This window comes from Winogradskyella schleiferi, assembly GCF_013394655.1.
Lineage (GTDB): Bacteria > Bacteroidota > Bacteroidia > Flavobacteriales > Flavobacteriaceae > Winogradskyella > Winogradskyella schleiferi.
The window spans coordinates 2,161,545-2,276,887 of sequence record NZ_CP053351.1 but is presented as its reverse complement, the minus strand read 5'-3'; the positions used below and the strand labels follow the sequence as shown (position 1 = coordinate 2,276,887).

104 protein-coding genes and 1 other RNA gene (1 of these 105 only partly in view) are annotated in these 115,343 nt (G+C 34.1%); 43 read left to right on the top strand and 62 right to left on the bottom strand.

From position 1 onward, the window contains the following. Positions 1-76 precede the first annotated feature (76 nt). The 3 genes from HM990_RS09865 (at position 77) to HM990_RS09855 (ending at position 1,514) form a co-directional block, all read left to right on the top strand. A complete protein-coding gene (locus HM990_RS09865) occupies positions 77-229 on the top strand; it encodes a YqaE/Pmp3 family membrane protein (RefSeq protein WP_178988774.1) in 153 nt (50 codons plus the stop codon). Between the two features lie 11 nt (positions 230-240). After that, positions 241-882 carry an SDR family oxidoreductase gene (locus HM990_RS09860; protein WP_178988773.1) on the top strand — a complete coding sequence of 214 codons (642 nt, stop codon included), beginning with the start codon at positions 241-243 and terminating at the stop codon, positions 880-882. A gap of 71 nt (positions 883-953) precedes the next feature. Beyond that, positions 954-1,514, top strand: coding sequence for a type 1 glutamine amidotransferase domain-containing protein (locus tag HM990_RS09855; protein WP_178988772.1), 561 nt, complete (start codon positions 954-956; stop codon positions 1,512-1,514). A gap of 59 nt (positions 1,515-1,573) precedes the next feature. Here the strand turns inward: HM990_RS09855 and recG are convergent, their stop codons facing one another. Next, entirely contained in the window at positions 1,574-3,676 is a 2,103-nt protein-coding gene (gene recG, locus HM990_RS09850) for an ATP-dependent DNA helicase RecG (protein WP_178988771.1), read from the bottom strand. A gap of 192 nt (positions 3,677-3,868) precedes the next feature. Here recG and HM990_RS09845 point away from each other — a divergent pair, with 192 nt between their 5' ends. Genes HM990_RS09845 through HM990_RS09830 form a run of 4 tightly spaced genes read left to right on the top strand, consistent with a single transcriptional unit; the run spans position 3,869 to position 8,849 of the window. Continuing rightward, positions 3,869-5,836: a M1 family metallopeptidase gene (locus HM990_RS09845; RefSeq protein WP_178988770.1), complete on the top strand. Its 1,968-nt coding sequence runs from the start codon at positions 3,869-3,871 to the stop codon at positions 5,834-5,836. Further along, positions 5,836-6,744: a patatin-like phospholipase family protein gene (locus HM990_RS09840; protein ID WP_178988769.1), complete on the top strand. Its 909-nt coding sequence runs from the start codon at positions 5,836-5,838 to the stop codon at positions 6,742-6,744. The genes HM990_RS09845 and HM990_RS09840 overlap by 1 nt, the downstream gene beginning before the upstream one ends. 57 nt (positions 6,745-6,801) lie before the next feature. Beyond that, a complete protein-coding gene (locus HM990_RS09835) occupies positions 6,802-7,686 on the top strand; it encodes a patatin-like phospholipase family protein (RefSeq protein WP_178988768.1) in 885 nt (294 codons plus the stop codon). Between the two features lie 23 nt (positions 7,687-7,709). Beyond that, entirely contained in the window at positions 7,710-8,849 is a 1,140-nt protein-coding gene (locus HM990_RS09830) for a lycopene cyclase family protein (RefSeq protein WP_178988767.1), read from the top strand. A 219-nt stretch (positions 8,850-9,068) separates the two neighbouring features. Here HM990_RS09830 and HM990_RS09825 read toward each other — a convergent pair whose 3' ends face one another. Together HM990_RS09825 and HM990_RS09820 are read right to left on the bottom strand one after the other, a co-directional pair. Next, positions 9,069-9,302, bottom strand: coding sequence for a hypothetical protein (locus HM990_RS09825; RefSeq protein ID WP_178988766.1), 234 nt, complete (start codon positions 9,300-9,302; stop codon positions 9,069-9,071). Between the two features lie 12 nt (positions 9,303-9,314). Continuing rightward, complete coding sequence (locus tag HM990_RS09820) at positions 9,315-9,773, bottom strand: SRPBCC family protein (protein WP_178988765.1); 459 nt, start codon at positions 9,771-9,773, stop codon at positions 9,315-9,317. A 246-nt stretch (positions 9,774-10,019) separates the two neighbouring features. Here HM990_RS09820 and HM990_RS09815 point away from each other — a divergent pair, with 246 nt between their 5' ends. The 4 genes from HM990_RS09815 to HM990_RS09800 are packed head-to-tail and all read left to right on the top strand — an operon-like array spanning position 10,020 to position 15,190. Continuing rightward, on the top strand, positions 10,020-11,963 hold the full coding sequence (locus HM990_RS09815) for a peptidylprolyl isomerase (RefSeq protein ID WP_178988764.1): 1,944 nt from the start codon (positions 10,020-10,022) through the stop codon (positions 11,961-11,963). Between the two features lie 10 nt (positions 11,964-11,973). Then, positions 11,974-12,825, top strand: a complete 852-nt coding sequence (locus HM990_RS09810) for a peptidyl-prolyl cis-trans isomerase (RefSeq protein ID WP_229719428.1) — start codon at positions 11,974-11,976, stop codon at positions 12,823-12,825. Next, on the top strand, positions 12,788-14,230 hold the full coding sequence (locus HM990_RS09805; protein ID WP_229719427.1) for a peptidylprolyl isomerase: 1,443 nt from the start codon (positions 12,788-12,790) through the stop codon (positions 14,228-14,230). The genes HM990_RS09810 and HM990_RS09805 overlap by 38 nt, the downstream gene beginning before the upstream one ends. 6 nt (positions 14,231-14,236) lie before the next feature. Next, on the top strand, positions 14,237-15,190 hold the full coding sequence (locus HM990_RS09800; RefSeq protein ID WP_178988762.1) for an AAA family ATPase: 954 nt from the start codon (positions 14,237-14,239) through the stop codon (positions 15,188-15,190). Positions 15,191-15,294: 104 nt separating this feature from the next. On the opposite strand, the gene HM990_RS09795 is transcribed toward HM990_RS09800, so the two are convergent. The 4 genes from HM990_RS09795 to dnaX form a co-directional block, all read right to left on the bottom strand. Next, positions 15,295-16,422, bottom strand: a complete 1,128-nt coding sequence (locus HM990_RS09795; protein ID WP_178988761.1) for an META domain-containing protein — start codon at positions 16,420-16,422, stop codon at positions 15,295-15,297. Between the two features lie 33 nt (positions 16,423-16,455). Next, positions 16,456-17,037, bottom strand: a complete 582-nt coding sequence (miaE, locus tag HM990_RS09790; protein ID WP_178988760.1) for a tRNA-(ms[2]io[6]A)-hydroxylase — start codon at positions 17,035-17,037, stop codon at positions 16,456-16,458. Between the two features lie 77 nt (positions 17,038-17,114). Next, on the bottom strand, positions 17,115-17,696 hold the full coding sequence (locus HM990_RS09785; protein WP_178988759.1) for a hypothetical protein: 582 nt from the start codon (positions 17,694-17,696) through the stop codon (positions 17,115-17,117). Between the two features lie 3 nt (positions 17,697-17,699). Beyond that, a complete protein-coding gene (gene dnaX, locus HM990_RS09780; RefSeq protein ID WP_178991939.1) occupies positions 17,700-19,421 on the bottom strand; it encodes a DNA polymerase III subunit gamma/tau in 1,722 nt (573 codons plus the stop codon). Between the two features lie 145 nt (positions 19,422-19,566). Between dnaX and rnpB the strand changes: the two genes are divergently transcribed. Beyond that, positions 19,567-19,889, top strand: an RNA gene (gene rnpB / locus HM990_RS09775) — RNase P RNA component class A. Positions 19,890-20,016: 127 nt separating this feature from the next. Here rnpB and HM990_RS09770 read toward each other — a convergent pair. From HM990_RS09770 to HM990_RS09725, 10 genes are all read right to left on the bottom strand, one after another. Next, a complete protein-coding gene (locus HM990_RS09770) occupies positions 20,017-21,825 on the bottom strand; it encodes an acyl-CoA dehydrogenase family protein (RefSeq protein ID WP_178988758.1) in 1,809 nt (602 codons plus the stop codon). A gap of 106 nt (positions 21,826-21,931) precedes the next feature. Then, positions 21,932-23,125 carry an acetyl-CoA C-acyltransferase gene (locus HM990_RS09765; RefSeq protein ID WP_178988757.1) on the bottom strand — a complete coding sequence of 398 codons (1,194 nt, stop codon included), beginning with the start codon at positions 23,123-23,125 and terminating at the stop codon, positions 21,932-21,934. A 56-nt stretch (positions 23,126-23,181) separates the two neighbouring features. Then, the gene (locus HM990_RS09760) at positions 23,182-23,541 is read right to left on the bottom strand and encodes a four helix bundle protein (RefSeq protein ID WP_178988756.1); all 360 of its coding nucleotides are present in this window, start codon (positions 23,539-23,541) and stop codon (positions 23,182-23,184) included. A gap of 32 nt (positions 23,542-23,573) precedes the next feature. Further along, positions 23,574-25,982 (bottom strand): 3-hydroxyacyl-CoA dehydrogenase/enoyl-CoA hydratase family protein, encoded by a 2,409-nt coding sequence (locus HM990_RS09755; RefSeq protein WP_178988755.1) that lies wholly within the window; start codon positions 25,980-25,982, stop codon positions 23,574-23,576. A 1-nt stretch (position 25,983) separates the two neighbouring features. Continuing rightward, on the bottom strand, positions 25,984-26,439 hold the full coding sequence (locus HM990_RS09750; RefSeq protein ID WP_178988754.1) for a MarR family winged helix-turn-helix transcriptional regulator: 456 nt from the start codon (positions 26,437-26,439) through the stop codon (positions 25,984-25,986). A 126-nt stretch (positions 26,440-26,565) separates the two neighbouring features. Then, entirely contained in the window at positions 26,566-26,958 is a 393-nt protein-coding gene (locus HM990_RS09745; RefSeq protein WP_178988753.1) for a hypothetical protein, read from the bottom strand. 142 nt (positions 26,959-27,100) lie between these two features. After that, entirely contained in the window at positions 27,101-28,873 is a 1,773-nt protein-coding gene (locus HM990_RS09740) for an AMP-dependent synthetase/ligase (protein ID WP_178988752.1), read from the bottom strand. A gap of 358 nt (positions 28,874-29,231) precedes the next feature. Then, positions 29,232-32,930, bottom strand: coding sequence for a phosphoribosylformylglycinamidine synthase (purL, locus tag HM990_RS09735; protein WP_178988751.1), 3,699 nt, complete (start codon positions 32,928-32,930; stop codon positions 29,232-29,234). Between the two features lie 175 nt (positions 32,931-33,105). Beyond that, positions 33,106-34,893, bottom strand: coding sequence for an endonuclease (locus HM990_RS09730; protein ID WP_178988750.1), 1,788 nt, complete (start codon positions 34,891-34,893; stop codon positions 33,106-33,108). Positions 34,894-34,921: 28 nt separating this feature from the next. After that, complete coding sequence (locus HM990_RS09725) at positions 34,922-36,133, bottom strand: RsmB/NOP family class I SAM-dependent RNA methyltransferase (protein ID WP_178988749.1); 1,212 nt, start codon at positions 36,131-36,133, stop codon at positions 34,922-34,924. 143 nt (positions 36,134-36,276) lie between these two features. On the opposite strand from HM990_RS09725, the gene HM990_RS09720 reads away from it, so the two are divergent. Then, positions 36,277-37,323, top strand: coding sequence for a WD40/YVTN/BNR-like repeat-containing protein (locus tag HM990_RS09720; protein ID WP_178988748.1), 1,047 nt, complete (start codon positions 36,277-36,279; stop codon positions 37,321-37,323). A gap of 86 nt (positions 37,324-37,409) precedes the next feature. Here the strand turns inward: HM990_RS09720 and HM990_RS09715 are convergent, their stop codons facing one another. After that, positions 37,410-37,760 carry a hypothetical protein gene (locus tag HM990_RS09715; RefSeq protein WP_178988747.1) on the bottom strand — a complete coding sequence of 117 codons (351 nt, stop codon included), beginning with the start codon at positions 37,758-37,760 and terminating at the stop codon, positions 37,410-37,412. Between the two features lie 163 nt (positions 37,761-37,923). Between HM990_RS09715 and HM990_RS09710 the strand changes: the two genes are divergently transcribed. Beyond that, positions 37,924-38,448: a hypothetical protein gene (locus tag HM990_RS09710; RefSeq protein ID WP_178988746.1), complete on the top strand. Its 525-nt coding sequence runs from the start codon at positions 37,924-37,926 to the stop codon at positions 38,446-38,448. An 87-nt stretch (positions 38,449-38,535) separates the two neighbouring features. Here HM990_RS09710 and HM990_RS09705 read toward each other — a convergent pair whose 3' ends face one another. Continuing rightward, positions 38,536-39,270, bottom strand: a complete 735-nt coding sequence (locus HM990_RS09705) for a hypothetical protein (protein ID WP_178988745.1) — start codon at positions 39,268-39,270, stop codon at positions 38,536-38,538. 98 nt (positions 39,271-39,368) lie between these two features. Next, positions 39,369-39,971 carry an acyl carrier protein phosphodiesterase gene (locus HM990_RS09700; RefSeq protein ID WP_178988744.1) on the bottom strand — a complete coding sequence of 201 codons (603 nt, stop codon included), beginning with the start codon at positions 39,969-39,971 and terminating at the stop codon, positions 39,369-39,371. 597 nt (positions 39,972-40,568) lie between these two features. Here HM990_RS09700 and glmM point away from each other — a divergent pair. Together glmM and HM990_RS09690 are read left to right on the top strand one after the other, a co-directional pair. Next, entirely contained in the window at positions 40,569-41,957 is a 1,389-nt protein-coding gene (glmM, locus tag HM990_RS09695) for a phosphoglucosamine mutase (protein WP_178988743.1), read from the top strand. A 102-nt stretch (positions 41,958-42,059) separates the two neighbouring features. Beyond that, positions 42,060-43,571 carry an aminotransferase class V-fold PLP-dependent enzyme gene (locus HM990_RS09690; protein ID WP_178991937.1) on the top strand — a complete coding sequence of 504 codons (1,512 nt, stop codon included), beginning with the start codon at positions 42,060-42,062 and terminating at the stop codon, positions 43,569-43,571. Between the two features lie 243 nt (positions 43,572-43,814). Here the strand turns inward: HM990_RS09690 and HM990_RS09685 are convergent, their stop codons facing one another. After that, on the bottom strand, positions 43,815-44,705 hold the full coding sequence (locus tag HM990_RS09685) for a lysophospholipid acyltransferase family protein (RefSeq protein WP_178988742.1): 891 nt from the start codon (positions 44,703-44,705) through the stop codon (positions 43,815-43,817). A 59-nt stretch (positions 44,706-44,764) separates the two neighbouring features. Between HM990_RS09685 and HM990_RS09680 the strand changes: the two genes are divergently transcribed. Continuing rightward, the gene (locus tag HM990_RS09680) at positions 44,765-45,424 is read left to right on the top strand and encodes a rhomboid family intramembrane serine protease (RefSeq protein WP_394351752.1); all 660 of its coding nucleotides are present in this window, start codon (positions 44,765-44,767) and stop codon (positions 45,422-45,424) included. Positions 45,425-45,437: 13 nt separating this feature from the next. Here HM990_RS09680 and HM990_RS09675 read toward each other — a convergent pair whose 3' ends face one another. Beyond that, positions 45,438-46,592 (bottom strand): TlpA disulfide reductase family protein, encoded by a 1,155-nt coding sequence (locus tag HM990_RS09675; RefSeq protein WP_229719426.1) that lies wholly within the window; start codon positions 46,590-46,592, stop codon positions 45,438-45,440. A gap of 154 nt (positions 46,593-46,746) precedes the next feature. On the opposite strand from HM990_RS09675, the gene mnmE reads away from it, so the two are divergent. Beyond that, a complete protein-coding gene (gene mnmE, locus HM990_RS09670) occupies positions 46,747-48,153 on the top strand; it encodes a tRNA uridine-5-carboxymethylaminomethyl(34) synthesis GTPase MnmE (protein WP_178988741.1) in 1,407 nt (468 codons plus the stop codon). Between the two features lie 77 nt (positions 48,154-48,230). Here mnmE and HM990_RS09665 read toward each other — a convergent pair whose 3' ends face one another. The 3 genes from HM990_RS09665 to HM990_RS09655 form a co-directional block, all read right to left on the bottom strand. Next, positions 48,231-48,575, bottom strand: a complete 345-nt coding sequence (locus tag HM990_RS09665; RefSeq protein ID WP_178988740.1) for a hypothetical protein — start codon at positions 48,573-48,575, stop codon at positions 48,231-48,233. Positions 48,576-48,983: 408 nt separating this feature from the next. Next, positions 48,984-52,277: an ABC transporter permease/M1 family aminopeptidase gene (locus HM990_RS09660; protein WP_178988739.1), complete on the bottom strand. Its 3,294-nt coding sequence runs from the start codon at positions 52,275-52,277 to the stop codon at positions 48,984-48,986. A gap of 2 nt (positions 52,278-52,279) precedes the next feature. After that, entirely contained in the window at positions 52,280-53,167 is an 888-nt protein-coding gene (locus HM990_RS09655; protein WP_178988738.1) for an ABC transporter ATP-binding protein, read from the bottom strand. Between the two features lie 208 nt (positions 53,168-53,375). Here HM990_RS09655 and HM990_RS09650 point away from each other — a divergent pair, with 208 nt between their 5' ends. Then, on the top strand, positions 53,376-54,170 hold the full coding sequence (locus HM990_RS09650; protein ID WP_178988737.1) for a sensor histidine kinase: 795 nt from the start codon (positions 53,376-53,378) through the stop codon (positions 54,168-54,170). Beyond that, positions 54,167-54,868, top strand: coding sequence for a LytR/AlgR family response regulator transcription factor (locus tag HM990_RS09645; RefSeq protein WP_178988736.1), 702 nt, complete (start codon positions 54,167-54,169; stop codon positions 54,866-54,868). Before HM990_RS09650 ends, HM990_RS09645 begins: the two co-directional genes overlap by 4 nt. 113 nt (positions 54,869-54,981) lie before the next feature. On the opposite strand, the gene HM990_RS09640 is transcribed toward HM990_RS09645, so the two are convergent. The 29 genes from HM990_RS09640 to HM990_RS09505 form a co-directional block, all read right to left on the bottom strand. Then, the gene (locus tag HM990_RS09640; RefSeq protein ID WP_178988735.1) at positions 54,982-56,379 is read right to left on the bottom strand and encodes an alpha/beta hydrolase family protein; all 1,398 of its coding nucleotides are present in this window, start codon (positions 56,377-56,379) and stop codon (positions 54,982-54,984) included. 121 nt (positions 56,380-56,500) lie between these two features. Further along, a complete protein-coding gene (locus HM990_RS09635; RefSeq protein WP_178988734.1) occupies positions 56,501-56,953 on the bottom strand; it encodes a hypothetical protein in 453 nt (150 codons plus the stop codon). A 102-nt stretch (positions 56,954-57,055) separates the two neighbouring features. Then, the gene (locus HM990_RS09630; RefSeq protein ID WP_178988733.1) at positions 57,056-57,712 is read right to left on the bottom strand and encodes a hypothetical protein; all 657 of its coding nucleotides are present in this window, start codon (positions 57,710-57,712) and stop codon (positions 57,056-57,058) included. Next, on the bottom strand, positions 57,696-58,187 hold the full coding sequence (locus HM990_RS09625; protein WP_178988732.1) for an RNA polymerase sigma factor: 492 nt from the start codon (positions 58,185-58,187) through the stop codon (positions 57,696-57,698). Before HM990_RS09625 ends, HM990_RS09630 begins: the two co-directional genes overlap by 17 nt. 101 nt (positions 58,188-58,288) lie before the next feature. Next, positions 58,289-60,523, bottom strand: coding sequence for a CocE/NonD family hydrolase (locus HM990_RS09620; RefSeq protein WP_178988731.1), 2,235 nt, complete (start codon positions 60,521-60,523; stop codon positions 58,289-58,291). Between the two features lie 32 nt (positions 60,524-60,555). Next, positions 60,556-61,176, bottom strand: a complete 621-nt coding sequence (locus HM990_RS09615) for a hypothetical protein (protein ID WP_178988730.1) — start codon at positions 61,174-61,176, stop codon at positions 60,556-60,558. Positions 61,177-61,295: 119 nt separating this feature from the next. Continuing rightward, positions 61,296-62,018: a LytR/AlgR family response regulator transcription factor gene (locus HM990_RS09610; protein WP_178988729.1), complete on the bottom strand. Its 723-nt coding sequence runs from the start codon at positions 62,016-62,018 to the stop codon at positions 61,296-61,298. Continuing rightward, positions 62,005-63,090, bottom strand: a complete 1,086-nt coding sequence (locus HM990_RS09605; protein WP_178988728.1) for a sensor histidine kinase — start codon at positions 63,088-63,090, stop codon at positions 62,005-62,007. Before HM990_RS09605 ends, HM990_RS09610 begins: the two co-directional genes overlap by 14 nt. Positions 63,091-63,332: 242 nt before the next feature. After that, entirely contained in the window at positions 63,333-64,637 is a 1,305-nt protein-coding gene (locus HM990_RS09600; protein WP_178988727.1) for a serine hydrolase, read from the bottom strand. A 349-nt stretch (positions 64,638-64,986) separates the two neighbouring features. Further along, positions 64,987-65,808: a GNAT family N-acetyltransferase gene (locus HM990_RS09595; RefSeq protein ID WP_178988726.1), complete on the bottom strand. Its 822-nt coding sequence runs from the start codon at positions 65,806-65,808 to the stop codon at positions 64,987-64,989. A 41-nt stretch (positions 65,809-65,849) separates the two neighbouring features. Next, positions 65,850-66,911 carry a tryptophan--tRNA ligase gene (trpS, locus tag HM990_RS09590; protein WP_178988725.1) on the bottom strand — a complete coding sequence of 354 codons (1,062 nt, stop codon included), beginning with the start codon at positions 66,909-66,911 and terminating at the stop codon, positions 65,850-65,852. Positions 66,912-66,924: 13 nt separating this feature from the next. Beyond that, entirely contained in the window at positions 66,925-67,611 is a 687-nt protein-coding gene (locus HM990_RS09585) for a DUF4386 domain-containing protein (RefSeq protein ID WP_178988724.1), read from the bottom strand. Positions 67,612-67,840: 229 nt separating this feature from the next. Continuing rightward, positions 67,841-68,668 (bottom strand): alpha/beta hydrolase, encoded by an 828-nt coding sequence (locus HM990_RS09580; protein WP_178988723.1) that lies wholly within the window; start codon positions 68,666-68,668, stop codon positions 67,841-67,843. Positions 68,669-68,800: 132 nt separating this feature from the next. Next, positions 68,801-69,376: a hypothetical protein gene (locus tag HM990_RS09575; protein ID WP_178988722.1), complete on the bottom strand. Its 576-nt coding sequence runs from the start codon at positions 69,374-69,376 to the stop codon at positions 68,801-68,803. 111 nt (positions 69,377-69,487) lie between these two features. Next, positions 69,488-70,741 (bottom strand): alpha/beta hydrolase-fold protein, encoded by a 1,254-nt coding sequence (locus HM990_RS09570; RefSeq protein ID WP_178988721.1) that lies wholly within the window; start codon positions 70,739-70,741, stop codon positions 69,488-69,490. Between the two features lie 112 nt (positions 70,742-70,853). Continuing rightward, complete coding sequence (locus HM990_RS09565) at positions 70,854-71,804, bottom strand: alpha/beta fold hydrolase (protein WP_178988720.1); 951 nt, start codon at positions 71,802-71,804, stop codon at positions 70,854-70,856. Further along, positions 71,801-72,664 carry an alpha/beta fold hydrolase gene (locus HM990_RS09560; RefSeq protein ID WP_178988719.1) on the bottom strand — a complete coding sequence of 288 codons (864 nt, stop codon included), beginning with the start codon at positions 72,662-72,664 and terminating at the stop codon, positions 71,801-71,803. Before HM990_RS09560 ends, HM990_RS09565 begins: the two co-directional genes overlap by 4 nt. Positions 72,665-72,956: 292 nt before the next feature. Further along, positions 72,957-74,390 carry an amidohydrolase family protein gene (locus tag HM990_RS09555; RefSeq protein ID WP_178988718.1) on the bottom strand — a complete coding sequence of 478 codons (1,434 nt, stop codon included), beginning with the start codon at positions 74,388-74,390 and terminating at the stop codon, positions 72,957-72,959. A 140-nt stretch (positions 74,391-74,530) separates the two neighbouring features. Further along, positions 74,531-75,463, bottom strand: a complete 933-nt coding sequence (locus HM990_RS09550) for an NAD(P)-dependent alcohol dehydrogenase (protein WP_178988717.1) — start codon at positions 75,461-75,463, stop codon at positions 74,531-74,533. Positions 75,464-75,579: 116 nt separating this feature from the next. Further along, positions 75,580-75,972, bottom strand: coding sequence for a hypothetical protein (locus HM990_RS09545; RefSeq protein ID WP_178988716.1), 393 nt, complete (start codon positions 75,970-75,972; stop codon positions 75,580-75,582). Between the two features lie 113 nt (positions 75,973-76,085). Then, entirely contained in the window at positions 76,086-76,703 is a 618-nt protein-coding gene (locus HM990_RS09540; RefSeq protein ID WP_229719425.1) for a hypothetical protein, read from the bottom strand. A 273-nt stretch (positions 76,704-76,976) separates the two neighbouring features. Then, on the bottom strand, positions 76,977-77,102 hold the full coding sequence (locus tag HM990_RS19930; RefSeq protein WP_262886566.1) for a hypothetical protein: 126 nt from the start codon (positions 77,100-77,102) through the stop codon (positions 76,977-76,979). A gap of 295 nt (positions 77,103-77,397) precedes the next feature. Beyond that, positions 77,398-77,964 (bottom strand): hypothetical protein, encoded by a 567-nt coding sequence (locus HM990_RS09535; protein ID WP_178988715.1) that lies wholly within the window; start codon positions 77,962-77,964, stop codon positions 77,398-77,400. A 37-nt stretch (positions 77,965-78,001) separates the two neighbouring features. Then, the gene (locus HM990_RS09530) at positions 78,002-78,604 is read right to left on the bottom strand and encodes a hypothetical protein (RefSeq protein ID WP_178988714.1); all 603 of its coding nucleotides are present in this window, start codon (positions 78,602-78,604) and stop codon (positions 78,002-78,004) included. A gap of 257 nt (positions 78,605-78,861) precedes the next feature. After that, positions 78,862-80,595 carry a helix-turn-helix domain-containing protein gene (locus HM990_RS09525; RefSeq protein ID WP_178988713.1) on the bottom strand — a complete coding sequence of 578 codons (1,734 nt, stop codon included), beginning with the start codon at positions 80,593-80,595 and terminating at the stop codon, positions 78,862-78,864. A 502-nt stretch (positions 80,596-81,097) separates the two neighbouring features. Continuing rightward, positions 81,098-81,247 (bottom strand): hypothetical protein, encoded by a 150-nt coding sequence (locus tag HM990_RS09520; protein WP_178988712.1) that lies wholly within the window; start codon positions 81,245-81,247, stop codon positions 81,098-81,100. Positions 81,248-81,308: 61 nt separating this feature from the next. Next, positions 81,309-82,040, bottom strand: coding sequence for a hypothetical protein (locus HM990_RS09515; protein ID WP_178988711.1), 732 nt, complete (start codon positions 82,038-82,040; stop codon positions 81,309-81,311). A gap of 45 nt (positions 82,041-82,085) precedes the next feature. After that, positions 82,086-83,171 (bottom strand): acyltransferase family protein, encoded by a 1,086-nt coding sequence (locus HM990_RS09510; RefSeq protein WP_178988710.1) that lies wholly within the window; start codon positions 83,169-83,171, stop codon positions 82,086-82,088. A gap of 12 nt (positions 83,172-83,183) precedes the next feature. Further along, positions 83,184-83,777 carry an ankyrin repeat domain-containing protein gene (locus HM990_RS09505; RefSeq protein ID WP_178988709.1) on the bottom strand — a complete coding sequence of 198 codons (594 nt, stop codon included), beginning with the start codon at positions 83,775-83,777 and terminating at the stop codon, positions 83,184-83,186. A 560-nt stretch (positions 83,778-84,337) separates the two neighbouring features. Here HM990_RS09505 and HM990_RS09500 point away from each other — a divergent pair. Beyond that, positions 84,338-86,437, top strand: a complete 2,100-nt coding sequence (locus HM990_RS09500) for a helix-turn-helix domain-containing protein (RefSeq protein ID WP_178988708.1) — start codon at positions 84,338-84,340, stop codon at positions 86,435-86,437. Positions 86,438-86,730: 293 nt separating this feature from the next. Here the strand turns inward: HM990_RS09500 and HM990_RS09495 are convergent, their stop codons facing one another. Further along, a complete protein-coding gene (locus HM990_RS09495; protein WP_178988707.1) occupies positions 86,731-87,693 on the bottom strand; it encodes a D-2-hydroxyacid dehydrogenase in 963 nt (320 codons plus the stop codon). A 294-nt stretch (positions 87,694-87,987) separates the two neighbouring features. On the opposite strand from HM990_RS09495, the gene HM990_RS09490 reads away from it, so the two are divergent. After that, positions 87,988-88,263 (top strand): hypothetical protein, encoded by a 276-nt coding sequence (locus tag HM990_RS09490; RefSeq protein WP_178988706.1) that lies wholly within the window; start codon positions 87,988-87,990, stop codon positions 88,261-88,263. Between the two features lie 171 nt (positions 88,264-88,434). Here HM990_RS09490 and HM990_RS09485 read toward each other — a convergent pair whose 3' ends face one another. Then, positions 88,435-88,872: a BLUF domain-containing protein gene (locus HM990_RS09485; protein WP_178988705.1), complete on the bottom strand. Its 438-nt coding sequence runs from the start codon at positions 88,870-88,872 to the stop codon at positions 88,435-88,437. A gap of 237 nt (positions 88,873-89,109) precedes the next feature. Here HM990_RS09485 and HM990_RS09480 point away from each other — a divergent pair, with 237 nt between their 5' ends. From HM990_RS09480 to HM990_RS09465, 4 genes are all read left to right on the top strand, one after another. After that, positions 89,110-89,475 (top strand): hypothetical protein, encoded by a 366-nt coding sequence (locus HM990_RS09480; RefSeq protein WP_178988704.1) that lies wholly within the window; start codon positions 89,110-89,112, stop codon positions 89,473-89,475. A 130-nt stretch (positions 89,476-89,605) separates the two neighbouring features. After that, positions 89,606-90,910 (top strand): GIY-YIG nuclease family protein, encoded by a 1,305-nt coding sequence (locus HM990_RS09475; RefSeq protein WP_178988703.1) that lies wholly within the window; start codon positions 89,606-89,608, stop codon positions 90,908-90,910. A gap of 272 nt (positions 90,911-91,182) precedes the next feature. Then, complete coding sequence (locus HM990_RS09470) at positions 91,183-91,635, top strand: ferritin-like domain-containing protein (RefSeq protein WP_178988702.1); 453 nt, start codon at positions 91,183-91,185, stop codon at positions 91,633-91,635. 209 nt (positions 91,636-91,844) lie between these two features. Beyond that, the gene (locus HM990_RS09465; protein WP_178988701.1) at positions 91,845-92,693 is read left to right on the top strand and encodes an SDR family oxidoreductase; all 849 of its coding nucleotides are present in this window, start codon (positions 91,845-91,847) and stop codon (positions 92,691-92,693) included. A 53-nt stretch (positions 92,694-92,746) separates the two neighbouring features. Here the strand turns inward: HM990_RS09465 and HM990_RS09460 are convergent, their stop codons facing one another. Together HM990_RS09460 and HM990_RS09455 are read right to left on the bottom strand one after the other, a co-directional pair. Next, positions 92,747-92,914, bottom strand: coding sequence for a hypothetical protein (locus tag HM990_RS09460; RefSeq protein ID WP_178988700.1), 168 nt, complete (start codon positions 92,912-92,914; stop codon positions 92,747-92,749). A gap of 75 nt (positions 92,915-92,989) precedes the next feature. After that, the gene (locus HM990_RS09455; protein ID WP_178988699.1) at positions 92,990-93,376 is read right to left on the bottom strand and encodes an MgtC/SapB family protein; all 387 of its coding nucleotides are present in this window, start codon (positions 93,374-93,376) and stop codon (positions 92,990-92,992) included. Positions 93,377-93,562: 186 nt separating this feature from the next. Between HM990_RS09455 and HM990_RS09450 the strand changes: the two genes are divergently transcribed. From HM990_RS09450 to HM990_RS09395, 12 genes are all read left to right on the top strand, one after another. Further along, positions 93,563-95,695, top strand: a complete 2,133-nt coding sequence (locus HM990_RS09450; RefSeq protein WP_178988698.1) for a catalase — start codon at positions 93,563-93,565, stop codon at positions 95,693-95,695. Positions 95,696-95,747: 52 nt separating this feature from the next. Then, entirely contained in the window at positions 95,748-96,521 is a 774-nt protein-coding gene (ku, locus tag HM990_RS09445; RefSeq protein WP_178988697.1) for a non-homologous end joining protein Ku, read from the top strand. A gap of 3 nt (positions 96,522-96,524) precedes the next feature. Continuing rightward, on the top strand, positions 96,525-98,951 hold the full coding sequence (ligD, locus tag HM990_RS09440; RefSeq protein WP_178988696.1) for a DNA ligase D: 2,427 nt from the start codon (positions 96,525-96,527) through the stop codon (positions 98,949-98,951). A gap of 17 nt (positions 98,952-98,968) precedes the next feature. Continuing rightward, positions 98,969-99,544 (top strand): DUF421 domain-containing protein, encoded by a 576-nt coding sequence (locus HM990_RS09435; protein WP_178988695.1) that lies wholly within the window; start codon positions 98,969-98,971, stop codon positions 99,542-99,544. After that, a complete protein-coding gene (locus tag HM990_RS09430; protein ID WP_178986999.1) occupies positions 99,531-100,004 on the top strand; it encodes a hypothetical protein in 474 nt (157 codons plus the stop codon). The genes HM990_RS09435 and HM990_RS09430 overlap by 14 nt, the downstream gene beginning before the upstream one ends. Before the next feature lie 399 nt (positions 100,005-100,403). Next, on the top strand, positions 100,404-101,627 hold the full coding sequence (locus tag HM990_RS09425; RefSeq protein WP_178988694.1) for a permease: 1,224 nt from the start codon (positions 100,404-100,406) through the stop codon (positions 101,625-101,627). Positions 101,628-101,692: 65 nt separating this feature from the next. Beyond that, positions 101,693-102,049 (top strand): SpoIIAA family protein, encoded by a 357-nt coding sequence (locus HM990_RS09420; RefSeq protein WP_178988693.1) that lies wholly within the window; start codon positions 101,693-101,695, stop codon positions 102,047-102,049. 344 nt (positions 102,050-102,393) lie between these two features. Further along, positions 102,394-103,719, top strand: coding sequence for an MBL fold metallo-hydrolase (locus HM990_RS09415; RefSeq protein ID WP_178988692.1), 1,326 nt, complete (start codon positions 102,394-102,396; stop codon positions 103,717-103,719). Positions 103,720-103,743: 24 nt separating this feature from the next. Continuing rightward, the gene (locus HM990_RS09410; protein ID WP_178988691.1) at positions 103,744-104,304 is read left to right on the top strand and encodes a YeeE/YedE family protein; all 561 of its coding nucleotides are present in this window, start codon (positions 103,744-103,746) and stop codon (positions 104,302-104,304) included. A gap of 1 nt (position 104,305) precedes the next feature. Next, the gene (locus HM990_RS09405; protein ID WP_178988690.1) at positions 104,306-104,719 is read left to right on the top strand and encodes a DUF6691 family protein; all 414 of its coding nucleotides are present in this window, start codon (positions 104,306-104,308) and stop codon (positions 104,717-104,719) included. Between the two features lie 191 nt (positions 104,720-104,910). Continuing rightward, positions 104,911-105,144: a hypothetical protein gene (locus tag HM990_RS09400; protein ID WP_178988689.1), complete on the top strand. Its 234-nt coding sequence runs from the start codon at positions 104,911-104,913 to the stop codon at positions 105,142-105,144. 181 nt (positions 105,145-105,325) lie between these two features. Continuing rightward, positions 105,326-106,198 (top strand): hypothetical protein, encoded by an 873-nt coding sequence (locus tag HM990_RS09395; protein WP_178988688.1) that lies wholly within the window; start codon positions 105,326-105,328, stop codon positions 106,196-106,198. 77 nt (positions 106,199-106,275) lie between these two features. Here the strand turns inward: HM990_RS09395 and HM990_RS09390 are convergent, their stop codons facing one another. The 3 genes from HM990_RS09390 to HM990_RS09380 all read right to left on the bottom strand — a co-directional run bounded on the left by HM990_RS09390 (position 106,276) and on the right by HM990_RS09380 (position 110,235). Then, positions 106,276-107,334: an endonuclease/exonuclease/phosphatase family protein gene (locus tag HM990_RS09390; RefSeq protein ID WP_178988687.1), complete on the bottom strand. Its 1,059-nt coding sequence runs from the start codon at positions 107,332-107,334 to the stop codon at positions 106,276-106,278. Between the two features lie 172 nt (positions 107,335-107,506). Further along, the gene (locus HM990_RS09385) at positions 107,507-108,370 is read right to left on the bottom strand and encodes a mechanosensitive ion channel family protein (protein ID WP_229719424.1); all 864 of its coding nucleotides are present in this window, start codon (positions 108,368-108,370) and stop codon (positions 107,507-107,509) included. 53 nt (positions 108,371-108,423) lie between these two features. Further along, positions 108,424-110,235 carry an SLC13 family permease gene (locus HM990_RS09380; RefSeq protein ID WP_178988685.1) on the bottom strand — a complete coding sequence of 604 codons (1,812 nt, stop codon included), beginning with the start codon at positions 110,233-110,235 and terminating at the stop codon, positions 108,424-108,426. Positions 110,236-110,529: 294 nt separating this feature from the next. On the opposite strand from HM990_RS09380, the gene HM990_RS09375 reads away from it, so the two are divergent. After that, entirely contained in the window at positions 110,530-111,387 is an 858-nt protein-coding gene (locus HM990_RS09375; protein ID WP_178988684.1) for a phospholipase A, read from the top strand. Between the two features lie 11 nt (positions 111,388-111,398). Here HM990_RS09375 and HM990_RS09370 read toward each other — a convergent pair whose 3' ends face one another. Further along, on the bottom strand, positions 111,399-112,397 hold the full coding sequence (locus tag HM990_RS09370; RefSeq protein ID WP_178988683.1) for a metal-dependent hydrolase: 999 nt from the start codon (positions 112,395-112,397) through the stop codon (positions 111,399-111,401). Positions 112,398-112,505: 108 nt separating this feature from the next. Between HM990_RS09370 and HM990_RS09365 the strand changes: the two genes are divergently transcribed. The 4 genes from HM990_RS09365 to HM990_RS09350 all read left to right on the top strand — a co-directional run. Then, positions 112,506-113,540 carry a c-type heme family protein gene (locus HM990_RS09365; RefSeq protein ID WP_178988682.1) on the top strand — a complete coding sequence of 345 codons (1,035 nt, stop codon included), beginning with the start codon at positions 112,506-112,508 and terminating at the stop codon, positions 113,538-113,540. A 14-nt stretch (positions 113,541-113,554) separates the two neighbouring features. Further along, the gene (gene trxA / locus HM990_RS09360) at positions 113,555-113,848 is read left to right on the top strand and encodes a thioredoxin (protein WP_178988681.1); all 294 of its coding nucleotides are present in this window, start codon (positions 113,555-113,557) and stop codon (positions 113,846-113,848) included. A gap of 127 nt (positions 113,849-113,975) precedes the next feature. Continuing rightward, a complete protein-coding gene (locus tag HM990_RS09355; RefSeq protein WP_178988680.1) occupies positions 113,976-114,146 on the top strand; it encodes a hypothetical protein in 171 nt (56 codons plus the stop codon). A 598-nt stretch (positions 114,147-114,744) separates the two neighbouring features. Beyond that, positions 114,745-115,343 carry the 5' portion of a DUF2202 domain-containing protein gene (locus HM990_RS09350; protein ID WP_178988679.1) on the top strand. Its footprint extends 31 nt past the window's final position, so the window shows 599 of its 630 coding nt (coding positions 1-599); the start codon lies at positions 114,745-114,747; its stop codon lies off the right edge, out of view.

Here is a 115,343-nt window from a genome sequence, read left to right as displayed (position 1 = left end):
AATATAGAATCCATTAGCGATAAGGTTTGGTGGTAATTCTAAGTAACTTCGAATTGAACCAAAAAAATCAAAAATTATGTCAATACTAACAGTAATCTTATGTATTCTGCTTCCACCTTTAGCGGTTTTTCTAAAACATGGCTTAGGGACAGAGTTTCTTATTAGTTTAATTTTAACCTTAATAGGATGGTTGCCAGGCGTCATTTATGCATTTTACGTAAATAGTTAATATAAAAAATAATGGAAAATATACTAGTCGCAGGTGCTAATGGCACCACGGGAAAACAAATAGTTAAACTTTTAAAAGCTTCACAATACTTTAATCCCATCGCAATGGTAAGAAAGCGTGAACAAATGGATCAGTTTTCAAATCAAAAGATTGATACGGTATGCGCCGATTTAACCGAAGATCTAACGCATGCCATTGAGGGTATTGATAAAGTGATATTTGCTGCTGGCTCTGGAGGTAAAAACGTCGTTGAAGTTGATCAAGAAGGGGCAAAACGCTTAATAGCTGTTTCAAAAATGGCGAATGTGAAAAAATTTGTAATGCTAAGTTCCATGGGAGCTGATAATCCTGAAGCCGTTGAAGATCTGCAAGATTATTTAGAAGCTAAGCAAAATGCCGACGAACATCTTAAAAACAGTGGATTGAATTATACGATTGTAAGACCAGGCACTTTAAATAACTCCGAAGGAAAGGGAAAAATTGAATTAAAAGCAAAATTTAACAAACAAGGCGAAATCAGTAGGGCAGATGTTGCACAAACCTTAGTTAGGGCGCTGCATGATGATGCGCCTAAAAATTCAACATTTGAAATTTTGGAAGGCGATACGCTAATAGGGGAAGCTTTGAGTGCATCTTCAGCCGTGGTTAGTTAGGTTTAACCTATTGAATTGAATTTGAATACTACGAAAAGAAAATTATACACATAACATAATAAAACATAAAAATGGAAAATTTAAATAAAAAAACAGTAGCTATATTAGCTACAAACGGATTTGAAGAAAGCGAATTAAGAGAACCAAAGAAAGCTTTGGAAAACGCAGGAGCAGACGTACATATTGTATCTCTGGAATCTGGAGAGATTAAAAGTTGGTCTGATGGAAATTGGAGCCAATCCTACAAGGTTGATAAAACACTGAGCGAAGTCGATCAAAAAGATTACAACGCTTTGGTTTTGCCTGGAGGTCAAATAAATCCAGATATATTAAGAAACGATAAAAATGCAGTGTCATTTGTAAAATCATTTTTTGACAACCATAAACCAGTAGCAGCAATATGTCACGGTCCTTGGTTATTAGCGGAAGCAGGTGTCCTAAAAGGCAGAAAAATAACCTCTTATAGCTCAATTAAGACCGACATGATAAATGCAGGTGCTAATTGGGTAGATGAAGAAGTGGTTGTAGATTCTGGATTGGTCACAAGCAGAAATCCTGATGATTTACCAGCATTCAACGCTAAAATCGTTGAAGAAGTTTATGAAGGTAAACATGAAGAGCAGACTGCGTAATCTCATAAATAAGCAAAACTTAAAATACTGAAAGACATCCTTAACTGGGTGTCTTTTTTTTAGCTAATATAATTCCAAATATTCCGATACTTACTCATTTCCCTATAGGTGTTAAGAATCGGTTTGTGCTCTGTCAATTTTAAACTGGGATCAAGCTTTAATATGTTTTTAGCATAATAACGTGCTTGCTGCAAAATATCCTTATCCTTTATGATATCTGCAATTCTAAGATTTAAAACACCACTTTGTTGTGTTCCCATGATATCGCCAGGACCTCTAAGTTTTAAATCCACATCAGCAATTTCAAAGCCATCAGTAGAACTGACCATAGTCTGTATTCGGGTTTTGCTATTCTCTCCAAGTTTGTGGCTAGTCATTAAAATACAATAACTTTGTTCTGCACCACGACCAACACGTCCTCGCAATTGGTGTAATTGTGATAGACCAAACCGTTCCGCACTTTCAATAATCATTACTGAAGCGTTCGGTACGTTGACACCAACTTCAATAACCGTTGTGGCTACCATGATTTGGGTTTCGCCATTCACAAAACGTTCCATTTCAAAATCCTTGTCTGCTGGTTTCATTTTGCCATGAACAATTGAAATTTGATAATCTGGCATTGGAAATTCTCGCGATATACTTTCATAACCATCCATTAAATCTTTATAATCCATTTTTTCGCTCTCTTGAATTAAGGGATAGACGATATAAATTTGCCTTCCCAGAGCAATTTCATCTTTTATAAATTTGAAAACTTTCAGACGATTACTATCAAATCTATGAACCGTTTTTATCGGTTTTCTACCGGCTGGTAATTCGTCAATTACAGAGATATCCAAGTCACCATAAACTGACATGGCTAAGGTTCTGGGAATTGGAGTTGCGGTCATCACAAGAATATGTGGAGGAGAGGTATTCTTGTGCCATAATCTACTCCGTTGTTCCACGCCAAAACGATGTTGCTCATCGATAATGGCGAGCCCTAAATTTTTGAATTTAACCTTATCTTCAAGCAGTGCATGTGTACCGACTAAGATCTGTAAATTGCCGTTTTCAAGATTTTTATGAATTTCCTTTCGTTCTGAAGTTTTAGTTGAGCCAGTAAGCAATGAAATACTGATATTAAGTGGTTTACATAACTTACTTAATCCTTGGTAGTGTTGGACTGACAAAATAGCAGTCGGAGCCATTAAGCAACATTGAAAACCGTTGTCAAGCCCCATCAATATTGACATAAAGGCGACAATGGTTTTTCCAGAGCCTACATCACCTTGCAAAAGTCGATTCATCTGGGCATTGCTTCCTAAATCCTGCCTAATTTCTTTTAAAACCCGTTTCTGCGCATTGGTTAATTCGAACGCTAAAAGGTCTTTGTAAAACGTATTAAAATAGTGGCCTACTTTGTCAAAAGTAAAGCCTTTTATTTTTGATTTATGAATGAGGTTTTTAATAATTAACTGCAATTGAATGTAAAATAATTCTTCAAATTTTAGTCGAAATTGAGCCTTGGAAAGTAGTTCTGGAGACTTCGGAAAATGAATATTAAAAAGGGCGTCAGATTTTGAAATTAATTTTAATTCGGATCGAAGGGAGTCGGGTAGAGTTTCTGTAAATCGTCCATTGGTTTCCAAAAACAATTGTTGCATTATTTTAGAGACCACTTTGTTCGTAATCCCTTTAATTGATAATTTTTCGGTGGAAGGATAAATGGCTTGCATGGCAGAACGTAAATTATTTTCGTGTTCGGACTGCAATTCAATTTCAGGGTGAGGCATGCTGTATTTTCCGCTAAACCAATTGGTCTTTCCGAAAATCACATAAGGTTGGCCAACTTTTAGACTTTCTCTAATCCACTTCTGGCCACGAAACCAAACTAACTCCATCATTCCGGTATCGTCTCTAAAATCAGCAACCAAACGTTTACCTCGTTTTTGTGCGACTTCTCTAAATCCAGTTATTTGTCCTATAATCTGAACTTCAGCATTATTGCGCTGTAATTCGTTGATTTTGTAATATTTAGTTCGATCTATATAGCGGTTTGGGAATAAATTAATGAGGTCTTGATAGGTTTTAATTCCCAATTCTGAGCGCAACAAATCCGCCCGGTTCGGACCAACACCTTTTAGGTAATCAATGGGAGTTTGTAAATTCACGCTCATAGTTGCGAATTTAATTAATTCCTGCGAAGGCAGGAATCTCTTTTATGAATTAACTTTATTTAGAGACTATGCTTTGGTTTGTCGTCCTGAAAAAATGAAGAATCATTAAAGTTATGTTATTTATAATGACTAACTTTTAAGTAACCATATAAAATCTTTACTTTGGTCTTGTTCTTGATTTTGATTAAATATATGAAGAAAAATTTTGCTCTTTTTTGCCTTTTAATTGCGAGTTTGTCCTTTGCTCAGCAGACTGATTATGTAGATTTTTTAAAATTAGAGACTGCATTGTCTTTTGAGCCCGATTCGTCAAAAATCAGTGGGTCTGTTGCTCTAAAATTTAAAATACTAAAGGATGTGGATTCGGTATTTGTTGATGCTAAGAATATGAATTTTACTTTTGAGTTGGATGATCACGACAGAGTTAAGTTTAAATATGATGGTAATAAATTATGGCTATTAAGTCATTATAAAGCTGGTGAGGAGTATGATGTTTTTTTTAAATATTCTGCTCAGCCTAAAAAAGCGCTATATTTTTTTAAAAGAAAAAACAATTGGCAAATCTGGACGCAAGGTCAAGGAAAGTACACAAGTAATTGGTTGCCAAGTTTTGATGATGTCAATGAAAAAGTAGAGTTTGATTTGTCAATTGCTTTCAAACCATCATACGAAATTCTTTCGAATGGTAAGATGGATTCTGAAATGACAATATTTGATCCTGATATGCGAATTGTAAAATTTGACATGAAAAAACCAATGTCAAGCTACTTAGTAGCATTAGCAATAGGCAAATACAACGAAAAAACTGAAACTTCAAAAAGCGGCATTCCACTGGAATATTATTATTACCCAGAAGATTCCCTAAAAATTGAACAGACCTATCGCTACTCAAAACAAATGTTCGATTTTCTGGAAGAAGAAATAGGTTACGCTTATCCATGGCAAAATTACAAACAAGTTCCCGTACACGATTTTCTATATGCTGGCATGGAAAATACAAGTCTCACTATTTTTTCGGATGCCTTTGTAGTCGATTCCATTGGTTTTAATGATAAAAACTATGTCAATGTTAATGCACATGAGTTGGCGCATCAATGGTTTGGTAATTTGGTAACGGCAAAATCTGGCGAACATCATTGGCTTCAGGAAGGATTTGCAACCTATTATGCTTCATTGGCTGAGCGCGATATTTTTGGAGATGACCATTTTTATTTTAAACTTTTGGAGTCTGCAATAGAGTTAGGTAAACAAGATCTTTCGGGAAGTGGCACGTCACTTTTGAATCCTGAGTCGAGTAGCTTGACGTTCTACCAAAGAGGCGCTTGGGTGTTGCATGCCTTACGAACAAAAGTTGGCGACAAGGTGTTTAGGCAAGCCGTGAAAAATTACCTCGAGAAATACCAATTTGATAATGTGGAAACCTCTGATTTTATCAAAGAAGTTGAGCGCGTGTATGGAAGATCTTTGTCTAGTTTTGTAAATTTATGGATTAAGCAAAAAGCGTTTCCTGTGGATAATGCCTTTGATATATTGCAACAGCAATCCACCTATATAAACGAATTTTTAATGGTAGATTGCTTTGCTAAATCCTCTAAGTGTGCCGAATACCTTAAATATTATGTTTCAGATGAGGCTAAAGCAAAAATCATTTCACAAGTTCCAGAGCTTGTGACTGCCGAAACATTTAACAACGGTTTAAAAGTGCGTCAAGCAATTTCTCAGCACGTTCGTCAAATACCAAAAAGTTTAAAGGACGACTATGAAACGCTTTTAGATGATAAATCTTATATTACTATAGAAAATGCCTTGTACAATCTTTGGTCCAGTTTTCCTGAGGATCGGGCAAAATATCTTTTTAAAACAAGAAATGTCGTTGGTTTCAGCGATAAAAATGTGAGGCTGTTATGGATTGTGCTAAATCTCAGTACACCATTCTATGAAGCAGACAACAAACAGGCCTTGTTTAGTGAGCTGTTGAGTTATACAGGTGAAGAGCACAATGCAGACTTGAGAATGAATGCATTCCGGTATTTAAAAATGATAAAATCCTGTAATGAGGAATGTATGGCTAAATTAGAAAACGCAAAATCACACCATAACTGGAGATTGGTTAAATTTGCTAAAGAATTATCTGAAGAACTAGCGAAAAATAAGGGTTAATGCGAGCATTGGTCATATCAGGAGGAGGAAGCAAAGGCGCATTCGCGGGTGGTGTGGCGCAATACCTTATTGAAAATAAAAAGCATCAATACGATTTGTTTATTGGCACTTCAACAGGAAGTTTGTTGGTGTCTCACTTAGGTTTGAAAAACGTAGAAAAAATAAAGGAAGTTTATACCAATGTCAATCAAGCAGCTATTTTTGATAGTTGTCCTTTTATAACAAAGCGAAAAAAGGGCGTAGTTACGATTGGTATTAATCATCTCACGGTGCTTTTAAATTTATTAAAAGGTCATAAAACGTTTGGAACGAGTTTGAACTTGAAAAAACTCATTAAAAACACCTTATCGAAAGAAGAATTTTTTAAACTAAAAAACAGTCGTACGGAAATTGTGGTTACTGTTTCAAACTTGTCTCTTAATCATGTAGAATATAAATCGATAAAGGATTTTGACTATGAGGAGTTCTGTGAATGGGTATGGATTTCCTGTAATTACACGCCATTTATGTCTTTAGTCAAGAAAAATGGTTGCGAATATGCTGATGGTGGACTTGGGTCAATGGTGCCAATTGAAGAAGCCATCAAACGTGGCGCTACAACAGTAGATGCGATTATTTTACAAACGGAAGTTTCACAACTCAACAGAATGCCTTCGATAAATGCCTTTTCATTATTGACTAATATGTTTGCTTTTATGTTAGATAGAATCGAAAGTCAAAATATTAGGATCGGTAAATTTGTGGCTTCAAATCAAGAAGCTATCATTAATTTTTATTACACACCAACCGTTTTAACCACCAATTCCTTAATTTTTGATAAGATAAAAATGACTAAATGGTGGGAAAGTGGATTTAATTACGCCAAATATAAAAATGAAGAGCTAAGTCCTTTGGAAACTGAACAATGAAATCGTATCATGCAGTTTCGTTTATGAAAAAAATCAAAAACCATAGGTAATCAATAGATGCGAGCATTAGTTATATCAGGTGGCGGAAGTAAGGGAGCCTTTGCAGGCGGCGTAGCGCAATACCTCATAGAGCGTGAAAAACATAATTACGATATGTTTTTAGGAACTTCAACAGGAAGCCTTTTAGTCCCACATTTAGCTGTAAATAAAATTGGAAAACTCTACGATATATTTACCAATGTACAGCAGCACGATATTTTTAGCGTCAGTCCTTTTGTACAACGAAAAAAAGGAGACAGGGAATATGTATCTATTGATTTTGTAAATTCTCTTTGGCAGTTTATTAGACGCAGACGAACGTTTGGTGAAAGTAAGGCACTAAGGAAAAACATTAGAAAAAATGTCACTTACGAAGAATATTTGCAAATCAGAAAGGAAAAGCATGATGTTATAGTCACGGTTTCAAATTTATCGATGAATCGCGTCGAATATAAATCCATTCAAGACTGTTCTTATGAAGAATTCTGTAATTGGATCTGGATTTCCTGTAATTACATCCCATTTATGTCCTTGGTAAAAGTTGATGGTTATGAATATGCAGATGGTGGATTAGGAAGCGTAATTCCAATTAGGGAAGCTATTCAGCGAGGTGCAACTGAGGTTGATGCCATTGTTTTGGAAGCGGAAACATTGGGGAAACAAAAAGTATTGGGTAAAAATCCATTTTCATTGATGATTAGCCTTTTTGGGCATTTGCTGAACCAAGTGGAACGCAATGATATTATCATCGGAAAACTCGCGGCTAGAAATAAAAATGTAAAACTAAATTTATACTACACACCCACAAGTCTTACCGAAAACTCGTTGATTTTCAGCAAACGACTCATGGAAAAATGGTGGAAAGAAGGTTATGAATATGCCGAACGTAGGCATGAGAAATAGATTTTAATTTTATAAAAACGCAATTGACTCAATACGATTATATCATACTAGGAGCAGGAGCTTCAGGATTAATGCTGGCATATCGAATGTCGCAAGAGGCTTTCTTTGGTAATAAGTCGGTTCTGATTATAGATAAAACAAAAGGCAAAGGCAATGATAGAACTTGGTGCTTTTGGGAAAATGGCGCAGGAGAATGGGATGCGCTCTTAACTAAAACGTGGGATACCGTTTACTTTGGAAGTGCTATGTTTTCGAAATCCATTCCAATTTCGCCATTTCAATATAAAATGATTAGAAGTGAAGCGTTTTACGAATCGCTTTGGAAAAGCATAAATCAAAAATCTAATTTCAGTTTTATTGAAGATACTGTAGATAACTTTACGGAATTAAAAAAAGGAGTTCAGGTCATTACCAAAAACGGCAGTTATTTTGGCTCAAAACTATTTAACAGTTTGCCAAATCCTGAAACTTATAAATCTCAGCAAAAATACCCTGTTTTACAACAACATTTTGTCGGTTGGTTCGTAAAAACAAAAACGGATACGTTTGATGATTCCTTGGCAACATTCATGGATTTTAATGTGCCTCAAAATGGAAATACGCGCTTTATGTATGTATTACCAATAGATAAAAAAACGGCACTATTTGAATATACTTTGTTTTCTAAAAAATTATTGGAATATTCTGATTATGAAAATAATATAATAAGTTACTTAAATAAAAAAAACATATCAGAATACGAAATTATTGAAAAAGAAAAAGGCAACATTCCAATGACTTCTTTTAAATTTCAAGACTTAAATTCGAAACATATTCTCAATATAGGGACAGCAGGCGGTTGGACAAAAGCCAGTACGGGTTATACTTTTAAAAACACATCGAAAAAGACAAAACAAGTCATTGATTTTTTAAAGGAAAAAGAGGACTTATCTAAATTTCAAAGAAAAACAAAATTTAGATTTTACGATTTAATTTTTCTAGATGTATTAGCCAATCATAACGATGAAGGTGCCTCATTATTTTCTTCCATGTTTCAAAAGGCAAACATCAAGACTGTTTTTAAGTTTCTAGATGAAGAATCAACACTAATGGAGGATTTAAAGATTATTCTTTCCGTTCCACCAAAACGTTTTATTCAGGCATTGTTGAAGCGATTGTTTTAATTCGAAACGCGAATAAAAAGTACTCGAATAAAGAATCAAGAACCAGAAAAAATAAAAATGGATAAGAGAAAAGTCGTAAGACTAATGTGTGGTGCCGGGATTTTAAGTATGAAATTCTTTTATAAGCAAAGGCTTAAGTCAATAAAACCAAGTTTTCTCAACTTAACATATGAGTGAGGAGTTTTTTCTCTATGGGAAGACGGAAGATGGGCTTTTTTCTTATTGATAAACTTGCCCACGATGAGGTTTCAAAGCATCCCTTATAGGCTTCATTTCGTTTTCATCAACCACCAAATAAGCCAAACTGTGCATTTCGCTTAGGGTTTCAACACCAGTTATAGTAATGTCGAGCTTATTGTTTAGGATATATTCTTTTAAATGGATCAAATGATGTTCCGCGGTTTTCTGTCCTGTTGGTCCTTTAAAATCCCAAATTAATTTTAATTGTCTCATGGTTGTTATGGTCTAGGATTGTTGTTTGTGGACGGAAATTCCTTTTTCTACAAAATTCTTAAAGTTGGTCATATAGGCTTTTGTTTGTTTTTTGAAAGCACCAGGCATAAAAAACAACATCATGCTCATCATAAAGTTTGTGGGTTGAAATTCGTTGATGGATGTCCAATTTGTAAATCCGTTTTCAGATTTATAATAATTTTTCTGAATGTTTCGCATGCCTTTGGTGGTATAGGTGGCGTGAAATTCAGTAGGAAAATTTTGTTTTGTAACCGTTTCAATAATTTCCATTTTACGGTTTCCAAATTCGTAGTTCAATCTCATTTTTGCACCAAGCTCGTTGGGAATTCCAGAAATGTGCGCGGTACTCACTAAGCCTTCTTGCCAATGTTTCAAGTTCGATGCAGAATTCATTTTTTTTATAACTTCTGAAATCGGTTTTTCAATCAATATTTCAGTATTGTACTGCATGCTGAGGGAATTTTGATAAATGTATAAAAACGGTTAGCAATAGTTTCATCTAATCGACGTTAAACTGTTTTAATTGTTAAAATCATTGTAAAAATATCCAACCTATCATACTGGTATGATTTTTACTACGAAATAAGTTATAATAATTATAATATTGCCTTTTAAGCGCCTTGCTAAATACGCTATTTATGTTATTTTTGCTGAGTTTGAAAAGTGAATACATTATATAACCCTATAGAATACATTATGAGTTTAAAATTTCAATGTTTGTTTTTGGTGTTTTTCACACTAAATATGTCTTTTTCCCAAGAGAAAGACCAAGTACTTCTTAAAGTAGATGGTGAACCAATCATGGCTTCAGAATTTTTGAGGGTCTACAATAAAAATTTGGATTTGGTAAAGGATGAAAGCCAAAAGGATATTGATGGTTATTTAAAACTGTTTACGGAATATCAGTTGAAATTAAAGGAAGCCAAGCGCTTAAAGTTGGACGAGGACGAGAATTATAAAAGAGAGTTCTCCAGATATCAAAAGCAATTGATTAAGAATTATATTTCAGAAAACAAAGTGACTGATGCTTTGGTGAAAGAAGCTTATGATCGCAGTAATATAGATATTAATGCTGCACATATGTTGGTGCGCTTGGATGCTACTGCAAACGATACTATAAAGGCTTACAATGAAGTCTTGGCTTTAAGAGAGCGTGCTCTAAAGGAAGGTTTTGATAAAGTAAAAGCAGAAATGCACAATGGACAAACCATTTTTATTGAAGATTTGGGCTATTTCTCTGCCTTTAAAATGGTTTACGATTTTGAATCGGCTGCTTACAACACACCTGTTGGTGAAATTTCTATGCCGTTTAGAACGCAATTCGGCTATCACGTTGCAAAGGTTAATGATAAACGTGAATCACGAGGAACGATTACGGCTGCCCACATCATGGTAAATTTAGCGTCTAAAGATTCGCTCAGAGATCCAGAACAGCGCATTAATGAAATTTATAAAAAACTGAATCAAGGCGAAAGTTTTGAGTCCTTGGCAAAACAATTTTCAGAAGATAAAAGTTCAGCTAAAAACGGTGGAAAGATTACACCTTTTAAAAGCGGACAGTTAAGTTCTATGGAATTTGAAGATCAAGCATTTGCACTAAAAAATGATGGCGATGTGAGTAAGCCTTTCAAAACGGCTTATGGATGGCACATTGTGAAACGAATTGAATTGAAGCCAAATGAATCTTTTGAAGAGGTAAAGGCAACTTTTGAAAACAAAGTAAAACGGGATTCAAGATCAAAATTGATTAATGAGGCAATGGTGACCAAGCTTAAGAAGAACTATAAAATAGATTTCAATACTGAAGCAAAACCTTATTTTACGTCTATTTTGAACAATGATTTTTATAATCGTACTTGGGCCTTACCTGATAATTTTAAAAAGGATGAAACCGTTTTCACAATAAATGAAACACCATTTACTTATGACGCATTCGGAAAGCATTTGGTAACAGCGCAACGTATTTACACTGGCAAGAATATACCTTTTTCAAATATCGTCGATAAAGAGTTCGAAAGCTTTTTTGAAAAATCGATCCTTCAATATAGAGAAGATAATTTGGAAGCTGAAAATGAAGACTATGCAAATATCCTAAAGGAATATAGAGATGGTCTTTTATTGTTCGATTTAATGGAAAAGGAAGTATGGAACAAGGCCTCAAAAGATTCGGTCGGTATAGAGGCTTATTACAATAAGAATAAATCTAAATACCAATGGAGCGATAGAGTAGATGTGGTCATGGCAACCTCTGCAGAGAAATCCAACATGAAGAAAATCCTTAAACTAATGAAAAAAGGAAAGTCTGAAGAAGATATCAAAGAAGCGTTGAATACTTCGGATAAGCAAAATGTGATTTTTACAAAAGGCACCTATAAAGCGGATAATCCTATTTTACCTTCTAATTTTGAAGCGAAAAAAGGAATTTCGGATATCTATGAACATCACGAAGCGTTTCATGTTATTGATGTCAAGGCGGTTTTGCCAGCAGGACAAAAAACATTGGAAGAAGCTAAAGGAAACGTGATTAATGATTATCAAACTGAGCTAGAAGCAAACTGGATCAGCGAATTATATGATCGTTTTGAGATTGAAGTCAATCAAGATGTTCTTGATACTGTAAAAGATACGATAGGAAACTAATTACATATTTTTGAAATACACCTTATACATATTTCTTCTTAGCTTGCTTTTTACCAGCTGTGACTTTTTTAAAAGTTCAGATAATTTAGAGCCAGTTGCTAGGGTTAACGACAACTATCTTTACAAAGAGGATATTAAGGATATTGTGCCAAAAGGTGCTTCTAAAGAAGACAGTACATTACTGGTAAACGCATACGTTGATCGATGGGCAAGGCAATTGCTGTTGATGGAAGGTGCTTTAGTCAACCTTTCTGAAGAAAAGCAAAATGAGTTTTCAAAATTAGTGGATCAATATAAAAATGACTTATATGCCAAAGCGTATTTAGAAGGCTTGGTTAAGAAAAATATCGACACCATAGTTAAGCCAGAAGAGGCGCAATTGTTTTACGAGGCCAACAAAGAATCGTTTAAACTGAATGACGATTTGGTTCAATTTAGATATATAAGTTTACCGCTTAATCCTATTAATTTAGATACCATAAAGAACCGTTTTAAACGATTCAAAGCCAGGGACAAAGCGTATTTAGATTCTATTTCTGTACAATTTAGATCCTTCTCATTAAACGATTCTATTTGGATCAAGTTGAATCGTGTAGCAGAAAAAATTCCGATTATAAACGATTCAAATAAAAATCAACTGTTAAAAAAAACTAATTTCTTACAACTCAAAGATTCATTAAACCTATATTTGATGCAAGTTAATGACGTACGCCTTCAAAACGACTATGCACCTTTGGATTATGTGAATACGTCGATCAACAAAATTGTTATAAACAAGAGAAAATTAGAGCTCATCAAGCAACTCGAAAATGATATTACAAAAGATGCCATTAAAAACAATAAGTTCCAAATTTATAATTAAAGCCGTCATTTTAGTTGGCTTTATGTCTTTCAATTTCAGCAATGCCCAAGAAATCATTGATGATGAAAAACCAGCACCATTGGAAAAACCAAAGGATAGTGTGATTAATAAAACACGTATCAAAGCCGATGGCGTAGCCGCTGTGGTTGGCGATTTTATTCTTCTGGAATCTGATTTAGATCGGGAAATAGCGCAGTTAGAAGCGCAAGGAGCAGATTTAAAAGGCTTGACAAGATGTGAACTTTTTGGAAGTCTATTAGAAAGTAAACTGTACTCACACCAAGCTATTCAAGATAGTGTTATTGTCAATGAACTACAGATAAAATCGCGTGTAGATCAACAAATACAAGGTATTTTGGCTCAGATGAATGGCGATATGGATCAAATGCTTAAATATTACAAAAAAGATTCCGAACAAGCATTGAGAGAAGAGATGTATGAGATTAATAAAAATGGTTATCTCGCACAGGAAATGCAAGCTAAGGTGACAGGAGATATTGAAGTAACTCCGGAAGAGGTGAGAACTTTTTTTAACGATATTCCAAAAGACGAGCGACCAACCTTTGGTACCGAATTAAAGTTGGCGCAAATCGTAATTATCCCAGAAGTCACAGAGGAAGCAAAACAAGATGTCGTTGATAGACTAAAAGGTTTTAAGAGAGATGTGGAAGAAAATGGTTCTAGTTTTACGACCAAGGTATTGTTTTATACAGAAGATTCTGGATCTAAATCAACAGGTGGAAAATATACCCTAAACAGAAAACAACCAAGAATGGTAAAGGAGTTCAGGGATGTTGCTTTCTCCATGCAAGAAGGGGAAATTTCAGAACCTTTTGAAACGGATTTTGGTTACCACATCATACTTTTAGAGAAAATTAGAGGTCAAGAATACGATGTGAGACACATTTTATTACGTCCAGAATTAACACAAGAAGCTATAAAAAAAGCTAAGGATCAAATTGAAGAGGTGCGAGCAAAAATCGTTGATGGTACTTTGACGTTTGCCCAAGCGGCAAGAGAATTTAGTGACGAAAAAGAAACTAAATATGAAGGCGGACAAATGACCAATCCCACCACACAAGATTTCAATTTTGAATTAACTAGAATGGATCCAGAATTGTATTCCCAAATTCAGGATTTGAAGGATGGAGAAGTCAGTGAGGTTTTTCAAGATGAAGATCGAATTAATAGAATAAAATTTAAAATATTAACCGTTACAGATCGTATTGATGATCACGAAGCAGACTTTGCTAAGGATTATCTTAAGATTAAAAATTTAGCTTTACAAGACAAACAAATTAGAGCTGTTGAAAAATGGCAAACGGAAACCATTAAAGATACTTACATTAAAATCAACGGTGAGTACAGGGATTGTGATTTTCAAAGTAATTGGTTAAAAAAATAAGCGTATATGTCTGATGTTGCTAAAATTGAAAATTTTGTTAAGAAGTATGCTGCGTTAAAGCAAGAAGTTGCTAAAGTTATTATTGGTCAAGACGATGTTGTTAATCAGGTATTGATTTCTATTTTTTCTGGTGGTCACTCGCTTTTAGTTGGTGTTCCTGGTTTGGCAAAAACCTTAATGGTCAATACTATTGCACAAGCCTTAGGATTGGATTTTAAGCGGATTCAGTTTACGCCAGATTTAATGCCAAGTGATATTCTGGGTAGCGAAATATTAGATGAGAACCGACATTTTAAATTTATAAAAGGCCCAATTTTTGCCAATATTATTTTGGCAGATGAGATCAATAGAACACCTCCAAAAACGCAAGCGGCATTGTTGGAAGCGATGCAAGAACGCGCAGTTACTGTAGCTGGTCATCAGTATAAATTAAACTTACCTTATTTTGTGTTAGCTACACAAAACCCAATTGAGCAAGAAGGAACTTATCCGCTACCAGAAGCGCAATTGGACCGTTTTATGTTTGCCATAAACTTAGAATACCCTTCGTTTCAAGAAGAAGTAGATGTGGTAAAAGCAACCACAACGGACATTCAATTGTCGGTTAATGCCTTATTTACGGCTCAGGAGATTATAGATTTTCAGAATGTAATTCGTCGTATTCCTGTGGCGGATAATGTGATAGAATACGCGGTTTCTTTAGTCGCTAAGACCAGACCAAATGCAGATACAGCGGCTGATATTGTAAAAGAATTTGTGGATTGGGGCGCAGGACCAAGAGCCTCCCAGAATTTAATATTGGCAGCAAAAACTCATGCAGCTACTACTGGGAAATTCTCGCCAGATATTGAAAATATACAAGCTGTTGCTACAGGAATCCTAAGACATCGAATTATCAAAAACTATAAAGCGGAAGCCGAGGGTATTACGGACGAGAAGATTATTGAGAGTTTATTTTAGATATTAAAGCGAGTATACTCTGAATTTTTACATGCCCTCCCTAAGGGTTGTACCATCTATTTTTCACTACGATCATTATAAATGATAATCTCAGTCTCTAGAGCTTATTCTTTTAAGAATTTTAAAGAAAACACGACCTTGTCTTTATTTTCAATATTTATAAAATAAAGTCCAGTTGCAAAGCGGCTGACCTCTATGTTTATAGTGTTGAGTTTCGATTTTGACATCAACTTACCCTCTAGACTATAAATGGAATAGTTGAGGTTTTGAAATAATAATTCATCAGCTATATTTAATTCTAGTTGATCCTGAATGGGATTTTTAAAGAGAGTTATTTCATTATAGTCAAAATCATGAATAGAAAGCGGTTCCGTTCCAAAAATTAAGATGTCGCCTAGAGCATTAACGGAACGGTCTAAGGGGTCAGATACACTTGTCAGAACTAGATTTGCTCCATTATTAATAATTTCAAATCTAAATACATTAGCTGAGGTATCGCCTAAAACTGAAAAATAGGCAGTCTCAATGGCACTAGGAGGCTCACACGTAACAGTATTAGGTGCGATACTCGTAATTCTCAATTCATCTCCATGACCATAATACATACCATATTCGCCAACATAGTCATTGCAAACACCTTCGCCAGCAAACGTCATAGTGCCAAAGAAAGGATGTGGATTAGCCTGAAGCGTTAGGCTAGGAGAGCCTGAAGTTACATTATATGTGATACCACCTTCAATTACGGTTTCTAAATACCAAGTACTATGAAGTATGGAATTTGGATTTGTTTTACTATAAAAGATGCTACTGTTATTAGAATTTGTTAATGTTAAGATTTGTGCTTCTCCTTCACCTGTGATATCATAGCTAAACTCACTAGAACCCGTAGAATTATTATATAGCAATGAAAAGTACATGTTTTCAAATGTACCTCTTGGTTCATTATAGCAATCAATAAGTGAACTGCCAAAGCCATTAAATATGATACTATTATTTGTAGAGGTATACTCGCCAAAAAAATAGTTACAGGAAGAAGAACCACTATATTCCAAATAGTTTTCAAATATAATATCTTCGGTAAAATCTATTGTATTAACATAAGCATAAACATTATTATAAGTAGCATTATCAATACTAAATGAATCTAGATACCATTCCCCAACTAATTCATTTTGGGAAAAGCCAATATATGAGCAAAGAAAAACAGTAAGAATAGAGTAGAATTTGTTCATAAGATTTAAAGTATTTACAATAAAGTTACGAAATCACCCATGAATCGATTCCTTATTCCCTAAATTTTTTATGATTTCTGCTTCATAATCCAATAATGCTTCCCATTTTTCATCGACTTCTTTTCTGTCGCCATATTTACGGGCAAAATTTAAAAACATGGTATAGTGACCAGCTTCACTAATCATGAGTTTTCGATAGAATTTAGCGAGTTTTTTATCTTCTAACTGTTCGGATAATAAGCGAAATCGTTCACAGCTACGAGCTTCAATTAATGCGGCATATAGTAATCTGTGGACTAATTGTGTGGTTCGGCTGCCACCTTTGGAGAAAAATTTAAGGAGTGCAATCACATAGTCATCCTTTCTATCTCTACCAAGTGTCCAGCCGTTTTCTAAAATTCTATCGTGTACCATTTTAAAATGGCTCATTTCTTCTTCTACCAGATCAATCATTTCCTGCACCAACTCCGTATATTCAGGAAAGCTTACAATTAATGAAATAGCTGTGCTCGCTGCTTTCTGTTCGCAATAGGCATGATCGGTCAGAATATCTTCAATATTCTTTTCAACGATATTCACCCATCTTGGATCGGTCGGTAATTTTAGTCCTAACATGTTTGAGTTATTAATTACTGAGATTTTAAACACAAATATTGTGGTAAAGCCACAGCGTGGTAGTGTATTTAAATCGTTTATTTTTCACCTAATTGTACAATATGAGATTTACCTTTTTCATCAATAAATAGGCGATGCGATGCAAATCTATCAGTTTCTGGAATAGCATACATAATATCTATCAAAACCATATTTGTGTAACTGGGATCGTCATTAACTTGAATCGATTTTAAAACCGCAAGCGTATCAAAGTTATACAAATCTGAACCCGAAACTAAATTTCCTTTGTATTTAAAGGCTTTATTCACTTTTTTCTTATTGAAACTCTTGTTGTAAATTACCTTATCGTCTTTAGTTACGTTTATATCAAATTTGAAGTTTCTATAATACGTCTGGTAATTAATGGTGTCTTTTATATTTGAAAAACGGACAGCGTTAGACATATCCGCATAGGTCTTTATTTTTACACGAAAACCATTGCTCATTAAGGTATCTACGTCTTGTTCAATATAAGTTTCAGGAATATAAACAATGGTTTCAATATTGACTGCTTTTTTGAACTCTTCAATGCTTTCCGACAAGGCTTGGCGTTGTGTTTTTCTTCCTTCGCAACTTGTGAAAGCCGTAAGTAGTAATAGAAGTCCGAGTAAATGTTTCATATCTTAAATATCTAATCCGAAAGTCTGTCGCAACACCTCAATATTAGGATTTTTCTCTTTTAGCTTTTCGTATTTCTCTAATGGTGTGAAAGCATATTTTTTGGCGATTTCCTCATTAACCGTAATATCCAATTTTAAATCGTAATTCCGTAATTTTTTCTTTAGAAAGGACATCAGCGGAAACTCGGCACGTTCCAATTCTATTTTATTGGTATTGTTGGAATAAGTTAAATAAATGGTTGTGTCCTTTAATTTTGGCTGATCCATTTGTAAAATAGAAGCCATAATTTTTTCACCTTTTTTATCCATTCTAGCAGTGTAGGTTTTCCAAGCGTCGTTTAAGGCTTCCTGTGTTACAGGTTCTTTTGGTAGATCGTCTTCATCAATCACTACATCCATTTGGCGTAACTGATGTTCTTTCTTTTCCCGAATACTTTTTAATGATAAACCAGAGGTTGATGATTTTGGTTTGTTTATGGAAATCTTAGGAATGTCCACAACAGGTTCAGCGACTTCGGAAACTAATTCTTTTGGTTTTTCCTGGGAAATAGTAGTTTTTTCTGGAACTTTAACTTCGGCTTTAGGTTTTGTAACCCGAATAGGAGTGATGCCTCTCGCTTTAAAATAGGAAGGCGGAATTATGAAGTGCTTAAGATTTTTTTTTTCTCCATCAAAAGTGATAGAGGCAAGTTGCATAAGCGTTAATTCAACGAGCAAACGTTGATTTTTACTGGACTTATATTTCAGATCACAGTCATTGGCCAACCGAATCCCTTCCATTAGAAAACTATGCGATGTTTTCTGTGATTGTTCTTGGTATTTCAGACTTGTATCTTCACCAACTTCAAGCAATGGAATAGTTGCTGGATTCTTGCAGACCATTAAATCCCTAAAATGAGACGCCAAGCCTGCGATATAGTGATGACCATCAAATCCTTTGGACAGAATGCTGTTGAACTGTACCAGTAAATCTGGAATTTTATTTTCTAAAATTAAATCTGTACTTGTAAAGTAAGTTTCATAATCGAGAACATTCAAATTCTCAGTAACGGCCTGTCTAGTTAAATTCTTACCCGAAAAACTGACGACGCGGTCAAAAATAGACAGCGCATCTCGCATCGCACCATCTGCTTTTTGGGCAATGATATGGAGCGCATCATCTTCAGCGGTAATGCCTTGTTCTTTGGCAATATATTTTAAGTATTCCTTTGCGTCTGAAACCGTAATTCGTTTAAAATCGAAAATCTGACAACGCGATAATATCGTTGGAATAATTTTATGTTTTTCAGTGGTCGCTAAAATGAAAATACAATGTTTTGGCGGTTCTTCTAAAGTCTTCAAAAACGCATTAAAAGCCGCTTGGGATAACATGTGCACCTCATCAATGATATAAACCTTGTATTTTCCAACTTGTGGAGGAATCCGAACCTGGTCGGTTAAGTTTCTAATATCATCAACAGAGTTATTGGATGCCGCATCGAGTTCAAAAATATTAAAGGCAAAATCTTCGTCTTCGCTTGTGTTACCATCACTATTAATCATCTTAGCAAGGATACGCGCACAAGTGGTTTTACCTACACCTCGAGGTCCTGTAAACAATAGAGCTTGTGCTAAGTGATTGTTTTCAATGGCATTCAGCAACGTATTGGTAATGGCCTGCTGACCCACAACATCCTTAAAGGTCTGTGGTCTGTATTTACGGGCTGATACTACAAAGTGTTCCAAGGTTTGCTGAACTAGTTTTGGCATCTTTCGATGCTCTTGAATTAAATTAAGAATCCGAATTACAAATTTAAGAATAACCACTTAATAGCGATTTATAAGAACTTAAATTTAATATGAGTTATTAACAATTTATGTACTTTTGCGCCAAGCAGATCGCCTTATCGTACTGATTATAAATATCAGTAAGGAAAGTCCGAACACCAAAGTGTAATCATAGTGGCTAACAGCCATCCACCGAAAGGTGAGGAAAAGTGCAACAGAAAGTATGTACAGGTCATGCTGTAGTGAAACCAGGTAAACTCTATGTGGTGCAATGTCATGTAAACTAGTGCTCTGATAACTATCGGGAGAGCGTACACGCGCGATACTAGAGGGTAGACAGCTAAAGTTTGCTGGTAACAGTAAACGTAGATAAATGATAAGGACTCTTTTAGAGTACAGAATTCGGCTTATAGATTTGCTTAAACATACAAAAACCATCTAGTGATAGATGGTTTTTTGCTTTGGAATGAAAAAAGCCAATTCAATCCAAATTTATATAGGAAGAATTGGCTTTATAATTAGAATTATTTGAGTTAGTCTAATTATTGAATTATTAGAAGCAGTATTTGTTTTCTGCTTTTACTTTTTCTGCTATTTCAATCCGTAAATCAACAATATCAGGATAATTTTGATACTTAGTGAAACGTTTCAGTCCCATTAATAACATACGTTGCTCGTCACCTTCAGCAAATGAAATAATACTTTCTTTTCCTTTTTCTTCCACGATATCCACCGCATGATATAGATATAATTTTGCCATGGCGATTTGGGCCGATTGTGTCTCTTCGCCAAAACGTTTGGCATTCTTTTCGGTTCTTAAGATTGCGGATTCTGCCATGTAGATTTCAATTAAGATATCTGCAGCAGCAATCAATAATTGTTGGTGTTCTTCGAGTTGCGGTCCAAATTTTTGAACTGCTCCACCAGCCACCATCAAAAAGGTTTTCTTTAACTTTTTGATCATTTCTTTTTCTTCTGAAAACAATTCAGAATAATCTGGGGTTTCAAACGATGGAATGCCCATTAATTCTTCCTGGACTTTTTGTGCAGGCCCTAATAAATCCACATGACCTTTCATTGCTTTCTTAACCAACATCCCAACGACTAACATTCTGTTAATTTCGTTGGTGCCTTCATAAATACGAGCAATTCTAGCATCTCTCCAAGCCGCTTCCATCGGTGTTTCTTCAGAGAAGCCCATGCCTCCAAAAATTTGGATACCTTCATCTGCCGAATTTTGTACATCTTCAGAAACTGCCACTTTTAAGATAGAACATTCAATGGCATATTCTTCCACACCTTTAAGTTCTGCCTCTTGATGAGAATTTCCGGCCGCTTCGCGCATCGCAATCCGATCTTCAATGTTTTTTGCAGCTCTATATGTCGCAGATTCTCCAGCATAGGCACTTGCTGCCATTTCAGCTAATTTGGTTTTTATAGCTCCAAAATCTGCAATTGGTGTTTTAAACTGTTTACGTTCATTAGCATACTGTACGGCAGTCGTTAAAATGCGTCTTTGAGAATCTAAACAAGCTGCGGCTAATTTAATACGTCCAACATTAAGTGCATTCATGGCGATTTTAAATCCTTCACCACGACCTGCTAACATATTTTCGACAGACACAACGGTATCGTTAAAAAATACCTGACGTGTAGAACTTGCACGAATACCTAATTTATGTTCTTCCTCACCTAAAACAATGCCATTTGGGTTGTCTTTATCGTATTCAACGATGAAACCCGTAATATTTTTATCATCTTCAATACGAGCAAAGACAATCATCAAACTACAAAAACCTGCATTTGAAATCCACATTTTTTGACCGTTGATTTTGTATGATTTGCCATCTGGAGATAATTCGGCAGTTGTTTTACCTGAATTCGCATCTGAACCTGCTCCAGGTTCTGTCAAACAATAGGCTCCAAACCATTCACCTGTTGCTAATTTTGGTACATATTTTTGCTTTTGCTCTTCTGTGCCGTATAAGGTAATTGGCATAGTGCCGATTCCTGTGTGAGCACCAAATGCTGTACTGAATGAACCAGTTCCTGATGAAATATAATCACATGTTAAACATGTGGAAACAAATCCCATTCCTAAACCGTCATAAGCTTCAGGAACAGCGACACCTAAAAAGCCCATTTCTCCAGCTTTACGCATCACTTCTTCGGTGAGGGCAAAATCTTTTGCTTCAAAGCGTGGTTTGTGAGCGATGATTTCACGTTCGTTGAATTCCATTACGGACTCTTTCATCATTTGTTGCTCTTCTGAAAAGTCTTCAGGAGTAAAAATGTCTTGGCAGTCTGTTTCTTTAACGAGGAATTGACCGCCTCTTAGTATGTCTTTTTCTGTTGTTTCCATTTTTTTATTTAGATTCTAGACAGCTAGATACTAGATTCTAGACTGCACTTTGTTAATTTGATGTATAATTTTTAAGTCTAGATGCTAGACTCTATTCGTCTATGTTCTAATTTAAAAACTCAAATATCCCACAAGCACCTTGACCTGTACCAACGCACATCGTTACAGCGCCATATTTGCCTTTCATGTTTTGCTTACGCATTTCATCAAATAGTTGTACCGATAATTTTGTTCCAGTACATCCTAATGGATGACCTAACGCAATGGCACCACCATTAACATTTATGATATCTGGATTGAGGTCTAATTCTCTAATCACAGCAATTGATTGTGAAGCGAAGGCTTCGTTTAACTCAATTAACGCTAGATCATCTTGTTTTAAACCGCCTTGTTTTAATGCCTTTGGAATGGCTTTTACTGGTCCGATTCCCATAATTCGTGGTTCAACACCAGCAGCAGCATAATTTACAAGTCTTGCGATAGGTTCCAGATTCAATTCTTTTACCATCTCTTCACTCATAATCATTACGAAAGCTGCGCCATCACTCATTTGCGATGAGTTACCAGCTGTTACACTTCCGTTCGCCGCAAATACAGGTCGTAATTTTGCTAAAGCCTTTAAACTTGTACCTGCACGAGGACCTTCGTCTTTAGTGACTGTGTAAGATTTTGTTGCTTTCTTGCCGTTGTCGTCAATGTATGTTTGCTCAACGTCTATCGGAACAATTTGATCTTGGAAACGGTTTTCAGCTTGTGCTTTTAAGGCTTTCATATGTGAATTGTAGGCAAACTCATCCTGGTCTTCACGAGATACATTGAATTGTTTTGCAACCGCTTCAGCCGTATTTCCCATTCCCCAATAATAGTCCTCATGCCCAGCTTTTACGGTATCGTAATTTAATTCTGGTTTAAAACCTGTCATTGGAACACTACTCATGCTTTCTGCGCCACCTGCAATGATGCAATCTGCCATTCCAGACTGAATTTTGGCCGCTGCAATTCCGATGGTTTCAATACCAGAGGCACAAAAGCGGTTGACGGTAACTCCAGGAACATCTACACTATCTAACCCAATTAATGAGATAAATCGTGCCATGTTAAGTCCTTGCGAACCTTCTGGCATGGCGTTACCAACGATAACATCGTCAATACGTTTTTTATCTAAATTTGGCAGCTCCTTCATCATATGCTGAATGGTTTCAGCAGCTAATTCATCTGTTCTTTTAAAACGGAACACACCTTTTGGTGCTTTACCAACGGCAGTTCTGTATGCTTTTACTATATATGCGGTCTTATTCATAGTTTTATTTATTAAATTGAAAAGAGAGTCTAGAAGCTAGACGATTAGAAAATAGACTAATCACCAAGGTTATCAATAAACTTTCCTAACATTTTTTGAATTTGTAATATTTTGTTTTCTAATTCTTCAAATTGATTTTTATCTAAATACTCTTCATTATAAGAAACAATTAATTGCGTTTCCCACTCGAAAGCTGAACCCAAACTATTTTCAAGATATTTCTTAAAGTGTCTATCTTTACTTTTACTGGAGCCTTCCGAAATATTAGAAGGAATAGAAACTGCGCATCTATTCATTTGACTAACAAGATTAAACCTTTCAAAGTCAGGAAAATTTCGAGTTAATTTATAGTTCTCTTGAACTAAATTAATTCCATCTTGCCAAACTTTCAATATTTTAAAATTATGTCGTCCCATAGTCTATAATCTAGATTCTAGTTGTCTAACGTCTAATTTCTAAGTGGCTTACCCTTTGTTAACATATGCTGAATTCTCTCCAATGTTTTACGTTCAGTACAAAGTGACAAAAATGCTTCACGTTCTAAATCCAATAAATATTGTTCTGTTACTTTGGTTGGTTCAGATAAATCGCCTCCAGCCATAACGTAGGCTAATTTGTTGGCGATTTTCATGTCGTGTTCAGAAATGTAATTAGAGTCTTCCATAGCGTCTGTGCCAACTAAGAACATACCTAACGCTTGTTTTCCTAGGACTAACACATCATCTCTTTTTACTGGTTGCGTATACCCAGCATCTGCCATTAATTTTGCGTGTTGTTTGGCTACAGCTATTTGTCGGTCTTTATTTACGACGACAACATCTTTTCCTTTTTGAAGTAAACCTAAGTCGAAAGCCTCATAAGCAGACGTTGATACTTTGGCCATACCAATGGTTAAGAAATATTCCTGTAACACATTTAATTGAACGTCTCCTTTTTGGAACAAGTCTTGTGCTCTTAAAGCCATTTCTTTAGAACCTCCACCACCAGGAATCACACCAACACCGAACTCTACAAGTCCCATGTATGTTTCTGCTGCTGCTACAACCTTATCTGCGTGTAATGATAATTCACAACCACCTCCTAAAGCCATACCATGAGGTGCAGAAATCGTTGGAATTGCAGAATAACGCATACGCATCATGGTGTCTTGGAAATATTTTATAGCAGCATTCAGTTCGTCATATTCTTGTTCTGCAGCCATCATAAAAATCATGCCGATGTTTGCACCAACAGAGAAGTTGGCAGCTTGATTACCAACGACCAATCCTGCAAAATCTTTTTCGGCTAAATCAATTGCTTTATTTAATCCAGCTAAAACGTCGCCACCAATGGTATTCATTTTAGATTGGAACTCACAGTTAAGGATGCCGTCACCTAGATCTTCAATAACAACTCCTGAGTTTTTAAAGACTTCGTTCGTTTTTCTGATATTATTCAAGATGATGAAACTATCTTGACCAGGAATTTTTGTTTGTGATTTTGAAGGTATATCGTAATAGTAGGAAGCGCCATCTTTAACTGTATAAAAAGATTTGTTACCAGAAGCGATCATCTCATTAACCCAAGCAGCAGGTTCTAAACCTTCGGCTTTCATCAATTCGATTCCTTTTTCAACGCCTATAGCATCCCAAATTTGGAAAGGACCATGTTCCCATCCAAAACCAGCTTTCATGGCATCATCGATCTTGTAAAGCTCATCTGAAATCTCAGGAATTCGGTTAGACACATAAGCGAACAAGGCCGTAAAGCTTTTACGGTAGAATTCTCCCGCTTTATCTTTTCCTTTTACTAATATTTTGAAACGGTCAACAACTTTATCGACCGTCTTGGTCATTTCTAAAGTAGCGAATTTAGCTTTTTTAGAAGATCTGTATTCAAGAGTGTTTAAATCGAGGGCTAGAATCTCTGAAGACCCATCGTCTTTTTTGACTTTTTTATAAAAGCCTTGTCCTGTTTTACTTCCTAACCATTTGTTTTCCATCATAGTATCGATGAAATCTGGTAATTTGAAAAGTTCTCTTCGTTCGTCATCAGGACAGTTTTCATAAATGCCGTTAGCGACGTGCACCAAGGTATCTAAGCCAACCACATCAACCGTTCTGAAGGTAGCCGATTTTGGACGACCAATGACTGGACCTGATAATTTATCAACTTCCTCAACCGTTAAATCTAAATCTTTGACCGCATGAAATAAACTCTGTATACTAAAAATCCCGATTCTGTTCCCGATGAAAGCAGGCGTATCTTTTGCAATTACAGATGTTTTACCTAAGAATTTTTCCCCATAGTCATTTAAGAAATCCAAAACGGCTTGGTCTGTTTCTGGACCAGGAATAATTTCGAATAATTTTAAGTAACGTGCAGGATTAAAGAAATGTGTTCCGCAGAAATGCTTCCGGAAATCGTCGCTACGACCTTCACTCATAAACTTAATTGGAATACCAGAGGTGTTTGATGTAATTAAGGTGCCTGGCGTTCTATGTTTTTCAAGGTTTTCAAACACTTGCTTTTTGATGTCTAGCCTTTCAACTACGACTTCCATAATCCAATCGACATCGGCCACTTTAGAGATATCATCTTCTAAGTTTCCTGTGGTGATTCGGCTTGCGAATGATCGATGATAGAGTGGTGCAGGCTTTGATTTTATGGAGGCAGCCAATGCATCATTTACCAATCTGTTTCTAACAGCCTTGTCTTCTAAGGTTAAGCCTTTTGCCTTTTCTTTGTCGTTTAATTCTCTTGGAACAATGTCCAAAAGTAAAACGTCGACACCAATATTGGCGAAATGACAAGCGATTCCGCTTCCCATGATTCCCGATCCAATAATTGCTATTTTTTTAATTCTTCGTTTACTCATCTTATTTTAAAATGTGTTCTTTTTTGTTGTATATCTGTTTATTGGAAATCATATTATTAATGACTTCGGCTACTTTCGTAAAGTTTGCTAATTCTTCTGCGGAAACATTTGCTTTAATAGTTTCGTTAAATGTTAGTACTTTATCTTTTGATAATGCTCTTTTTTCTCTTCCAAAATCTGTCAAGAAAATTAAGACGCCACGTCCATCTTCTGGGTTTGGTTTGCGCTCAATTAAACCATTGGCTTCCATAGTTTTTAAAGTTCGGGAAAGACTAGTGGCTTCCATTCCCATTTTAGGGCCTAAAGATGTTGAAGGTGTTCCCTTTTCAGGATCAATACTTAATAAGGCAAAACCGGTAGCCATTGTTGTCCCAAATTGAGAGGCTTCTTCGTTATACATTTTATTAACTGCCAACCAAGTGGTTCTCAGAATATAATCTATTGTTTTGTCTTTCATAAAACTGAAATTGGAAACCAAAGATAATAAAAAATACTATGCATGCATAATAAATTGCCAAAATTTTATATTAATAATTTGAAGCTATTATTTTGAGAAGTTTGTGTTTGAAAGCTTTCCTCGCTTTTATTTAAATTTGCCATTAATAAATCCGACGATTGCTCCAGTCGCTGCGGTAATGCCTATAGAAATAGCGATATCCAGCGTGAATAATTCGGTAGTTATTGTACCATCAATAGCCATATTAAAAAAACCATTAAATAACGCGAAGAATAACCCGAAGAATGCTCCGGCTCTAGCACCTGTAGAGATTGTAGCAATTTGTGCCCAACGATTATAAAAATAAGACAAAAAGAATCCTATAGATAAACATCCCAAAAAAATAAATGTCATTGATCTTGTGTCTTCGTTGGGTTGTGGAAAGTAGTCGGCAAGAATAATACCATAACCCAACCAACCGAGAAGCCAGTTCACAATACCTCCACAAATACCAGCAATGATAAATGTTTTAGTTTTCATATGTTAGGATTTAGCGGTTATGACTACCTAAGATATGATATTTGGCGTAAAATGTTTGTTATCAACGATTAATAACGTAGAAATTAGATTAATATCTAAAAATAGTCATATCTGCTAATAAATATTTTAATTTATTTCGGTCTTAAGCACGATAAATTTTATCATAAAGATCTTGATAAATATCCTTAATAATAGCGCGTTTCATTTTCATGGTAGGCGTAAGATGTCCTCCATCAATAGACCACACATCTGGCGTGAGTTCAAATCGTTTGATTTGTTCCCATTTTCCAAAGTGTTTATTGTATTTGTCTATTTCTCGTTGAATGCGATTAATTACGATTTCGGAATTAGCAATTTCAGTTTCCGTTTTTCCAACGCCATTTTGTTTATGGTCTATCCAATCGCGTATAAAATCAAAATTTGGCTGAATTAGCGCTGCCGGCATTTTTTCGCCTTCACCAACCACCATTATTTGTTCAATAAAAAGGGATTGCTTCATGTCGTTTTCTAGGAGTGGCGGAATCACATATTTTCCACCTGAGGTTTTAAACATTTCCTTTTTACGACCTGTAATTTTTAAGAAACCATCTGCATCAATTTCTCCTTTATCTCCTGTATGGAAATAATCTCCTGTCATTACACTAGCTGTTTTTTCAGGATCTTTATAATACCCTAACATGACATTAGGACCTTTTACTAGAACTTCGCCGTCCTCTGCAATTTTAACTTCTACATTATCAATTGGTTTTCCAACTGTTCCGACTCTATAATTATGGTCTTTATATAAACCTACGGCTACAACAGGAGAGGTTTCAGTTAAACCATAACCTTCCATAACGCGCATCTTGGCCGCTCCAAACATTCTTGCTAATCGTGGTTGCAATGCGGCACTCCCGGAAACCATAGTGCCTAATTCGCCACCAAGGGCTTCGCGCCATTTACTGAATATAAGTTTATTGGCTATTTTTAGTTGAAACTCATACCAAGCTCCATTGGCACCATACGGTTCCCAGCGTTCTCCCAATCTTACGGCCCAAAAGAACAAGCCTTTTTTAATTCCTGTTAGTTCTTCGCCTTTTAGCATAATTTTATCAAAGACTTTTTCAAGAAGTCGAGGAACAACACTCATTAAATTCGGTTTAACTTCTTTGGCATTATCTCCAATTTTATCAATGGCTTCAGCGAAATAAATGGATGTCCCAGCATATTGATATACATAAATTAAAACACGTTCAAAAATATGACAAATAGGTAAGAAGCTCAATATACGAGTTTCACCTTCCTTTAAAGGAACCCTTGGCGAACTGTCTAAAGCGTTACTGGTTATATTCCAATGCGAAAGCATGACACCTTTTGGTCTTCCTGTTGTGCCGGATGTATAAATTATGGTAGCTAAATCTTCAGGTTTTACGGCATCTTTTCGGGCTTCGACTTCTGGTTGATTGCTCTCGTCTTTACCTAATTCGAATAATTCAGAATAGTGTTTGCAACCTTCAATATGATCAAAGGAATATACCTCCTTTATTTTCGTTTTATTTTGAATTTTCCTTACTTTTTCTAATACTTCTGTATCTGAAACGAAGCAATAAATAGATTCGCTGTGGTTTAAAACATATTCGTAATCCTCAGCACTAATCGTAGGATAAATCGGAATATTTTGTGCGCCCAATTGAAGAATGCCAATATCCATTATGTTCCATTCCGTTCTGTTGGTTGTGGAAATAACTGCAATTTTATCGTTTTTTTGAATGCCCAAACGCAACAAAGCCCTGCTCATAGCATTTGATTTATCTATATATTCTTGCGTCGATATGGCTTCCCATTTACCATTGTATTTGGTAACCAAAGCGCTATCGTTTGGTTTGTGTTTTAGTTGGTAATATGGAAAATCGAAAAGGCGTGTTACGTCTGTCATGTTCATTTTTAGCAAAAATTAGTAAGGGATATTGCGAAAATATCGATTTTAAAGTTATAAAATTAAATATTATGAAAATGAAGAAGAATAAAAATTTTATTCAATAATATTCTAAAGAAAATGTTTAGTGCCTATAACTTCTTATAATAGTTAGGTTTAAGTTTTAAAATAACTAAAGATATTACATTTTAATAGCTTAAAAAATTGGATGGTATTACTCTATTACCATTAATGATAAAACCGTCGTTTTGAAAAAAATAAATAAAGCGGTGTAAATAAGCTCGTATATATTCAGAATAGAAAATTAAATAAATCCTAAGAATAGGTTCGTCCATTTTAATTTTCGACTACATAAATTTTAACTATTGTTATTAGCTTCAATCCATAACCTAGCATTCACAAAAGCTTCCAACCAAGGCGAAACTTCATCCTTTCTTCCTTCTGGATAATTTGCCCAATTCCATGGAAATGTAGAGCGCTCAATATGAGGCATAGTTACTAAATGTCGTCCTGTTTTATCGCAAAGCATGGCTGTATTAAAATCTGAACCATTTGGATTGGCAGGATAGTCAGCGTAACCATATTTGGCGACAATATGGTATTTGTCTTCTGAATAGGGTAATTTGAATTTTCCTTCGCCATGAGAAATCCAAACCCCTAAAGTACTTCCTGCTAAACTAGAAAGCATTACGGAATTATTCTCTTGAATTTTTACAGACGTAAAGCCGCTTTCGTGCTTTTTGGAATGGTTATAAGTCATTTTTCCGTGATCCTCATGTTCAGGATTCACCAAATCTAATTCCATCCATAACTGGCAACCATTACAGATGCCAACAGAAAGCGTATCTTCTCGTTTGAAGAAGTTTTTAATCACTTTATTCGCTTTCTCGTTATATTTTATCGCGCCTGCCCAACCTTTGGCGGAACCTAAAACATCAGAATTACTAAAACCGCCAACAGCGCCTAAAAACTGAATATCTTCTAAGTTTTCACGACCAGAAATTAAATCGGTCATATGCACATCCTTTACGTCGAATCCAGCTAAATACATGGCATTTGCCATTTCACGTTCAGAATTACTTCCTTTTTCTCTTAAAATTGCAGCTTTTGGGCGTGTTTGATTCGAATTAATTTGCGGAAGATTTCCTGAAAAATGATTCGGGAATGAATAATTTAAGGCCTGAATTTTATAATTATCAAATCTTTCCTTTGCCAACCCGTTTGCGGTTTGCTTCTGATCTAGAAGATAAGAGGTTTTAAACCACATATCCCGTAATCTTGAAATCGTCATGCTAAATACTTGGTCGCCATTGGTGATACCCAAGATATCACTTTCCATAACACGTCCTAATTTGTGGAATTCAATATTTGCATTTGCTAATACATCTTCAACCGTATCATCCTCAGACTGAAAAACGATTCCTGCATTTTCTGCAAATAACACTTTGAACGCATCTTTTTCATTGATTTCTGTGATATTTAATTCTGCTCCTAAATTATTATCAGCAAAACACATTTCTAATAAAGTGGTAATTAAGCCTCCAGAAGCTACATCATGTCCTGCAACAATTTGATTGTCTTTTATTAAACTTTGAATGGTGTTGAAAACCGTCGTAACATAATCTGCACTTTTAATAGATGGCGTGGTATTTCCAATTTTATTATTGATTTGAGCGAATGAACTTCCACCTAATTCATAAGAGTCCTGAGAGATATTAACATAATAAATTGATCCTTTTCCTTTTTGAAAAACGGGTTCAACCACCTTAGTAATATCATTACAATTGGCTGCTGCAGAAATAATAACCGTTCCGGGAGAAATAACATCGCCTTCAGGATATTTTTGTTTCATGGAAAGCGAATCCTTTCCTGTTGGAACGTTGATGCCTAAATCAATTGAAAATTCTGAAATCGCTTTTACAGCTTCATACAAACGTGCATCTTCGCCTTCATTTTTACATGGCCACATCCAGTTTGCTGACAATGACACACTTTTTAATCCGTCTTTAAGCGGTGCCCAAATCATATTGGTCAATGCTTCAGTAATTGAATTTCTGCTTCCTGCCACAGGATTGATTAATCCAGAAATAGGAGCGTGGCCAATCGATGTTGCTATGCCTTCTTTACCTTTAAAATCAAGAGCCATAACGCCGACATTATTTAATGGCAATTGTAAGGGCCCAGCACATTGTTGTTTCGCTACTTTTCCACCAACACAACGGTCAACTTTATTAGTTAACCAATCTTTACAGGCCACAGCTTCAAGCTGTAGAACTTGGTCTAAATAATCGTAGAATTTATTGGTATCATAAGAAATACCACTATACTGCTTTTCAACTGTAATGTCACTCATCACAGTTTTAGGAGAACTTCCAAACATATCTTCTAAGGCTAAATCCATTGGTTTTTCACCAGATGTTTTAGACTCAAAAGTAAATCGGTGTTTACCTGTCACTTCACCAACATCATAAATTGGTGAGCGTTCTCTATCCGCAATGTTATGTAATGTTTCTAAATGTTTATCAGCAATTACCAATCCCATTCGTTCTTGGGATTCGTTACCTATAATTTCTTTAGCAGACAATGTTGGGTCTCCAACAGGAAGTTTGTCTAAGTCTATTTTTCCACCAGTATCTTCAACCAATTCCGATAAACAATTCAGATGTCCACCTGCACCATGATCGTGAATGGAAACGATAAAATTTTCATCACTTTCCACCATGCCACGAACAGCATTGGCTGCACGTTTTTGCATTTCAGGATTAGAACGTTGCACAGCATTTAATTCGATACCAGAAGCCAAAGCACCTGTGTCAGCAGATGAAACCGCAGCACCTCCCATTCCGATTCTATAATTGTCTCCACCAAGGATAACGATTTTGTCGCCTTCTTTTGGCATATCTTTTAAAGCTTGGTTAGCCTTTCCGTAACCGATGCCTCCAGCTTGCATTATGACTTTGTCGTAAGCTAAAGCCCCATCCAACTTCCCCATTGGTGAAGAGCTAGAACTCTCGATATGTTCAAAAGTTAAAACCGAGCCACAGATTAACGGTTGTCCAAATTTGTTTCCAAAATCGGAAGCGCCATTACTCGCTTTGATTAAAATGTCCATTGGTGTTTGGTACAGCCATTTGCGTTCAGGGAATGCTTTTTCCCAAAGCCTTCCTTCCTCCAGACGTGAGTAAGAGGTCATGTAAACTGCTGTTCCTGCTAACGGTAAAGAGCCTTTTCCGCCAGCCAATCTATCCCTGATTTCACCACCAGAACCTGTTGCTGCGCCATTAAAAGGTTCAACCGTTGTTGGGAAATTGTGTGTTTCTGCTTTTAGGGAAATGACGGATTCAAAATCTTGGGTATTGTAAAAATCAGGAATATCAGCACGTTTTGGTGCAAATTGCTCTACGACTGGTCCTTTTATAAAAGCAACATTATCTTTATATGCTGAAACTATATCGTTCGGATTTTGTTTTGAGGTTTCTTTAATAAGTTTGAATAATGACGTTTCTTTTTCTTCACCATCAATAACAAACGTACCATTGAATATTTTATGACGACAATGCTCAGAATTCACTTGAGAGAATCCAAATACTTCAGAGTCGGTTAATGGTCGTCCTATTTTTTTTGAAACACTTTCAAGATAATCGACTTCTTCGTCGCTAAGTGATAAACCTTCTTGTTGATTGTATTCGGAAATATTTTCGATATTCTGAATCGATTCTGGTTGAATATCAATGTTGAATATCTCTTGATTCAAACTTTGATATTTTTCAGAGATCATAGGATCAAAGTCCTTATAATCTTCAGGGACAGCAGTAAATTCTTCAATTCTAATAATATCAGAAACTCCCATGTTTTGGGTAATCTCAACGGCATTTGTACTCCAAGGCGTAATCATTGCAGCTCTTGGTCCAACAAAAAAAGCATCAATTGATGCTTGTTCTATTTTAGGTTGGTTGCCGAATAACCATATCAATTTAGAAACGGTTTCGGTTGATAATTCTTCTGCTGTTTGAACAGCAAATACCTTACTGTTTTCGTTTCCAAAGAAGTGGATCATTTAATGTTGTTTTTAACGTGAAAAATATTTATTACAAAGTTAGTTCATTTTACGATAAACTTCATAAGAATTGAATTTCAAATAATGAAGTATTCAACAAGTTTTAAACAAAAAAGCAGCTTGTCACTTAGCGTAATCCAAGTGCAGCTGCTTTTCATTGTTGTGATTATTTTATTTATTGCTTTACCAACTTCTTAGTTATGGTAGAATTACCTTGTGTGATTTTCACGATGTAAATTCCAGATTTTAAGGCTTGGAGATTTAAAGCACTTGTTTTATTGATTGTGTTTTTAAGAACACGTTTTCCTAAAATATCATAAATCTCTATGCTAGTATCCACATTAGATTTTAAATCTAAAGTTAAATTGTTATTAACAGGATTTGGATACAGTTTTATGTTTGATGCATTAAACTCATCTGTGCTCAAAGAAGAATAGCAGGTGTAAGAAAGGTCATCAAAGACAACTCTATTACCTGATCCACTATTACCGTCAATGACAACAGAAACATTATTTTCTACATTGATATTTGGTATTACAATAGTTTGAGAGGTATCATCATAAGGTATAGTGCCTATCAAATTCCCATTGACGTTAAGATTAAAAGTTCCAGAAGAACCACTAAATACGCGTTTTGTGGTTACTGTTAGGATTCCGATACCACCAGAAGTTGATGGTAAATTTAAAGCACCGTTTCTAACTGTAATAGCAGAAGTTCCGTTAAGATCTTGATCGGTTCTAGCATCTGTAGCGCTCCAAATCCCACCTTCGTCTCCTGTCCAATTGACATCTGAATATGAGCTAATAGAAGTATCTAAATTCGTGAAAGTCTCGGTTAAGCAATCAGGACTTCCAGTTCCACTATTAGTAGTTGATTCACAATCCTGATTACTAAAACTAGATTCATTGCCAGCTGCATCTTTTGCTTTTACAGTAAAGCAATAAATTGTATCAGGTGCTAAACCAGTTGCCATTGCTGTTGTATTTGCAGAACTGAAGGTATAAGCTCCGTCAATATAGACATCATAGGAAGCAACTCCGATATTATCTGTAGAAGCCGTCCAACTCAAAACAATAGAGTTATCAGTTGGGTTAGACGCTACTAAATTTGTCGGGTCTGAAGGCGCTTCCGTATCTGGAGTCGGATTCCAAATTAAGTTGGCATATTCTGGGTGATCTACAAAAGGATTTGCATTGCCTTGATAGTTATAAGCTGCGTTATTTCTATTGATTTCTCTTTGGTCCACAGGATCTATATTGTAATGCCAATCCAATAACATATCAACAGCCCAATCTTCTAAAGCTTGGTTTTCTGTGCCGTTAAACATATCAAAACTTGTATAACCATCAACCGTATCTTCGTAACGTGTTACAAAATATAGAATTGATCTTGCAATATCGCCTTTAAATTCGTCTATAGGCTCGAAAACATTTCCGGAATATCCAAGCACATTGCTATTGCCACGTTTAGAACCGTTTAAAGAAGTCCAGCTTGCAGAACCAACAGTTCCAAAAGGTAAACTACCTCTTTGTCCATTCGCAAAACCATCGCTAGGAACTACATGATGTATGTCGTTTTGCATTGGAGAGGCACTTCCAAAAGACGATTGCGGAATGGTATGCTCACGATTGTAACATACACCTTCTGCGTTATAATTTCCACATTGGTTAGAGCCATGATTAAACGTGTAAGGATCTGTTCCGTTTGGGTTTTCCGTATAATACAATAGTATAGTACCATCATTTTCGTAACCACTTTCGGCAATATTATCGGTATGTGTAGTTACGTAACCATCATATAAGCTACCGTAACCTTGATCAATATGTCCATTAGAAATAATGGTTTTTAATTGGGTTTTTAAGGCAAAACCTGATAAGCCATTTGCACTGTCGTAATAGTTTGTAGGAATTTGCGCAAAACCAATGCTAGTAATAAAAATAAATAATAGGTAAAGATGCTTCATATTTAAAATCGTTCAATTGTTATTTGGGTTATTTTTTTTCTAAAAGTGCCATGTAAAATCCATCAAAGCCAGATTTGTAGGCCAATACTTTTTTGTCTTTGACAAAAGTAAAATCTTTTCCGGCTTCAGATGTTAAAAATTTGTCAACTTGTTTTTGATTTTCGGAAGGTAAAACAGAACAGGTGGCATAAACCATTTTACCGCCAGACTTTACCATTTTAGAATATTGTTCTAAAACTTCCAATTGCGTTTGTTTGATACTTTCTATAAACTCTGGTTGTAGTTTCCATTTCGCATCCGGATTTCGTCGTAATACACCTAACCCAGAACATGGCGCATCAATTAATAAACGGTCAGCTTTGCCATGTAATTTTTTAATCGGTTTTGTAGAATCTATGACTTTCATCTCAATATTGTGAACCCCATTTCTACGAGCTCTAACCTTTAATTTTTTCAGTTTACTTTCGTAAATATCCATAGAGATAACCTGGCCTTTGTTTTCCATCAAAGCCGCTAAATGCAAGGATTTTCCACCTGCACCTGCACAAACATCCACAACCTTCATACCAGGTTTCACGTCTAAATAATCAGCTACTAATTGGGAAGACGCATCTTGAACTTCGAACCAACCCTCTTTAAAAGCTTCAGTCACAAATACGTTTGCACGTTCCGTTAACTTTAAGGCATAAGGATGATTTGGTAAAAACTCGGTTTCTATATCCTCGGATTGTAGTTTGAGTTGTAAATCATTTTTATTGGTTTTAAGTGTGTTGACTCTAAGAATAACATCAGCTTGCTCGTTTTGCATGGCTATTTCTTTGGTCCATTCTGCTTCGCCTAACTCAGCAACACCCAATTCATCCATCCAATCAGGAATGGATTCTTTGTATTTTCTGATTTTGGATAGTTCGTCAAATCGGCCCTTTATTTTTCGGGTAGGTGTGTCTGTAAAGTATTTCCAGTCTGGTAATTTAATGCCTTTTAGCGTGGCCCAAACAGCAAACATTCGCCAAAGGTTGTCTCTGTGGTATGGTGCTTTTACATCTGCGATTTCAGCATATAGTCTTTGGTAGCGCACAATAGTGTAAACCGTTTCTGCTACGAAACCTCTATCGCGACTTCCCCAACGTTTATCTCGTTTTAGTAATTGTTGAATCACTTTATCGGCATATTCCCCTTCATTAAAAATAAGGTGTAAACCATCTATTACGGCAAAGCATAAGTTTCTGTGTAATCTCATAATCGGTATTGAATTTTTCAGTCTTCTTTTGCTGTTGAATAGTTCTGCAAAAAAGGACGTGCAAAGGTACACATTTGTTTAATTGTTGGGCTAATTAACTTTCAAATTATAAAGCTTTGTTATTTTTAGGAAAAATTAGGAGTATGCGTGTTTTAATATTTGTTCTGTTGTTAGTAGGATTATATTCTTGTAAACATGATGAATTAGTAAAATCTAGAAATTTTACGAAAGTAGAAATTGAAACGTTGCTGCAAGATTCTTTGTTGAATGTAAGAGCTTTGGAAATAAACGAAGGAAGAGTTGTAGCGGCTACATCTTCAGGTAAAATTCTAAGAAGTGTTTTGTCTTATATGCAAGATTTTGAAGAGGGGAATTATTGGTTGTCAACAGAGGATTCATTAATACCAAGCAATTTTAGAGCAATAGCTTTTCAAGGTGATTATACTTTTACCCTATCAATTGGAAATCCAGCTAAACTATTTCAAGATGGTTCATTGGTTTACTATGAAGCAAACCCAAAAGCCTTCTATGATTCTATGGACTTCTGGAACGATCAAGAAGGCATCGCCATCGGAGATCCAACAAACGATTGTATGAGTGTTATCATAACCAGAGATGGTGGAGACTCTTGGACAAAAATATCTTGTGACGATTTACCAAAAGCGAAAGCAGGCGAAGCTGCCTTTGCAGCAAGTGACACTAATATTGCTATAATTGGAGACCATACTTGGGTAGCCACAGGTGGAAAAGCAAGTAGAATACTATACTCACCAGATAAAGGTAAAATCTGGGACGTTTACGACACACCAATTATTCAAGGCAAAGAAACGACGGGTATTTATTCCATGGATTTTTATGATGAAAAAAACGGATTCGCCATTGGTGGCGATTATACCAAACCAAACGATACATTGAACAACAAAATAAGAACCAATGACGCTGGAAAAACTTGGCAAGTTGTGGCTAATGGAAAAGGTCCTGGTTATCGAAGCTGTATCCAGTATGTTCCAAATAGTGACGGAAAAGAGCTAGTTGTTATTGGATTTAAAGGTATTGATTATAGTAATGATGCAGGAGATTCATGGAAGCATTTAAGCGATGAAGGTTATTATACCATTCGGTTTTTAAATGATTCTGTGGCTTATGCAGCAGGTAAGGGTAGGATTAGTAAATTGACGTTTAGGGAGTAATACCCTTTATCCCTCAAAATAATTGGTATAAAAAAAGTGCTCTGGAATTACCAAAGCACTTTATCTGTGTAGTATTTATATAAGATTTAAGGAGCTGTAATCATTTCTTCAGCTTCAATGGCTTTAGTATAGTTGGCTTTTACTTTACTCAAAAAACCAAAAAACTTGCTGCCGTCTTTTTTCTTTAGTTCCACATGGACGTCGCCATTAGCTTTGGTCATAACATCATTAATGACCACCTCATTTCCATAGACACTTTTATAACGGGTCACTGTACCTCGTTTTATTAAAATGTTGGGTTTTGGAAATTTGATATAGTGATATGATTGTGACAGAGGTGCTTTAATTATAAGTTCATCACCAACTTTTGGTTCACTTTGTGCACTAACCATAAAACAGTATCCGAAAAAAAATAGGGTAAAAAGTAGTTTTTTCATAATTATAGTTGTTTAAATTAGTAATAATGCAATAATATTTAAATTTAAGTGGTTTTACAAGAACTTTAGAGATACCTTAACAAATGCGAAAAGCATTGATATTTAAAATTTTAATTTTACGAATTTTAGTTCTATTATTTAATCAAATTAATTTTACAGAAAGATGAAATTACCAGGCATAGGATCAAGAATCAACCATAACGAATACGGAAAAGGAGTGGTTACCAACGTCACGTCAAAACACTATTGGGTCACATTTATAGAAAACGGATTGGAAACCATAGATCTGGATTCGGAATTTGAAGTTATTGAAGCCGCCGAAGACGAAGTGGATACCATCAGTTTTTATGAAGTAGAACGCAGTTTAAAGTCCATACTAAAAAAATGGTCCGATGTTTCCGAAGTCATTAGTATAGCAGATAAATGGAAGGGCGGAAAACTCATTATACAACCAGGAGACACTAACTTAAAATCCACAGAGTTGCCGATTGATAAATTCTTTCATAAAATCACTATGGTTCGCGATCGCTTACGTGTTATGGAGCAAAAGATAAATTCCAGTAATCTGGAAGAGCAGGAAAAGATAGACCTTCAACAATATATTACAAGAAGTTATGGCAGTTTAACGAGTTTTAATGTGTTGTTCAAGCTGAAGAGTCAACAGTTTGTAGGGCAGCGGCGTAAATAGTTCACAGATGACAGTCCTATGTTGGTGGTGAAAAGTGAAAAGTGAAAAGTGTAAAGATTACAAGTTAACTTCAAAAAATGGGATAATTTATAATCTCAAACCCTTAACCTCACTGATCTCCAAACCAAACACCAAAAACTTATGGAACGTAGGCAACTGGGCTCCACTTTCGGTAGTTATCCAGTTTTCCCATGTGGCTTCTAAACCCTCAATAGGTAGAATATGAACCCACATTTGAAAGCTTTTAGGTTTTCCATTGGCATCTAAATGCCATAAATAAGAATCTCCTGGTGTTGTTCCTCCGGAAGTATAGGTGACCAAAAGCGCCTCTTTATTCGATTCGGTTTTTACCAATCGACGTTCTACACCTGGATCAAACACTTTGTAAGGTGCCACTAACCAAAAGGAATCGTTGTTAAAATAGCTTTCAGCTTTACGGATATAATCTTGCTTTTCTGCGCCATTGTATTCTTGTTCGGCTACAAAGACTTTTGAATTATTTCGATTTTCCAGATCTAGAATAACGGTTAAATGATCCCAGTAGACTTCACACGTTTTGTCCGATTTATACCATTTATAGTGGTGTCTGCCCTTAAACGTCCATTCCAAATAATCGGTATTGAGATAGGCCTCCTCATCCAAAGCTTCGAGCATTTTGTTTGCTAGTTGATCGGCATTGGCGCCTTGTTGTCCCGTTGGTAAGTCTTCATCGAATTTTAAATACATAAACCCAAAGAGTAGGACTGTCGGTAAAGTAAAGAAGATGATAACGCTTCCAATTATTTTTAATGCTTTTTTAAATTTAAATGGTTTCTTTGTCATTATCGGTATCGATTGTTTTTTGAGAAATTCAGGAATCATTTATTATTCAAAGATAACAGAGCGTTCTATAATTTTTATTTCATATTCCAATAAAAACCTTAGAACTTAAAATCTCGTTCTATCTCTATTCGTTTTTCAGCACTGAAAACCATTAATTCTTCAAAAAAATCAGTAAAATCTTTTTCAAAAGCATCATAATGTGTTCTAAGTTCCTTAGTAGCTTCGTTCATTTTAGAACGCCCTTTTGTTCTGCGGTTCATACCATTCAGAACCAACTGAATACCTTCAACCGTTGCATAACTGATTAACCAATTCCCTTCAATCATAATTGGAGTCAATTTTTGAAAACGTGGTGGAAGAATAGCCATGTTGTTTATTAAGCTTTTATAAAAGTCTGCGATGTAAATATCTAGTGGAATATCTGAATAGTTCTTCCAGTTTTTAGCCAAAAAATGATCGTAAAATATATCTACAATCACACCACTGTAATGACTATAACCTTTATGCAATCTTTTGGTACATCGTCTAAAAATAGGATGTGCATCCGTAAAGGTATCAATATGGCGATGCAGTTTAATGCCTATTTGAATTTCAACAGGATACAATTTGTATTTATTCCCCCTAACTCCATCACCAACAAAGTTTCCTATGGTAATGAGTTCGTTGTCTCCAGAAAGGTAAATATGAGCCAAGAAATTCATCGGTCGAAATTACAAATTCATGATCACATAATAGTTTAGTACATAATAAAAATTGTCAGTACGTATATATTCAATTTCCCGATGGGACAAGAATTTGTGTTAATAAATTCATTTCTAATGCATTGTTTGGGAGTTTATTATAAGGCCTTAATTTTTAATCTCTATAAATTTTGCCACGAATACACGAATTTACAGGTTTTCTATAATATCAAATAAAATAATTGACTATCTATTTCACAAATGATACAGACCTAAGGTCTGTTCCAAAGATTTATAGACTTTCATTTATCGCAAATATAAGATTCGTGTATTCGTGGCAAAAAATCAATTGCTTTTATTTTTGTCATGTATTTGGACTTAATAGCTAAAATTGATAATAAATTAAAGAAGTGGTTTAAGCTTTTTTAACGGGCTCAAAAAAAAATGTCCTTTTGGAAATATTTTTTGTCGTTTTTTCTTTCCTTAGTGATGCTATGCAAGCAAAAAATACCTTCAACTATCCACAAAATGATTAATTTCCGCTTCAATTCTAAAAGTTTAAACCACTTCTAGTATAAAACGGTATATCTATTTATATTTGCTGAAAATCAAAAATTTATGACATTAATAAAATCAATTTCAGGAATTCGTGGCACTATTGGCGGACCAGTAGATGAAAACCTAACACCAATAGATGCCGTTAAATTCGCAGCCGCTTATGGTACATGGTTAAAGCAACAGCGTAATAAAGACAACTATAGAGTCGTTGTTGGGCGTGATGCTAGAATTTCTGGAGAGATGATTCAGAATTTGGTCATGAATACTTTAGTTGGTTTAGGGATTCACGTGATTGATTTAGGCTTATCCACAACACCAACGGTTGAGGTTGCGGTGCCAATGGAACATGCCGATGGTGGTATTATTTTAACGGCAAGCCATAATCCAAAACAATGGAACGCCTTAAAGCTATTAAATGCTAAAGGTGAGTTTTTAAATGGTGAAGAAGGACAGAAAATATTGGAGATTGCGGATTCCAATACAATGAATTTTGCAGAAGTTGATGACTTGGGGAAAATAACCATCAACGATGCCTATATTGATTTACATATTGTTGAAGTTTTAGCATTACCATTAGTCAATAAAAAGGCCATTGAAAAAGCAAATTTTACAGTGGTTGTCGATGGTGTGAATTCTACAGGAGGAATCGCTATTCCTTTATTGTTAGAACGTTTAGGTGTGGAGCCTGTAAAATTATATTGTGATCCAACGGGTCATTTTCCTCATAATCCAGAACCTTTAAAAGAACATTTAGGCGATTTGGCAAAAGCGGTTGTAAAGGAGCATGCTGATTTCGGAATTGTAGTTGATCCAGATGTTGATCGTTTGGCATTTATGGATGAAACCGGCGAAATGTTTGGCGAAGAATACACTTTGGTTGCTTGTGCAGATTACGTGTTGAGCAAAAACCCTGGAAATACCGTTAGTAATATGAGTTCTACGCGCGCACTTAGAGATATTACCGAAAAACATGGAGGAACGTATGAAGCTAGTGCTGTGGGCGAAGTAAACGTGGTAGCTTTAATGAAAAAAAACAAGGTCGTCATTGGAGGTGAAGGAAATGGTGGTATAATTTATCCAGAATCACATTATGGTCGTGATGCTTTGGTTGGCGTTGCGCTGTTCTTAAGCTTATTGGCTGAAAAACAAATGAAGGTAAGCGAACTTAGGGCCACATATCCTAATTATTATATGAGTAAGAAGAAAATTCAATTGACACCTGGATTAGATGTCGATGGTATTCTGAAAACCATGGAATCCAATTATAGTCATGAAAAATTAACGACCATCGATGGTGTAAAAATTGATTTTGCAGATAGTTGGGTGCATCTACGTAAGAGCAATACCGAGCCGATCATTAGAATCTATACTGAAGCACCTTCGCAAGACGCTGCCGATACTTTGGCAGATCGTTTTATTGCAGAAATTAAGGCTATTGCTAATATTTAGTATCTTTAAATGAAATCTAGAACTCATGAACCCTTAGGGGAAATGAGTTTTGAATTTCGAATTGATTCCTTTTTTATAATGGGATCTGAAAATAATAATGTTATGACTTTGATTTCTGAAACTAAAAGGCAAGATATGGTAACTGATTTAGAAACCTATTTCAATCAGTTCAGAAAGCATATTATTGGTCAAGAACAATCCTTTGTGTCGCCTTATGGCGAACAAAAAATCATCTATACGGATTGGACTGCTTCTGGTCGTTTATATCGACCTATTGAAGAAAAACTGACGAATGATTTTGGACCGTTTGTAGCGAACACACATACGGAAACAACTGTTTCTGGTACGGCTATGACCAAAGCTTACCATAAAGCAAGGCATATTATTAAAGACCATGTCAATGCCAATGACGACGATATCCTTATCGTTTCAGGTAATGGAATGACAGGAGTGGTCAATAAATTCCAACGTATTTTAGGCTTAAAAATTCCTGAGAATTTAAAAGCCTTTACTAAGGTTCCAGATGAAATGCGACCTGTAGTTTTTATTTCACATATGGAACATCATTCTAACCAAACTACCTGGCTAGAAACTATGGCAAAAGTTGAGGTAGTGCCGCCTAATGAAGAGGGTTTATTTTGCCTGAAGAATTTAGAGACTTTATTGCATCAATATAAAGATTGTACCATTAAAATTGCATCTATAATAGACGGTTCTAATGTTACAGGAATTCAGATTCCACATCATGAGGTTGCTAAATTGATGCATAAACATGGAGGGGTTTGTTTTGTGGATTTTGCCTGTTCTGCACCTTACGTAGCTATTGATATGCATCCAATTGATAAAGATGCTCAATTAGATGCCATATTCTTTTCGCCTCATAAGTTTTTGGGTGGACCTGGCTCTTCTGGTGTTTTGGTTTTCAATAAGAAATTGTATAAAAATATGGTGCCAGATTGTCCAGGAGGCGGTACGGTAAGTTGGACGAATCCTTGGGGCGAACACAAATATATTGATAATATTGAAGATCGAGAAGATGGTGGTACACCAGGATTTCTTCAAACTATAAAAACAGCTTTGTCTATTCGTTTAAAAGAACAAATGGGAGTGGCTAATATGCTGAAGCGGGAACATGAACTTGTAGCGATCATCTTTGAGAAACTTGGAAATATTCCTAACATAAATATTCTCGCAGGTCAGCATAAAGATCGGTTAGGTGTGATTTCTTTTTATATCGACGACTTGCATTTTAATCTTGCTGTGAAACTGTTGAATGATAAATTCGGGATTCAAACACGTGGTGGTTGCAGTTGTGCGGGTACTTACGGGCATTTTTTGTTGCATGTAGATCAGCAAATGTCTCATGAATTAACGAATGAAATTTCCATCGGAGAGTTAGTGCGTAAGCCAGGTTGGATTCGTATGTCTATTCATCCAACAACCACAAATGCTGAAATAAAATTTGTTTGTGACAGTATTGTTGAATTATCCAAAAATCATAAAACATGGTCTAAAGATTATGACTATTCCAAGTCTAATAATGAGTTTATTCATAAATCGCTAATTGAAAGCGAAGGGTCTGAATTAGATGTGGATGTTTGGTTTGAGATGTAAAAAGAATCTCCTGTGATTCGCTGGGTTTTCACTTTATTAGATGTGTATTGCGAGGGTTGTGCAATTTATTTACTTCCATTTTAAAACTCCAGCGGAGCTTCATATCAATAGAAGTTTTTAATATTATCTTGAAGCAGCACAGGTAAGATATCGTTAGAATTTTGCTGTAAATTTTCAGTTGTAAACATTAAAACAATTTTTTAATCCACCTCAAAAGATTCCTTTTTTCAAAGGAATTTGTGTTCAAAGGAATTCGGGTGGCACCTTGTCTCTATGCTTCCAGCGTCTATGTGTCCAAAGATAATACTGAGGTGCTTCTATAATCTGTTCTTCCAGTAGTTTGAAAAATATATCTGTAATTTCGTAATCTTCAAATTCTTTTGGATGTTCTGAAATGGTCTTAAAGGAGGTTTCGTAATAACCGCGTTTTAGACGTTTCACACTAAAAAACACCACAGCCATATCCAATTTTTTTGCCAATATTTCAGCACCTGTATACATAGGTACTTTGATGCCCATAAATTCGTTCCAGTGGAATGCTTTATGCGCTTTTGGCGTTTGGTCAGATACAAAACCGTTAATGGTTAATTCACCTTTTCGTTTACTTTTTAGCAGAACATTAAAGGTTTCTTTAGTCGTAATAAGATGTGAATTATATTTGGCCCTGAGGCGTTTTACCAGTTTGTCAAAATATTTATTGTTTAAGCGTTTGTAAACAGCAAAACCTTTGTGTTTTAAGTAGGTCTGTAAAATAAAAATCCATTCCCAACTGCCGTAATGCCCACTCATTAAAATAATACTTCTATTCTTGGCTTCTAAATCATTGAGTAATTCAACATTGGTAAACTTAAACCGCTTTTTTATTTGCGCTTCAGAAATCGTCAAGGATTTAATGGCTTCCACCATCATGTCACAAAAGTGATGATAGAATTGTTTGGTAATTGTAGCAATTTCGTGTTCAGGTTTATCAGGAAAAACTAATCTAAGGTTCTCTTTTACAACCGATTTTCTATAACCAAAAACTCTGAAAATAAAAAAACAAACGATATCAGAAAGGCCATAAAGTAATCTAAACGGTAAGATTGAAATTAGCCAAAGAATAGGGTAAACTAAGATATAAGCAATAAGTTGCATTAAAGTATGATTGCATTTAAGCACAAATATATATATTTGATTTATAAGATTTAGATTTTATGGACAATTTGGGAATAAGCATAGTCACGATTGTAATTATCGCAGCCAACGGAATCCTATCATTTAAGGGATTTAATGATCGCAGTTTTTTTGAAAAGTATAAGTTTAATGTTGGTAGCATAAGACGAGGCGAGCAAATTAGAATGTTAAGTTCTGGATTTCTTCATGCGGATATTACCCATTTTTTGTTTAATATGTTTACCCTATACTTTTTCGCAGAGGCCGTAATCAGGCCGCTTGGCTCTTTTAATTTTCTCATTATTTATTTCGCTAGTTTGATATTTGGGAATTTGCTTTCACTTTATTTTCATAAAAACGACTATTGGTACAGTGCTATTGGCGCGAGTGGTGCCGTAACAGGAGTTCTATACTCGGCAATCCTCCTAAATCCTGGCATGAGTTTGTATATGTTCTTTGTACCCATTCCAATTCCAGGCTATGTGTTTGGTATTGGCTATTTATTGTACTCCATTTATGGCATGAAAAAAAGAATTGGCAATATTGGTCACGATGCGCATTTTGGTGGTGCTATTGGAGGTTATGTTATTACTTTAATATTAATGCCAAGTTTATTTAGAACTGACTTATTGTATATAGGTTTGTTGGCCATACCGATTATTATACTTTTTGTTTTACATAAAACGGGAAAGTTGAATTAAAGGTATTGATAATTTAGTTTTTTAACAATTCTTCTACTTTTTGTCTTAGAGCGTTTCCTCGAAGATTTTTGGCAACGATTTTTCCGTCTTTGTCAAGAATGTAGGTTGCTGGAATGGACTTAATATTATAAAGTTGCGCCACTGGATCATTGAAATATTTTAAATAAGACACCTGAGTCCATTTAAGTTGATCTTTTTCAACCGCATCCAACCATGCTTTTTTTGGATCTTTTTGTCCACGTGAACCATCTAAGGACACACCGATTATTTCTAATCCTTGGTCATGAAATTCATTGTATACTTTAACCACATTTGGGTTTTCCCTTCGGCAAGGGCCACACCAAGCTGCCCAAAAATCGATAATGGTGACTTTTCCCAAAAGGTCATTAAGCGAGACCATTTTGTCATCTGGTGTAGGTGCTTTAAAATTAGGCGCTACTTTCCCAACTTCCAAATTGGCTGTTTTCATTTGGATGTTGTAGAGGTTATCTAATCTTAGTTTAATTTCTGCGCCAACTTTGGATGATTTTAATGTTGCATCTAAATTATTGAAGGCTGCCCTATATTTTTCGACATCTAAATTAGGGTCTTTTAATGCGTCTTGAATAAGATATAAACTAAAAAAATCATCGTTGTGCTCATTTATATAATCAACGGTAAATTCTGTTTTTTTATTTTTTATGGCCTCGATTTGTTTGGTCAGTACTTCTTGTTTTGCCATATCCCTTTGAGACCTTGCTCTTCGCATTTCAGAATTAAGTTGTGCTATTTCTTTTTCTATATCCTTTAAGCCGTTTTGATAGGTTTCATATATATTTTGGGATTTAGAACCTGTTATTTTCGACTCTGATATTTTCGCTTTATTGATCTCAACATTTATTGCGCTGTTTTCTACCATTATGGGTAGTTTTCCGGGAACACTGTTTACCGTAATGTGATATAAGGTTGGCGTGTCCATTTTGCCTTCAAACGTAAACTGCTCGTTCACCACCATTTTGGTATCAACCGCCTTATCCCTTCCTTTTTCATCTGTTTCATTTAAATGTACCCTTACACCATTATAAACACCCTTGGCCGTACCATTGATAATATAATTGGTGCGTTTTGGTTCTTGTTTACAACTAAAAAATAAAAGACTTACGATTGTGTAAATGACTAGTTTTTTCATAATTAACTTGGTAATAGTATTCTGAATTTAGAGTGTTACAAATATAAAAACAAAGCTTTAAAAGCAAATATATAAAATGAATCTCTTCAAGTTGCGTATTATAATATTTAAAGAATCCCATAATTTACAATACTTTTGCAACAAATAATTGAAGATGCATAACGATACTATTGTAGCTTTGGCGACGCCCTCTGGAAGTGGCGCCATTGCGGTTATCCGCTTATCAGGACAAGAAGCGATCTCTATAGCTTCAAAATGTTTTAAATCGGTTTCCAATAAGGATTTAGCACAACAGGCGACCCATACCATTCACTTAGGTCATATTGTTGATGGAAGCCGAACTATAGATGAGGTTTTAGTGTCTGTATTTAAAGATCCAAATTCTTATACAGGGGAAAATGTGGTAGAGATCTCATGTCATGGTTCGTCTTATATCCAACAAGAAATTATTCAATTGTTTTTAAGAAATGGCTGTCGAATGGCATCAGCGGGTGAGTTTACACTTCGTGCATTTTTAAATGGAAAACTAGATTTGAGTCAGGCGGAAGCTGTAGCCGATTTAATAAGTAGTGATAATGAAGCATCCCATCAAATTGCGATGCAACAGATGCGTGGCGGTTTTTCTTCTGAAATTGCCAAGCTACGCGAAGAACTGCTCAACTTTGCTTCTTTGATTGAACTGGAGCTCGACTTTGCAGAGGAAGATGTGGAATTTGCCGACCGCACACAATTTAAACAATTGATTGAACGCATCAATTTTGTTTTGAAACGTTTGATTGATTCCTTTTCGGTAGGAAACGTGATAAAAAACGGTATTCCTGTAGCCATTGTCGGCGAGCCTAATGTTGGAAAATCAACCTTATTGAATGCTTTACTAAATGAAGACAGGGCGATAGTATCTGAAATTGCAGGCACCACAAGAGATACGATTGAAGATGAAATATCGATTGGTGGTATTGGGTTTCGGTTTATTGATACTGCAGGTATTCGTGACACTAAAGATGTGGTGGAGAGTATTGGGATTAAAAAAACATTTGAAAAGATTGAGCAAGCGCAAGTCGTCTTACTTTTAGTTGGCAGTCCGCAGTTGGCAGTTGGCAGTAGTGCGGTTGAATCTTTTAAAATTGAAATAGAAAAAATAAAGAATAAGTTTCCGCAAAAGCAGTTGTTGGTGATCTTAAATAAAATAGACCAAATTACGGATTCAGATTTAGCAGAACTGACTACAAGCCTTGGGTCACACACTGAAAATCTGATTCCTATTTCTGCTAAAACTGGTTTTGGCGTCGAGCAATTAACTAATAAACTGCTCAATTTAATTAATACAGGCGCTTTACGTAATAATGAAACCATAGTTACCAATTCCCGTCACTATGATGCACTGTTGAAAGCTTTTGAGGAGATACAGAAGGTGCAATACGGACTGGAAACCGATTTATCTGGCGATTTGTTAGCTATAGATATTAAACAGGCTCTATATCACTTTGGGGAAATCACTGGTGAAATTACCAATGATGATTTGTTGGGTAATATTTTTGCTAATTTTTGTATCGGGAAATAAATAACACAAAAAAAGACGTTATTTAAATGTAACGTCTTTTATTTTATTTGAGGTTTTTACCGTAATTAAAGTTATAGCTAATCTACAGTTGGTAAAAACCGAACAGGAACATAGTAAATCTTGTTGTTACTATCCTTATCCATAGTAAGTTCTTTTAGATTCAAACTTGTTCTAATGAATTTTGTAATGTCATGATTACCCGAATCATCCGAGATTATAATAATTTCGTTATTCGCATTTAATTTGAATTTTACCGTAACAATGGTTTCATCATAAATTCGCAATTCTGAGTCTATATTAAGAAACCTCTGGATTTGTTTTGATACGGATTGTATGTCGTCAGAAGAATTTGCTGTGAATGCAGATATGTGAGTGCTAAATGATATTAGCGTAACTAACACTAATGTTTTAATTGTTTTCATTGATTTTTGATTTAATTGATTGATGATTTTTTTAATTCAAGAAGCGCTAACTATCTATAACGCCTTTTACTGTTCCAAAAATTGCTTTTTGTTTTGTTTAAAGTTCCTTTGAATTGATTAGCGTTTGATGCTGTCATGATTTTTGATTTTAGTTGTTAATTGATTAATGTTGTTATAGTTGTAAGACGACCATTCAATTAAAATGTTACAATAGAATCAACAATAAAGTCATAAAAGAAAGCTATTTCAAATAATAATGGTGATAGATTTTATTAGATAAGTCAAAAGTATTACTAAAAAAAATTAAGTATTAATTTTGATTATTCTTGATAGAAGTTACTCCTAAATTGAATTGGCGCAAGGATAATGGATGAGTTGTCTTAATTTCTGGATAAAATTACGCTCATGTTAATTAATTTCTAATTCACCTACAGATTCAAAAAGTTCCTTGATGATGTGCTGTTGATTGCCTGGTGTAACTTCTTTAAAATAATTAAGTAAGTCTTTACTCGTTGCGTACCTTTTTGTTTTAGTTTTTAACTTACCATTAGCGGTATTCCAATCTTCAAGAAATCGCTTTAAAGCAGCATTTACCTTTGCTTCTCCAATAGTTTCCTGAAGTTTGCACATGTTAATGGCACCTTTAGCATAATAAATATAGTCTTGATTATCTACTAAAGCTAAAGTCGGTTCTACTCCAGATTCTCTGAGTTTGCCTTCCTCGTATTTCTCTAATTGCAACTCTAAAAATTGCTGAACCTTTTCTTTTGGATAGTGCGCTTGTAGAACCATCATGGCAGCATATTGAGAAAGTGTTTCCAAAATAAAGTATTGCCCTTTTACATTTGCGGCTTCTACTTGCATAGCAAACCATTGGTGGGCAATTTCGTGTGCAGTTACATAAAATGCCATATCTACATCGGTTTCATCATCAATATCTAAAACAAAACCTATAGATTCTGAGAATGGAACAGTGCCTGGAAATGATTGTGCGAATTGCGCATAACGTGGAAATTCCATAATACGCAATTGTTCATATTGATACGGACTGAAATTTGTGCTATAGTAATCCAATGACGCTTTCATAGCCATCATCATTCTATCTATGTTATACTCATGACCTTTATGATAGTAAATTTCTAAATCTACTTGTTTCGAAATAGCATCAGATTTTGAAATCCATTGGTCTTTTTTTATGTCATATTTTGCTGAAACAATTGAGTAAAAATCAATCATTGGAATTTCCATTTTATAATGAAAATAATTACGATTATTTTCTGTCCATTCTTTCAATAAATTCCCAGGAACTAATGCTGTTTGGCCAATGTCTGTTCCTATAATCATTTCAAAATTAATACCATCAGAATCACTACCAGATCTTGCATTAACTAATTCTTTAGGGTCATTTCTATTAGCTCTATTGATTCTTTCAGGTAAATTATATTCTGAACGTTCATCCCTATCACTTAGCTCATATTTTTTGTTGTAACCTATTGTTGGAAAGTCTTTATTGTTAAAAAATGTTCCATTTTCAACAATATTAGCATTTGAATTACCTGCTTCAAATCCATTCGTAGTGAATGATTGCTTAAAGTTCATTTTAATTGAATCTTCAGGATTCAAAGGGCTATGCAACTGATAGATGGTATAATCATAAGTAGCGTATGTATTATTTTCTGTTGCGCCTCCATCAAAAGTGACAGCATCTAATGTGATATTCTCTTCAATTAGTTTCTGAATATGAATCTCATTAATGGGTTGCGCGTTGGTGTTTTTTAATATATAATACCCTTCCGCAGTATAATCTCTTGATGAAGGATACAATTCCACTTTTAAATTCACATCTACTATTTTGGGCTGTGGTATATATTCAAACTGTTTGAGTTCTTTTTCATAAGCAACTCTAAATTCAGTTGCTTTAGTATTGGTCCAATAGGTGTTTAAAATATTCGTATTGTAAAAGATTAAACTTCCCACTAGTATAAATACTAAAAAGACCATAGAACCAACTTTAAAAAGCGGCTTGCTCAATCTGTTTTTGCTAGCTCTTATGCGTTGCATTAAATTGGTTTCAGTACCTCTTACGTTTACTAAAGACCCAATAATTAGTAATAGTATTCCTAAGAGAAACCAATACAATTTAATTAACAGATAGGGTTTTAAAAAATGACCATAACCATTCATATCAGAATACGTACCTAAAGCGCTTCCTCCAAAAAAATATAAATCGTGATCAAACCCGAATAAACCTAAAGCAACATTGGCTATAAAAAATATAATCACCAACATTATGCCTACAAACTTATGGTTTACCACAGATTGAATAAAAAATGCAATGCATGTATACAGTGCTAAAAACGGTAAAATCTCTAAGAAGAAACCATAAAAATAGACTTGGAATTCATATTTGTAATACCCACTTAATGTTTGAAATAGAATTCCTGAACCAATTAGTGCGAGCATTAATACTACATACACTACGTTTAATCCAATGTATTTACCCATTAGTTTTATAAAACTAGACATTGGTGTTGCGTCATAGATCAAATCTAATTTAGCACCTCGCTCTTTCCATACCAATTCACCTGAATAAAACACTAAAATTATTATGAAGAAATAAATAGATGTTTCTTTGAGTTCTTCAACAATAAAATAGGTTGCTGGATAGCTATCCACACCATATACAGTTCCAAGATTTACGGAATTAATGAGAATGATAATCATCCCACAAATAACAATTCCCCAAAATGATGCTTGCTTGCAAATACTGATAAAGTAAAACCAAGAAAATTGTTTTAATTGATTCCATTTTGAAAGTAATCCATATTGCTTTGTAGCTTCAGGAATTTCTATATCACTAAAAACACTAGTGCTTTTACCAACTAATTTTTCAACTTGCTTTCTCTTTGATTGCTTTTCTTTAACAACATTAAAATTGAATTTTTTATACCCATAGATTAGTGCCAGTATTCCTAGAGACATCCAAAATAGTTTGTTATACAGCAATGCTCCAACAAAAGGAAGCTCTTGGGTACTTTTTTCTAACGCTGACCAAGACTTTGTAGCAAAAGTGGTTGTTGTTAGCGAAAATGGATCTAGAATGGCTTGCCTAAATTGATTTGTGATAGCTTTGGTTAGCATAAAAACCACAAATAAAATAATACCCTGTGTATAGACTACCACCAGGTTTCTGCTTAAAGCACCTGTAACAAAAAATAACGAAGCTCCAAAAAATAACGTTGGCAGCGTTACCACTAAAAATGTCTTTATATAAACAATGGCATTAAACCCTAATAGATCTTCTGGATTATGCCATGGCATAAATTCGCTTAGCATCATGCCAAATAAAATACCTGTAAATGCAAATAGCAAAACTGCAAACGATCCTAAAAATCGACCTAGTAAATAATCTCTTTTGTTGATTGGTGCAGAAAACAGCAATGATTCTATATTGTATTCAAAATCCCTTAGTACGGAAACGCCCATAATCATTGACGCTAAAATCATAAATATACCGGTAATGGCTCCCATAGTTTTTGCAATCACTATGGGTGAATTATTTTTCATCAACCCCATGTCTGAACCTTGAAAAATAAAGTCAACACCAACAATTGAAAATAGAAATAGAAAAAGGAAGAATACATAGGTGTCCAGTCGTTTAATTCGGTATTGTATTTCGAACTTAAAAATAGTATACCACATAACTAATTAGATTTAAGGTTAGTATTATTGAATATTTCCGAGAAATAGACATCCTCTAATTCGGCATTAATAAGCGAAAAGCCGTCTCCTGGATTCGTGTCACTCACGATATGAATGGTTGGTTTACCAAGAAATAATCGTTCACTGATGACCTGATAATTTTCCTTGTAAATGGGTAATTCTGATTTTTCGATTGTTTTTTTATAGACTTTGTCTTTTAGGCCTTCTAGTATTTGCATCGGTTTACCTTGTAAGCATACTTGACCTTGATTAATAATGGCCATATTTGTGCAGAGTTCTTTGACATCGTCAACAATGTGTGTCGATAAAATGACCACGGTATGTTCTCCGAGCTCACTTAACACATTGTAAAACCGATTGCGTTCTACAGGATCCAATCCTGCTGTTGGTTCATCTACAATAAGTAATTTCGGATTATTAAGCAACGCTTGTGCAATGCCAAAACGTTGCTTCATCCCACCAGAAAACCCTTTAAGATTTTGTTGTCGTACGTCGTATAAATTGGTTTTATACAAAAGCGCTTTCACTAATTCTTTACGTTCATTTTTATGAGTGATGCCTTTAAGCACTGCAAAATGATTGAGTAATACTTCGGCAGATATCTTTGGATACAAGCCAAATTGTTGAGGCAAATACCCTAATACCTGCCGCAATTCATTTTTTTGTTTCAATACATCGATGTCTCCAAGAACAATGGAACCAGAATCGGCTTCTTGCAGTGTTGCAATAGTTCGCATTAACGTAGACTTGCCTGCACCATTAGGTCCCAATAGACCAAACATCCCTTTTGGTATGTCTAATGAAATGTTTTGCAAAGCTTTAATCCCGTTTGAATACGTCTTTGATAGATTGTCAATTCTAAGTTCCATACTGTTCGTTTTTTGATTGATTGAGACAAACTTATAAGCGTTTTCAGCCATTAAAAAGCGTTAGTGACACAAACACATGTATTAGTGATAAACTCATGATATGTAGTTATAAAGACAGCTCAAAACACATTTATGATTGTTTGTCACTGATTACACACTGTTTGTCAACTTATTTGTAAGCCGTGTTTTATTTAATTAATATTGAAATATGAATTTTAAAATAACCGATAGAAAAAGGAAACTTATAAAGCGCTTTTATAATATAGCACTCATAATTATAGGTGTAGTTATTGTCGTTTTTAATGATACTTTTGGCAAATTAGAAGGGTTTGTAGAATTTATTGCATTGTACTTTATCCTTGTGTTTATTACCATTGCACATTGGCTATTTAAACAAATCAAATCACTTATCCGATTAAAGAATGAAAAAGCAAAAACAGAATTAATGCATTTAAAAAGTCAAGTGAATCCACATTTCTTTTTTAATATGCTTAATAACTTATATGGTTTAGTTGATAAAGATTCTAAAAAAGCTCAAGAGCTCATCTTAAAGCTTTCTGATATGATGCGTTATAGTATTTATGATGGCGAAAAAGACACGGTTTTGCTGTCTGAAGAAATTACCTATCTCGAGAATTATATCGAACTTCATAAAATGCGTTATCATAAAGCGATTGATATTCAATTCAACATTGAAACAAACGACACTGATTATGAACTAATGCCGCTCCTGTTTATTATTCTTTTAGAAAATGCCTTTAAACATGGTGTTGAAAATTTAAGAGAACATGCTTATGTTCATATTAATTTAGTAGCGCACAATAATGAAGTGACCTTTGAAATAGAAAATAATTTTGATGAAACACAGGATAATCCTGAAACAGGAATTGGATTAAAAAACCTAAAACGGCGATTAGAACTGGTATACCCAAAAAACCATACGTTAACACTATCTAAAACAGATACCATTTATACCGCTACATTAAATATTAATGGCTTATGATGACATATATCATTATAGACGACGAACATATTGCACACGATATTATAAAAGGCTATTGTGATATGTTACCAAATTTAGAATTCAAAGCCAATTGTTATGATGCTATAGAAGCTATTGACTACTTAAGCAAACATGAGATAGATCTCATTTTTTTAGATTTGAACATGCCCAAATTAAAAGGATTTCAATTTTTAAAAACCTTATCATCTCCACCAAAAGTTATTGTAACGACTGCCTATAGTGAATTTGCCATTGAAGGCTACGAATTAAACGTTGTAGACTACTTGTTAAAACCGTTTGGTTTTGAACGCTTTTTAAGAGCCATTAATAAAGTAACCTCTTCTAATACTAGTGGAATAAGAAAAGAAAGTAAAGAGACTATAAAGCCTGAAGGACAACATATTTTTTTAAAGCAAAATAATAGCCATATTCAGGTAGATTTAGATGATATTCTATTTGTCGAAGCCTCAGGTAATTATACCAAAGTTGTTACGAGTACTAATACGATAAGCATTCGTGAAAAGATTTCGGATACCATCCAATTGCTTTCTGATAATGATTTCATACAAGTTCATAAATCATTTGCCGTTGCAAAAAAGCACATCGCTAGAGTAGAAGGTAATAGAATTTATATTGGCGATCATGTTGTACCTGTTGGTAAACTATATAAAACAAATATTAATCAGTTATTGAAATAAATTGCTATTGCCATATCAATATATAATCTAGTCTGAAAATTCGTGAGGATTTTCATGAGTAGGTGAGTACTAGTAATGAATTATTCACGAGATTACTACAAGTATTTTATATCTTATTTCAGATGTTCTCTTACCCATTTTTTTATTTCGTTCAATGCTGTTGGGGAAAATGTTTGTTCTATTTTTCTATATTCATCCATCTTTCCAGTTTCACACTCCTGAAAGAAGTGGTTTAAGTTTTCCAATTCTACTATTTTATAATCTTTATTCTTGCCTTTGATTAGTGCTTGCCTTATAGCTTCTTGATTAATTTTTGCATTTACTTGCGTGTCTTTACTGCCATTTAATGACAACACTGGGATTTGTAATTTTTCAATTTCATCAGCAGGGTTGTATTGTAAAAAATAGCGTGACCAAGGTTGTAAACTTGTTTTAAGTTGGCTTTCTATAAATGCATTGATATTCTTTTCTGGTACGTTTAATGATGTTAAAATGGGTCTTAAAAAATCATTATAATGTTTAGTTAATTCTTTTTGAATTTCTGTTTTGCCCTTATTAGAGGTTACAATTGCAATCGCTTTTCTGGTGTTTTTTTCATAAGCCAACTCATCTTTGACAGGAAATTCTCTCAATGTTTTAGATTGCATTACAGATAGTTCTGTTCCCGAAATTCCGGTAGAAGCTAATAACACCATAAAAGCAACATCTTTAGAGTTATTAGCCGCTAAAGGAGCGATAATACCACCTTCACTATGACCCATCAAACCTATATTTTTAAAATCTACATCGTTTCTAGTTTTTAAGTATGCGATGGCACTTAAAACGTCTTTAGAAAAATCTTCCGTGGTTGCGTTACCAAAATTTCCTGTAGATTCTCCAACTCCACGATCATCAAAACGCAATACACCAATGCCTTGTCTTGTTAAATAATCTGACAACACTAAAAACGGTTTGTGTCCCATAAAACTTTCATCTCTGTCTTGTGGACCACTTCCACTGATTAAAATAACTACTGGAAATTTTCCGTTTTTATGGGGTAAGGTTAAAGTACCTGCTAATGATATGTTCGCTTCATTATTTTTAAAAACGACTTCTTCTTCATAATAAGGGTAGGGTTTTACAGGTTCCTGCGGCCGTCTAGAGTCTTCTATTTTTATAGTTCCTTTTTTTAAGTTTAGGACCATTTCTATGCCACCTTCCTTGTAAGTGCCTTCAAATTGTTGTGCTTCAGTATTAAAAACTCCTGTATAGTTCATTCCAACATTAGAGCCATCAATAATTAGCTTTCCATTTGTAAAAGTTGTAGCTGATGGTTTGATTCCAGCAATTCTAAACGTGGGAATATCCATAGAAGTTGAATACGTAGCGTTTTCTGGTTTTATATTAAAAACAAAGGTGATTTCTTTATCGCCTCTTTTGGTTGTTCCGTTCCAATGTCCTGAAATATCTTGAGAACGTGCAGTAGTAATGGCGAGTAAAATTAAAAGTATGGTAATTGTTATTGTTTTCATGTCCGTTAAATTTTGATTGATGATGTCTAGACCAAATTTTCGTTAGCCTTGTGGTATTAAAAAATAGTATTACTAATTTAGTAATCGAAGATATTTGAAGAGGGATTTAGTTAGATTTACATTAGAGCATGTGTCCAGCTTCTTTAGCTTGAGCGTCCTTACGGCGACCTATAAATGCGCCAATAAATAGTCCCATACAAATGCCAAAGGAAATCCCTAAAGACCTTTCAAAACGCTCACCTATTAGAATTCCAGCTACAACTCCGAATAACATTCCTAAAGTTACACTCAGGTTTGTATAGTATCCTTGGGAAGTCAAAGAAAAGGTGTCCTTTAAATAGGTCTCAAATTTACTCAGTGCGTTTTTAAAGAATTGTTTTCTGTTGTCTGGATTTGAGTTTAGTTTTAAGCTATCCAGTTCTATTTCTATAGATTGAATGTCATCATTGGTGAATGCTCTATTTTCTAATTTTTTAAGAATATCAATAAATTGTGTATAAATCTTGATTTCAGATTTTTTAGAGGATTCAGTTTTTAAACTTTCAAAAAAGTTAATTGCATTTAATAGTGTCATAATTTTTACTGTTTTCTTGGTTAGTGGCCCAAATCAAAAAATATTACACCTAAAATTTATTTATTTTAAAAAACCACAACAAAACACCTTATTATCAATTGTTTAACTTCTTAAGCTTTCTATGTCTGTCATCAGTTCTTCTAGTTTTTTGAATAGTCTTCCATAAACAATGTTTAAATCCCATTTATAAATTCGACCTCCAACAAGGAATAGCAAAACCAAGATGAATGCCACGATAACAATTCCGATGAGTGGGATTCCAAATATTAAATAGGTGTCTGGAAAACCAACAAGTATTTCATCTACAAGTCTTTCACCCAAAGGCATGCCTTCGGCATCTTTAAACCAAAAGCCTAAAACCAATGACATGAATATAATTGGATACAAAAACCTTGAAAATCTCTTGTTGATGGATACCTGTTTGTTTATCCATTGGTTAAATGCTTTTAAGTATTGATAACTGCTTATACCTATATCGATTTTCTCTAAATCGTTTAATAACCTCTTATTAATAAAAACAAGAACTGAAAGAGTAACAAAAAATATGATACCTGTTATTGGAATTCCTATAATGAAAGAGACGACTAAAAAAGCAAACGAGAATGCCACAATGGCAATCAAATTTATTTTAAACATTCTTTTAAATTTATCAATGATATGAATTGATTTTTGGTTGTAAAGATTGTTTATTTTTGGTGCTACTAGTGCGTCGCTCTTGAGAAAACCTTCTTTCCAAATGTTTTCAATTGATTTTTCCATCTAATAATTTTTTTAATCTAGTTTTAATTCTTTTAACACGTACACCAATATTATTTGGGTTCGTTCCTATAATTTCAGCGATTTCCTTTTGCGATTTTTCTTCCAAATAAAGCATGATAACGGCTCTATCTATTTCCGATAGTTTTCTTATGGCATCATATAATAAATTTAGAGATTCGTCTGAAAACGCGTAATTGTCTTCGGTTTCTTCAACAGTTATAGAATCAGACACAAAATGCTGAACATTATTTTTCTTTTTCTTGAGTAAGGTTAAACAAACGTTTAATGAAATACGATATACCCAAGTACTCCATTGCGATTCTTCACGGAAATTGTCTTTACTTCTCCAGATTTGTAAACACACTTCTTGGTAATAATCTTCAAAATCTTCTTGCGAGTTAGTATACGCTCGACATAATTTGATAATTATTCCAGCAAAAGGTAAAATGGATGATTTATAAAAATCGCTACTCAATAGTGCTGTTTTTGTTGATTAGTGTCTTAAATTAAGAATTATTACAGGGTAATTAGAAAAATTATAAAAAAACCTCTTTTGAGAGCTATTAAGGTATCAATTTAATCAAGCTTCGTTTGGCTATATTTATATATTGGTAGGGAAATGCTACTTTGTCCTGTAAAAGTTATGTCTAATGGTACTTCAGCATCTTTAATACTTTCTTTATTCACATCCTTTCCTGTACCATAATTAATTTGAGCATTATTGTTTTTATTGACATTAACCACCACTACAATGCGACTCCCTTTTTCTAATTTTTTACTGATTAGTTTCGAATTGTCGAAAGACACTCGCGTCTTTTGATTCGGCATCAATAAATTTCTTTGTTCTCGATCTTTAGCATAGCTCCCTCTTCCAATATAATAACTTAAATGAAAATAGTTCCCTTCTGGTGTCAATTCATATACGATTACAGAATAATCAACATCTTTTTTATTTATTGAAAATTCAAGATTCCCGAAAAAAGAACCGTTAATGATTACATCTTCTTTTAAAGGTTCAGATTTAAAAATTAAACCATCTTTTAAATTGATATTCTCCTTTTTTAATGGCCAAGGATAATAGTCTGTGTTAGTCATACTTTTTCGATCCTTAAAATCAATAGACATTTGAATCTCTGAATTATTTGCTTTCGGTTTTAAAGCATAAAAATCGTTGGTTTTATCAGCACTTAAATAAAACTGTAAAGTATCATTTGTCATAGCGCTTAAACTTGGTTTGTGCATCCAAGTATTTGTATCCATTACCTGAAAGTTGACTTTATCTTTTAAAATACTCGGTTTTGCTTTTCCGTTTAAAATGTAATCAAACCATTGATAAATAACATTTTCTTCAATGTTTATTAAAGCCGCTTTGTCTAATTTGTAATTTCTTAGACTTTCTTCAGGTTTCGTTTGTGCAGTCCAATGGTCATAAGGCCCAACTAACAAATAATGATTTGGATTTTTAGCATATTCATGATGTTGATTGTAATAATACATGGCGCCTCGTTGTGAGTCATCATAATAACCAGTAATGGTTAAAACAGGAATGTCAATTTTTGCAAACTCTTGCTTATATGGAATCATGTTCTTCCAATACTCATCATAACTAGTATGTTGCATATACGTATTCCATAATGTATTTGTCTGTCCATCTAAACTATCTAACTTGTTAAATGCTACTCCTGTTTTGTACCAGGTGTTTTTTAATGTATTCCAACGCTTAAAATCATTTGAAGCTTCAAAATCTAAAAATTTGTTATTGGTTACATAAAAATTCCAGGAATATGAGTAATTATGCAGTATATTATTCTCCATCGGGTAATCAATTCCTGGTGCAATAGCCACCATGGGCACAATGGTTTTTAAAGCAGGATGCACCTTGTGTTTCATAGAAGCCCATTGTGTAAAACCATTGTAACTACCTCCAAACATGGCTACCTTTTGATTGGACCAGGATTGCTTACTAATCCAATCAATGACTTCATAAACATCAGTATGCTCATATTCAAGAGGTTTGATGTCGCTATGACTCAATCTCTTTCCTCTTGTATTGGTAATAACGCCTATATAGCCTTTTGATGCTGATAACATAGCGGCAGCTTCATTGGTTCCTGCGTAAATGGAAGACACTAATATGGCTGATTTTTTAGTTGTTGAATTCCCCTTTTGTTGAACTACTACAATTGAAACTTCGGCACCATCTTTCATAGGAATGACGATACTATCATTTATGACATATCTACGTTTATGATCTTGTTTAATTTCACTAAAGTATATTGCTCTAGTTTCTGAAAAGACTGTTTTTAAAAAGTACTTTTTTACTACATCTATAGCAGTAGCCTGGGATATCTTTTCAGATTCAATACTAGTATACGTGGTATTAAAATTACTAACGTAATAATCAGTTGGGTCTCTAACTATAAGGAATTTGTTTAAATTAATAACTTGTATGTCATCAGAATTCTTTACGTATTTTCTGTAAGAGTTTTTAAACGCATCTTTAAAATTCTTATAAAGCTTTGCCTCTACATAATGCACGTATACATCTAAATACTGTCGTTGATCTCTTGGTGTTTCTGCTATTCTTTTTTTTATTGAAGTTAATGCGTTTTTATATTCACCTCTTATTACCTGGAACTTAAACTGGTCTATTGCTGATAAATTTTGAATGTCACATTGTCTTGCTAATTGCTGCATTTGGTTTTCAAGCGCTACTGAATCTGATAGTTTCACCTTTTTAAATGGCAATTCTTGTGCAAAAGAAGTAACGCTAATTGCGAATAAAAATAATATCAGGACTAATTTTTTCATTGTTTTACGTTTGAAAATTGATAAAAAACTAACTATTTCCTATTTGGGTCTATGTACTGGATTAACTCTTCATTGTACAAAAAGCCGTCTTGAGTTTGCGTCATTTTAATAAAGTTTTTTAGTTCTGGTGCATACAACCAAACTTCATCAGTTTGTGCGTTGTATCCTCTAGAATTAGAAACCGTTCCCTTGTATTCTATGGTATAAGCCATAAAGGTTCCAGCGTCTACTGTTTCTTCTTTGTAGGATAACACTTTTGCATCTTGACTTTGTGTTCCTGTGGTACCATCTTGACTTGTCCAGTTTTTTTCATATCGCCATGTTTTACCGACTTCTAAAGGCCATTTATATCTTGGTGTTTCGCTTTCTTCTGGCTTTACAATGTCTGAAACTGGAATCGTGTCTTTTGCAATGACCATACCTAAGTCACCATCCATATTAACTATTTCCCTTTTGTCTTCGCCTTCTGAACGTACTTCGCCTTCAGTGGTTACGCCTTTATATTTCCAAGTCCATTGTTCTCCAACACTATAATCGGTTAAGGTTGGTTGTTCTGCTACTGAAACTGTATTTTCATTACAAGATATTAACACTGAAATCAGCACTAGATATACGATTTTTACTATTTCAAATACTACTTTTAAATACTTCATAATAAGACTTTTAAATTAATAATAGTACAAAGTAAAGGCATCTAATTCTATCAAAAAAGCAAAAGTACATGAGCGTAAATAAATGTCAATGAACGTTAGAAAGCTTAGCGATTTTCTCTTTATAAACTATTCCAGTTTTTAAACTTAACGGACTGCCTGCTAGACACTTCTACTTTTTCACCAGTAGTTAATATAATTTGTAATTTATTATTGAAGTAGGGGTGAATCTCTTTGATGTAATGTATGTTAATCATTTGACTACGATTCACACGGAAAAAGACTTTAGGGTCTAATTTTTCTGCTAATAAATTTAAAGAACGCTTTATCATTGCTTTATCCGAACCAAAATAAAGTCGTGCATAATTTTCTAATGATTCAATAAAATAAATATCTGTTAGTGGAATAAAATGGCATTTTTCACCATCTTTTATAAATATCTTTTGATGCATCGGTAAGGTGATAGGCTCTAATTTTACCCTATGCGACAATTCTTCCTTTACCTTTTCAATAGTTTTAGAAAAACGTTCATCTCTTAAAGGCTTTACCAAATAGTCTAAAGCGTTCATCTCAAACGCTTTTACAGCATATTGATCATAGGCCGTTGTAAAAACAACGTCAGGCACATTTGTTAGTTCTTCCAGTAAATCAAACCCAGATTTCCCAGGCATATGAATATCTAAAAACAACAGGTCTGGTTGTAAGTCTTCAATTAAAGTTATGGCTTCATCTACATGACTGGCTTCGCCTATAATTTCAAACTCTTTATGTTTTTCTAATGCACGTTTTACTTCTTCTCTTGCTAAACGTTCATCATCAATGATTATGGTTTTAAATCTTTTCATCGTTTATATGCATTGGAATTATTAGTTCTGCGCAGACCTGATTACTTTCAGTCGCTGTTAAACTCAAATTAGCTTGACCTTTATATTGAATTTCTAAGCGTTTTTTTAAGTTTTCTAAACCTAAGCCACCACTTTTGTTTTCATTAAGTACACCAGGATTCTCAACCGTAATATGAATATGACTATCCTTCTTTTTAATTTTTAAGTTAATAACGCCACCATCAACTTTTAAATCGATGCCATGTTTAATGGCGTTTTCGATTAACAACTGAATACTTAAGGTGGGAATCTTATAATTAATAAGGCTTTCATCAATATTCGTTTTGAGTTGCAGTCGTTCTTCATAACGCAGCTTTTCTAATTCAATGTAATCATAAACTAAAGCCAATTCATTTTCAATGTTAATTAGATCTTTGTCTTTTTCATATAAGGATGACCGCAATAAATCTGATAATAAATCAATAGCTCTTCTGGCAACGTTAGGGTTTTCGATGACTAATGATTTAATAGAATTTAAAGAATTGAATAAGAAATGTGGATTTAATTGCGCTGATAAATTATCTAACTGGGCTTGTTTTGCGATTAAGGAAAGTTGCGCATTCTCTCTTGCCGTAACCACTTCTTTTTGATAGTAATGATACAAGTGATAGGCCAATATCCAAATAGACATTAGTCTAAGTCCTGTAAGTAAAATTGGATCCCAGTACATGATGGCTTCAAAGAAATTTTTATCCTCGCCTGCAATAAAAGTCCAATACGTATACCATTTTAAGTTGTTTATTAACACGTATAGAAGCGCTAACAAAAGGATACTTGGAATAACACGAATAAGTAACTTTTTAATTGGCAATTGACTCCAGTTAGCTTTTAATGCATATATTCTATACACATGTGTTAAGAAAATTCCAATTGCCACATCTAAAACATAATTTAAAAATGTATATAAAATTCCATAATTATCTCTGGTATATACGGTGTATGCCCAATAAGTTGACACCAAGCACCAGCCCATCAATTGGCAAAGCCAATACAAACGGGTTTTTGATATTTTCTTGATATAACTTAAACTCATATGAATAACAAAGCAACGTATTTTCTTTAAAAATAGAAAAAAGAAATACATGAGCGCGAATAAGAAGCGATAAGCGTTTGTTATTAATTTTAAGAATTTAAGCTATGAAATATTTAAGGCTTGGATTAATTGCAAAAAAAATACTAATTGAAGACAAGAGAATTTATGACTTAAATATTGTCTCTCATCATTATAGTCTCAGCAGAGGATTACTCTTTTTTTTATATCCATCTTTGTTGCCATTAGTTTGTTTTTACATTTATTTTTTCAATTCTGTTTATCATTTCTTCTGCATTTGTATTTTCAGGATTGAGTTCTAAAGATTTTTGATAGCTTATTTTTGATAATTCAAATTGGTCATTTAAGAAATAACTTTCGCCCATACTATCAAATGCATTTGATGAATTTGGGAATTCTGAGATAAGTAATGTAAAAATGCTAATAGCCTCTTCTATTTGACCTTTCTTAATCAAATCATAGCCAAGTTGATTTAATTCATTTTCATCCGAAAAATTAAATTCAGAAAAATTTTGCTTTTTTAAGTTTTTATATAACTGAATTCCCTCATTAGCATTATCATAACATTTTTCTCTAATTGCGAAATAAATAGACTTCTGTGGTATTGAAAAGGAATTGCCTTTTAAAATATTTTCGACTGCATCAGTTATTTCTCGAAGCTTACGGTTTTTATTATTTGTCATTAAAACGATTGATAAATCTTCTTTCACATTATAATGGATAAAAGATTCATAATTGAAAGATGATCCATGATGTTGATGAATTAGCAAAGTGTCATTCTCAATGACACCAATTCCTAAAGCAGAAGAACTCTCCTTAGAATGCGAATCAAATAAAGTAATTAACGATTTATCAGATATAAACTGTCCTGAATGTAAGTTGATTATCCATTTATACATATCATTTGCAGTAGGGTTTACCCATCCAGAGAATTCAATATCCATTGCTCTATCATTTACAAAAGCATTATTAAATGCGGTTACTAATTCAGGGTTTTGAGTATCCGCGTCAATAATAGTATTTGTCATACCACCAGGAATAAGTAGGTTTTTTTTAATGAAATCATTAAAACTCATTCCAGATACTTGTTCAACAATTCTTCTTTGTAGAAAAACATTATTGTTACTGTACAAGTAATCTGTGCCAGGTTTAAAACTTAGATGTTTAATATTTTTTAATTCGTTATAGATATCGTTGTCATTTTTAATATTGTTCCAGTTGATTCTTGGCAGTCCACTAGTATATTGAAGTAGATGCCTAATTCTAATGGTATTTGACCATTCTGGTAATTGCAATTCAAAATTTGAGATTTTATCATCCAAATTAAGTAACCCTCTTTCTTTTAAAATCATTATCGCAACAGCGTTGAATTCTTTTGCTATAGAACCAATGTTAAATATTGAGTTTCTACTAAGTTTTTTTGATCTAGAGGCATCTGAATATCCAAATTCATTTTGATATATAATGTTATTGTCTTTTGCAATAAGGATATTCCCGTTGAATAATCCACGATCAAATGACACTTTCATCAATGTGTCTATTTGGTTTATTGTTGTTTCAGACAAATACTTTACCGTCGGATTGTTTTTGTTTTGACAGTTTGTGAAAAAGATTATTGATATTAGAAAAAAGAGAGTTTTTATTGTATTCATTTTTGAAATTTTAGAGTTTTTATTCTATTCATTTTTGAAATTTTATTGAAAGACTATAAATTAATTAAACTGTTGCAGTTTTTAATTAATGGCAACGGTTTTCGTGTATGATTAGTGGCGTGTTTAAGCACTTAATTTAGCAAATAAAAACTGAATATAAAATCTGTGAGGATTTTCGTAAGTAGCCTCTAAATAGCCATTAATTATGCAGGGTGTTGGCTACAGTTTATATATTCATTTCCATTTCATATTGATTAACAGTATTCGATAATCCAATTGAATTGATGAAATTTATTTTCTCGTTTAATCTTGTATCAACATTTATTATTTTTATTGAGTTTGATACTTCTTTTATCCCTTTAAATAATCTATTCCAACAGTCATCACTTTCTTTTAAAATCTCAAATTGTGCTAAATATTCATTTTTGGGGTTTACAACAAAAAAAGACTCAAGAAAATTATCCTTTGTAATTTGATAGTAATCGTAATCTCCGTTTTTAATTACTTCTAAGTTAAAATCCCAAGAATATAAATTTTGATTAGGTAATTTTCCCCAATCAAAAGTATTATAGTCAACTTTATTCATCTCAATTTTAGCATTTGAGATTAATTTAATTTCTCCACTGAAGCAATTAAATGTTTTACAAATTTCGAATCCAATTCTTTGATAAGATTTTATTGCTTTAGTATTTTCAATGATTACCTCTAATGAACATTTTGTAACTCCATTTATTTTTAAATCTAGTATAGCAAAATCGTAAATCGATTTAACTATTCTTCTTCCTCTATATTCTGGAAGTACACCTGTTCCGGTATTAAAGGCTATTTTTTCTCCATTACGTTTATCTATGGCGTTAATTATAAATCCAACTAATTTATCTCCATCAAACATTCCATAAGAAAGAGCATAATCAACTTTTGATATTTTCCATCTCTCTTTATAATAATTTTTGTCAGTTGGAACTTTAACATAGTAATTCTCGAAAGACCTTAAAAAACAATCAACGATTATATCAAATGTTGTATTCTCTAATTTTTTTACTATCAAAATTTCATAAGTTATTTGTTATTAAATTGTGGGTAGTGCCATTATATCTTCATATTCATTGCTTCAGTGACTTCACTTAAAGTTTCAATAGCGGTTTCTCTCGCTTTGCTTATACCTTTAAGCAAAATATCTCTGACATAGTCTTTATTTTTTTCAAGCTCTATTCTTTTTTTTCGAATAGACTCAAAATATGTGTTTATAGCTTCTGCTGTTAGCTGTTTAAGTTTTCCTGCACCTTGGTCGCCAATTTTATCAGCTATATCTGTTGGACTTATATCTGAACATAAGGAAGCTAACTTAAGTAAGTTGGAAACCTCTGGTCTGTTTTCGGGGTCGTAAGATATGTAACGACTTGAATCAGTTTTGGCAGATTTTATTAGTTTTACTGTTTCATCAGCGGTTGACTTTATCATAATTGAATTGTTGCGACTTTTACTCATTTTTTGAATACCGTCTAACCCAAGAATAGTAGGGGTATCAGTAAAAAGTGCAACTGGTTCTGTAAAAATATTCTTATTTAATTTGGTATTAAAGCGCTTTGCGATTTTCCGAGTTAATTCTATATGAGGTAATTGATCCTTTCCAACAGGGACCACATTACTCTTACAAAACAAAATGTCAGCAGCTTGGTGAACTGGATAGATATACATTCCTGCATTAATATTACTCAGTCCTGAAGCAGTAATTTCTTCTTTAACAGTTGGATTTTTGTTTAATTCTGAACTGGAAACTAATGTCAGAAATGGAATAGTTAGTTGATTTAGTTCAGGAATATGACTATGTGGAAAAATATGAGTTTTATAATTTTCAGGGTCTAATCCACAGGCTAAATAGTCCAAAGTTAGTTCATAGGTGAATTTTGAAATTTCATTAAAAACATTTCTATCTGTCAACACTTGATAATCTGCAATTAAAATATAAGTCTCAATTCCTAAGCTTTGTAATTTTAATCGGTTTATAATTGAGCCAAAATAGTGTCCAAGATGCAAATTACCTGTAGGTCTATCTCCCGTTAATACGCGATACTTATGAGGATTCTTATACAAATCATTTTCTAATAATTTGCTTTGCTCTTTTGCTTTTTCAAAACTTTTATTTAACATTTTTTGTTTAATTTTACTTATAGCTAGGTCTTATGCCAAAAATTAGTAAATAACCTATCATCCAAAATTCACCAATGGTTGCCGGTAGCGTAAGATATTCATTGAAGCTAAAATCAATGCCTGCATAGTGGATTAAGGTACTTAATACATAGCCAATACCACCTAAAACAATAACTCTTCCCAACCAGATGGGCATTCTTTTAGATTTGATAACTATGTATCCCATAGGAAACAGCCAAAGTCCAAAGAAAAGACCACCAATACCCCAGGCATTAGAAATTATATGTTGAAAAACCTGAATTAGTAAAACTTTATTTTCCATAGCACTTATATCAGAATTTACAATGCCTATTGCTGAGGCCATTGAAATTGCACTTATCATAATAGCTAAAGCATTTACCATTCCCCATATACCTAGAGTCCAAGCTTCCCATTCATAATTATCTTTAAATAATTTGAAAAACCAAACTGCGGTAAGAGCCTGAGAAATTACTATACCAAATTCTAATAGCAACCTAATTCTTGCTGTAGATTCTAATTCTACTAAATTTGTTAGCGTTTGTTCAGGATTACCAGACACAAATATTTGAGAATGAAAGACCATAAACCCTAGAGTTCCTGTAATAGCCATCATTAAATACCATAAGCCAGTTATTCTAGCGGTCTTAATTAAATTTTTCTGTTCTGTATTTGCAATCATAGATGATTTATTTTTATTATTTTATACCAATTCGGACTCTTTAAAATATTAATTGTTACAGTTTTGCCCTAATGGCACACAACGTGATTGTATATGGTTTGTAGCGTGTTTTAAGCAACTAATTACCGACCAAGAAAGTCCGCAAGAACTTTCGCAAGTAGGCAAAAAGCCAGCAATAAATTATATACGGTGTTGCCAAACGTATTTGTTGATATTACTAGCTTCGAAATCATTCCTCTTGATTAATATATTTTAACCCTTCGTATAAAGCTACTAATGGTACAGAGCGATGGTTTTCTTTTTCAAAATATTCTATTTCGATATTTAGAGGTTTATTCGATTTCTTTGTTATTAAAGTATAGAGAGAGTCGTGTCTTTGTTTATTCCTTTCGTAATTAGCCTCTCCTTGATTGGCAGTAGCGATATAAAGTTTTTTATCTAATGATATTGAGGAAATAGAATCAACTTTGTTTTTCATCATCTCCTCATTCCACCAAATACTTGGGTCTATAGAAATGTAAGCATTGAATACGCTGTTTTCATCCATATAGGAATTTAGTGTAAGTAGTCCTCCTAAAGAGTGCCCAACAAGAGTTCTAAACGGCTCTGTCTTATACTTTTTATCAACATAAGGCACTAGTTCTTTCTCAATGAAATTCAAAAAATTTCTTCCACCTCCCATATTATTCGGTCGTTTGGTCTTAATTTTTGTAACTGTAAAATCTCGTTCTCGGTCAACATTCTCTATGGCTATAATAATACTTTCAGGCATTAAATTGTTTCGATTCCTATTAGAACTCATAAAATGTACTATTCCAGATGCTGTTTTAAAATGAGTATATCCATCCAATAATATGATAACTGGATATTTTTTATCAACTTCAGATGAATTATTGTATGAATCAGGAAGACTTATTAAACAGGTTCTTTCTTCATCTAAAATATTAGATTTAATAACGAACTTACTTCCTACTATAATATCTGTTTCATTCTGTCCAAATGTGGTTTGAACTCCTGAAAGAAGAATATATAAAATTACAAATGTTAAATTTTTCATAGTTTGCTTTATATGTTTGGTAACGGTTATGTATAATATTCGTTGCGTGTTTAAGCACCTGATTTAACAAATAAATCACAGATAGAAAGTCATCGAGGACTTTCGTAAATTGGCTAAAACAAGCAATTAATTTTATACGGTGTTAGCACTTTTTTTTCTGTTTAATACTTTAATTCCAAGTGTTATTAAGACTACTATCAATGCAATAAAAAATATACTTGTTGAAATGCTCTTTATAACTGAAAATATATTAGTTGTATGCACTGCAGTCTCTTTCAATTCGGGATAGTTTTTAAGCATTGTGATGATTCCGATATTTTCCAAATAATCTGCAATTCCAGAAATTATCGGTATTACGCAGAGATAACTATATGCGGAATTTAATTTGTTCAATTTTTTCAAGAAATAACCCAAGAGCAGACAGTAAGAAAGTCCAAATAGCAGTGGGTAAATCATATCCACAGGTATTTGATTGGTCAGATACGTCAAACGTCCATTTTCTCCAAGCGAAGTGAATAATTCGCTTACATAATTCAAATCATATCCTGTGGGCATCATATCCAATAATTTCATACCGTTAGAGAATTCCATTGTTTTGGGAATGGTGACAGTCAGCATAAAAGTGTAAACAAGATTGGTCAAAATAAAAAGTCCTAAAACCCTTTTGCCCGAAATATTCTTATCTATGAATTTTAATAATCGTTTCATTTTTTTTTCTCAAATAAGTGCTAACGATAAATTTTATGTTAAGTGGCAGATTGCTTGGTAGTTTCCTTTAAGACCTATAATCTACCACTAATCATATAAAATTAGATTTTGTTATTTTCTTTTAAGTTCCTCGATTTTTTTCTTGTAGAGATCGTCACCACTTATTTCAAAAGCTTTAGTTACATATTTAACGGCATTAGTAATATCATTTTGAGCTTCATAATAGTCTGCCATTGAATTATAGGCACTTGCGCTGTTGGGGTAATAATCAATATTAGATTTGAAAAACGTAAATGCTTTTTCAGGTTGCCCCATTTCTAAATTCATATAGCCATAGCCACTAAACATTTCCTCAATCATTGGAGGGAAGGGATAACCGAAATGCGTTGAATAGATTTCTTCTTGTTTTTCCAATAGCTTAACCAATTCTTCTACTGTCGTTTCAGGATTATTATATTTTTGCGGAGATTTAAACTGGTACCATTTAAAAAGAAAAATCAATCCATCTCTCATCGTTGGGAGCGGAACAGTACCATGTAAATCTTCATTGTACACCTTCCATGAGAAATTTAATCCACTCTGTTTTTGAGAGGTCGCAAAAGTTGAAAAGTCAACGATTGAACGTGCAAACAAAGTGAATTCTGAAGCGTCGTCCATAATATTCTCCATGGTTATTTCTTCATCCCACATGTGTAGCTGTTCTGCTGCTAAAGACACATAAAGAGATTTACCTTTATAACTTTCTGAACTCAGCTTTTCTTTTGCCTCCTTCAATAATTTTTGGTCGTCCCAATCCAAACTTGGATCTATGGCTATATAGTTTTGAAAGAGATGCTTATGATTAACCAACATATTTACCGTAAACAAACCGGCATAAGAATGCCCAATTAAGGTACGATAGGCCGTGGTTGGATATTTATTGTCAATGTATGGGATTAGTTCTTTTTCAATAAAGTGGCTAAAGTTTTCAGCACCACCAGTAGCTGCATTCATTGCCTGCCCACGCCTCATTTTAATCTGTGAAGTAGTCAAGTCCCGTATTCTGTCAGTTTTGTTAGAAATTCCAATTAGAATCATATGAGGCAAATAATGTCCCCAATAATTGTCATAAACTGCTTCTAAATTTTTTTTCAGAGAAAATCCATCTAACAAATAAACAACAGGATATTTTACATTATCATTTGGGTTATAATTCTTAGGGAGTTTAACCCAAAACTCACGATTTTCTTTCAATGTCTCTGAATATACGGTATCAATAATTTCAGTTTGAAATTCACTCGATTGATTCAACTTTGATTGTGCCGATATTTCTTGAAAGACAGTTATGAGTACTATTGTCAATACTATTTTTAATCCTTTGGTCATTCTATTATTTTTATTATTAATTGTTAAATGGATTCAAAATTTAGCTTGTCTATAGTCTTCAACAAATTCTGCTCCCTCTCTATAAATTACTAATCTTGTTTCCATTTCTTTTTTAACCATTAAATTTTGCCAACCATTTTAAAATCGATTCATTTGTTTCTTGCGCTAATTCCTGTTGAATGTGATGGCCACAATCTAAACTAATCACATCTAAATTCGGAACAAAACTCTGTAGCCTTTCAAATTTTGGAATCATATCTAGGTTGCCATAGATCATAAGAGTAGGCTGTTTGATGATTGAGTCTATATCTGCTAATATGTGCCAGTTTCGGTCGAGGTTTCTATACCAATTTATAGCGCCATTAAACCCAGAATTTTTAAAGGCCGTTACAAATACAGACAACTCAACGTCGTTCATAATAGGCTCACCAAAAGGCTTTTCTGCTTTTGCAAGGTTCATCATTAACATGCCTGGTTCTGGTGGTGCAAGAGGTACATTCTTACGAAATAAATTACGAAGAAAATTTTCTGTATGGTTCTCTAATACAGCATCTGCAACTCCTGGGTGTTTATTAAAATGAACAAAATAGAAATCGTCTCCAAAAAACGCTTCCATAAATTCAATCCATGGTTTTTCACCGCGTTCTTGATAAGGTAATGCAAGATTTATAATTTTATTGACACGTTTTGGATGTAAGAGTGCAAGGTTCCAAACTACATTTGCACCCCAATCATGACCCACAAAAACAGCATCTTTGTAATTGTAATAGTCAAGTAAAGCCACCATATCACCTGTTAAATTTGTTATATTATATGCTGTTACTTCTTTAGGGCAAGATGAATTACCATAGCCTCTTTGATTTGGAACAATGACATGATAACCAGCTTCAGCAAGCGCTGGGATTTGATAACGCCATGAAAAAGCATGTTCGGGAAAGCCATGACAAAGAACAATTGGATTGCCCATATTTTCTTTACCTGCTTCAAATACTTCTAACTCAATTCCATTTATTGAAATTATCTTTGGTTTGGGGAATTTTAAGGATTTAATCTCTGTGATCATTTTATTTTGTTTTTACCTATTATTAAATCCTCTATTGTTTTAAAATTTTTATCACTCGGAACATGTTTTGAATCTTCTAGCAAGACGATGTCATGTAGTGATGGAAAAATTCGTTTAGCTCGTTTTATCATTTTTCTGCCTGGAAACATGATGTCTTTTTCTGCTGCTATAATGGTAATTGGAGTTGTTATATATTTTGCTGACTGCTTAGAGATAATTGGCAAAGGAGAAAAATCCATATTGCAATTTTGAAAAGTAGTCCCCATGAATTGGATGGCAAAATCATCAGCCTCACTAAAAAGAGCTTTAATGACTTTTTTTAGATAGTTATCATTATTCGTTTTTATGAATTTCTTTAAAGGAATAAACATCTTAAACAATCCTACAAGAGGGTTACCATTTACGATGTAAACTGGCGCTATTAAATAAACGTGTTTTATGAGTCTTTCGTTAAGTTCTAAAGTCTTTAGCGAAATAAGGCCTCCAAATGAAAACCCTACTAAAGTAACATCGTTTAACCCTAGTAAAATTATAACTTCTGTTAACCATTCTCCATACTCTAGGGACTTCATATCAAATCTATTTTCAGCACTTTTATTAGGTTGGGCAAGTACGTCAATTGCATAAACACAATATTTTGAAGATAAATTGGGGAACGATTCTAAAATTAGAGGTGCGCACCCTCCAGTGCCATGGATAAGGAGTAGAGGTGGGTTTTTTGTGTTGCCCGTAATAATAACATTTGTAGCTCCAAATTTTGTTTCTACCGATTCTTCTGAATAGTCGATATTCAGATCATTTAACTTTTGATTGTACAGGGATAAGATTTTTTCTTTTCCTTCTTTTGATTTGAAAAACATATACTGTTCGTTTTTTTGATTGATGATTATGATTGATGTATTTAAAATATTATGATGAGCGGTTAGTGGGATTTATTACACTTTAATTTTTATCGTTAATGGCACACTTTTTTTGCTTCTACAAAGATCTATCAAGAAGCAATGCGTTTCTAAACCCTTATGTAGCCTTAAGTATAAAGTTTGATGATAGATTGGAAATTATGACGAAGTTATATAAATTATGATGCAAATAAGCCTTTCTATTAATTCTTATTTTAATTTTTCTGATTTCATATACATTTTCAGCAGTAGTTTATTTTTCAATGATTAAGTTTTCCAAATACCTAAGCGCAGTAGCCATTAAATTCTTTCGATTTTTTGCTTTTTCATTAAAAGAATCTAAAGCCGCTCTATTTAATTTTCGGCCCTTTACAAAAACATAGGTGGGATTTTTAAGTGCAGACAATGAAACAAGTGGGTTTTTATCCACTAATAACAAGTTGGCCATCTTGCCTTCTTCAATAGTTCCAAGTTGGTTCATCATTGCGTGCGTTTGGGAAGCATTTACAGTAGCGGTTTTCAAAACTTCGTAATTGGAAAGGCCAGCTTCTTTGTAAAAGGCCAGTTCTTTATGAATTGAAAACCCTGGAAGCGTAACGCCAATTCCTGCATCAGTTCCACAAATTATAGGGACTCCTGCTTCATGAAGTTTTTTAACAATAGTTACATGGAAGTCATGCTGACTTTTAATCCTTTCAACAGTTGTAGGATCCTCTTTCTTGGCATTATACCACCGATCGAATTGTTTTTTGCTATCGTCCATTTTAATGAGTGGATTCATATAATTCAATGGATCTGAATCTAAAATTGAATCATTCATCATCATTTGATAGATATTGTTGAATACAACAAGGGTAGGGGAATACCTTGTGTGTTTAAACTCTGAAATAGAATCAACAACAGATTGAAGCTTAATGGAATCTAAATCAAACTGCAAAGGTTGCTGTACAATTTCTTCGGCATGTTCAATGGATTTGATCTGTGAATTCAAATGATATGAAAATGGTACTTTTTGAGAAGGGTGAGCAACGATATCCATTTCAGAAATTTTGGCTTGTTCAATCACTGCATCAAAAACTGCTTTATCCAATCCATAATAGGTTTTAATGAAATCGTAACCTCTGTCTTTATATGAAATCACCTTGTCTTTAGCTTCACTCGGAGTATTTAGATTTAAGTTGTCATCACCAATGAATTCTGAGCCTGTTAGTTTTGGTCCTGTTGTAAAAAACGCTGGTGAAAAAATATTTTCTTCCATTACATCTTCTTTAATTCTTAAATGCATCGGCATGCCCCAAAGATTTCGAACGGCTGTTACACCATTTGATAGGTAAAGCCCGAGTTCATATCTGTCCCACACATGCACGTGCATATCGATAAGTCCTGGGGTGAGATACTTATCGTCTCCGTCAATAATTTCGATGCCTTCGACTTCAATAGTGTTTGCAATCTTTTCGATAATTCCTTCTTTTATGTACACCATTTTACCAACTAAAACAGTGTCCTGATTCATTGGAATCACATTGACGTTCTTAATGAGATAAGAATTACTAGATATTGATTCATTCTTATTAATCTCGAGATAATTTGTGCCTGATGAATCAATCCAAAGTGTAATGATTCCTACTAGCACAAGCAAGCCGATGAGAGCGAAGACAATTTTTAAAATTCGTTTTACTATTTTCATTTGTATAAATTTAAACAACGGATTATATCAGTTAAAAATAAGTAGTAGTTGTGATTTAAAAAACATTTTTTGTTCGTTTACTGACCTGACCATTCAGCAGCTAATTTATTTATTTATAAGTTGATAAAATCCATAACCAGCTAAATAGTGATCACCACATTTCCTCTTTTATGACCCTTCTCAACATATCTATGAGCTTCGGCCATTTCTTCTAAAGAATATACTCTATCAATAACAGGTCTAAGTTTCTCTTGTTCTGCTAACCTTTTTAAATTAGAAAAAGCTTCTTTTGGCGTTGATGGCGTCCCATGATCGATGGATATATATTTGCCATTCGAAGTCAATGCTTTTTTGCTCTTTTCTTTTAGTATCGATGATTTCGAATGGCCTACAGCATCAATCACATATTTATATATTTCTAATTGTTTTTCAGCATTTTCTAAGGTGTAGTCAATCAGCTCATCACTACCTAAAGATTTTACTAAATCGAAGTTTCTACCACTACAAACACTAGTGACATGAGCACCCAAATGCTTCGCCAATTGAATGACCATTGTGCCTATACTTCCTGACGCTCCATAAATTAAAACATTGTCGCCTTTGTTTATACTCGTCTTTTTTAATAAATGAGAAGCAAGCAAACCACCATAAGGAATCGCTGCAGCTTCCGCAAAACTAAGATTTACAGGTTTTAATGTAAGATTCCAATCTTCTGGTAAACAAATATATTCTGCATAAGAACCAAAACGGCGTTTGGTAGGTGAGATGGAACCATATGCGAAAACTTCATCTCCTAAATTAAAAGATGTAACTTCCTTGCCTTTTTCCTCTATAACACCTGATGAAACCATTCCTAGAATTGGATTTCTTGGCTTTCCAAAACCAAATATGAGTTGAAGTATAAATTTGGGAATCATGGGTTCATTCATTCTCCGAATAAGAACATCACTTGTAGTTACTGAAGTAGCACATATTTTTATAAGTACTTCATTAGATTTTGGTATTGGTTTTCTAACATTACTGAGCACCAGATTTTCTACATCGCCATACTTTAGACATTCTATTGCTTTCATAATTAAAATTTTTTACTACAAAGTTGATACAAATAGAACTATTAAAGGTTCGTATTTGTAAAACAGAACAAATCCAATTATTTTATTAATTTCTCCAATTTATTGTCAGGGTTATTTTACTTTTGTGTTTTTGTCGGATTAGTTCTAAAGACATAGACAAAAAGTATTGCAAAAATCACATACACTGCTGTGAGAGAAATGACAATTTCTGAATGTGATTGAATTTTAGAAGCAATTTTAACTAGTGCAATTGCTCCAACCCCAAAATGCATTAGATTTCCAATTGCAATAGGTCTATTATAAATCCCTCCAATTAACGTTCCTTTAGCCATCCAATTTAAAATTCCAAAACCCAGGTATAATGCACTCATTATTTTCAAAAAGAGTGTAGTAATAATATTTGGCTCGACATTTAGATATTCCACCATTTCATTTGGTAAAAAAGAAAGAAGGATTCCAATAAAGGCCAAAAATAAGGCACTTGAGGTCATTAATATTTTGGTGTTCATTTTTTTTTATTTAGGACCAATTACTAGTTAGTAGTCTTAAATTAAACATTGTTACTAATTATTGCCAACTAAATAATATATTTATCAATCATTATTTTTAGTGATATTCAACCTTATAACCAGCTAAACCCTAAGCCTACATTAAAGATTAAGGCATCTCTATCTGCATTTCCATCTAAAGACACACTGCCCAAAACTAATTTGGATTGAATATTGAGCGCGAAATTTTTCTTTTTGTAAATCTCGTAACCTGTGCTTGCCATAACAGCACAACCAAAGTCCCAATCGTCATTTACGTCGTCTTTAATATCATATAGTGCGGGCGAATCTATTGCTAAACCAATTCCACCATGTATCCACCAACGCTCTTTGACCCAATATTGTAGCGATGGAATGAACCCTCCAAAATTTCTATCATTATCCTGAAATTCATAAATATTTCCTGGCATAGCAGCAGTAATAGCGAGTCTTTCATTTAACATATAGCCCAACTTTAAATCTGGAAAAACAAACGTTCCTTGAGATTTGTCGAATGTTTGAATACCTGCACTATCTTCTATACTGATTAGACCGCCACCTACTACAAATTCTACAATAAAACCTTCTCTTTGTGTTGTTATTTCGGAATTTGTGTTTTGTGCATATGTTACACTAGATACTAAGGCAAAGGCTACACAAGCCATTCTTGATAAGATTTGTTTTTTGATTGTTTTCATTTTAATTGATGTCATAATTGTTCGTTTTTTGATTGTTTTGATTGATGTTATTATTCTAAATTAAATTTTAGCTCTTTCTGTTTCTAATGGATAGTGTCATAAATTTGGAAATATTACACTTACTTAAAAATGTTGGGTCATAAGGAGATTTTAAAGTACCATCATTTTAAGCGCAGGTATTAAATGAACAGATGCAGAGTTCTGAGCTTGATCAGTCCGTAAAAGAGCGTAGGTTGAAGCTATCCCATAATGTATTTCTGTTGAGGGTTTTTGTTATAAGGCTGCATATTATTCTTGTAATGCAGGCATCAGCAATTCTTTATTTTTTAAACTATCAGCCTGTCGCGTAAAATCTTGGCCGTAATTTGTTCCTAATATTCCAATAAATAAACTAAAAATAAATACTTTTTTCATGATGATTAAAATTTATATGAATAGACAAATTTATACCGTTTAATATTTTGTAGATCATTTAAAAGGCAGTTAACCAATTTATTACAGGGTTTAACAAGTTTAATTTGGTTTTCTGTTTTTTGATTTAGCATTTTGGCTATTGATTATGATTGTTCATTTAACTAAACTTAATTTTCATTAGTTTGTATTGAATGATTATTGTTCAAAATTAAATACAAACCTTAACGACACTTGTGCTGAGCTTGTGACATCTTTATGACATTTATGTCAACACAGAGACTTGTTTTTGTTTATGCTATAATTTATACCCTATTCGCAAGTGCATATTTAATTCCATTTCACTTTTGTTCTTTGAATAACCAGCGCGTTTAGCATATGTGTAACTAAATCCTGCGCCAAGTCCTGCTTCAAAATTAAAATGTTTGCCTATATGTCGCCTAATTCCAAGAGTGGGTATAATGGAAAAATCACTTACCACAGGAGCATCGTCAGTATTGAACAGAGCCAATTCTGGGTGATAACCCATTTTTAAAGCAATAAAATTACCGCTATTTCCATCAATTGGTTTTAAGTTCTCTGAGCGTTTTTTTAGGTTGTAATAGAGTCTTGGCTCCACAACGATTACAGGTGTTAGCAAAAATGGGGAATCATAATCATCGTAAAAAGTAGATTCCCAAACACCAAAATCAAAACCAAGTTCTGTTCTCAGTGCTATGGTATTTGATAGTTTTGCTTCATTATATGCCCAGATTCCTAAAACTCCAGTTTGTAATCCGAATATTGATTTTTCTACACTTGTGTTTTGAGATTTGGCGATTAATGTTAGTCCGCACAAAGTCAAAGTAATTAAAGTTTTTTTCATAATAATTTTAGATTTAAATAAATTTGTAAATTCAACCTTAAAACCAGCTAAAGCCTAATCCTACATTAAAGAGTACTGCATCTCTGTGTGCGTCTCCGTCTAAAGACACACTACCAAGCACTAATTTTGACTGCACATTAAGTGCAAAGTTTTTCTTTTTGTAAATTTCGTAACCTGTGCTTGCCATAACAGCACAACCAAAGTTCCAATCGTCATTTATGTCGTCTTTAATATCATATAGTGCAGGCGAATCTATTGCTAAACCAATTCCACCATGAATCCACCAACGATCTTTTACCCAATATTGTAGCGATGGGATAAAACCTCCAAAATTTCTATCATTATCCTGAAATTCGTAAATATTTCCTGGCATAGCAGCAGTAATAGCGAGTCTTTCATTTAACATATAGCCCAACTTTAAATCTGGAAAAACAAAGGTTCCTTGAGATTTGTCGAATGTTTGAATACCTTCACTATCTTCTATACTGATTAGACCGCCACCTACTACAAATTCTATAATAAAGCCATCTCGATGTGTTGTTGTTTCTGAATTTGTGTTTTGTGCATATGTTACACTGGATACTAAGGCAAAGGCTACACAAGCCATTCTTAATACAATTTGTTTTTTGATTGTTTTCATTTTAATTGATTTCATAATTGTAAATTTTTTTGATGGTGCAAATTTGAGGTATAAGAAGACTGTAAACGTCCGAGATTATAATTTCGGACGAATTCAAGTATTAAAATGAAAACTGTTTGAATTTTAAATTTGTTAGGCTAACTCTAGTGGTGTATAAGAATAAAATAATTTTCAAATCTAAACATTAAGAAAAGGGAAAGCGTCTAAAAATTAATTTAGCGTGTTTTAAACTGAGGTAAAAGACCTATAACTCTTCGCTATTTAGTATTAGATTTTACCCATTTACTAGGTGTAATGCCCTCTATTTTTTTGAAATAGGTGTTAAATACGCTTTTAGAATTGAAACCACTGTCATAAGCTAAGCCAAGAATAGTTAAATGCGAGTTTTTTGGGTCTATAGCTATGGATTTAAAATGATTTAAGCGATACGAATTCACAAAGTCATTGAAATTAAGATGAAAAGCTTTATTGATTACGTAGGATATTTTATTGGTATTTAATTCAAACACATCAGCCACGAATTTTAAACTTAATTGTGGATTTAAGAAAGGTTCGTCCTCTTTAAAATAAGAACCTAATTCCTCTTTTAGCGTTTCTATTTGTTGAGCATCTAAAATGATTGGTGATGATTTTTCTTCGTCTGTTTGATGGCAATCAACGTCTTCAATGGACAAATTAGACTTGTGTAGCTCTGAAAATTCTTTGATATTATGTAAGGGTTGTAAAAAAGGTTCTTGCCTATAGTTTATAACTTGTCCACGTCTTTGCTCAATCATTTCCTTTAAGCGTGTAAACCCTTGGTCTATAGAACTTGAATTGCTTAAAATAAACACATCATAGGGAACTGGCATCGTTTCTTCGTTTTGAGATTGTACCCATTTTGTAATCATTTGTTCCGGAACTTCAACATCCTTATTGTTGATAAGTTGAAATAATAGATTTTTCTCCTCTTTTAAAGTAGTATCCTGAATACAATATTGAAACTGTTGACTTCTGTTTAGCCATATTAAACAGAAACATTTCAAATGATGTGCTAATGCTAATTCAGTATTAAGTGTTAGAGCGTAGTTTACATTTTCTAATGCTTTATCAAACTTTCGTTGGTAGTAGTAAATGCTAGCTAATGTGTAATGGTTATTTGCGGATAGCGGATCTACTTCTAATAATCTGTTTGCATACGTTAAAGCCTTATCAAAAAATCCAAGTGCTATAGAAAGCTCTGTCATAGCTTCTAATCCATCAATATAATTAGGATTAATATCTAAAGCTTTTTCTATATGTATATATGCATTTTTAAAATCCCATTCACCCCAAAGAAACTTTCCTACAAAAGAGAGTGGATATTCGGGTAGTGCTGTTTCTATTTCTTTGGCTATTAATAGATTGCCAACAGCTAAATCCATAGCTTCTTGGTAAGGCATATAACCCCAAACGGCCAATAACCCATAGCATTGTAAATTGGCATAATAAGCTTTAGCGTAATTTTTATCTAAGTTAATCGCTTGATTATAGTATGATATTGCTTCATTTAGACTTTCTGGTGTCCATTTTAATTGCAATGAACGCCCTTTTAAAAATAATTGATAAGCCTCGACATTATTTGTAGGTTGTTTAATTAAATGGTCCTGCACTTCAAAATGCCCAAAATTGTTTCGGACTTCATCTGCTATGGCAAGACTCACTACATCTTCCAATTCGAAGATATCTATTAATTCTCTATCGAATTTTTTAGACCAATATTGCGTACCGTATTTTGTATCTATCAATTGCCCTGTTATGCGAATGCTATTGTTTGATTTTCTAACGCTTCCTTCTAAAACAGTAGCCACACCTAATTGATTACCAATATGTCGAACATCAATGTTTTTATTTTTAAATGCAAACGAAGACCGTCTTGCAATCACCTTTAATCCTTTTATTTTTGATAAGGCATTAATTATTTCTTCTGCAATACCATCACAGAAAGATTCGTTTTCAATATCATTACTCATATTGACGAATGGCAGTACTGCTATAGATTTCTGGTCAATCAAACTCTTAGATCCTTAAAATAAAAGATAAATATAAGTCAATTAACTCGTGTACAGAATATAAAAAAACAAGTTTGAGCAATTTTATGAACAGGTAAAACTACCTATTAGCAAATCTCTAGATAAAACTTTAACTATTGTGCTTTATGCATCAATTAAGAGGCTCTAAAACCAACTTGATATTTCTTTTAATGCTATTGAGGAAAACGTTTGCTCTATCTATTTGATATTCATCAATCTTTGCTGTTTCGCACTCTTAAAAAAAATGATCTAAGTTTTCTAACTGTACAACTTTATAGTTTTTGTTATTTTATTTAATTTGAGCATTTCGTATCGCATTTTGATTTAAGATGGCATCTACTGGTGTAACCTTATAACTATTTGAAGACAATACTGGGATTTTTAATTTTTCAAATTCTTCGTTTTTTGATTGATGATTTATTTTGTAATCTCAGTTGTTGCATTAAGATTTTTTTGAGTATTCTAACGCGGCACCAATGGCAATTCCAATAGGAAGCCACAAAGCTATGTTTGAGGTTAATAAGCCTACTGATACACCTGAAACTATGCCTATTGCAAGTCTAATTCCTTTTTTGCTTTTAATCAATTTCATAATTGTTTGTTTTTTGATTGTTTAAATTGATGTTTACTACTCGATATCAAACTTTTCTGAGTTATTCATTTGTATTTTGTAAGTCAGCATAAGTGTTTCTCAGGTTTTTTAATGATGCAATGGCATTACTGTAAGCCGCTCGATTTTGTGCAATTGTAGTCATCCTAGTTAAAACCATATTTTCGAAATAAATGTCTTTTTCGTAAGTGTCTGAAGAAATGCCCATATCCCTAAATTTTACGTTACGCATCAAAAAATTTTCATAATAGGCCTCAATGGCCTGTTGTTCAGAAGATTCAAGTTTCTCAATAGGGTTAAAGGTTTCGTAGGTTTCAGAGATAGCATTACGTAAACTTAAATCGTCAAATAATTTTAAATCACCAGAGAATTTTAAATTTTCATAGGTTATCATAACTGGATAAAACTTCTTAGACATAATTAAATAGAATGATTTTGTAGATAATCTCGGGTTATCATAATCTTTATACAATAAAATTTTGAATACGGTATCTAACTCTTTGAGCATTGTAGCTGCCTCATTATCCAAAATAGTGAGCTTGTTTAGGTTGCGATCGGCTTCATCATGTAACTGAATTATGTATGAATTCCGCAATTCTAATTTCTTCTCATTATTTGAATGTTCGTTGATTGCCAACGCAATAAGGATTCCGACAATAACTAGAATAATTTCTCCTGCTGCATAAGCGATATAGTTGGCGAACTTACCTTCCTGTAGGGCAGGTGGGTTTTTAATCAGCATTTCTCGTCTAATTTTTCTAAATAATTTAATCATGGCTTAGTGGTTTGTTAAATTGAAACACAACGTTTTGGATATGACTCAAATCTTTTCAAATTTTGGCTTTACGACGCTTTTAAATTTCCATTTCAACCCAAATAAAGGTCTTAAGATGGCTATTCTTTTTAGGATGAATTCATAAATTAGAAAACAGACTATAAAAGTGAATACTGTAATTCCTATAAACGCTAGCAAAGGATGAAGATTCAATGGCAGGATGAACAATGCACCTGCAAATAATACAAACATGTGAAGAATATAAACAGGATAAACAGCTGCACTCAAATAGCTGAGTAAGGCACTTGGTTTATTAAGGTAACGATATCCTATGCCGAATAAACCTAATATCCAAGCATTAGATTCTATGGTGGTGATATACATATTTGATAAAGACTCAAACCCTGTGAAACGAATCACGAAGAGAATGGTTGCCAAACCGATATACAACCATTTCCACTTTGAAACGGTTTGCCAAAATACGTTACCGCTATACACAAACAAAAATCCAAAAAAGAAAGCAAGCAACCCTATAAAAAATCCATGCCAGGTTTGAGCGTATAGTTCAAAGAGTTGTGGTTTAACAGCACCTATTTCTAACATAAAAAATCCAGAGATCAATAATGGGCCTATAGCATAGGTCATGACTTTTGAAATGGCTTTCCTAAATTTTCCATTTTCATTAGTCTTCAAGTAGAAAAAAACTGGTGACAACACTACGACATAGAAAAAAATATTTCCTAAAAACCAGAGATGTCCCATATGCGGAAAATAACTCAATGGCATATTATAGTATTGCTGAAAAACTAAAAAATGTAATGGCGTAATAGCCAAAATTCCGAACACAAAGGGTAAGAGAATTCGTTTACCGCGCTCTATTAATAGTTGCTTCCAATTTCTTTTTTTCATGGCAAAATACAGTCCCATTCCCGATACAAAAAAGAGTAATGGTATCCGCCAAACATTGAGCATCGTCATTGGTTTCCAAAGTCCTTCTAAAGCGTCTTCACTTCTTATAAACCCTATAAACATAGCCCAAGGTTGAAATATAATGGCTATATGATATATCAGTAATAAACCTATAGCAATGACTCTGAGCCAATCAATATCGTATCTTCTTTCTGTTGTCATCTTGTTTTATGTTTATTGAAGCATCATTGCTACAACAGGAAGTGCTTTTTGTAATTCATTAAGATCTAATGTAAATCCCATTGGTTTTAATTGTTGAATTAGCATTTCATAGATAGGTTTCATTTGAGCAAAATCTACCATTGCTGTTTCTCTTGCTGTAGCTCCATAATTATTACGTACAGTTTTATCTGCTTTGGCATCAATAAGTAATTGTACAATTTCGATTCGTCCAAAAAATGCTGCAGTGTGTAAAGCCGTTCCGCCATCATTATTTTTTATAGACAAATCTGCATTGGCATTGATCAGTACTTTAGCGATTTCAGGTTGGTTAAATGTGGCTGCTGACATTAAAGGTGTAGAGCCAGACATTGGTTCTTTTTGATTAATATCTGTCCCAGCTTCAATATGTTGCTTAACGGCTTCCAAATTCCCTGTAAGGACAGCGCCATGAATATCTATACTCGGTTTGTCAACTGTTTTGGTTGTTTTAGCCGAATCATTTGAACTTATTTCTTTGTTAGATTGTGCGCATGAACTTGTTAATAAAAGCGTCAAGACTACCGTCTGAATGGTCATTCTAAGTGAAGTGTTTTTAAGTGTTTTCATAATTTAAATTTTTAATGATTAATAACTTGATTTTTGTTTTACAAAGATGCGACACTAACCTAATTGACTGATAATCCGCATGAAGCCTATTGTGTCAAGTTTGATGAGCGGTTGAAAACTATGACGCAGAAGTATAAATTATGACGCAAGCAACTGTTTTTTACTAACTAACTTTGAACTTTAAGCAGTATAGTGTTTAAATAAAAATTTTTTAGTAAATGACAAAAATAGAAGTAATTGATTTTTTTGCCACGAATACACGAATCTTATATTTGCGATTAATGAAGGTCTATAAATCTTAGGAACAGACCTAAGGTCTGTTTCATTTGTGTAATAGATAGTCAATTTTTTTATAATATAGAAAACGAGTGAATTCGTGTATTTGTGGCTAAATATATAGTGATTAATAAGTAATGCTTTATCATAAACTCCCAACAATGTATTCGAAACGAAATTATTAACACGAATTCTTTTCCCTTCGGGAAATTGAAAATATACGTACTAACAATTTTTTCATATACTAAATAAAAATCTCTAAATTTGATACAGTACGAAACATCATGTCTAACATCTCATATCAAGGAAAATTTATTGAGCAAGCTGAAGCCCTTGTTTTAGAGCATATCTCTAATGAGCAATTTGGGGTTTCAGAATTGGCGGAGCTCATGAATATGAGCCGATCAAACTTGTTGCGGAAGATTAAGAAACAGACACAAGGTAGTGCTAGTCAATTTATTCGTGAAGTTCGGCTTCAAAAAGGGATGACATTGTTAAAAGAAACGGAATTTACGGTTTCTGAAATTGCTTATCAGGTGGGTTTTAGTAATAATTCCTATTTCATCAAATGCTTTAGAGACTATTATGGGTATTCGCCAGGTGAAGCTAGAAAAAAACTTGGTGAGCATGTTGAACTAGAACCAGAAGATAATCAGGACACAGAAGCTATTGAAGTTACCAAAAAAGGGGGTTTCCACCAGTACCGAGTTCATCTCATACTGGGAATTCTCTTGGTTTTAGTCTTAGCGGTATTCTTGTTTTTTCCTAAAGAAACACTTCATACTGATAAAGAAGATGCTGATTTTAAGACATCAATAGCTGTATTACCGTTTAAGAATATGAGTAGTGATGCTGATAACCTGTATTTTGTGAACGGACTTATGGAGTCGACACTAAACAATTTACAAAAGATAGAAGATCTCCAAGTTATCAGTAGAACATCCGTCGAAAAATATAGAGATACCGATAAGACCATCTCAGAAATCGCAGAAGAACTCAAGGTCAATTATTTGATTGAGGGCAGTGGGCAACGCTCAGGTGATCAGGTTTTGTTGAATATCCAATTGATTGATGCTTCAAACGATACACCAATTTGGGCAGAACAGTACAACCATAAAACGGAAGACATTTTCTCCGTGCAAAATAGGGTTGCCAAAAAAATTGCGGAGGCTATAAAAGTGACCGTGACACCAGCTGAATTACAACAAATAAATAAAAAACCTACAGAAAACGTATTGGCCTATGATTATTATTTAAAAGGGCTCGAGCAAATTCAAGAAGCGACTAAAGCGGGCTTGGAAACTGCTATTTCGTTATTTGAAAAAGCGATAGAAGAGGACCCTCAATTTGCACTCGCGTATGCTCAGATTGCGATATCATACTATTATTTGGACCTAAATCAAGCGGAGAAACGGTATACAGATATTATAAATAACAATGCAGATAAAGCGTTGCTATATGATTCTAAATCTGCCGAAAGTCTTATCGCTAAAGCCCTTTACTACATCAATATAAATGAGTTTCGCTTAGCTATCCCTCATTTAGAAAAAGCCTTAGACTATAATCCCAATGCGTCTTCTGTGGTTCAAATACTTGCCGATTTGTATTCACGAGCCATTCCTGATACAGGTAAATATTTGGAATATGCCTTAAAAGGTTTACAACTTGATATTGAAGCGAATGATTCCATAAGCAAAAGTTATATGTATTTGGCCTTAAGTAATGCCTTTGTTCAAAATGGTTTTACAGAGGAAGCACAGAAGTATATAAAATTAGCTTTAGATCATAACCCTCAGAATTATTACGTGCCTTTTTTAAACGTGTTTATACAATACACACAGCATCAAAATATGGAAAAGACGACAGAAGCTTTACTGAAGGAATGGAAAAAAGATACCACACGATTGGATATTATGCAAGAAGTAGCAAAGTTCTATTATTTTCAGGAAAAATATGATAGTGCCTTTTACTACTATAATAAGTTTGAAAAAATCAAGAAAAAAAATGGGCTGAATATGTATCCACAAGAAAATTTAAAAATTGGATTGGTATACGATAAAATGGGCTTCCATGACAAAGCTGAAGACTATTATAAAGCCTATGCTGAATATTGTGAAAATGATCAATCTATTTACCAACCCGCTAGTTTGGCCATAAAGTATTTGCACGATGAAAAACCCGATCTTGCTATAGAGCAGTTAAAACTGTTTGCGACTAAAACTAATTATCAATATTGGATATTGTTATTTCTTGAAGAAGATCCCTTAATGAAATCCTTGAAAAGTCACCCAGATTATGAGGCCGTTATTCAAAAAATTAACGATAGATTTTGGGACAATCATAATCAATTGAAAACGTCTTTAGAGGACAAAAGACTTATATAACCCTATTGATTTTATGTAATGTTGTTAAGTGTAGTGTTGTGATTTTATGAATCTAAATAATAATTGTTCTGAATTTGTAATGTCTGGTGTTTAAGAGTTATAAATCTTACTATTTGACTTTCTGTAACTAGAAATTAGTGCTGTTTTTCATTCTATATTTACCACGTTAAGCTTATTTGCTTTTATAGTTTTGCTATAAGCTCATTTTAAGACTGTTTTAAATATGCAGTGACTACGCTATAGCTTGTTGTTAAAAATTTTAATTTCAAAAAAGCATTCAAAAAAATCAATACTTAAGGCTTTACAACATTAACCGGTTGGTCGTTTAGAAATGCTTTAAGATTTTCGATGGCCGTAGTCATCAGTCGTGTTCTAGAGGCTTTTGGTGCCCATGCGATATGTGGTGTGATGATACAATTTTTTGCTTTTAAAAGTGGATTGTCTTCGGTAATGGGTTCGGTTGACACCACGTCTACAGCGGCATACGCCAATTGACCTGAGTTTAAAGCGTCTTTGAGATCCTTTTCTACAATTAATCCGCCACGTGCTGTATTAATAAGCATGGCGCTGTTTTTCATTTTAGCGATTGTGGTTTTATTGATTAAACCTTCGGTGTCATCTGTTAACGGTAAATGCAAACTTACCACATCAGACTGTTTTAGGAGTGTATCCATATCAACCACTTTTATAGCCGTTTCCGTTTCGGGTTTATTACTGCTTGGGGTCGTTATAATTTTCATTCCAAAGGCCTCAGCCAACTTAGCGGTGGCGCGTCCTATACTTCCAAAACCAATGATTCCCATCGTTTTGCCCTCTAATTCAATCAAAGGATAGTTCCAAAATGAAAAGTCCTTACGGTTACGCCATCCGCCACGTTGTACTGCGCTATTGTGTTCGCCTACATGATGGCACATTTCTAAAAGTAAAGCCATGGTAAATTGTGCCACTGCGGTTGTGCCGTAGGTTGGGATATTGGTCACTATAATATCTAATTCTTGGGCAGTGTCGATATCCACATTATTGTATCCTGTGGCGAGCAAGCCTATATATTTTAATTTTGGTGCTTTCTGTAAAATCGCTTCTGAAATTGGGGTTTTGTTGGTCAATACAATTTCGGCATCACCAATAGCTTCGATTATTTTTTTAGTATCGTGTTCGGTACGGTCAAAAACCGTTAAGTCGCCTAAGCTTTTGAAGGCGTCCCAATCCAGATCTCCAGGATTTAAGGTATAGCCGTCTAAAATGACAATTTTCATAATTTAGAATATAGAGTTAATCGAAATTATAAAATCTATTGTGGATCACCTACTTGTAAGCTGACTAATTGACTTTTTTTAAACTTCTGAGCTAAGATAGACGATGCATTTTTCTTGCGGTATCAAAATCAATTCGTACTGTAGCAATAGTTTTAAAAAAATTACTGTTGTATTACAGTAGCTGCTTGATGCGGTTAGTTTTTATTTTCAAATTGGAGTTAGGGAAGCAATTTTTCTTTAATAAAACTACAATGTTTAGCAAGGACAAAAACGAATAGCTACTAATTTTGTAGTATGCAATTCACGAGATATTTTTCTAAAGTTTTAAGAGAGAACGGTACTCCAGATATCAACGTTAACGAGTATCAACGGATGCTTAATATTATTGTCCTAGAAAATCAAATAGATATTATTAAACGCGTAAAACTCAACAACAGGCACAACGATAAAATCCGGTATATGGAAAAAGAACTGTTTGACTTACAACATAAGCTCAATTTTCTAACAAGAGAGAACAAGCCAGAACATCTATTGAAATATATGCTTAACAGCTCGCGGTTTGAACATTAAATATAGCCTTATGTATCTACGGTTTCTTAAGGAAAGCTGTGGCATTCGGTTGTTGATTTTCAAATAGTCTTTCCTGTCATTGATTTCATTACCCACCAATTAAGCGCACAAAAAAAATTGCTACAACCCAACTTTATCTAGTTGTGATTGGATTTCTATATTTAAAACGAATTAAAATATATATTCTGGAGTTTTATTAGGATCATCGTTTAAAAGTTTACCAACTGAAGTCCAAAACCTTAATAAGGTTCCAGAAAATTTTTCTGAAAATTGAGACAGCAACAAAAGGTTATTCACATATTCTGTATGTGCTGATTCGTTTGGTCTGTAGTAGGTCATATTCCAGTCTGAAAAATGCCTTTTGTCATATTGATTTTCCCATAGTAACTCCACAGAATGGTGGCGAGAATCGAGCTTAATTTTTTCAAAAACAGTATTCACTTCTTTCTGTCCACCTTCTAAAATTTGCACGAAGGCGCCATTAAGAAAAATAAGGCATCCTGTAATATCGTTGATTTTATTGACTTCATTGGCTCTAACAAGAATGTTGTCTAAATCTTCAATTTCTAGAGTAGATATCGCTTTTGAACGGTACGTTAGTTGATACATAAATATGATTAATTAAGGCAAAATGACCGTGTTAAAGCAAATCTTATCCTTTATAGGTTGCGAAGATAGTTTAATTTTAAAATATATCTATGCTTCTGCTTTATTTCAAATAAGTCCCCATAAAATTTAGTATTTTAATACCTATTATTTGCATTCGAGTTAGTTTTTATTCTATATGAGAAAATTAATTTGAAGGTTATACGCTATCTTCGAAATCAACAACAAAATATTTTAATTATGAAACAACCAGATTATAGCGATCCAAACGCAAAACACGAATTAGATTATTTAGAACTTTATGAAAAAAAGGGTTATACAGAGAATTTTCGCGTAGAAAACGGCAAACTAATAGCTTCACAGGAAAAATCGAAATTTTCGCCTGAGCAAGTCAAAATTGTTGCTGAACATCGTTACGAAGGTATGAGCAATCCCTCTGACCAATCCATTCTTTATGTTATTGAAACGGACGAGGACTGTAAAGGCACCATTATTAATTCTTATGGTCCTACTGCAAATTTAGAGGTACATGAATTCATTGAGTCCATTCCTGATGATCAGAAAGGTCATGACGAAAGTATCTTGAATCTTGATAAAGACTCCTAAGCTTTTTTTTTCAAGTTGGTGTATAGTGTTTGCTTGACTATACATATCGGGATTATTAATTATTATTCTGTCAGCTAACCTTGGATTTCTAATAATTTGAACGGCTTAAATATTACTTATTTTTGTTCGAATGAAATTTATTTATATTCAAACTTTAAAGCTGAAAAAAGGGCTGGAAATTCCCTATAGGATTTCAGTGAAGGATGTAGATGATGATGATATTCGGTTTATGACAATTGATCCTCAAGCTGAAATTCCGAAACGGATTTTTCAACGCTCCAAACTCAAGGCATCAGAAATTCTTAATTCCCCTATTTTTATTGACTTGGCGGATGAACTTATAGAACTGTTCTATGGCCATCAATTGGTTTTTTTTGATTTACTTCAATTTAAATTACTAAAATCCCAGTTTAAATCCATTGGTTATAATTTTGAAATCAAGCCCATTATAATTCGGAAGCCAGGATATGACCAATTACCGTTAAAAATTGATTTATCTAAAAACAAGTCACCGCAGTATAGTAAGGATTTTGCAGAATTGGTCTTGCAGCAAATGCACGCCTATATCACATCCCAAAATCATAATGAATCTAAGGAAGATGCTCAGCAACAGAAGGAAAACCCTAGGGACTTATCTGAATACAAATTAGCACCTGGTGTTTATTATTTTTTAAACGCATTGGATGAAGTGATCTATGTTGGGAAAGCCAAAAATATTAGGAAACGTTTGCAGAGTCATTTTTCTAAAAATGGGAAACTCTCTAATATAGATTATTCGCTTGTCAATGCTATTGAAGTCATCTATACAGGGAATGATTTTGTTGCACAGCTTATAGAATCTAAGGCTATAAAACATTTAAAACCTAAATTCAACACACAGCAAATTCATACTTCTGCACCTTATATTATAAGTCAAGGACAAACCGCTAAGGGTATTGCGAAATTAAAAATTACGAGAAAGGATTATATAGATCAGATGCCAGAGCAATATTTCAATAGAGCTTCGGTAAAACAAACTTTAGAACATTTCTGTGAAACGCATGACTTATGCAGAAAGCATTGTGGAATAGAAACCGTAAAAGGGCCATGTTCTAAATATACAAAATTGAATAAGGGCTGTGTCTGTTCAGGAGATGAATCCATCGCCAATTATAACGAGCGATTTAAAAAAGCATTTCAACTATTTCAGACCCAAAAGAAGAGAACGCTTTATAAACTGAACGGGCGACATAAAAATGAAGACGCTTTTGTTTATGCTATTAATGGTATTTATCAAGGCTATGGATTTATTGACAAGTCAGAAGCTATTAGCACCGAAAGCGATATTTTAGGGTATTTAACTGCTCAAGTCAATAATTATGACACCTCTCGAATTTTAAGTAGTTTGAAGCGATCCATTAAGGCTGAAAACATAATTCATCTAAGTGAGATTTAAAAAGGACAACATCATACATTTTACATCAGGATTTTATGAATCCAAAGGAGGTGATAGCATGTTGTAATAAAAGCCCTATGCTTTAACTTATTATTAAAACAGCTGCTTTTCTTCACATATTGACCAAATGCCATAAGATATACTTTTAGGAAATGAGCAAAGGTCTCATTTAATTCGATTAATACCCTTTAGGTGGTTTATATAATTTTAGACTAACAAATTAATAATCACAGAAAGAGATCAAAATTCTTACGACACTAAAATATAAACCTATGGGACTATTTGATGAAAAAACAGAAAACAAACTAAATGACTTAATTGAAAAGGCTTACGATGCTGAAAAAGGATTTAAAACGGTGGCAGACCATGTTGATAATCCGAGATTGAAGACGTTTTTTAATGAGAAAGCTAGAGAAAGAGGTGGGCATGTTAATGATTTGACCAATACCCTTAGAAAGAAGGGAATGGAGGTTAATCAGCACGACGGCAGTATTAGCGGTTCATTGCATAGAGCTTGGATTGACACTAAAGCTTTCTTTTCTATGGATGATGATGAATCAATGTTAGAGGAAGTTAGAAATGGAGAGAAACAAGCCATTGACGATTATGACGATATTCTTAACAACTACGACCTGAATCCGACCATAAGAGAATTACTGTTAAAACAAAAATCTGAGATTCAAGCAAGTTATAACAAAGCAAATTATTTAGAGGGGATTCATTAATATATGATTTTTCCTTAGCATGAAGAAAAGCTTGAGTAACGGCTTTGGTAATCCACCTTTTAGTCATAATTCCTAATTCTCTTAATTATGGTATATGCCAATGCGGCGTATTTTTAAATTCGAATTTTTTGGTGATGATTCGCTTTACCTTGGCAGAAAAAAGAATCTTAAAACTATGATATAAATAAAATTTAAAAAAACTGTTGAAAATGAGTAAACCAAAAGAATTTCCGACGCAAAGTCAAGAATTGCCAGGAAAACAAAATAAGATGAACCCTAAACCAGAAATCATTCGGTCTGATTATAAAGGCAGCGATAAACTAAAAGATAAAATAGCCCTAATTACAGGTGGTGATAGTGGCATTGGTAGGAGTGTGGCAGTTCATTTTGCACGCGAAGGCGCAGATGTGGCCATTGTTTATCTTTCTGAGACCGAAGATGCTAAAAAGACGAAAGCACTAGTAGAAAAAGAAGGACAATCATGTCTCATTATAAAAGCAGATTTAAAAAAAGGAAATGACTGTGAGCGGGTTGTAAAAGAATGTCTAGATAAGTATAAAAAACTTAATATTCTTGTGAACAATGCAGCGGTTCAGTTTCCTAAAGATTCTATTAAAGCTATTTCAATGGAAGATTTTGATGACACTTATAAAACTAATATCTATCCTTATTTTCATTTGGCAAAACTATCATTAGAACACTTAAATTCTGGCGATTGTATTATAAATACTAGTTCAGTTACAGCCTATAGAGGTAGTAGCCACTTAGTAGATTATGCAAGTACAAAAGGCGCTATAACGAGTTTTACGCGTTCATTGGCAAAGCAAATTGCAGATAAAAATATAAGAGTAAATGGTGTAGCACCTGGACCGATTTGGACACCTTTAATTCCTGCCACATTTAATGATGTGAGTGATTTTGGTCAGGATACACCTTTGGGGCGCGCTGGCCAACCAAGTGAAGTGGCGCCAGCATATGTGTTTTTAGCATCGAAGGATGCCAGTTATATTACGGGACAATTTATTCATGTTAATGGCGGTGAAATCATAGGCGCATAGCCCAAAAAAAAAGCCAAATTCAAAAAATATATGAATTTGGCTTCAAAGATAATTTATTCTTCTTCGGTGTTTCCTTTGTCAATGGCATCAGGTTTCCATCCATCTTCCTGCGAATTGTCTAATGGACTATGTACACTTTTGCTGCCTCTTGCCTTTTTAGTGCTGGAATCTGGAATTTCCCTGTTTCCGTTTTTATTGTCATTGGGTTTCGATTTGCTCATGTTTTAAAATTTTTATTACACATTATTCGTAAGAGTCAAGGGCTTTAATGAAACCATCCATTTATAGTTTGACTCTCAATCATTCTTCTTTTTGTATATATATTTATTTAAAAATCCGAAGATCAAATTAATAGATACAATCAGTGCGGTTGCAGTGGCTAATTCTACATACATTTTCAAAGCAGCCAAACAACCCAATCCAGCACTACACCAAATGGAGGCAGCAGTCGCTAGACCACTTACATGCTCTTTTCTTTTCATAATTACACCAGCACCTAGAAATCCTACGCCCACTATGACCTGACTTATAATTCTGCTATTGTCCACATTATCTACACCTATAAAACTATAAGATATGTTTACAAAAATAGCAGCACCCACGGCCACAAGGGCGTTAGTTTTTAAACCAGCATTTTTACTTTTTATTTGGCGCTCTATACCAATGACGACAGCGGCAACCATTGCCGCAAGTAGGGAAATTTAAAAATCCATGTGACTGATCTCATTCATAATTTTAAATTACAAAATGTGTAGAAAATAACAAAGTAAAAGATGGATTCCGATAGGAATAAATGCGGTTGAGTTAATAAAAGTTTAGACTTAACTCTACATTTAAATACTGAAAATCAACTCAAAAATTTTAACATTATGGCTAAAAAACAATCAGAATCCAATCAGAAAAAAGCGGATTTAAAACAATTTGAAAAGGACAGTAATGGTAAGGTGATGACTACCAACCAAGGATTGAAAGTCAATGACACGAATAATTCTCTAAAAGCAGGCGAACGTGGTTCAACCCTTTTGGAAGATTTTTTATTACGGGAAAAAATCACACATTTTGATCACGAGCGTATTCCGGAGCGTATAGTGCACGCTCGAGGAAGTGGTGCTCATGGCTATTTTGAGTTGACCAAAAGCATAAAAAAATATAGTAAAGCTGGTATTTTTACAGATACGAATCGTAAAACACCGGTTTTCGTTCGTTTCTCTACAGTTGCCGGCTCAAAAGGTTCACCAGATTTGGCTCGGGACGTTAGAGGGTTTGCCGTAAAATTTTATACACAAGAAGGCACATGGGATTTAGTGGGAAACAATATGCCTATTTTCTTTATTCAGGATGCTATGAAATTTCCAGATTTAATTCATTCCGTAAAACCAGAACCGAACAAGGAAATTCCACAAGCAGCATCAGCACATGATACCTTCTACGATTTTATCTCAAGAACTACCGAAACACTTCACAATCAGATATGGGTTATGAGCGATCGTGCTATCCCGAGAAGTTTTAGGATGATGGAAGGATTCGGTATTCATACCTTCAGATTAATTAATGATAACAACGAAGCACATTTTGTAAAGTTTCATTGGAAACCAGTTTTAGGGGTTCATTCTGTGACTTGGGATGAAGCGGTTAAAATCAATGGTGCCGATCCTGATTTTCACAGACGTGATTTATGGAATGCGATTGAAGCAGGCCAATATCCGGAATGGGAATTGGGCATTCAAGTTGTACCTGAAGAAGATGAACATAAGTTTGAATTTGATTTACTGGATCCCACTAAATTAATACCTGAAGAAATGGTACCCGTTGAAATCATAGGTAAAATGACCCTTAACCGCAATCCTGAAAATTTCTTTGCGGAAACGGAACAAGTCGCATTCTTGCCAGGCCATATTGTACCTGGCATTGATTTTACAAACGACCCGCTTTTACAAGGTCGTCTTTTCTCATATCGTGATACGCAATTATCGCGCTTAGGCAGTCCAAATTTTCATCAAATCCCAATAAATAGACCAGTCGGCGAAGTGCATAACAATCAACGAGATGGTCATATGCAAATGGATATTCCAAAAGGACAAACGGCGTATTTCCCTAATTCCTTGGGTGGTGGCTGTCCGCATTTGGCTAAAATGGCAGAAGGTGCTTTTACCTCTTATGAAGAGCGTATTGATGCCAAGAAAATAAGAACCCGTAGTGAAAGCTTTAACGATCATTTTTCTCAACCTGCGCTATTCTATAGAAGTTTAGAGGATTGGGAAAAACAACATGTTGCAGATGCCTACACTTTTGAGCTAGGAAAATGCAATCACAAGCATATTAAAGAACGGATGCTTTGGGTCATATCCCAAATCGATAAAAAGTTAGCGAAAAAAGTTGGTGAAGGTTTAGGGCTGGATGTTCCTAAAAGTATTGATAAACCCATAAATCAAGCGATTGGTGCAGATGCTAATACAAAAGAGCAGCAACCACCAAAGGCCAAAAATTACTTAGAAAAAGACAAAGCGCTAAGTCAGGCACATACCAAATTCGATAGTATTGCCACTAGACAAGTTGCAGTACTGGTTGCAGACGGTTTTTCAATGAAGAACTTTAAGAAGATGAAAAATGCGCTTGAAAAAGAAAATGCGATGGTAAAACTAGTGGCACCTCATGGTGGAACCGTTACCTGTGATGAGGATATGAAACATGAAGTAGATGCTGCAATTATGACAACCGAAAGTGTGCTGTTTGATGCTATTTATATTCCAGGAGGACAATCTTCTGTTGACAAATTATTAAACGTACCCAAGTACAAAGTATTTGTTAACGAGACATTTAAATATTGTAAAGCGATTGCCGTAGATAACGAAGGTGAACATTTAATTGATGAAACCTTTGTTAAGGATTACAAGGATGATAAGGCGATAATTATTAACGGAAAGCCAAAAGAATTTATAGATGCTATTGCCAAACATAGAAATTGGGATCGGATGGAGGTCGCTTCAAAAGTACCAGCATAATCTTATTTTTAGATTACATAGTCGAGTTAAGTATAACCTTAAATAATGTCTTATGAGATCAGTATGGAATGGCTCTATTAGTTTTGGGCTTGTATCAATACCTATAAAAATGTATTCCGCTTCAGAGAATAGAGCTCTAGAATTAGATATGCTTGATAGTCATGATGGCGAACGTATTCGCTACAAGCGCATCAACGAGAAAACGGGCAAAGAGGTGGAGTGGAAAGATATTGTAAAAGGGTATAAAAAAGATGATGGCTATGTAATTCTTGAAAAGGAAGATTTTGAGAAGGCAAACGTGAAGAAAAATAAGACTATTGATATTGAAGAGTTTGTAAAGGAGTCAGACGTTGCTGATGTACTTTTCAAAAAACCCTATTATTTAGAACCTCAAAAAGAAGGTGGTAAAGCCTATAATCTGCTTCGAGATGCGTTAAAGAAGACTGGAAAATTAGGCGTAGCAACTTTTGTGATGCGCCAAAAGGAAAACTTGTGTCTGGTTGGTGTCTATAAGAATGTCATTGTACTTCACGTCATAAGGTTTGATGATGAAATACGAAATCCTAAGAATATAGAAGTTCCAAAGACGAAAAATTCTGAAAAGGAAATAGCAATGGCAGAATCCCTTATTGAAAATTATACCGAAAAATTTGATTTCACGAAATACAAGGATGTCTATAATTCGCAGTTATTAAAAATTATAGAAGCCAAAACCACAGGTAAGGAAATTAAATCTGAGAAGGTGGAGGTGAAACCAACCGCTGCAAAAGATTTAATGGCGAAACTGAAGGCTAGTCTGGAACAAAAGAAAAAGAAAGCTTCTTAAACCATGAGCCTTGAAGCCTATAGAAAAAAACGAACATTTAAGGACACGCCAGAACCGAAAGATGTTTACAATTCTGAAAATAAATACAGGTTTGTGATACAAAGGCATCGCGCAAGTCATCTGCATTACGATTTGCGCTTGGAAATGGAAGGTGTTCTTAAAAGTTGGGCGGTACCCAAAGGACCTTCCATGAATCCTAAAGATAAAAGGCTTGCGGTCCATACTGAAGATCATCCGGTATCTTATTTGTCATTTGAAGGTGTCATTCCAAAAGGAAATTATGGTGCTGGCAAAATGACTATTTGGGATGAAGGCACGTACGAAAGCTTATATAATAATGAAGACCTAACAACAGATTATGCAGAGGGAAAATTAAAGCTTGTTCTAAAAGGTAATCAATTAAAAGGTATTTTCACATTGGTGCGTTCTTCATCGATGAATAGAAAAAATCAATGGTTATTAATTAAACACGACGATGCATATGCAACTAATTTAAGCTACGATGCAGAAGACTATGTAGTTGCTAATTTTCAGCCTCAAACTAAAAGTCGTACTTCTGAATTAAATTTAAAATCCATTGTAAAACCGATGTTGGCTTCGCCAGCAAAGGACATATTTAATGACAAAAATTGGATTTACGAATTAAAATACGATGGCTACCGTGCTTTGGCTAACGTAGATTCCGGAGCGGTGGAATTGTATTCTAGAAATGGGATATCCCTCAACGCTTCGTTCAAAATTATTCAAGATGAATTGGAATCTATTGAACATACCGCTATTCTGGATGGTGAAATAGTCATTTTAAATAGTGACGGAATTCCACAATTCAATGCACTACAAAATTATGACCCAACAACTACAAAGGGTCATCTTAATTACTTTGTTTTTGACGTATTATTTCTCAACGGTCATAGCACAACAGATTTGCCACTTTTAGACCGAAAGGAATTGCTTAAAAACTTAGTGCCAGAGTCCAATCATATTACCTACTGCGACCATATTGATGGCATGGGTAAAACGGTCTATGATAGAGCCTTAAAATTAGGAATGGAAGGGGTTATTGCAAAAAAGGCTAATTCTAAATATTATACAAATATTAGAACACCAGATTGGTTGAAATTTAAGAAAATAGAAAGCGTTGAGACTATCATTTGTGGGTATACCGAATCTAAAAATAGTACTCGCAAATTCGCATCTCTAATTTTGGGAATGATAGAAAATGATGAGTTGGTTTATGTGGGTACTTGTGGCTCAGGATTCTCTTCAAAACAAATAAAGCGATTACATCAGAAGTTTGAGCCTTATCAAACCGAAAAGCCAGTATTTAAAATTGCGAAACATCTCAAAGGCAGAAAAGCGCATTGGCTGATACCGAAACTGATTTGCGAAGTAAAATTTGCCGAATGGACCACAAGCGGTGTGATGAGGCATCCTGTATTTTTACACATGCGCGATGACAAATCGGTTCCGGTACAAATTTCAAAGGAACACAAGTCTTTACCGAACAAAAAAGTGCCGTCAAACTCTGAAACCACATTAGAAATTGACGCTATACATGTGCCCATTTCCAATATTGAAAAAGTGTATTGGCCAGATGCCCAATTGACCAAATATGATCTATTGGACTATTATATAAAAATGTCCGATTTTATCCTTCCTTACTTGAAAGATAGACCTCAAAGTCTGCATCGCCATCCCAATGGCATTAAAGGAGAGTCTTTCTACCAAAAGGATAATGAGCATTTACCTGATTGGATTGATACGTTTAAAATCCATTCAAAATCGTCGGAACGTATTATCAACTATTTGCTATGTCAAAATCAGGCTACATTAACCTATATGAATAACTTAGGTTGTATTGAGTTGCATCCTTGGCATTCCACAATTTATCAATTAGATAAACCAGACTATACCATTATCGATTTAGACCCTTCAGAAAAAAATACATTTAAGCAAGTTATTGAAACTGCCCAAGCTGCCAAAGTTGTGTTGGACAGCGCTGATATAAAAGGGTATTGTAAAACTTCAGGTGCCTCAGGAATTCATATTTATATTCCTTTAGGCGGTAAATATACTTACAGTGAAGCTCGGGATTTTACAAAATTACTGTGTTACTATATACAAGAGCAACTGCCAGAATTAACCACATTGGTACGCTCTGTCAAGAAAAGAGGCCCTAAAATTTATCTAGATTATTTGCAGAACCGAAAAGGGCAGACTATAGTATCTGCATTTAGCTTAAGACCCAAACCAGGTGCAAGCGTTTCAACACCTATTGACTGGAAGGATGTGAATACACATCTAAGAATTGAAGATTATACTATTTCAACAGTCCCTGAATTATTCAAAAATAAAGAGGATAGCTTTTTAAATATTTTAGGAGAAGGGATTGATATGGAACAAGCCTTAGAAAATCTTAATCGTGAATAATATAAAAAGAATTCATTATGACATTATTAGCAACAATTAACTCATTCTTAATTTTAAATCAATCTGCAAAAAAAGCCACTAGTGTTTTTGATACGGATTTGCAATCCATACTAATGATTATTTTGTCTAGTATTGGCATTTACACAGCCATAATTGTTTATACTAGACTATTCGGAAAGCGAAGTTTCTCTAAAATGTCGAGTTTCGATTTCGCGATGACCGTAGCCGTAGGTTCAATTACAGCAACTACCATATTGTCTGAAACTGTGAGTTTTCTTGAAGGGGCAATAGGATTATTGATGGTATATATCCTTCAACTTGTAGCAGCCTATTTCCGAAGATTTAGTTGGTTTAGAAAACGAATAGACAATCAGCCCACTTTAGTTATGGAAGGACAACATATTCTTAAAGAAAATTTAAAAGCGGTAAGATTAACCGAAGGTGATTTACGCTCTAAAATTCGTGAAGCGAATGTTACCAAGCTCTCAGAAATAAAAGCGGTAATATTTGAGACCACTGGAAACTTAGTCGTGCTGCACAAACGGGATAATGATGGTATTGATGATTGGCTTTTAAAAGATGTACAAAGGTAGCACAATAAATATGGAATTTATCTATTTAATAATTACTGGAATAGTAGCTGTGTCAATGATGACACTCTTTAGTATAATTTGGGGAAACATAACAAACAATTTATTTAGTGAACCTAAATTACTAACTATAGTTATTAAGAAAACTTATAAGAAAAAAAAATCATTGCGTACTGCTCAATTATTGGGTTGGATTTTTCACTTCCTAATAGGATTTATTTTCTTGGGTTTGTATGAACTTTTATGGAGGGTGCTTGATTGTGAAAAATCAATCTTATTGAGCATTCCGCTGGGTATATTCTCAGGGATTTTGGGAGTTATAGGTTGGATGATTCTTTATAAGCTTATAGATTTTACCGCAAAGTTTAATTACACACATTATTATATTCATTTAATTTTTGCCCACATTGTATTTAGCGTCACTGCAGTTTTTGTATATCTCAGCTTAGAAGCACTTGGTTAAAATCTTAAAAATACCACTTATTAGTTTAGCTTTAAATTTCTAAAATGAAGCTTCCTACAACTTAGACTCTGGTTTTTCTATTTAGACGATTTTTGGCCATCTCTATTATATCTTCATTGAAAGTAGAATTTAAAGTTTTATCTCAACACAGAACTGTAAAATGGGAAGATAAATAAACAAAATGTTTACGTATTAGAGTCAATAAAGATACGTGTTACGGCAATACGAATGCTAATTTATAAGTTTCTTGTTGTAAACTGTCGTCGCTAACGCTTAAATTTTCATCAAATAACGTTAGAAGAACAGGCTATATAACTTTATAGATAACTGTAAAAACGTTGAAGTAAATTAATATGATGATAAGATATTTGTGATAAGTATAATAAATAATCTAACAAAATGAAAGGGTTTTTAGAACAATGGGGAGAAGCAGCCTATACCACGACCGGATTTTTCTGGATGGCACTTTGGGCTTTTATATTGGGTTATATCATCAGTAGTATGATTCAGATTTTTGTTACCGAAAAACGGATGCAAAAAACGATGGGGAAAAATGAATCCAAAAGTGTACTATTAGGAACCTTTTTCGGCTTTATAAGCAGTTCTTGCAGTTTTGCTGCATTAGCGAGTACAAAGTCCTTGTTTAAAAAAGGGGCAAGTTTTGTTTCGTCCATAGCTTTTTTATTAGCCTCTACCAATTTAGTAATTGAGCTAGGTATAATCATATCCATATTTTTAGGTTGGCAGTTCGTCGTTGGGGAATATATTGGTGGACTACTACTCATTCTCATCTGCTGGATTCTTATTCGTATTATAAATCCCAAAAAACTGATAGATAAAGCTCGAAAAAATCTTGAGGGACAGGATGCTGATGAATCTGAAAATTCTAAAGACTGGAAAAAACAAATAATGCATGAAGGTAGCTGGGCAAAAGTTGCCAAAAAATATAAGATGGAATGGCAAATGGTATGGAAAGATGTAACCGTTGGCTTTACCATTGCCGGTATCGTAGCAGTCTTCGTCCCTGATTCATTTTTCCAAACGTTATTTATTAATAGTGGTCAAGGCAAAACGGATTTCACTTTTTTTGAAGTTCTGGAACATATTCTTGTTGGACCAGTTGCTGCTTTTTTGACGTTTATCGGTTCAATGGGAAATATTCCATTGGCAGCATTGCTTTTTGGCAAAGGTGTAAGTTTTGCTGGTGTGATGGCTTTCATTTTTAGTGATTTAGTGGTTTTTCCTGTACTTAGGATTAATGCAAAGTACTATGGATGGAAAATGTCATTGTTTATTTTATTTCTTTTGTTTACGGCATTGATCGGAACAGCCTTGGCCTTACATTATTCTTTCGATTTGTTAAGTATATTACCAGATCCTTCACAGGTAAAGATTCAAGATAAGGATCATTTTAAAATTGATTATACCTTCTATTTAAATATGGCCTTCCTTGCAATTTCTGGGTATCTGATTTACTTGGGATTCTTTAAGAGAAAGGATGTAGCACATTCAATGAGTGAAATGGCACCCAAAAGTCCTTTGCTGGAAAGCATTTTAAAATATACTGCCTTTATCTGTTACGCATGGCTCGCTGGTGGTTTAATAATTAAATTTATAGGTTGACATCAAGTGATGGACTTCCGTTGCTTTTATATAGAATATTTTGATAACTATAAAAACAAAAAATTATGATACAGCTATTAAATACACAAAAAGAGAATTTGATTTCCGCAAAAATCAGCGGTAAAATTTCAAAAAACGATTTAGAAAAAATGCATCCACTTATCCACAATATTATTAACAAAGGAAAAAAGGTGGATTTCTATTTTGAAATGGAAGATTTTAAAGGTTATACCTTAAAAGGATTTTGGGAAGATATTAAAATAGATAGCGCACACATTTCCGATTATGGGAAGATGGATTTTGTAGGTGATAAAAAGTGGCAGGAATTTGTGGCAAATGTTACTGACTTTTTTACAAGTTCAGAGGTTAAATATTTTGACTCAAAGGATAAAGAATTGGCTAAGAAATGGATCTTAAAATAGAAAAAAAGAAATTCAATTTAAACGCTATAAATCCAGATTCGGCCGAAGCATACAGCCACAATGATGATTAAGATTATAAATACGTGATGTTTTTATTGGAACTGATTTGAATATGCGCTTTAGCTATACAATTTTTCCAAAGTCATCGAATAAAGAATACAAATATAACTTACATGGCTAAACCGTTCGTTATTGGTCATTTAGCCTTCTAAGTTTAATTCTTTCTTTAACTCAATTAAAGATCCTATTTTTTTATTTGCATTAGCATCTGTATGAATTGAAGTAATGTATATCGATCATACTATTTAATTTTAAAGAGATAAAATCAAATAAAAATAAGGAACATGAAAATCAAACAATTTGAATACGAGCCTTTATCCCATTTTAGTTATGCTATTATTAGTGAAGGCAAAATGATAGTCATCGATCCCGAACGCAATCCAGAATTCTACTACGAATTTGCTAAAACAAATAACGCTAATATTATTGCGGTAATTGAAACACATCCTCATGCAGATTTTATTAGCTCACATTTGCAAATTCACAAGGAAACTGGAGCCACCATTTATAACAGTGAAAAATTGGGTGCTATTTATCCACACAGCAGCTTTGATGAAGGCGATGTTATCCCATTAGGCAATATTAACTTTACAGCATTAAATACTCCTGGGCATTCTCCTGATAGTATTACTGTGGTGGCACAAGAGGGCAGTAAAACGGCACTATTTACTGGCGATACCCTTTTTGTTGGCGATGTTGGTCGACCAGATTTAAGAAAAGACGGTGGCAATAAAGAACAGAAACAGCAAGAGCTTGCCGAAGCTATGTTTGACAGCATCCATACAAAATTCAAGAACTTACCCGATGATGCCGTTGTATATCCTGCGCATGGTTCGGGTTCGCTTTGCGGTAAAAGCATGGGTGATGCAAGCAGTAGTACTTTAGGTGAGGAGCGCAAACAAAATTGGGCTTTCAAAACCACTTCGAAAAAGGAATTTGTGAAAGAATTAATTGATAGTCAGCCTTTTATTCCTTCGTATTTTGGTTACAATGTTGATGTGAACAAAAAGGGAGCCGAAATACTACGCAAAGCGACGGCAAAAGTGCAGTTTAAAATGGGTAGCAGCCTACGTGGACTAATCGTAGATGTCCGTGAAGAGCGCGAATTTAAAAAAGGTCACCTTAAGGGCAGTATCAATGTGCAAGCAGCGTCTGAAACCGCCAAATTTGAGACTTGGTTGGGTGCTATAATTAAACCTGAAGAACGGTTCAGCATTGTTATTAGCCATCCCAAAGATTTGCACATGATTTTGGAGCGTGTTGCTAAAATTGGTTACGAAAACCAACTTCAAAAGGTTGTCACACTTCCTAATGTGAGACTAAAAGAAACAAGCGCCTTGGCCATTAAGGACTTTAACGAAAACCCAAACGATTACACCATTATTGATGTCCGAAATCACAGTGAGGTAGAGGAGGGTAAGGTATTTGAAAGTGCTATTTCAATGCCCTTAAATACTTTGCGGGACGATGTTGGTAAAATTCCGACCGACAAACCTATTGTGGTACATTGTGCAGGTGGTTACAGAAGTGCTGCAGGAAGTAGTATAATTGAAAAACACTTAAGTTCCAAAGTTTATGACTTGGGCGAGCGTGTAAAGGACTTTAATTAGTTAAGAACTTAATAAACTTCTATTATGAATCTTATTTATGACCCATGGGCATGGTACGTTGGAGGCCCATTAATTGCATTAGTCCTGTTCTTATTATTGTTTGCAGGTAAACAATTTGGTATGTCTTCTAATTTACGTACAGCCTGTGCAGCCGTTGGTGCGGAAAAAGTGGCAGATTATTTCAAATATGACTGGAAATCAAAACGCTGGAATTTAATGGTTGTATTAGGTGCTGCCATAGGTGGTTTTATCGCTTCATATTATATGAGTAATTCTACTGTAGAAATCAATCCTGAAGTAGCGCAGCAACTTGCAGCAGATTATAACATCACCAGTGCAGGTGAACAGTATTTGCCTTCAGAGATTTTTTCGCTGGATGCATTGGGCGAGCCCTTTACTATTTTCATTCTTTTATTGGGCGGTATTTTGGTAGGTTTTGGTGCTCGATATGCAGGTGGTTGCACCTCTGGACACGGTATATCTGGCTTGAGTAATTTACAGCTACCATCTTTAATAGCTGTGATAGGTTTTTTTATAGGTGGATTAGTTATGGTTCATTTATTATACCCTTTAATTTTTGGATAGTATGAGATATGTAACGTATTTATTTATTGGTATTTTGTTCGGTATTATAATGTATAAATCCGAAGCGGCCTCTTGGTTTCGTATTTATGAAATGTTCCAATTTGGGGCTTTCCATATGTATGGTCTTATGGGTTCAGCAGTGCTACTGGGAATTGTTGGCGTAAAGATCATCAAGAAAAAAAACATAGAACCGATTGATGGGGATGAAATGAGTTTAGAACCTAAAAATAAAAGTGTTACCCGTTATTTAGTTGGCGGAATAGTATTTGGATTAGGTTGGGCATTGGCAGGTGTTTGTCCTGGTCCCATGTATGTTCTTGCTGGAGCAGGCTATATCTCAATATTTGTCGTTTTATGTGGTGCATTAATAGGCACGCTTATTTATGGCGTTTTGAGAAAGAAACTACCGCATTAATCTACTCCATAGCGTTGATATTTTGGCTGGTTGAGATTCTTTCCTTTTATATGTATATAACAACTTAAAACGGCTGTCTTACTTGATTAATAATTCAGGTCTTTTTATTTGCATCAAAATCAAATCCTAAAGCGTCAAATGTTCGGTGGGTTTACTGTTATCTTAGGGCAGAACCTTTATAAACAGATATTATGAGCAACGAAAAGAAACATGCCGACTTTCAGCAACCGTACGATAAATCTTCGAATTTTGATAAGGTTACTAAAGAAGAAACATTAAAACCAGATGGTAACGGCAATTTGGTTAAGAAAAAAGATCTTAACGATCTCAAGGATAGCGACAAGAAGAAAATCCATGATGCTATGGACCGTATGCAGCGCAACATTGAAATGATTCCTGGCGAGGGTGAGGACGAGGAGGATTAGAATTTAATCGAATTTGTTTAAATTAAATAGTAACTATTTTTAGGGTTATAATAATTTGGTTTAACCATCGCAGCATATTTAGTACTGACTCTCAATTTTTTTAAAAAATAGTAGGAGGCTAAACGTTTTGCAATGTTTATATTACTATGATATGACGTATAGAATTTCTTAATTTAAGTAAATGAATCAAGATTCTGAAAAATACTATTTGTTTTTTGAAGAATGGCATATGGATCCCAACCAATGGTCTATGTTGATTGATGGAATTGCTGTGCTATTGGCAATTATAGGCGTACTCATAGGGTTTTTTATTTATAGAAAACAGCGGAAAGATAATTCACAAGATGCTTATGATTTTTTTCAATCGTCTTTGCCAGAATTAATAGAATCTATAGAGAAAGCCATAGTTGATCTTAAGGAGTTCAATCGCTCCCTTGATCTGGATAGTTTTTATAATCCTATACTTTCTGCATCATTAAATGATAAGTTCTTAACCAAAATCAATTTAGTACACTTAAATAGGTATTACCATAATTCGAAAAAAGAAAAGCTACCGAACTTTAAACAATTGCTGATTGATTCTAATTTTTTTGGTAATTATCATGCTTATATTTCTAAGGAAATCAATTATTTTCGAACGCACTATCAAGAAAATAAACATGTATATTCCAAATGGCGTTTGTTCCGATCAAGAACATTTTTCTCAGCACTTTCAACGGAAAGCGAACCTATGGCATTAAAGAAAATTTACACGGATTGGGTAACAGATTTGAATCAACAACTATCTGATGATGTCTTTGATACTGAAACTTTACCTTTAGAGAATAGAAGTGAGGAAGTCCACGTGGAAAATCGAATTAAGCTATTGGCACAAGCTGTTTTGCCATTTGTAAAAGAGAGCCAAAGTGCCAACAAAGTGATATATCGTTCGCATAAAATCATTTCTGCCTACAACGAAATGACCGAAATGAAAACCAAAATCAGGAATGTTTTAGAAAAGGACATATTGCGTTTTGAAAAAGCGCTTTCTAATATGCGCATTTTACTGAAATAGAAAGTAGAAGAATTCAACATAATTCGCTCTACTTACATACCATATATATGATGGGATGCAATTAAACATTTATGGTGTCAGTTGTCATTTTCAGAAGCCTTTTCCTTTCCTTCTTCAATCTTTTCATTTACATCCTCTTTTTCTTCACCATTTAACTTTCCTTTGGTTTTGGTTTGTTGTTCTTTTTTGTGGTAAATTTCATAGTACACACCGAAGTGGTCGCTCCCTAAGTGTTTGGTTCTATGCATTTGACCTACGTAAAGATCTTTTGTTATGAAGAGATGATCCAAGGGAAAGCGCATCAATTTATAGTCCGCGTGAAATGTGGCATAAAGCCCTCTTCCCACACGTGGATCTATCATTTTAGTCATTTTTTTGAATAGACGGGTAGTTCTGCTCCATACCACATCATTCATATCGCCACAAACCACACAGGATTTGTCCAAATCTCGTATGTAGGCACCTGTCAGCATAAGTTCGGCATCCTGTTCTTTAGACGTGTCATTCTCGGTAGGACTTGGTGGTGCTGGATGCAGACAGCCAAAGAAAACATCGACCTCGTTGTTTATGGCATAATCAAAATAGATAGAAGGGACATCATCCTCTACCTGAAATTGCTTGGATACATTTTTAAGTTCATTTTTCGAATACAGGTGCATTCCATACAGGTTTTCTAGAGGTACTTTTACCGAAAACGGATAGTTTCTTTCAATAGCACTTAGGGCATTTTCCCAATCTTTATTGCTTTCCATAGTAAGTACAAGATCGGGATCGTTTTCATTTATAATGGCTATCAATTTATCGTATTGGGAATTGGTCTGTAAAACATTGACAGCCAAAATCGAAACCATGCCATCACTTTCATTGGAGTGATCTAATCGCTTGGCTAATTTGGTATAGGGTATTACTTTGGCCAATTGATATACCATGGCAATCAAAAGTCCTGCTATTAAAATATATTGGAACCAGTGGTATTGGTCTTCAAAAACAAATAAGAGGATTAATAAGATGATTTCAATTGCTATAGATTGTAATCTCACAAAATCCGCAGTCCTGAAAAACCAATGTGTAAGTCCTGTAGCTGGTAAAAACGGTGTGATGATAAATATTACACTTATTATATAAACGACAATCATATGTATAAAATTAACTATTTAGGTTGAAATATGATCATTTTTTTAAATGAAATCATAAATAAAGAAGAAGGCATATCATTTCATTTTAGCCTTTTTCATTAAACTCAATTAGGCTTTGTTTTATCTAATTGTTGAGCTTTATTAATCGCTAAACACTTAAGTAAAAACCTTATTATTCCGATTTTCGCTCATTAAATATGGCGTTCATATTACCCAACTGTTCTTCAGAAACATTAAGCGTTCTAATTGGAAATGGGATTTCAATATTGTTTTCGTTAAATAAGTCATTGATCAATAAAATCGCCTTATCCTGAGCGGCATACATCTGACCTTTTTTTACAAAGTCAATCCAAAATCTCAGAATAAAATCTATGGAACTGTCATTAAACTTAGTGTAATAAAATTCAATCTTTTCGTTGTCTTTTTGAGGAAATGCTTTCTTTACTTTTTCCATGACCATTTTCTTTACACTATGTAATTCCGTACCATAAGCAACGCCACAAGACACGGTAATTCTTCCGCGATCAATCAACGAGTAATTGATAAAAGGTTCTTCAATGAATTTTGAATTTGGCATGACCACAAATTGCCCATCTGGTCGTTTTAATACTAAATTCCGCATACTTATTTCATGAATATATCCACCATGATCATTAGTCTCTACATAGTCTCCGATTTGAAGACGTGGTAAAAACGATAGCATAACGCCCGAAAACGTATTGGACAAAGTGCTCTGCAATGCCAAACCAATGGCCAACGCCACAACACCAGCTCCTGCGAGGATCGAGGTTAAGGCTTTGTCTAAATTCAGTACTCCCAAGGCTATGAAAAAACCGCCCAATACAATAATGATCTTGAGGGCTTTTGCCAAAAGCCGTCGTACCGATTGATTTTGCATACGTCGACGTAAAATTTTAAGTAATAAATTACCTAAAAACCGTGCGAGTAAAAAACTACAGATAATTACGACAATAGCAATGGCTACGTTAGGAAGCTTTAAAAGAATAGCTTCCCACCAACCGTTTAATTTATCCATAAGTTTTGGAACGATGTCTTGGGTTTTAGAATTTTGAATAAGGATTATCATAATTATAATTGCATTGATAAAAGTAGTGTTCCCACAATCCAAAGTGTTAAGGATAAAACACCACCTATAATTAAAAAATGTTTGAATTTATATGCACCTGTACCATAAATAAGCGTATTGGTTTGGTAGCCAACAGGCGTGAAAAAACTAAAATTAGCACCAAACATTACCGTCAATAAAAAGGGTTTAATATCTAAGCTTAAGCCGCTAGCAATAGCTATTGCGATTGGTGCCATGATAATTGCTGTGGCATTATTCGAAATGACTCCAGATAAAATCATGGTAATCCCAAAGAGCAAACCTAATACGATGAGTGGTGGTTGGCCGTCCATAACAGCTAGCAGATTGTTCGATATCCAAGTATCGGCTCCGCTATTGGTCATCGCAATTCCAAGTGGAATCATCCCAGCCAATAAAAAGATAATCTGCCAGTTGACCTTTTGGTAAACACCTTCTAGTTGAATGATATTCGTTAGGAGCATAGCGCCAACGCCTACTAAGGAAGCCGATAATATACTTAGCAAACTCGTTGCTGCCAACGTAATCACAATCAACAAAATCAGTAATGCCAAGAGGCGTTTGGAATTTGGAACATTGGGTTTAAATTCATGTTCGTTTAGTATAGCGATATTTTCAATTTCATATAATTCTGAAATTTTATGCTCTTGCATTTCAAGTAAGACGCGATCACCTGGTTTAAGATTAATATCCTTTATATTTTTTCTCAGTAAGCGTTCTCTTGTGTTCCTTAGATTTTTTCGTTTTTTTATCGCAATAGGAAATGCACCCTGAAACGAAATTCGACGTAAAGCTTTTAATGTTTTACCAATAAGATTAGAACCAGGAAGAATAAGAACTTCGATATAACTCATATCGCTTTTTGGTTCTTCGATACCATCGCCATAATTCTCTTTCTGATGGTTTTGTCTTTTTTCATTGAGTACAAAACCATTTTTTTTAATTAAGGATTGCAGATTGTCTATATTGCTCATAACCACCAGATTGTCCCTGGCTATTAGTTTGATGTATTTTCCTGGATCATTGATAACCTGCTTGTCCCTTATTAATTTCAAAACTTTGGTTTCATTATCATCCAAAAAATGAATAGATCCAAACGTTTTACCGATTAAAGGTGAATCGGAAGTTACTTTTATCGTGAATACATAAGATTCAAGATCGTAATCTTTTCTTAAGTCACTTTGTTTGCTTTTCGGTAAAAACCTTGAAGCGATGCTCATGATTACAAGTCCAATTACAAAGAATATGATTCCGAAAACGGAAAACTCAAAAAAGCTGAACGCTTCTACACCATGTTTTTTAGCAATGGAATTCACGATAAGATTGGTAGACGTTCCCATTAAGGTGCAGCTACCTCCTAAAATACCGGCAAAAGAAATCGGCATTAATAATCGGGACGATGAGAAACCGTATTTTTCAGATAATTGTGTGATGATTTTAATAAAAATAATGACGACTGCTGTTGTACTGATAAATGCCGAAATGCTCGCGGATATAATCATAAATGCAGGCGTAAGCAGAATAAGCGGCAAAATCTTCAGTTTCTTTATACCATCGGAAAGCAATTGAATCACACCATTTTCCTCAAGTCCAACGGCGAGTATCATTAACGCTAAAATGGTAATTGTAGCAGAATTGGCAAAACCACTAATGGCTTCTTCTGGCGTTGTTAATTGTAATAATACCAAAGCCACTATAATGAAAAATGCAATTTTATCTACAGGAAATAATTCCGTAATAAAGAGCAAGATGCTAATTCCGATGATAATGAAAACCAGTATAATAGGTAATTCCATAATAGCGACGCCTTAATTTGAAAATCAATCTTAAAATAATCATCTTTTTATTAAAAACATCTAATTTTGATTTAAAATTGATTTTTAAAGATAAATGCCTAGTGAAGGACATAGGTAGCATTATTTGTAATAGTTTTAACTCATTTGCATTGAGATTTTATGAAATTGATAGTTCGCATAATTTTTAATTCATCTTTTAAAGATACTTTCAATGGTATTTGCGTTAAGCATTTCGTTTTCAGGTCTTTATTTTTGCAATAGAAAATTGAAATGCATTAGACTCATAATCAACACATGAAACAAATTTTTGATACTCAGCGCCTCATTAAAGGGTTTGGCTTTATAATTATCTTTTTTATATGCCTAAACTGTAATTCCCAAGCTTATTCCAAACAAGAATTAAATGATTCTATAGCTAAGCTACCTTATTTTTCAATTCATAAGGACAATTATTTTATTACAGGAGTTCCGACCAATAAAACCATCAATAGAAGCACGTCAGATGCTAAATATCAAATCAGTTTTAAGCAAATATTGACCCGAAGTAAATTGCCTTGGGATACCTATTTGTTTTTAACCTATACTCAAAAATCGTTCTGGAATATCTACAAAGAATCCTTTCCGTTTAGTGATATAAATTTTAATCCTTCTATTGCTGTAGGAAAAGCTTTTTATGATAAAGACAAGAAGTTAAAAGGTATTGGAACGTTATCTTTTGAACACGAATCCAACGGAAGGGATAGTATTGCTTCCAGAAGCTGGAATAGAATAAGCCTGGAATATGCAACAAAAGTCGCTAATAACACGATCGGTAGATTTAAGGTATGGGTACCTTTAACATACAAAGAAGGCAATCCGGATTTACTGGAATATGTAGGTTTAGGACAGATTAACCTGTCTCATATCATAAAAAAAGACAAACTGTTTTTTGATTTACGCTTTAGAAAAGGCTTAAACTTAGACCCAAAAGGCTCTGTTCGCACGCGTGTTTATTTCAATCCATTTGGCAATAATATTTCCAACCAATACCTCATGCTAGAATGGTTTGTAGGCCAGGCTGAAGGCTTATTGAATTATCAACAATCCCAAAGCATGATACGGATTGGCTATGTCATAAGAACGAATGAATTTAAATGGTTAAGAGGCAAGTAGATTGAAGCTGGTCAGTTTCCCTTTAGGCGTTTCCATAGACTCGATATCAGTTTTTTACCGTCGCGCTGGTTTTTTTCTTGTTCGGTAAATATGACATGGCCAGAGTCATCAACTTCAATTTCATATTTAAATACAAAGTCTTGGGAATTGGGTTCTAAATTCAATAATCCAAAACGTAAATCGTTATAGTACAATTTATCGTCTGTTTTGGTTATGGTAAACCAACCTTCTGAAATTTTAATCATACGTTTTACGTTCTCATTTTCAATGAGACTTCCCAGTAACTCATGATTTTTAGGATACCTCTCAAAGCTAATTTCTTTACTATCAAAAAATGAATAAGTGCCTAATAAATAGGCGCTTTTAGTTTCCACATTTGCATTCCATAAAATAGTGTTAAGCGGCGAAGGTCTGGTGTCCAATTCGTTGTATGCTATATTTTGATTTAGTAATGCGTCTTCAAATTGAGATGAAGCAACGTTTTTCAAAATAAAAGTCAGTCCTAAATATAGAGTACTTACTGTTAGACCTAAATTATTATAAAATCGTCTTTTTTTCGAAGATCGTTTTTGAAATAGTGTCAAAATCAGGCACACTAAAAAAGGTAATGTGTATAAGGGGTCAACAACGAAAATAGTTTTAAATGCCAGTCTTAAATCCAAAGGCCAAAATAGTTGTGTTCCCCAAGTGGTGTGTGCATCTAAAATGGGATGTGTTAAAAAAGCCCAGAAAAATAGCCAAGACCAACCTTTAAAATCCTTATAGGTTTCGTAGCGTGAAACGAGCCACCCAAAGATAGGAGCGAAGAGTACAGAAAATACAATGGAATGCGTAAAGCCACGATGAATCGCCAAAGCCGAAACGGTGTCTGTAAAATGAGATGCAAAGACATCCAAATCTGGAATGGTACCAGCAATAGCACCATATAAAATGGCTTTGTTACCAACTTTTTTGCCTAAAACTGCTTCGCCAACGGCTGCGCCTAAAACGATTTGTGTGAGTGAATCCATATTTGGTAGTAAAAATACGTTTTTCTTTGATGTTCACCATTGTGGATTGTAACATAAGTTACGTAACAAAAACCTAAATGGTTGTACTTTTATTCAAATATATTTGAGATGAAAAAAGGTATAGGATTGCTCGTTTTAGTGATGATTTTAATGAGTTGTAATTCCGGCAAAAAAAACAATGATGCTTATAGTTCTGTAGATAAATCTTCTAAAGCATCTAACCATCCAGGAAAAAAGTTAATGGAAACCAATTGTTACATCTGTCATAGTCCAACGGCTACTGAGGATATTAGAATTGGTCCTCCTATGATTGCTATTAAAAAGCATTATAAAAATGATAATACTACAAAAGAAGAATTTATAGCATCTATGCAAGCATGGATTAAAAACCCAAATGAAGAAGACGCGAGAATGTTTGGAGCTGTAAAACGATTTGGAGTGATGCCGAAACAAGCCTTTCCTGAGGAAACCATTGCCCAAATTTCTGAGTATATGTACGATTTCGAAATTGAACAACCTGAATGGTTTGAAGCACATTTTAATAAAGAGAGAGGTAATGGTCAAGGTATGGGAAATGGGAAAGAAAAGGGAAAAGGAAATAGAATGGGTAATGGAAAAAGAATGCAAAACCAGCAAGCCCAAACTAATTTGCAGGATTTACCATATGGAGAACGTGGTCTAAAGTATGCACTAACGACAAAAGCTGTTTTAGGCAAAAACTTAATGGAAACGATTCAAAAGAAAGGAACTTTAGAAGCCTTGGCATTTTGTAATGAGCGTGCTTATCCTTTAACCGATAGTATGGCTGTTGTGCATAATGCTACTATCAAACGTGTATCGGATAAGCCGAGAAACCCGAATAATAAAGCAAATACAGAAGAATTAGAGTATATAAAAACCTTTAAAAAAGTGGTGGCAAATAGTGAAGAAGCAACTCCGATCGTAAAAGAAACGGATGATAACGTAAGGGTATATTACCCGATTACGACGAATACCATGTGTCTTCAATGCCACGGAAAACCAAATGAAACTTTGGAAAATTCTACATTAGCAAAAATAAGGAGTTTATATCCTATGGATAAAGCCATTGGCTATGATGTTAATGAAGTAAGAGGTATTTGGAGTATCACTTTCGATAAATAAAAATTAAGTCAGGTATGAGTAAATTTTCAGAATTAATAAACCAAGATGAACCCGTTTTAGTGGATTTTTTTGCAGACTGGTGTGGGCCGTGCAAAATGTTAGCTCCAATTTTAAAACAAGTGAAGGATAGTTTGGGTGAACGTGTGTCTATTATAAAAATAGATGTGGATAAAAATCAAGCATTAGCGTCAAAATATCAAGTAAGAGGAGTACCAACCATGTTGTTGTTTAAAAATGGCAAACAAGTATGGAGGCAGTCTGGCGTTCTTCAAAAAGAAGAGCTTATAAATATTATAAACAATGCTTAAAAATGGTCTAATCATTCAGGCATTTAGAAAAATTAATAGGAATATTTTTGTAATTACTGACAAATGTCATCTTTCTAAAAAATTATAGTTCTTAATTTTACCCTATCAAAACTAAATCAACCTAAATATGATTAATTCATTAATAGCATTATATAGTTGGACCAATGGCGTGGTAATGATTGTGATTTTCGCATTGGTTTGTATTACATTGGTAGGCATACTAATTAATTTTATGTCTAAAGGTAAAAGCACGGAAGAGTCTAACAAACTTAATGAAGACAATAACACAGAGTATTAATTAAAACTTAATTATATATTTGAAAAGAGGGTAGTCAATAATTAACTACCCTCTTTTTTTGTAATAGGTCTAAAATTTAAATGGTAAAAATGCTGAAAAATTTCTGCCAGGATACATAATGGGTTTTCTTCCAAAATCAGCTTGATTTTAGTTTTGTTTTAAAATGTAATATGAATAAGCCATTCAAAACTAATTTTGTTATGTTTCTAACTTGTTCTGGTAACAAAAGTTACAATGGCTTTCGTTGAAAATAAACATCTTTACAGTAAGTCTTTAATCAGTTTATTCGGAATTTTGAAGTGATTAATATCATTTCAAAAACTTGTTTAATAACCTAATTTCAAAATATTAAAGATTTAAAATGATGAATCTGATCATTCAGTTTTTCAAGTTCATTTATTTGAGTATAAAAATAATGCTTGTTGTTGCTGGAGGACATGGAGGCTCGAGAAAAGTAAACTGATGTGGTTGTCAGTTTTTGGTTGGTTAGTGAAAAGGCATTTATAAGTATTTATAAGTGCCTTTTTTATGTAACATAAGTTACTGATAGTCTTCTATTTATTGTCTAAATTTATTAATAAATCTAAATTTTAAGAAAATGAAAAAGCCAGTAGTGTTCCGCGTCATACCTATATTAATTTTAGTCTTTTCAGTCGTCATTTTTTCCTCTTGCAGCGATGATAATGACGATTTTAATGTTGACCCAACAAACCAAACTCTATTAGAAGATGATAAAGCTGCTTTGTTATTTATGCTCGAAGAAGAAAAATTAGCCAGAGATACTTATACCTATTTAAATGATTTATGGTCTATAAATCAGTTTGCCAATATTAAAAACAGTGAGCAAGCACATATGAATTTAGTCGAAAATTTATTGATTCAGAACAATATCGAATATGCCATACAGCCCATTGGCGAATTTGAAAACCAAAACCTTCAAAATCTATATGATCAATTTGAAATCGATGGCGCTTTTAGTGTGGCTAGTGCTTTGGAAATAGGAGCAACAATAGAAGATTTAGATATCAAAGATTTACAAGAATATTTAGATGCTAGTGAAAATGAGGATTTAATTGCTGTATTTGAAAACCTACAGTGTGGTTCTAGAAATCATTTACGAAGCTTTATTAATGGCATTGAAAATAGTGGCAACACTTATGCACCTCAGTTTCTTTCTCAAGAAGAATTCGATTTAAT

Coding starts and splice junctions, on each gene's coding strand:
- HM990_RS09865 (WP_178988774.1), top strand. CDS start 77: ATGTCAATACTAACAGTAATCTTATGTATTCTGCTTCCACCTTTAGCG.
- HM990_RS09860 (WP_178988773.1), top strand. CDS start 241: ATGGAAAATATACTAGTCGCAGGTGCTAATGGCACCACGGGAAAACAA.
- HM990_RS09855 (WP_178988772.1), top strand. CDS start 954: ATGGAAAATTTAAATAAAAAAACAGTAGCTATATTAGCTACAAACGGA.
- recG (WP_178988771.1), bottom strand. CDS start 3,676: ATGAGCGTGAATTTACAAACTCCCATTGATTACCTAAAAGGTGTTGGT.
- HM990_RS09845 (WP_178988770.1), top strand. CDS start 3,869: ATGAAGAAAAATTTTGCTCTTTTTTGCCTTTTAATTGCGAGTTTGTCC.
- HM990_RS09840 (WP_178988769.1), top strand. CDS start 5,836: ATGCGAGCATTGGTCATATCAGGAGGAGGAAGCAAAGGCGCATTCGCG.
- HM990_RS09835 (WP_178988768.1), top strand. CDS start 6,802: ATGCGAGCATTAGTTATATCAGGTGGCGGAAGTAAGGGAGCCTTTGCA.
- HM990_RS09825 (WP_178988766.1), bottom strand. CDS start 9,302: ATGAGACAATTAAAATTAATTTGGGATTTTAAAGGACCAACAGGACAG.
- HM990_RS09820 (WP_178988765.1), bottom strand. CDS start 9,773: ATGCAGTACAATACTGAAATATTGATTGAAAAACCGATTTCAGAAGTT.
- HM990_RS09815 (WP_178988764.1), top strand. CDS start 10,020: ATGAGTTTAAAATTTCAATGTTTGTTTTTGGTGTTTTTCACACTAAAT.
- HM990_RS09805 (WP_229719427.1), top strand. CDS start 12,788: ATGCCATTAAAAACAATAAGTTCCAAATTTATAATTAAAGCCGTCATT.
- HM990_RS09800 (WP_178988762.1), top strand. CDS start 14,237: ATGTCTGATGTTGCTAAAATTGAAAATTTTGTTAAGAAGTATGCTGCG.
- HM990_RS09795 (WP_178988761.1), bottom strand. CDS start 16,422: ATGAACAAATTCTACTCTATTCTTACTGTTTTTCTTTGCTCATATATT.
- miaE (WP_178988760.1), bottom strand. CDS start 17,037: ATGTTAGGACTAAAATTACCGACCGATCCAAGATGGGTGAATATCGTT.
- HM990_RS09785 (WP_178988759.1), bottom strand. CDS start 17,696: ATGAAACATTTACTCGGACTTCTATTACTACTTACGGCTTTCACAAGT.
- HM990_RS09770 (WP_178988758.1), bottom strand. CDS start 21,825: ATGGAAACAACAGAAAAAGACATACTAAGAGGCGGTCAATTCCTCGTT.
- HM990_RS09765 (WP_178988757.1), bottom strand. CDS start 23,125: ATGAATAAGACCGCATATATAGTAAAAGCATACAGAACTGCCGTTGGT.
- HM990_RS09760 (WP_178988756.1), bottom strand. CDS start 23,541: ATGGGACGACATAATTTTAAAATATTGAAAGTTTGGCAAGATGGAATT.
- HM990_RS09755 (WP_178988755.1), bottom strand. CDS start 25,982: ATGAGTAAACGAAGAATTAAAAAAATAGCAATTATTGGATCGGGAATC.
- HM990_RS09750 (WP_178988754.1), bottom strand. CDS start 26,439: ATGAAAGACAAAACAATAGATTATATTCTGAGAACCACTTGGTTGGCA.
- HM990_RS09745 (WP_178988753.1), bottom strand. CDS start 26,958: ATGAAAACTAAAACATTTATCATTGCTGGTATTTGTGGAGGTATTGTG.
- HM990_RS09740 (WP_178988752.1), bottom strand. CDS start 28,873: ATGACAGACGTAACACGCCTTTTCGATTTTCCATATTACCAACTAAAA.
- purL (WP_178988751.1), bottom strand. CDS start 32,930: ATGATCCACTTCTTTGGAAACGAAAACAGTAAGGTATTTGCTGTTCAA.
- HM990_RS09730 (WP_178988750.1), bottom strand. CDS start 34,893: ATGAAGCATCTTTACCTATTATTTATTTTTATTACTAGCATTGGTTTT.
- HM990_RS09725 (WP_178988749.1), bottom strand. CDS start 36,133: ATGAGATTACACAGAAACTTATGCTTTGCCGTAATAGATGGTTTACAC.
- HM990_RS09720 (WP_178988748.1), top strand. CDS start 36,277: ATGCGTGTTTTAATATTTGTTCTGTTGTTAGTAGGATTATATTCTTGT.
- HM990_RS09715 (WP_178988747.1), bottom strand. CDS start 37,760: ATGAAAAAACTACTTTTTACCCTATTTTTTTTCGGATACTGTTTTATG.
- HM990_RS09710 (WP_178988746.1), top strand. CDS start 37,924: ATGAAATTACCAGGCATAGGATCAAGAATCAACCATAACGAATACGGA.
- HM990_RS09705 (WP_178988745.1), bottom strand. CDS start 39,270: ATGACAAAGAAACCATTTAAATTTAAAAAAGCATTAAAAATAATTGGA.
- HM990_RS09700 (WP_178988744.1), bottom strand. CDS start 39,971: ATGAATTTCTTGGCTCATATTTACCTTTCTGGAGACAACGAACTCATT.
- glmM (WP_178988743.1), top strand. CDS start 40,569: ATGACATTAATAAAATCAATTTCAGGAATTCGTGGCACTATTGGCGGA.
- HM990_RS09690 (WP_178991937.1), top strand. CDS start 42,060: ATGACTTTGATTTCTGAAACTAAAAGGCAAGATATGGTAACTGATTTA.
- HM990_RS09685 (WP_178988742.1), bottom strand. CDS start 44,705: ATGCAACTTATTGCTTATATCTTAGTTTACCCTATTCTTTGGCTAATT.
- HM990_RS09680 (WP_394351752.1), top strand. CDS start 44,765: ATGGACAATTTGGGAATAAGCATAGTCACGATTGTAATTATCGCAGCC.
- HM990_RS09675 (WP_229719426.1), bottom strand. CDS start 46,592: ATGAAAAAACTAGTCATTTACACAATCGTAAGTCTTTTATTTTTTAGT.
- mnmE (WP_178988741.1), top strand. CDS start 46,747: ATGCATAACGATACTATTGTAGCTTTGGCGACGCCCTCTGGAAGTGGC.
- HM990_RS09665 (WP_178988740.1), bottom strand. CDS start 48,575: ATGAAAACAATTAAAACATTAGTGTTAGTTACGCTAATATCATTTAGC.
- HM990_RS09660 (WP_178988739.1), bottom strand. CDS start 52,277: ATGTGGTATACTATTTTTAAGTTCGAAATACAATACCGAATTAAACGA.
- HM990_RS09655 (WP_178988738.1), bottom strand. CDS start 53,167: ATGGAACTTAGAATTGACAATCTATCAAAGACGTATTCAAACGGGATT.
- HM990_RS09650 (WP_178988737.1), top strand. CDS start 53,376: ATGAATTTTAAAATAACCGATAGAAAAAGGAAACTTATAAAGCGCTTT.
- HM990_RS09645 (WP_178988736.1), top strand. CDS start 54,167: ATGATGACATATATCATTATAGACGACGAACATATTGCACACGATATT.
- HM990_RS09640 (WP_178988735.1), bottom strand. CDS start 56,379: ATGAAAACAATAACAATTACCATACTTTTAATTTTACTCGCCATTACT.
- HM990_RS09635 (WP_178988734.1), bottom strand. CDS start 56,953: ATGACACTATTAAATGCAATTAACTTTTTTGAAAGTTTAAAAACTGAA.
- HM990_RS09630 (WP_178988733.1), bottom strand. CDS start 57,712: ATGGAAAAATCAATTGAAAACATTTGGAAAGAAGGTTTTCTCAAGAGC.
- HM990_RS09620 (WP_178988731.1), bottom strand. CDS start 60,523: ATGAAAAAATTAGTCCTGATATTATTTTTATTCGCAATTAGCGTTACT.
- HM990_RS09615 (WP_178988730.1), bottom strand. CDS start 61,176: ATGAAGTATTTAAAAGTAGTATTTGAAATAGTAAAAATCGTATATCTA.
- HM990_RS09610 (WP_178988729.1), bottom strand. CDS start 62,018: ATGAAAAGATTTAAAACCATAATCATTGATGATGAACGTTTAGCAAGA.
- HM990_RS09605 (WP_178988728.1), bottom strand. CDS start 63,090: ATGAGTTTAAGTTATATCAAGAAAATATCAAAAACCCGTTTGTATTGG.
- HM990_RS09600 (WP_178988727.1), bottom strand. CDS start 64,637: ATGAAAGTGTCATTTGATCGTGGATTATTCAACGGGAATATCCTTATT.
- trpS (WP_178988725.1), bottom strand. CDS start 66,911: ATGTTAAATAAAAGTTTTGAAAAAGCAAAAGAGCAAAGCAAATTATTA.
- HM990_RS09585 (WP_178988724.1), bottom strand. CDS start 67,611: ATGATTGCAAATACAGAACAGAAAAATTTAATTAAGACCGCTAGAATA.
- HM990_RS09580 (WP_178988723.1), bottom strand. CDS start 68,668: ATGAAAAATTTAACATTTGTAATTTTATATATTCTTCTTTCAGGAGTT.
- HM990_RS09575 (WP_178988722.1), bottom strand. CDS start 69,376: ATGAAACGATTATTAAAATTCATAGATAAGAATATTTCGGGCAAAAGG.
- HM990_RS09570 (WP_178988721.1), bottom strand. CDS start 70,741: ATGACCAAAGGATTAAAAATAGTATTGACAATAGTACTCATAACTGTC.
- HM990_RS09565 (WP_178988720.1), bottom strand. CDS start 71,804: ATGATCACAGAGATTAAATCCTTAAAATTCCCCAAACCAAAGATAATT.
- HM990_RS09560 (WP_178988719.1), bottom strand. CDS start 72,664: ATGTTTTTCAAATCAAAAGAAGGAAAAGAAAAAATCTTATCCCTGTAC.
- HM990_RS09555 (WP_178988718.1), bottom strand. CDS start 74,390: ATGAAAATAGTAAAACGAATTTTAAAAATTGTCTTCGCTCTCATCGGC.
- HM990_RS09550 (WP_178988717.1), bottom strand. CDS start 75,463: ATGAAAGCAATAGAATGTCTAAAGTATGGCGATGTAGAAAATCTGGTG.
- HM990_RS09545 (WP_178988716.1), bottom strand. CDS start 75,972: ATGAACACCAAAATATTAATGACCTCAAGTGCCTTATTTTTGGCCTTT.
- HM990_RS09540 (WP_229719425.1), bottom strand. CDS start 76,703: ATGACATCAATTAAAATGAAAACAATCAAAAAACAAATCTTATCAAGA.
- HM990_RS19930 (WP_262886566.1), bottom strand. CDS start 77,102: ATGAAAAAAGTATTTATTTTTAGTTTATTTATTGGAATATTAGGAACA.
- HM990_RS09535 (WP_178988715.1), bottom strand. CDS start 77,964: ATGAAAAAAACTTTAATTACTTTGACTTTGTGCGGACTAACATTAATC.
- HM990_RS09530 (WP_178988714.1), bottom strand. CDS start 78,604: ATGAAAACAATCAAAAAACAAATTGTATTAAGAATGGCTTGTGTAGCC.
- HM990_RS09525 (WP_178988713.1), bottom strand. CDS start 80,595: ATGAGTAATGATATTGAAAACGAATCTTTCTGTGATGGTATTGCAGAA.
- HM990_RS09520 (WP_178988712.1), bottom strand. CDS start 81,247: ATGAAATTGATTAAAAGCAAAAAAGGAATTAGACTTGCAATAGGCATA.
- HM990_RS09515 (WP_178988711.1), bottom strand. CDS start 82,040: ATGATTAAATTATTTAGAAAAATTAGACGAGAAATGCTGATTAAAAAC.
- HM990_RS09510 (WP_178988710.1), bottom strand. CDS start 83,171: ATGACAACAGAAAGAAGATACGATATTGATTGGCTCAGAGTCATTGCT.
- HM990_RS09505 (WP_178988709.1), bottom strand. CDS start 83,777: ATGAAAACACTTAAAAACACTTCACTTAGAATGACCATTCAGACGGTA.
- HM990_RS09500 (WP_178988708.1), top strand. CDS start 84,338: ATGTCTAACATCTCATATCAAGGAAAATTTATTGAGCAAGCTGAAGCC.
- HM990_RS09495 (WP_178988707.1), bottom strand. CDS start 87,693: ATGAAAATTGTCATTTTAGACGGCTATACCTTAAATCCTGGAGATCTG.
- HM990_RS09490 (WP_178988706.1), top strand. CDS start 87,988: ATGCAATTCACGAGATATTTTTCTAAAGTTTTAAGAGAGAACGGTACT.
- HM990_RS09485 (WP_178988705.1), bottom strand. CDS start 88,872: ATGTATCAACTAACGTACCGTTCAAAAGCGATATCTACTCTAGAAATT.
- HM990_RS09480 (WP_178988704.1), top strand. CDS start 89,110: ATGAAACAACCAGATTATAGCGATCCAAACGCAAAACACGAATTAGAT.
- HM990_RS09475 (WP_178988703.1), top strand. CDS start 89,606: ATGAAATTTATTTATATTCAAACTTTAAAGCTGAAAAAAGGGCTGGAA.
- HM990_RS09470 (WP_178988702.1), top strand. CDS start 91,183: ATGGGACTATTTGATGAAAAAACAGAAAACAAACTAAATGACTTAATT.
- HM990_RS09465 (WP_178988701.1), top strand. CDS start 91,845: ATGAGTAAACCAAAAGAATTTCCGACGCAAAGTCAAGAATTGCCAGGA.
- HM990_RS09460 (WP_178988700.1), bottom strand. CDS start 92,914: ATGAGCAAATCGAAACCCAATGACAATAAAAACGGAAACAGGGAAATT.
- HM990_RS09455 (WP_178988699.1), bottom strand. CDS start 93,376: ATGGTTGCCGCTGTCGTCATTGGTATAGAGCGCCAAATAAAAAGTAAA.
- HM990_RS09450 (WP_178988698.1), top strand. CDS start 93,563: ATGGCTAAAAAACAATCAGAATCCAATCAGAAAAAAGCGGATTTAAAA.
- ku (WP_178988697.1), top strand. CDS start 95,748: ATGAGATCAGTATGGAATGGCTCTATTAGTTTTGGGCTTGTATCAATA.
- ligD (WP_178988696.1), top strand. CDS start 96,525: ATGAGCCTTGAAGCCTATAGAAAAAAACGAACATTTAAGGACACGCCA.
- HM990_RS09435 (WP_178988695.1), top strand. CDS start 98,969: ATGACATTATTAGCAACAATTAACTCATTCTTAATTTTAAATCAATCT.
- HM990_RS09430 (WP_178986999.1), top strand. CDS start 99,531: ATGTACAAAGGTAGCACAATAAATATGGAATTTATCTATTTAATAATT.
- HM990_RS09425 (WP_178988694.1), top strand. CDS start 100,404: ATGAAAGGGTTTTTAGAACAATGGGGAGAAGCAGCCTATACCACGACC.
- HM990_RS09420 (WP_178988693.1), top strand. CDS start 101,693: ATGATACAGCTATTAAATACACAAAAAGAGAATTTGATTTCCGCAAAA.
- HM990_RS09415 (WP_178988692.1), top strand. CDS start 102,394: ATGAAAATCAAACAATTTGAATACGAGCCTTTATCCCATTTTAGTTAT.
- HM990_RS09410 (WP_178988691.1), top strand. CDS start 103,744: ATGAATCTTATTTATGACCCATGGGCATGGTACGTTGGAGGCCCATTA.
- HM990_RS09405 (WP_178988690.1), top strand. CDS start 104,306: ATGAGATATGTAACGTATTTATTTATTGGTATTTTGTTCGGTATTATA.
- HM990_RS09400 (WP_178988689.1), top strand. CDS start 104,911: ATGAGCAACGAAAAGAAACATGCCGACTTTCAGCAACCGTACGATAAA.
- HM990_RS09395 (WP_178988688.1), top strand. CDS start 105,326: ATGAATCAAGATTCTGAAAAATACTATTTGTTTTTTGAAGAATGGCAT.
- HM990_RS09390 (WP_178988687.1), bottom strand. CDS start 107,334: ATGATTGTCGTTTATATAATAAGTGTAATATTTATCATCACACCGTTT.
- HM990_RS09385 (WP_229719424.1), bottom strand. CDS start 108,370: ATGGATAAATTAAACGGTTGGTGGGAAGCTATTCTTTTAAAGCTTCCT.
- HM990_RS09380 (WP_178988685.1), bottom strand. CDS start 110,235: ATGGAATTACCTATTATACTGGTTTTCATTATCATCGGAATTAGCATC.
- HM990_RS09375 (WP_178988684.1), top strand. CDS start 110,530: ATGAAACAAATTTTTGATACTCAGCGCCTCATTAAAGGGTTTGGCTTT.
- HM990_RS09370 (WP_178988683.1), bottom strand. CDS start 112,397: ATGGATTCACTCACACAAATCGTTTTAGGCGCAGCCGTTGGCGAAGCA.
- HM990_RS09365 (WP_178988682.1), top strand. CDS start 112,506: ATGAAAAAAGGTATAGGATTGCTCGTTTTAGTGATGATTTTAATGAGT.
- trxA (WP_178988681.1), top strand. CDS start 113,555: ATGAGTAAATTTTCAGAATTAATAAACCAAGATGAACCCGTTTTAGTG.
- HM990_RS09355 (WP_178988680.1), top strand. CDS start 113,976: ATGATTAATTCATTAATAGCATTATATAGTTGGACCAATGGCGTGGTA.